General features: G+C 70.2%; 104 protein-coding genes, 3 pseudogenes and 1 riboswitch (2 of these 108 cut by a window edge). Of the genes and pseudogenes, 54 read left to right on the forward strand and 53 right to left on the reverse strand.

Going from position 1 to position 114,067, the window contains the following annotated elements; translation table 11 throughout:
• Positions 1–579, forward strand: the 3' portion of a protein-coding gene (locus ACN20J_RS05905; RefSeq protein ID WP_190228482.1) for an Acg family FMN-binding oxidoreductase. Its footprint begins 417 nt before the window's first position; 579 of the gene's 996 nt are visible here — the last part of the coding sequence; its start codon lies off the left edge, out of view; its stop codon occupies positions 577–579.
• On the opposite strand, the gene ACN20J_RS05910 is transcribed toward ACN20J_RS05905, so the two are convergent.
• A complete protein-coding gene (locus ACN20J_RS05910) occupies positions 565–2,298 on the reverse strand; it encodes a GAF domain-containing protein (RefSeq protein WP_190228483.1) in 1,734 nt (577 codons plus the stop codon). The two genes, ACN20J_RS05905 and ACN20J_RS05910, sit on opposite strands and share 15 nt — an antisense overlap.
• A gap of 717 nt (positions 2,299–3,015) precedes the next feature.
• Between ACN20J_RS05910 and ACN20J_RS05915 the strand changes: the two genes are divergently transcribed.
• On the forward strand, positions 3,016–4,245 hold the full coding sequence (locus ACN20J_RS05915; protein WP_419665417.1) for a PP2C family protein-serine/threonine phosphatase: 1,230 nt from the start codon (positions 3,016–3,018) through the stop codon (positions 4,243–4,245).
• Positions 4,246–4,517: 272 nt separating this feature from the next.
• On the opposite strand, the pseudogene ACN20J_RS05920 reads toward ACN20J_RS05915, so the two are convergent.
• Positions 4,518–5,627: pseudogene (locus ACN20J_RS05920) on the reverse strand (UvrD-helicase domain-containing protein); the annotation flags it as partial.
• A 64-nt stretch (positions 5,628–5,691) separates the two neighbouring features.
• Here ACN20J_RS05920 and ACN20J_RS05925 point away from each other — a divergent pair.
• Entirely contained in the window at positions 5,692–6,111 is a 420-nt protein-coding gene (locus ACN20J_RS05925) for a hypothetical protein (RefSeq protein ID WP_190228485.1), read from the forward strand.
• A 773-nt stretch (positions 6,112–6,884) separates the two neighbouring features.
• On the opposite strand, the gene ACN20J_RS05930 is transcribed toward ACN20J_RS05925, so the two are convergent.
• The 3 genes from ACN20J_RS05930 to ACN20J_RS05940 form a co-directional block, all read right to left on the reverse strand.
• On the reverse strand, positions 6,885–8,075 hold the full coding sequence (locus ACN20J_RS05930) for an acyl-CoA dehydrogenase family protein (protein ID WP_190228486.1): 1,191 nt from the start codon (positions 8,073–8,075) through the stop codon (positions 6,885–6,887).
• A gap of 171 nt (positions 8,076–8,246) precedes the next feature.
• Positions 8,247–9,017 carry a CbtA family protein gene (locus tag ACN20J_RS05935; protein WP_190228487.1) on the reverse strand — a complete coding sequence of 257 codons (771 nt, stop codon included), beginning with the start codon at positions 9,015–9,017 and terminating at the stop codon, positions 8,247–8,249.
• 32 nt (positions 9,018–9,049) lie between these two features.
• Complete coding sequence (locus ACN20J_RS05940) at positions 9,050–9,274, reverse strand: CbtB domain-containing protein (protein ID WP_189838871.1); 225 nt, start codon at positions 9,272–9,274, stop codon at positions 9,050–9,052.
• 35 nt (positions 9,275–9,309) lie between these two features.
• Positions 9,310–9,452: riboswitch (cobalamin riboswitch) on the reverse strand.
• Between the two features lie 130 nt (positions 9,453–9,582).
• Here ACN20J_RS05940 and ACN20J_RS05945 point away from each other — a divergent pair.
• A complete protein-coding gene (locus ACN20J_RS05945; RefSeq protein WP_190228488.1) occupies positions 9,583–10,215 on the forward strand; it encodes a histidine phosphatase family protein in 633 nt (210 codons plus the stop codon).
• A 76-nt stretch (positions 10,216–10,291) separates the two neighbouring features.
• Here the strand turns inward: ACN20J_RS05945 and ACN20J_RS05950 are convergent, their stop codons facing one another.
• Positions 10,292–10,663, reverse strand: a complete 372-nt coding sequence (locus ACN20J_RS05950; protein WP_189838869.1) for a ferredoxin — start codon at positions 10,661–10,663, stop codon at positions 10,292–10,294.
• A gap of 322 nt (positions 10,664–10,985) precedes the next feature.
• Here ACN20J_RS05950 and ACN20J_RS05955 point away from each other — a divergent pair, with 322 nt between their 5' ends.
• The 3 genes from ACN20J_RS05955 (at position 10,986) to ACN20J_RS05965 (ending at position 15,395) form a co-directional block, all read left to right on the forward strand.
• Complete coding sequence (locus tag ACN20J_RS05955) at positions 10,986–12,131, forward strand: right-handed parallel beta-helix repeat-containing protein (protein ID WP_246575121.1); 1,146 nt, start codon at positions 10,986–10,988, stop codon at positions 12,129–12,131.
• A gap of 96 nt (positions 12,132–12,227) precedes the next feature.
• On the forward strand, positions 12,228–13,655 hold the full coding sequence (locus ACN20J_RS05960) for a glycoside hydrolase family 43 protein (protein WP_190228489.1): 1,428 nt from the start codon (positions 12,228–12,230) through the stop codon (positions 13,653–13,655).
• Between the two features lie 93 nt (positions 13,656–13,748).
• On the forward strand, positions 13,749–15,395 hold the full coding sequence (locus tag ACN20J_RS05965) for a carboxylesterase/lipase family protein (protein ID WP_419665418.1): 1,647 nt from the start codon (positions 13,749–13,751) through the stop codon (positions 15,393–15,395).
• 97 nt (positions 15,396–15,492) lie between these two features.
• Here ACN20J_RS05965 and ACN20J_RS05970 read toward each other — a convergent pair whose 3' ends face one another.
• Positions 15,493–16,395 (reverse strand): hypothetical protein, encoded by a 903-nt coding sequence (locus tag ACN20J_RS05970; RefSeq protein WP_246575067.1) that lies wholly within the window; start codon positions 16,393–16,395, stop codon positions 15,493–15,495.
• A gap of 314 nt (positions 16,396–16,709) precedes the next feature.
• Between ACN20J_RS05970 and ACN20J_RS05975 the strand changes: the two genes are divergently transcribed.
• Complete coding sequence (locus ACN20J_RS05975; RefSeq protein ID WP_189838866.1) at positions 16,710–18,353, forward strand: GMC oxidoreductase; 1,644 nt, start codon at positions 16,710–16,712, stop codon at positions 18,351–18,353.
• An 80-nt stretch (positions 18,354–18,433) separates the two neighbouring features.
• Here the strand turns inward: ACN20J_RS05975 and ACN20J_RS05980 are convergent, their stop codons facing one another.
• The 7 genes from ACN20J_RS05980 to ACN20J_RS06010 form a co-directional block, all read right to left on the reverse strand.
• Positions 18,434–18,913 (reverse strand): carboxymuconolactone decarboxylase family protein, encoded by a 480-nt coding sequence (locus ACN20J_RS05980; RefSeq protein WP_190228492.1) that lies wholly within the window; start codon positions 18,911–18,913, stop codon positions 18,434–18,436.
• A 122-nt stretch (positions 18,914–19,035) separates the two neighbouring features.
• Entirely contained in the window at positions 19,036–20,163 is a 1,128-nt protein-coding gene (locus tag ACN20J_RS05985; protein WP_190228493.1) for a dihydrodipicolinate reductase, read from the reverse strand.
• Positions 20,164–20,273: 110 nt separating this feature from the next.
• Entirely contained in the window at positions 20,274–21,191 is a 918-nt protein-coding gene (locus ACN20J_RS05990) for a TIGR03619 family F420-dependent LLM class oxidoreductase (RefSeq protein WP_419665419.1), read from the reverse strand.
• A 185-nt stretch (positions 21,192–21,376) separates the two neighbouring features.
• Positions 21,377–21,574: a hypothetical protein gene (locus tag ACN20J_RS05995; protein ID WP_361999357.1), complete on the reverse strand. Its 198-nt coding sequence runs from the start codon at positions 21,572–21,574 to the stop codon at positions 21,377–21,379.
• A gap of 397 nt (positions 21,575–21,971) precedes the next feature.
• Positions 21,972–22,607: a TetR/AcrR family transcriptional regulator gene (locus ACN20J_RS06000; RefSeq protein WP_419665420.1), complete on the reverse strand. Its 636-nt coding sequence runs from the start codon at positions 22,605–22,607 to the stop codon at positions 21,972–21,974.
• Between the two features lie 69 nt (positions 22,608–22,676).
• Positions 22,677–23,138, reverse strand: a complete 462-nt coding sequence (locus tag ACN20J_RS06005; protein WP_189838862.1) for a nuclear transport factor 2 family protein — start codon at positions 23,136–23,138, stop codon at positions 22,677–22,679.
• A 188-nt stretch (positions 23,139–23,326) separates the two neighbouring features.
• Complete coding sequence (locus ACN20J_RS06010; protein WP_419665421.1) at positions 23,327–25,549, reverse strand: MMPL family transporter; 2,223 nt, start codon at positions 25,547–25,549, stop codon at positions 23,327–23,329.
• 212 nt (positions 25,550–25,761) lie between these two features.
• Between ACN20J_RS06010 and ACN20J_RS06015 the strand changes: the two genes are divergently transcribed.
• Together ACN20J_RS06015 and ACN20J_RS06020 are read left to right on the forward strand one after the other, a co-directional pair.
• A complete protein-coding gene (locus ACN20J_RS06015) occupies positions 25,762–26,469 on the forward strand; it encodes a response regulator transcription factor (protein ID WP_189838860.1) in 708 nt (235 codons plus the stop codon).
• A complete protein-coding gene (locus ACN20J_RS06020; protein ID WP_419665422.1) occupies positions 26,463–27,854 on the forward strand; it encodes a sensor histidine kinase in 1,392 nt (463 codons plus the stop codon). Before ACN20J_RS06015 ends, ACN20J_RS06020 begins: the two co-directional genes overlap by 7 nt.
• Before the next feature lie 76 nt (positions 27,855–27,930).
• Here ACN20J_RS06020 and ACN20J_RS06025 read toward each other — a convergent pair whose 3' ends face one another.
• The gene (locus ACN20J_RS06025; RefSeq protein ID WP_419665423.1) at positions 27,931–28,701 is read right to left on the reverse strand and encodes an SDR family NAD(P)-dependent oxidoreductase; all 771 of its coding nucleotides are present in this window, start codon (positions 28,699–28,701) and stop codon (positions 27,931–27,933) included.
• 123 nt (positions 28,702–28,824) lie between these two features.
• Positions 28,825–30,345, reverse strand: coding sequence for a carboxylesterase/lipase family protein (locus ACN20J_RS06030; RefSeq protein ID WP_419665424.1), 1,521 nt, complete (start codon positions 30,343–30,345; stop codon positions 28,825–28,827).
• Positions 30,346–30,526: 181 nt separating this feature from the next.
• Here ACN20J_RS06030 and ACN20J_RS06035 point away from each other — a divergent pair, with 181 nt between their 5' ends.
• Entirely contained in the window at positions 30,527–31,885 is a 1,359-nt protein-coding gene (locus ACN20J_RS06035; RefSeq protein ID WP_189838856.1) for an MFS transporter, read from the forward strand.
• Here ACN20J_RS06035 and ACN20J_RS06040 read toward each other — a convergent pair.
• The 3 genes and pseudogenes from ACN20J_RS06040 to ACN20J_RS06050 all read right to left on the reverse strand — a co-directional run.
• Positions 31,886–32,200, reverse strand: a pseudogene (locus ACN20J_RS06040) (hypothetical protein); the annotation flags it as partial.
• 200 nt (positions 32,201–32,400) lie between these two features.
• A complete protein-coding gene (locus tag ACN20J_RS06045) occupies positions 32,401–33,033 on the reverse strand; it encodes a hypothetical protein (protein ID WP_189838855.1) in 633 nt (210 codons plus the stop codon).
• Between the two features lie 126 nt (positions 33,034–33,159).
• Positions 33,160–33,978, reverse strand: coding sequence for a class II aldolase/adducin family protein (locus tag ACN20J_RS06050; protein ID WP_419665425.1), 819 nt, complete (start codon positions 33,976–33,978; stop codon positions 33,160–33,162).
• A gap of 178 nt (positions 33,979–34,156) precedes the next feature.
• Between ACN20J_RS06050 and ACN20J_RS06055 the strand changes: the two are divergent.
• The 4 genes and pseudogenes from ACN20J_RS06055 to ACN20J_RS06070 form a co-directional block, all read left to right on the forward strand.
• Positions 34,157–34,492 (forward strand): annotated as a pseudogene (locus ACN20J_RS06055) (PucR family transcriptional regulator ligand-binding domain-containing protein); the annotation flags it as partial.
• Positions 34,493–34,982: 490 nt separating this feature from the next.
• Positions 34,983–35,582: a GIY-YIG nuclease family protein gene (locus ACN20J_RS06060; protein ID WP_419665426.1), complete on the forward strand. Its 600-nt coding sequence runs from the start codon at positions 34,983–34,985 to the stop codon at positions 35,580–35,582.
• Positions 35,583–35,695: 113 nt separating this feature from the next.
• Positions 35,696–36,556, forward strand: a complete 861-nt coding sequence (locus ACN20J_RS06065) for a LysR family transcriptional regulator (protein ID WP_189838853.1) — start codon at positions 35,696–35,698, stop codon at positions 36,554–36,556.
• Between the two features lie 119 nt (positions 36,557–36,675).
• Entirely contained in the window at positions 36,676–37,542 is an 867-nt protein-coding gene (locus ACN20J_RS06070) for an NAD-dependent epimerase/dehydratase family protein (protein ID WP_190228502.1), read from the forward strand.
• A gap of 191 nt (positions 37,543–37,733) precedes the next feature.
• Here ACN20J_RS06070 and ACN20J_RS06075 read toward each other — a convergent pair whose 3' ends face one another.
• The 6 genes from ACN20J_RS06075 to ACN20J_RS06100 all read right to left on the reverse strand — a co-directional run bounded on the left by ACN20J_RS06075 (position 37,734) and on the right by ACN20J_RS06100 (position 43,831).
• A complete protein-coding gene (locus tag ACN20J_RS06075; RefSeq protein ID WP_419665427.1) occupies positions 37,734–38,090 on the reverse strand; it encodes a PRC-barrel domain-containing protein in 357 nt (118 codons plus the stop codon).
• A 65-nt stretch (positions 38,091–38,155) separates the two neighbouring features.
• A complete protein-coding gene (locus ACN20J_RS06080) occupies positions 38,156–38,434 on the reverse strand; it encodes a hypothetical protein (protein WP_189838850.1) in 279 nt (92 codons plus the stop codon).
• Between the two features lie 679 nt (positions 38,435–39,113).
• Positions 39,114–40,262: an HTTM domain-containing protein gene (locus tag ACN20J_RS06085; protein ID WP_419665428.1), complete on the reverse strand. Its 1,149-nt coding sequence runs from the start codon at positions 40,260–40,262 to the stop codon at positions 39,114–39,116.
• The gene (locus ACN20J_RS06090; protein ID WP_419665429.1) at positions 40,252–40,983 is read right to left on the reverse strand and encodes a DUF5819 family protein; all 732 of its coding nucleotides are present in this window, start codon (positions 40,981–40,983) and stop codon (positions 40,252–40,254) included. Before ACN20J_RS06090 ends, ACN20J_RS06085 begins: the two co-directional genes overlap by 11 nt.
• A gap of 136 nt (positions 40,984–41,119) precedes the next feature.
• Entirely contained in the window at positions 41,120–42,361 is a 1,242-nt protein-coding gene (locus ACN20J_RS06095) for an ice-binding family protein (RefSeq protein ID WP_419665430.1), read from the reverse strand.
• Between the two features lie 624 nt (positions 42,362–42,985).
• A complete protein-coding gene (locus ACN20J_RS06100; protein ID WP_419665431.1) occupies positions 42,986–43,831 on the reverse strand; it encodes a hypothetical protein in 846 nt (281 codons plus the stop codon).
• Between the two features lie 790 nt (positions 43,832–44,621).
• Here ACN20J_RS06100 and ACN20J_RS06105 point away from each other — a divergent pair.
• Positions 44,622–45,092, forward strand: a complete 471-nt coding sequence (locus tag ACN20J_RS06105) for an STAS domain-containing protein (RefSeq protein ID WP_419665432.1) — start codon at positions 44,622–44,624, stop codon at positions 45,090–45,092.
• Between the two features lie 57 nt (positions 45,093–45,149).
• Here the strand turns inward: ACN20J_RS06105 and ACN20J_RS06110 are convergent, their stop codons facing one another.
• Positions 45,150–46,016: a UbiA family prenyltransferase gene (locus ACN20J_RS06110; protein ID WP_419665433.1), complete on the reverse strand. Its 867-nt coding sequence runs from the start codon at positions 46,014–46,016 to the stop codon at positions 45,150–45,152.
• A 169-nt stretch (positions 46,017–46,185) separates the two neighbouring features.
• Here ACN20J_RS06110 and ACN20J_RS06115 point away from each other — a divergent pair, with 169 nt between their 5' ends.
• Genes ACN20J_RS06115 through ACN20J_RS06125 form a run of 3 tightly spaced genes read left to right on the forward strand, consistent with a single transcriptional unit; the run spans position 46,186 to position 48,884 of the window.
• Positions 46,186–47,271 carry a type III polyketide synthase gene (locus tag ACN20J_RS06115; RefSeq protein ID WP_419665434.1) on the forward strand — a complete coding sequence of 362 codons (1,086 nt, stop codon included), beginning with the start codon at positions 46,186–46,188 and terminating at the stop codon, positions 47,269–47,271.
• Between the two features lie 54 nt (positions 47,272–47,325).
• Entirely contained in the window at positions 47,326–47,874 is a 549-nt protein-coding gene (locus ACN20J_RS06120) for an isoprenylcysteine carboxyl methyltransferase family protein (RefSeq protein ID WP_419665435.1), read from the forward strand.
• The gene (locus ACN20J_RS06125; protein ID WP_419665436.1) at positions 47,871–48,884 is read left to right on the forward strand and encodes an NAD(P)/FAD-dependent oxidoreductase; all 1,014 of its coding nucleotides are present in this window, start codon (positions 47,871–47,873) and stop codon (positions 48,882–48,884) included. Before ACN20J_RS06120 ends, ACN20J_RS06125 begins: the two co-directional genes overlap by 4 nt.
• A gap of 87 nt (positions 48,885–48,971) precedes the next feature.
• Here the strand turns inward: ACN20J_RS06125 and ACN20J_RS06130 are convergent, their stop codons facing one another.
• Positions 48,972–49,337 carry a hypothetical protein gene (locus ACN20J_RS06130; RefSeq protein ID WP_419665437.1) on the reverse strand — a complete coding sequence of 122 codons (366 nt, stop codon included), beginning with the start codon at positions 49,335–49,337 and terminating at the stop codon, positions 48,972–48,974.
• Between the two features lie 50 nt (positions 49,338–49,387).
• On the reverse strand, positions 49,388–49,834 hold the full coding sequence (gene cynS / locus ACN20J_RS06135) for a cyanase (RefSeq protein WP_359945662.1): 447 nt from the start codon (positions 49,832–49,834) through the stop codon (positions 49,388–49,390).
• Between the two features lie 300 nt (positions 49,835–50,134).
• On the opposite strand from cynS, the gene ACN20J_RS06140 reads away from it, so the two are divergent.
• Positions 50,135–51,898 (forward strand): hydroxysqualene dehydroxylase, encoded by a 1,764-nt coding sequence (locus ACN20J_RS06140; RefSeq protein WP_419665438.1) that lies wholly within the window; start codon positions 50,135–50,137, stop codon positions 51,896–51,898.
• 24 nt (positions 51,899–51,922) lie between these two features.
• Here the strand turns inward: ACN20J_RS06140 and ACN20J_RS06145 are convergent, their stop codons facing one another.
• Positions 51,923–52,084, reverse strand: coding sequence for a hypothetical protein (locus tag ACN20J_RS06145; RefSeq protein WP_361916126.1), 162 nt, complete (start codon positions 52,082–52,084; stop codon positions 51,923–51,925).
• Between the two features lie 286 nt (positions 52,085–52,370).
• Positions 52,371–53,396 (reverse strand): LacI family DNA-binding transcriptional regulator, encoded by a 1,026-nt coding sequence (locus ACN20J_RS06150; protein WP_419665439.1) that lies wholly within the window; start codon positions 53,394–53,396, stop codon positions 52,371–52,373.
• 215 nt (positions 53,397–53,611) lie between these two features.
• Here ACN20J_RS06150 and ACN20J_RS06155 point away from each other — a divergent pair, with 215 nt between their 5' ends.
• Positions 53,612–54,631 carry a Gfo/Idh/MocA family oxidoreductase gene (locus ACN20J_RS06155; protein ID WP_419665440.1) on the forward strand — a complete coding sequence of 340 codons (1,020 nt, stop codon included), beginning with the start codon at positions 53,612–53,614 and terminating at the stop codon, positions 54,629–54,631.
• On the forward strand, positions 54,628–55,497 hold the full coding sequence (locus tag ACN20J_RS06160; protein WP_189838838.1) for a sugar phosphate isomerase/epimerase family protein: 870 nt from the start codon (positions 54,628–54,630) through the stop codon (positions 55,495–55,497). The genes ACN20J_RS06155 and ACN20J_RS06160 overlap by 4 nt, the downstream gene beginning before the upstream one ends.
• Before the next feature lie 149 nt (positions 55,498–55,646).
• Here ACN20J_RS06160 and ACN20J_RS06165 read toward each other — a convergent pair whose 3' ends face one another.
• The 7 genes from ACN20J_RS06165 to ACN20J_RS06195 form a co-directional block, all read right to left on the reverse strand.
• Entirely contained in the window at positions 55,647–56,429 is a 783-nt protein-coding gene (locus tag ACN20J_RS06165) for a pectate lyase (RefSeq protein ID WP_419665441.1), read from the reverse strand.
• Positions 56,430–56,476: 47 nt separating this feature from the next.
• Entirely contained in the window at positions 56,477–57,469 is a 993-nt protein-coding gene (locus tag ACN20J_RS06170; RefSeq protein ID WP_419665442.1) for a pectate lyase family protein, read from the reverse strand.
• 314 nt (positions 57,470–57,783) lie between these two features.
• Positions 57,784–58,833, reverse strand: a complete 1,050-nt coding sequence (locus tag ACN20J_RS06175; protein ID WP_419665443.1) for an amidohydrolase family protein — start codon at positions 58,831–58,833, stop codon at positions 57,784–57,786.
• Positions 58,830–59,867 (reverse strand): 4-hydroxy-2-oxovalerate aldolase, encoded by a 1,038-nt coding sequence (gene dmpG, locus ACN20J_RS06180; RefSeq protein ID WP_419665444.1) that lies wholly within the window; start codon positions 59,865–59,867, stop codon positions 58,830–58,832. The genes ACN20J_RS06175 and dmpG overlap by 4 nt, the downstream gene beginning before the upstream one ends.
• Entirely contained in the window at positions 59,864–60,856 is a 993-nt protein-coding gene (locus ACN20J_RS06185; protein WP_419665445.1) for an acetaldehyde dehydrogenase (acetylating), read from the reverse strand. Before ACN20J_RS06185 ends, dmpG begins: the two co-directional genes overlap by 4 nt.
• Positions 60,857–60,885: 29 nt before the next feature.
• Entirely contained in the window at positions 60,886–61,674 is a 789-nt protein-coding gene (locus ACN20J_RS06190; protein WP_362298316.1) for a 2-keto-4-pentenoate hydratase, read from the reverse strand.
• A complete protein-coding gene (locus ACN20J_RS06195; protein WP_361916149.1) occupies positions 61,671–62,303 on the reverse strand; it encodes a TetR/AcrR family transcriptional regulator in 633 nt (210 codons plus the stop codon). The genes ACN20J_RS06190 and ACN20J_RS06195 overlap by 4 nt, the downstream gene beginning before the upstream one ends.
• 140 nt (positions 62,304–62,443) lie before the next feature.
• Here ACN20J_RS06195 and ACN20J_RS06200 point away from each other — a divergent pair, with 140 nt between their 5' ends.
• From ACN20J_RS06200 to ACN20J_RS06215, 4 genes are all read left to right on the forward strand, one after another.
• Positions 62,444–64,045 carry a bifunctional 3-(3-hydroxy-phenyl)propionate/3-hydroxycinnamic acid hydroxylase gene (locus tag ACN20J_RS06200; protein ID WP_419665446.1) on the forward strand — a complete coding sequence of 534 codons (1,602 nt, stop codon included), beginning with the start codon at positions 62,444–62,446 and terminating at the stop codon, positions 64,043–64,045.
• A gap of 75 nt (positions 64,046–64,120) precedes the next feature.
• Positions 64,121–64,993 (forward strand): alpha/beta fold hydrolase, encoded by an 873-nt coding sequence (locus ACN20J_RS06205; RefSeq protein WP_361999433.1) that lies wholly within the window; start codon positions 64,121–64,123, stop codon positions 64,991–64,993.
• Positions 64,990–66,003, forward strand: coding sequence for a VOC family protein (locus tag ACN20J_RS06210; RefSeq protein WP_419665447.1), 1,014 nt, complete (start codon positions 64,990–64,992; stop codon positions 66,001–66,003). The genes ACN20J_RS06205 and ACN20J_RS06210 overlap by 4 nt, the downstream gene beginning before the upstream one ends.
• A 114-nt stretch (positions 66,004–66,117) precedes the next feature.
• Positions 66,118–66,633 carry a DUF6174 domain-containing protein gene (locus ACN20J_RS06215; protein ID WP_419665448.1) on the forward strand — a complete coding sequence of 172 codons (516 nt, stop codon included), beginning with the start codon at positions 66,118–66,120 and terminating at the stop codon, positions 66,631–66,633.
• A 327-nt stretch (positions 66,634–66,960) separates the two neighbouring features.
• Here the strand turns inward: ACN20J_RS06215 and ACN20J_RS06220 are convergent, their stop codons facing one another.
• The 4 genes from ACN20J_RS06220 to ACN20J_RS06235 all read right to left on the reverse strand — a co-directional run bounded on the left by ACN20J_RS06220 (position 66,961) and on the right by ACN20J_RS06235 (position 70,379).
• The gene (locus ACN20J_RS06220; RefSeq protein WP_419665449.1) at positions 66,961–67,500 is read right to left on the reverse strand and encodes a hypothetical protein; all 540 of its coding nucleotides are present in this window, start codon (positions 67,498–67,500) and stop codon (positions 66,961–66,963) included.
• Positions 67,501–67,719: 219 nt separating this feature from the next.
• On the reverse strand, positions 67,720–68,361 hold the full coding sequence (locus ACN20J_RS06225) for a DUF305 domain-containing protein (protein WP_419665450.1): 642 nt from the start codon (positions 68,359–68,361) through the stop codon (positions 67,720–67,722).
• Between the two features lie 85 nt (positions 68,362–68,446).
• Positions 68,447–68,875 (reverse strand): DUF6153 family protein, encoded by a 429-nt coding sequence (locus ACN20J_RS06230; protein ID WP_364182414.1) that lies wholly within the window; start codon positions 68,873–68,875, stop codon positions 68,447–68,449.
• A gap of 205 nt (positions 68,876–69,080) precedes the next feature.
• Positions 69,081–70,379: a DUF418 domain-containing protein gene (locus tag ACN20J_RS06235; RefSeq protein ID WP_419665451.1), complete on the reverse strand. Its 1,299-nt coding sequence runs from the start codon at positions 70,377–70,379 to the stop codon at positions 69,081–69,083.
• A 175-nt stretch (positions 70,380–70,554) separates the two neighbouring features.
• Here ACN20J_RS06235 and ACN20J_RS06240 point away from each other — a divergent pair, with 175 nt between their 5' ends.
• Positions 70,555–71,220: a response regulator transcription factor gene (locus ACN20J_RS06240; protein ID WP_361916168.1), complete on the forward strand. Its 666-nt coding sequence runs from the start codon at positions 70,555–70,557 to the stop codon at positions 71,218–71,220.
• A 110-nt stretch (positions 71,221–71,330) separates the two neighbouring features.
• Positions 71,331–72,419: a sensor histidine kinase gene (locus ACN20J_RS06245; RefSeq protein ID WP_419668838.1), complete on the forward strand. Its 1,089-nt coding sequence runs from the start codon at positions 71,331–71,333 to the stop codon at positions 72,417–72,419.
• Positions 72,420–72,475: 56 nt separating this feature from the next.
• Here the strand turns inward: ACN20J_RS06245 and ACN20J_RS06250 are convergent, their stop codons facing one another.
• The gene (locus tag ACN20J_RS06250; RefSeq protein ID WP_419665452.1) at positions 72,476–73,195 is read right to left on the reverse strand and encodes a DUF5134 domain-containing protein; all 720 of its coding nucleotides are present in this window, start codon (positions 73,193–73,195) and stop codon (positions 72,476–72,478) included.
• Positions 73,196–73,307: 112 nt separating this feature from the next.
• Positions 73,308–74,303, reverse strand: a complete 996-nt coding sequence (locus ACN20J_RS06255; RefSeq protein ID WP_419665453.1) for a hypothetical protein — start codon at positions 74,301–74,303, stop codon at positions 73,308–73,310.
• A gap of 191 nt (positions 74,304–74,494) precedes the next feature.
• Between ACN20J_RS06255 and ACN20J_RS06260 the strand changes: the two genes are divergently transcribed.
• From ACN20J_RS06260 to ACN20J_RS06305, 10 genes are all read left to right on the forward strand, one after another.
• Positions 74,495–74,785 (forward strand): heavy-metal-associated domain-containing protein, encoded by a 291-nt coding sequence (locus tag ACN20J_RS06260; RefSeq protein WP_419665454.1) that lies wholly within the window; start codon positions 74,495–74,497, stop codon positions 74,783–74,785.
• Between the two features lie 77 nt (positions 74,786–74,862).
• Positions 74,863–77,130, forward strand: coding sequence for a heavy metal translocating P-type ATPase (locus tag ACN20J_RS06265; RefSeq protein ID WP_419665455.1), 2,268 nt, complete (start codon positions 74,863–74,865; stop codon positions 77,128–77,130).
• 96 nt (positions 77,131–77,226) lie between these two features.
• Positions 77,227–77,583: an NADH-quinone oxidoreductase subunit A gene (locus ACN20J_RS06270; RefSeq protein WP_055612491.1), complete on the forward strand. Its 357-nt coding sequence runs from the start codon at positions 77,227–77,229 to the stop codon at positions 77,581–77,583.
• Positions 77,574–78,905 (forward strand): hypothetical protein, encoded by a 1,332-nt coding sequence (locus tag ACN20J_RS06275; RefSeq protein ID WP_419665456.1) that lies wholly within the window; start codon positions 77,574–77,576, stop codon positions 78,903–78,905. Before ACN20J_RS06270 ends, ACN20J_RS06275 begins: the two co-directional genes overlap by 10 nt.
• Positions 78,898–79,842: an NADH-quinone oxidoreductase subunit H gene (locus tag ACN20J_RS06280; protein WP_419665457.1), complete on the forward strand. Its 945-nt coding sequence runs from the start codon at positions 78,898–78,900 to the stop codon at positions 79,840–79,842. Before ACN20J_RS06275 ends, ACN20J_RS06280 begins: the two co-directional genes overlap by 8 nt.
• Before the next feature lie 32 nt (positions 79,843–79,874).
• Complete coding sequence (locus tag ACN20J_RS06285) at positions 79,875–80,435, forward strand: NADH-quinone oxidoreductase subunit J (protein WP_361916189.1); 561 nt, start codon at positions 79,875–79,877, stop codon at positions 80,433–80,435.
• Positions 80,432–80,737, forward strand: coding sequence for an NADH-quinone oxidoreductase subunit K (locus ACN20J_RS06290; protein ID WP_189838816.1), 306 nt, complete (start codon positions 80,432–80,434; stop codon positions 80,735–80,737). The genes ACN20J_RS06285 and ACN20J_RS06290 overlap by 4 nt, the downstream gene beginning before the upstream one ends.
• Positions 80,734–82,593: an NADH-quinone oxidoreductase subunit L gene (locus tag ACN20J_RS06295; protein WP_419665458.1), complete on the forward strand. Its 1,860-nt coding sequence runs from the start codon at positions 80,734–80,736 to the stop codon at positions 82,591–82,593. The genes ACN20J_RS06290 and ACN20J_RS06295 overlap by 4 nt, the downstream gene beginning before the upstream one ends.
• 5 nt (positions 82,594–82,598) lie before the next feature.
• Entirely contained in the window at positions 82,599–84,104 is a 1,506-nt protein-coding gene (locus ACN20J_RS06300; RefSeq protein WP_419668839.1) for a complex I subunit 4 family protein, read from the forward strand.
• Complete coding sequence (locus ACN20J_RS06305; protein WP_419665459.1) at positions 84,101–85,519, forward strand: NADH-quinone oxidoreductase subunit N; 1,419 nt, start codon at positions 84,101–84,103, stop codon at positions 85,517–85,519. The genes ACN20J_RS06300 and ACN20J_RS06305 overlap by 4 nt, the downstream gene beginning before the upstream one ends.
• Before the next feature lie 185 nt (positions 85,520–85,704).
• On the opposite strand, the gene ACN20J_RS06310 is transcribed toward ACN20J_RS06305, so the two are convergent.
• The 4 genes from ACN20J_RS06310 to ACN20J_RS06325 all read right to left on the reverse strand — a co-directional run bounded on the left by ACN20J_RS06310 (position 85,705) and on the right by ACN20J_RS06325 (position 93,991).
• Positions 85,705–88,938 (reverse strand): glycosyl hydrolase family 95 catalytic domain-containing protein, encoded by a 3,234-nt coding sequence (locus ACN20J_RS06310; RefSeq protein WP_419665460.1) that lies wholly within the window; start codon positions 88,936–88,938, stop codon positions 85,705–85,707.
• 190 nt (positions 88,939–89,128) lie between these two features.
• The gene (locus tag ACN20J_RS06315; RefSeq protein ID WP_419665461.1) at positions 89,129–90,025 is read right to left on the reverse strand and encodes a S1 family peptidase; all 897 of its coding nucleotides are present in this window, start codon (positions 90,023–90,025) and stop codon (positions 89,129–89,131) included.
• 429 nt (positions 90,026–90,454) lie between these two features.
• Entirely contained in the window at positions 90,455–92,686 is a 2,232-nt protein-coding gene (locus ACN20J_RS06320) for a M4 family metallopeptidase (protein WP_361916207.1), read from the reverse strand.
• Positions 92,687–93,091: 405 nt separating this feature from the next.
• Positions 93,092–93,991, reverse strand: a complete 900-nt coding sequence (locus ACN20J_RS06325) for a LysR substrate-binding domain-containing protein (protein ID WP_189838810.1) — start codon at positions 93,989–93,991, stop codon at positions 93,092–93,094.
• 152 nt (positions 93,992–94,143) lie between these two features.
• Here ACN20J_RS06325 and ACN20J_RS06330 point away from each other — a divergent pair, with 152 nt between their 5' ends.
• Complete coding sequence (locus tag ACN20J_RS06330) at positions 94,144–95,157, forward strand: aldo/keto reductase (protein WP_361916210.1); 1,014 nt, start codon at positions 94,144–94,146, stop codon at positions 95,155–95,157.
• An 81-nt stretch (positions 95,158–95,238) separates the two neighbouring features.
• On the forward strand, positions 95,239–95,670 hold the full coding sequence (locus ACN20J_RS06335) for an SRPBCC family protein (RefSeq protein ID WP_361916213.1): 432 nt from the start codon (positions 95,239–95,241) through the stop codon (positions 95,668–95,670).
• A gap of 23 nt (positions 95,671–95,693) precedes the next feature.
• Here the strand turns inward: ACN20J_RS06335 and ACN20J_RS06340 are convergent, their stop codons facing one another.
• On the reverse strand, positions 95,694–96,233 hold the full coding sequence (locus tag ACN20J_RS06340; RefSeq protein ID WP_419665462.1) for an adenylate kinase: 540 nt from the start codon (positions 96,231–96,233) through the stop codon (positions 95,694–95,696).
• A 213-nt stretch (positions 96,234–96,446) separates the two neighbouring features.
• On the opposite strand from ACN20J_RS06340, the gene ACN20J_RS06345 reads away from it, so the two are divergent.
• Positions 96,447–96,884: an ester cyclase gene (locus ACN20J_RS06345; protein ID WP_419665463.1), complete on the forward strand. Its 438-nt coding sequence runs from the start codon at positions 96,447–96,449 to the stop codon at positions 96,882–96,884.
• Positions 96,885–96,898: 14 nt separating this feature from the next.
• On the opposite strand, the gene ACN20J_RS06350 is transcribed toward ACN20J_RS06345, so the two are convergent.
• On the reverse strand, positions 96,899–98,428 hold the full coding sequence (locus ACN20J_RS06350) for an MFS transporter (RefSeq protein ID WP_419668840.1): 1,530 nt from the start codon (positions 98,426–98,428) through the stop codon (positions 96,899–96,901).
• 348 nt (positions 98,429–98,776) lie between these two features.
• On the opposite strand from ACN20J_RS06350, the gene ACN20J_RS06355 reads away from it, so the two are divergent.
• The 6 genes from ACN20J_RS06355 (at position 98,777) to ACN20J_RS06380 (ending at position 104,929) form a co-directional block, all read left to right on the forward strand.
• Positions 98,777–100,741, forward strand: coding sequence for a TerD family protein (locus ACN20J_RS06355; RefSeq protein ID WP_419665464.1), 1,965 nt, complete (start codon positions 98,777–98,779; stop codon positions 100,739–100,741).
• A gap of 58 nt (positions 100,742–100,799) precedes the next feature.
• On the forward strand, positions 100,800–101,039 hold the full coding sequence (locus ACN20J_RS06360) for a hypothetical protein (RefSeq protein ID WP_419665465.1): 240 nt from the start codon (positions 100,800–100,802) through the stop codon (positions 101,037–101,039).
• Positions 101,040–101,059: 20 nt separating this feature from the next.
• Positions 101,060–101,776 (forward strand): GntR family transcriptional regulator, encoded by a 717-nt coding sequence (locus ACN20J_RS06365; RefSeq protein WP_419665466.1) that lies wholly within the window; start codon positions 101,060–101,062, stop codon positions 101,774–101,776.
• Positions 101,777–101,873: 97 nt separating this feature from the next.
• Positions 101,874–103,217 carry an MFS transporter gene (locus tag ACN20J_RS06370; RefSeq protein WP_419665467.1) on the forward strand — a complete coding sequence of 448 codons (1,344 nt, stop codon included), beginning with the start codon at positions 101,874–101,876 and terminating at the stop codon, positions 103,215–103,217.
• A gap of 36 nt (positions 103,218–103,253) precedes the next feature.
• Entirely contained in the window at positions 103,254–104,609 is a 1,356-nt protein-coding gene (locus tag ACN20J_RS06375) for an acyclic terpene utilization AtuA family protein (RefSeq protein WP_419665468.1), read from the forward strand.
• Positions 104,610–104,611: 2 nt separating this feature from the next.
• The gene (locus ACN20J_RS06380; RefSeq protein ID WP_419665469.1) at positions 104,612–104,929 is read left to right on the forward strand and encodes a DUF4387 domain-containing protein; all 318 of its coding nucleotides are present in this window, start codon (positions 104,612–104,614) and stop codon (positions 104,927–104,929) included.
• Positions 104,930–104,993: 64 nt separating this feature from the next.
• Here ACN20J_RS06380 and ACN20J_RS06385 read toward each other — a convergent pair whose 3' ends face one another.
• Positions 104,994–105,572 carry a TetR/AcrR family transcriptional regulator gene (locus ACN20J_RS06385; protein ID WP_189838801.1) on the reverse strand — a complete coding sequence of 193 codons (579 nt, stop codon included), beginning with the start codon at positions 105,570–105,572 and terminating at the stop codon, positions 104,994–104,996.
• A 107-nt stretch (positions 105,573–105,679) separates the two neighbouring features.
• Here ACN20J_RS06385 and ACN20J_RS06390 point away from each other — a divergent pair, with 107 nt between their 5' ends.
• From ACN20J_RS06390 to ACN20J_RS06405, 4 genes are all read left to right on the forward strand, one after another.
• Positions 105,680–106,126: an anthrone oxygenase family protein gene (locus ACN20J_RS06390; protein ID WP_419665470.1), complete on the forward strand. Its 447-nt coding sequence runs from the start codon at positions 105,680–105,682 to the stop codon at positions 106,124–106,126.
• 192 nt (positions 106,127–106,318) lie between these two features.
• A complete protein-coding gene (gene dhaK, locus ACN20J_RS06395; RefSeq protein ID WP_189838799.1) occupies positions 106,319–107,311 on the forward strand; it encodes a dihydroxyacetone kinase subunit DhaK in 993 nt (330 codons plus the stop codon).
• A gap of 74 nt (positions 107,312–107,385) precedes the next feature.
• On the forward strand, positions 107,386–107,985 hold the full coding sequence (gene dhaL, locus ACN20J_RS06400; RefSeq protein ID WP_189838798.1) for a dihydroxyacetone kinase subunit DhaL: 600 nt from the start codon (positions 107,386–107,388) through the stop codon (positions 107,983–107,985).
• 1 nt (position 107,986) lies between these two features.
• Positions 107,987–108,412: a PTS-dependent dihydroxyacetone kinase phosphotransferase subunit DhaM gene (locus tag ACN20J_RS06405; RefSeq protein ID WP_372505314.1), complete on the forward strand. Its 426-nt coding sequence runs from the start codon at positions 107,987–107,989 to the stop codon at positions 108,410–108,412.
• An 11-nt stretch (positions 108,413–108,423) separates the two neighbouring features.
• Here the strand turns inward: ACN20J_RS06405 and ACN20J_RS06410 are convergent, their stop codons facing one another.
• Positions 108,424–109,158: a glycoside hydrolase family 75 protein gene (locus tag ACN20J_RS06410; protein WP_419665471.1), complete on the reverse strand. Its 735-nt coding sequence runs from the start codon at positions 109,156–109,158 to the stop codon at positions 108,424–108,426.
• A 408-nt stretch (positions 109,159–109,566) separates the two neighbouring features.
• On the opposite strand from ACN20J_RS06410, the gene ACN20J_RS06415 reads away from it, so the two are divergent.
• The 3 genes from ACN20J_RS06415 to ACN20J_RS06425 all read left to right on the forward strand — a co-directional run bounded on the left by ACN20J_RS06415 (position 109,567) and on the right by ACN20J_RS06425 (position 112,311).
• The gene (locus ACN20J_RS06415; protein WP_419668841.1) at positions 109,567–110,517 is read left to right on the forward strand and encodes a fibronectin type III domain-containing protein; all 951 of its coding nucleotides are present in this window, start codon (positions 109,567–109,569) and stop codon (positions 110,515–110,517) included.
• A gap of 81 nt (positions 110,518–110,598) precedes the next feature.
• Positions 110,599–111,540 (forward strand): LysR family transcriptional regulator, encoded by a 942-nt coding sequence (locus ACN20J_RS06420; RefSeq protein WP_419665472.1) that lies wholly within the window; start codon positions 110,599–110,601, stop codon positions 111,538–111,540.
• 201 nt (positions 111,541–111,741) lie between these two features.
• Positions 111,742–112,311: a hypothetical protein gene (locus ACN20J_RS06425; protein WP_388464235.1), complete on the forward strand. Its 570-nt coding sequence runs from the start codon at positions 111,742–111,744 to the stop codon at positions 112,309–112,311.
• A 125-nt stretch (positions 112,312–112,436) separates the two neighbouring features.
• Here ACN20J_RS06425 and ACN20J_RS06430 read toward each other — a convergent pair whose 3' ends face one another.
• Positions 112,437–112,991 carry a PadR family transcriptional regulator gene (locus ACN20J_RS06430; RefSeq protein WP_189838793.1) on the reverse strand — a complete coding sequence of 185 codons (555 nt, stop codon included), beginning with the start codon at positions 112,989–112,991 and terminating at the stop codon, positions 112,437–112,439.
• A 31-nt stretch (positions 112,992–113,022) separates the two neighbouring features.
• On the reverse strand, positions 113,023–114,067 hold the 3' portion of the coding sequence (locus tag ACN20J_RS06435) for an FAD-dependent oxidoreductase (RefSeq protein WP_419665473.1). The gene runs 971 nt beyond the window's last position; only the last 1,045 of its 2,016 coding nucleotides appear in the window; its start codon lies beyond the right edge, outside the window; its stop codon occupies positions 113,023–113,025.

Here is a 114,067-nt window from a genome sequence, read left to right on the forward strand (position 1 = left end):
GAACTCACCGAGGCCGCCCACTCCGAAGGTGCGCTCCTTAGCCATCTCTCGCCAGGCGAAACCGACCGTCAGCTGCGGATCACCAGAGAGGCGGAGCATCGCAACACAGCCGATCCCGACAAGGCTGCGGAAAGCCGCCGTTGGGTGCACGAACCCAACCACGAAGCCCTCGGGATGCCACCCGAGACGCTGGGGCCGCAGGACTACCGGGAACAAATCCCGATGCGGGACTTCGGCGCTCACCGGCACCCGGCCGTGCTGGCCGCCCGCCCCTTCGAGAAACGGCCGACAATCGCCGTGCTGTCCACCACTCACGACCGGCGGACCGACTGGCTGCGCGCCGGCCAGGCACTCGAACGAGTCCTGCTCGTGGCCACCGCCAACGGCATACGGTCGTCGCTGCTGCACCAGGCGCTGGAGTGGCCCGACCTGCGTGAGCAGCTCATACCGCAGCCGAGCGACAGGCGCGGTCACGCGCAGATGGTGCTCCGCCTGGGGTACGGCCCGGAGGGACCCGTTTCTCCGCGTCGGGCGGCTCGGCAGGCCCTGGTCGACGGCGCTCCTTCAGGCCCCGGCTGAGCCCGTCGGCACGCGCCACACCAGCTGAGTGCCTCCGCCGTCCGGCCGTTCGCCGAGTGTCAGCGCGCCACCGAGCGCGTGGGCCCGTTCCTCGATGTTCTTCAGTCCACTGCGCGCGACCCCGTCCGGCACTCCGCAGCCGTCGTCCGTCACCGTCAGCGTCAACTCGCCCCCGGCGCACCGCAGGTGGACGTCCACAGAACGCGCGCCCGAATGCCGGACCGCGTTGCTGAGTGCCTCGCCCAGTACGGCGAGCGCGTGGTCCGCGACGTCGCCGGGCACATCGGTGTCGACGAGGCCCTCGATCCGCAGTGCGGGAGCGAACCCGAACGAGGTGGCGGAGGCCTGCACTGCCTCGGACATCCGGCCGCGCAGACCGCTGCCCTCCTTGGCCCGTCCCCCCTGCGCACGCAGCCCGAAGATCGTAGAACGGATGATCTTGATGGTGTCGTCGAGGTCATCGACGGTCCGCGACAACCGTTCCGTGCCCTCGGGATGGTCCATGAACCGCTGGGCGCTCTGCAGCGTCATGCCGGCCGCGAAGAGCCGCTGGATCGCCAGGTCGTGCAGATCGCGCGCGATCCGGTCCCGGTCCTGCAGCAGCGCGATCTGCTCCGCGTCCCGGCGCCGTTCGGCTAGCTCCAGCGCCAGCGCCGCCTGGCCCGCGAAGCCGAGCAACGGCCCGGTGTCGTCGTCCGAGAACGTCGTACGGCCCGCCAGGCGTCCCAGCAGCAACACCCCGCGAGCCTTCCCGCCGGCGCCGAGCGGCACCGCGACCACGGGGCCGAGCCCGGCCCAGTGCGACTCCCGCTCACCGGTACGGTCGTCGTGCTCTATGTCGACGCTGACCACCGGCTCCGCCGTGGTGAGCGCGGCCGCGACAAACCCCTCCTGGGCCGGGAGCACCAGCCCGCTGCGCCGCTCGGCGTCCGCCCCGACAGCGAGCACCGGCCGCAGTTCATCCGCTCCCAACACGTATTCCGCGATCATCCCGACGTCGGCCGAGGCAATCTCCAGGGCCTGCTCGACGATCAGCTCCAGCACCTCGTCGCTGGAGGCACCCGACAGCAGCGTGCTCGTGACCTCCGCGCTGGCCCGCATCCAGCGCTCACGCAGCCGGGTCTCCTCGTACAACCGAGCGTTCTCGATCGCCACGCCGGCCGCCACGGCAAGCGTCGAGAGCACCGCCTCATCTTCGGCGTCGAACTCATCGGCGCCGCGCTTCTCGGTGAGGTAGATGTTCCCGAACACTCTGTCGCGCACACGGATGGGCACACCCAGGAACGAGTGCATCGGCGGGTGGTGAGCCGGGAAACCGTACGAGGAGGGGTGTTCCGAGAGCTCCGGCAGCCGCAGGGGTACCGGATGCCGGATGAGTTCGCCAAGGATGCCGTGGCCGCTGGGCAGGTCACCGATCTCCGCGCGCTGTTCGTCGCGCATGCCCACCGTCAGGAACTCCGACAGCCGACTGTCGTCGCCGATCACGCCCAGTGCCCCATACTCGGCGTCCACCAGCACCACGGCGGCCTCGACGATGCGCCGCAGCACCTGTGGCAGATCCAGCTCCCGCCCGACCGACAGCACCGCCTCCAACAGGCTGTGCACCCGGTCCTGCGTCCCACGCGCAGCGTCGATCCGAGACTGCAACTCGTCCAGCAGTTCATCGAACCGCAACTTGGGCAGATGCTGCTCGGGCCCCCCGCGCACTTCGCCGCTCATCAATTCCTCCGACCGACCCGCGCAGACAAGGTGCAACACAACCGCTAGACCTCGTTCTCACCGTACTGTCTGAGGAACTGCGCCGAGGGTCGTACGTGCAGACAGTTACGTCATGGCCAAGACGTGAGAGGTGCGACCGCCAGAGCCTTCTCCGCGTCAAGCGGGCACCAGTCGCCGCACGGCACGCGTCAAGGCGCCACGCATCAGGTTCTGGCCAGGAGACGGCTGACCATGCCCTCGTGCTCACACCGTTCCAGCGCCGGATCGGGCCCCGAGCAAGTCCGTCGCGCAGCTGCAGGATCCAGTGCCACCGCGGCACAGGAACCGGACAGCAGGTTCCGATGACCTCTGCGTGCACCAAGGCGGCGTCGCAGGGGGCGGTGACAGTGGGAGCGCGCGCGGCTACGACGATGCCCACGGGCATGCCATCGGCGGCACGTGAGGCGAGCCCCGGCCGCACCTCCTGGATGCCGTGCAGCCGGTCGGGGATCTCATGCCGTCGGCGGTGAACCTGGGGCCGCCGCGGACGATGGATATCGAGAGACGGTCTCGCCGTCCGCCCGCGCGCGGGTGGGGAAGGCGCCGACGCAGGTCCCGCGGCTCATGCCGACGATATGAAGCTGCCGGGCTGCGGAGGGAGCAGTCCCCGGGCCCCGTGGCGTGTTCGCTCCTATCGTGGAACGGCACGGTGACCTTCGACATCGAGGCAGGCAGGACATGAGGGAACCGCAGATCGACTACGCGGCGGTCTTCCAGGCCCTGCCCGGCATGGTGGCGCTGCTCACCCCCGACCTGGTGTACGCCGATGCCAACGACGACTTCCTACGGCTCGCCGGACGCACCCGCGAACAACTGCTGGGCCGCTACATCTTCGACGTATTCCCCGAGAACCCGAACGAGCCGGCCGCGGCCGGCATGCGGGAGACCCGCGCGTCGATGCTGCGGGTGGCGGCCACCGGCGAACGCGACACCATGGCCCTGCTCCGCTACGACATCGAGGACCCCCAGCGCCCCGGCCACTGGCAGGAACACTATTGGAGCCCGGTCAACGCACCCGTCTGCGGCCCCGACGGCCAGGTGGTACTGGTCGTACACCGGGTGGAGGAGGTCACCGAACTCATCCGCGCCCGCGGCGGCCCGGGCCGCGACAGCCGGGCCCGGGTGCTGGAGGCCGAGCTCTACACCCGATCCCGCGAGCTGCAGGAGGTCAACGAACGGCTACGCACGGCGCACGCCCACGAACGCGAGGTCGCACTGGCCCTGCAGGATGCGATGCTGCCCGCCCCCAGACCCCTCGGACACCACCGGGCGGCCGTGCGCTACCAGCCCGCCATCGGCTCCCTGAACGTGTGCGGCGACTGGTACGACCTGGTCGACCTGCCCGGCAAGAGCCTCGCGGTCGCTGTCGGCGACGTCGTCGGCCACGGTCTCGCCGCTGCCTGTGCCATGGGTCAGCTGCGCAGCGCCCTGAGCGCGGCCTGCCGCGTCGCCGACGGGCCGGCCCGGGCCCTGGACGCCCTGGGCCTGTACGCCCGCTTCGTCGAGGGCGCCGAGTCGAGCACCGTCGTGACCACCTTCATCGACTGGGAGGACCACACCATCACCTACAGCTGCGCCGGCCACCCTCCGCCGGCCCTGCTCCACCCCGACGGCACCGTGATCTTCCTCGACCAGGCCACCGACCCGCCTCTCGGTGCCCGGCCGGAACACGTGCCCCGCCCCCAGGCTCGCGCGCCGTTCGCCAAGGGCGCCACCCTTGTCCTGTACACCGACGGGCTGATCGAACGCCGTAGCGAGGACATCGACATCGGCCTGGGCCGCCTCGCCGCCTCCCTCACCCACCACCGGCAATCCGACCCCGAGGCCATGGCCGATGCCCTCCTGGCCGACCTCCTTCCCCCCACCGGCAACACCGACGACACCGCCCTGATCGTCATCCACCTGTGACCCGTCCCCAGCCGGTCGACGACGGGGCACAGACGGGAGCGTCGTCGCGCAAGCCTGACGACAAAGCGGGCCCAGCCCGGTCGGCCGCACGACCGGGCAGTAAGCACCACGTCCTCACCGACGGCCAGGGCATCCCGCCCCGGTGTCGCTGACCGGCGGCAACCGGGCCTCTGACCTGCACAGGTAGGGACGGCAGACGAGCCAGGCTGTACGCCGGGTTCTGTGCTCGGACGTATGCCTGCTCGTGACGCACCTATCACCGCCCACCATGAGATCCATGCGAGACCGCCGAGGTCCCGCTGGTGGCGGGCGCGAGTTACCGCGACGTAGGCGAGGCGTGCGCCCATATCGCTCACGGGTTCGGGAATCGGGCGGCCGCTGCCGTCCGGTTGGTCGCTGTCCGGCGGCGGGGGAAAGTCGTCGGCGATTCTGACTTCGGGCAACTCCCGACCCTTGGCCTTGTGGGCGGTGGAGACCGTGACCTCGGCTCTACTCTCGTGGGTCACCGCATCGACGGCGGCGATGATGGCTTCGGGTCCGTGTGTGTCGACAAGCTCCACAAACGGCTGGAGATCTCGGCCGGCCGGATCGTGCTCCGCGTAGTCCTGCAACTCACCCCAGGATGGGAAGAGAACCAGTTCGGGGTGGGATGTGCGACGGCCGTCCTCGATGTCCCGGGCGGCCATCGCCAGTGCGATGAGTATCTGCCCACCCCGGGGCAGAGCGACACGACGTCCAGCTTCCAACTGCCTCATGGCTTCGGTCATGGCGCCGATGTCGGTGCGGCACAACACCGCGTCCGGACAGGTGACCACTCCCGCTTTCGACGGGATCATGTCGGTACCGGTCAGCCGGATCGGCGCGTCGGTGAACGCGAGCCACCGATTGGCCTGTTCGGCGAGGAGAGGGCCGAAGCGGAAGGAGCGGGGCAACGTGAGGTGGGTGGCGTCGAAGCCTGTCATCACGTCCGGGGCACCGCGCCACCCGTAGATGGCCTGGGCAGAGTCGCCGACCATCACCAGCTGGGCGTGGCCGCGTTGAGCGGCGAAGACCCGCTCAAGGACGGGATTGGTGTCCTGGGCTTCGTCAAGGAAGAGGAAGTCGGCCCTGATCTTCGGTTCGGTCAGGGCCCACATCTTCAGGTAGTGGTCGTGATCGAAGCGCACCACACCTTCCTCGGGATTCTGCAGATCTGTCCAGGCCTTTCCGACGAACGGCATGACTGCGTGGGCGAGTTGGGCGCGCTCGTCCGGTGTTCCGAGCCTGCGCAGGGCCGGTACGCGGCGGGGTGCCAGAGCCCCATCGGCGGACTGGCAGAAGCGGGTCACGGTACGCAGCACGGCGTGTGACAGGGTCCTGCGGCTGATCTCGTGGGACGACACCAACGTCGTCTTCGCCCGCACCGTCCGGCTGCTGAAGCACTGGAACGGTACCCACAGCAAGCCCATGTGCTCGTGGAACATCAAGGCCCTCTGCCTCGGCTGCCTCGACGAGCCCATGCCACTGATCAACGCGCTGCAGATCTTCTTCACCTACGCGGCGGACGAGATCGACAAGGGCCCTACGCCCGACCCGGCCGATGCGGCGGGCCCGATCCCGCTCAACAAGCCGCGCGTCGATGTGCACAAGCGGCTCCGCACCGCCCGGAAGTACATCGACCTCGCGATCGAGCACGAGATGGCCGGACGCCCGCTCAGCGCGCAGCATGCGCTGCACCAGGTCCTTCCGGAACTCGTGCCCGACGCGGACGGCACGCAGGAGGAAGCCGACCGCCTCGCGAGGACCGTCCGCTCGGGCGGTACGGCCGCCACCGGACTCGGGCTCGCCACCGGGCCGGTCACCCCTACCCGGGCCTGGGGAGATTGACGCCGTGTCGGTCTGGTGCGGGGCCCAGCCAGTCTGGTGCCCCGCTCGAACGGGAAGCCCGGCGACACTTCGGTGACGCCCTCCGCCATACCTACCACCGGGACTCGTTCGACGACGCTCTCTGCCTCTGGTACCGCTCGACCCGGAAGAGCGGCGGTGGACGAGTTCGAAAGGACTTCTGGACCTCATCGAGATTGTCCGCACACACTTGTTCCTCGAGCACTACTGGCGGCTCACCGGCGGTGAGTCCGGCGGCCAGTGGTTGGTGGAGGATGCCCGCACGGCATCCCAGGGAGTGACGTGTGCAGGCCATCTCGGCGACAAGCGACAGACAGCGGCTGGACCTGGGCCCAGACAGCCGCGCTGATCGTCCCGTGCATCGCCCTCCTCGGCGCCTTCCTGACCTACGCCCGCAGCCAACGGGTCGTACGAAGGGAACACCGAGCCAAGAGCTTCGCCGAAGCGCTGACGGCGGTCGAGGAGTACCTGGAGATGCCATACCGCATACGGTGCCGACCGGATTCCTCGTCCGCCGTACAGCAACAGCTCACAGACGAGGTCAGCAGCCTGCTGGCACGAATGGCCTTTCACCAGGCATGGCTCCAGATCGAGGGACAGCAGTATGAACCTCGGACTCCCGTACCCCCGGGACCGGTCGAACGCAGCCCGCGCCACGTGCATCGAGGTGATGCGTCGACACCTGTGACAACAGCCGTGATCTTGGTGCCAACCATCCCTCTTTTGTGCCAACTAAAAATCCTCGTCACACCCGGCTACCGCCGCACCCTCGGCATGCCCAGACCGATCCACGAGATGATCTCCCGCTGGATCTCGTTGTTGCCGCCGCCGAAGGTGAAGATCACGGCCGAGCGGTAGCCGCGCTCCAGTTCGCCATGGAGCACGGCTCCCGCGGAGCCCTCCTTGAGCACACCGGCCACGGCGACGACCTCCATGAGCCAGGCGTAGGCGTCCCGGCGGACCTCCGAGCCGTACACCTTCACGGCGGAGGCGTCCTGCGGGGTGAGCGTGCCCTCCTGGACGGCGTTCACCATCTGCCAGTTGAGGAGTTTCATCGCGTCGAGCTTCGTGTGGGTTTGGGCGAGGCGGCGGCGCACCCAGGGGAGGTCGACGACGCGGCGGCCGTCGGCGAGCTTGGTCTCCATGGCCCAGCGCTGTACGTCGTGCAGGGCGCGGATGGCCATGGTGCCGTGCGCGGCGAGGGTGACCCGCTCGTGGTTGAGCTGGTTGGTGATCAGCCGCCAGCCCTTGTTCTCCTGGCCGACCCGGCGGGACGCGGGGACTCGGATGTTCTCGTAGTAGCTCGCGGTGGTGTCGTGCGAGGCGAGGGTGTTGATGATCGTGCAGGAGTAGCCGGGGTCGGAGGTCGGCACGAGGAGCATGGTGATGCCCTTGTGCGGCGGGGCGGCGGGGTCGGTGCGCACGGCGAGCCAGACCCAGTCCGCGGTGTCGCCGTTGGTCGTCCAGACCTTCTGGCCGTTGACCGTGTAGTGGCCGGTGTCCTCGTCGCCCTCCCTGACCGCCTTGGTCTTCAGGGCGGCCAGGTCCGTGCCCGCGTCGGGCTCGCTGTAGCCGATCGCGAAGTCGAGCTCGCCGGAGAGGATCTTCGGCAGGAAGTACCCCTTCTGTTCGTCGGTTCCGAACTGCATGATCGTCGGCCCGACCGTGTTGAGCGCCATCAGCGGCAGCGGTACGCCGGCCTGGGCGGCCTCGTCGAAGAAGATGAACTGTTCCATCGGGGTCAGACCGCGCCCGCCGTACTCCTTCGGCCAGCCCACGCCGAGCCAGCCGTCGGAGCCGAGCCGGCGGATGGTCTCGCGGTAGAAGCGCTTCTGCGCCGCCGGGTCGCCGTACCTGGCGTGTACGTCGTCGGGGACCAACTCGGCGAAGTAGGCGCGCAGTTCCGTGCGCAACCGCTGCTGCTCCGGCGTGTATTCGAGATGCACGGCGCCTCCTGGCTCCCACTGGCCCGCTCGTTCGGCCACCCGGACCTGACGGCGCACACCGTAGAACGTGTTCCAGAAATTGGGAATGCCGACGACGTACGCACCTGCCGCACCCGCACATACGAAGGGCCCCGGGATGGTGCTCCAGGGGCCCTTCGAGGTGCGAACGGATCAGTGCGCGACGGGAGTTGCCCGCCCCTCGGGCGCCTTCTCGCCCTCGGCCCGGGCCGGCTTGGGAGCCAGCACGCGCTCCGCGAGCAGCCCGAAGAACAGGCCGTACGCGGTCCACAGGGTCACCTGGATGGCCAGGGTCGCCAGTCGGTACTGCCACAGCAGCGTGGCGGGGAAGCCCGCCGGCGCCTCGTTGAACGACGGCAGGAACGCGTACGCCAGGCCGACGGCCAGCACGAAGGACGCGCCCGCCGCGAGAGTGGCGTTCCAGTTGCCCAGGCGCGGTGCGAGGCGCTTGCCGAGGATCACCGCGGCGACGGCCAGCAGCACGCTGAGCACGATCATCAGGAGGAACAGCGCGGTGCGCTGGTTGAGGGTGTCGGGGTCGCCGACGGCGGGCGGGTTCGCCGGGTACTTGAGGAACGGCACCAGGTAGACCGCGACCAGACCGGCGCCCGCCAGCAGCAGCGCGCTCGCGCGCGGCCCGAAGCGGCCGATCCTGCCGAGGGCGAAGCAGTACGCGAGGGCGGCGATGCCGCCGAACGCGACCCCGTAGACGAGGACGCCGGTGGACAGGCCGCCGGTGGACTGCATGGCACGGCTGACGAGTTCCTCGCCGCCGTGTTCGTGGGCGTGGGCCTCCTCGAACGCGATGGCCTCGTCCACCCGGGGCTCGCCCAGGAAGTAGGCGACGACCAGGGCGAGCACGCCCGCGGCAAGACCCGCGAGCATGCCCCGCACCAGGAGATTTCTGACGGTGACGGAGTTCATTGGGTTGTTGTCCTGTCGGTTCTTTGTCGCCGTCAGTGGCAGGGGAAGCCGAGCAGGTGGCGGGCGTCGTGCACCCACTCGTGCACGCCTTCGCCGGAGACCAGGGAGGTGGCGCCCTGTTCGGCACCGACGAAGTAGAGCAGCACCAGCATCAGGATGCCGAGGAAGACCGCCCAGGGAGCGATCGCGCCGATCGGCAGCTTTGCGGGCATGTCGGGGGTGGTTACGGTCGGCTGAGCGACGGCGGACTGCGCCATGGCAGGACCTCCTGGGGGAACTCGCGTCCCATCTCGGTGGTGCACAGGACGACGGCCACGGGTCTGACTTGCTCGACCTCCGCCTCCCCCAGTGGAAGGCGGTTGTTCGGGGCTTACAGTGGCGCGACCGTGCCGGATTCTCACCGGCTTCCGTCGTACCGTCGTCAATATCGACGAGAAGGTACCGCGAAGCGGAGGCGCGGCCAAGGGCGCACGGAATGCCGGGGGCGCGCCGGGGCCCTGGTCACGCCCCCAATTCCCGGTACGGACAGGGGTGTTGAGCACGTGTGGAACGCGAGGGCGGGCCGATGACCAGCCGAGTGATGTTGATCTCACCAGCGATGAGCGCGGCGTTGCGGGAGGCGCGTTTCGACGACGGATGCCCCCTGGACCCGGCCGGGCTGCGGCTCGCCGAGGCTGCCGCGGGCTCGCTGCCGGCCGCCGACCAGGTCCTGGTCTCGCCCACGGTTCGCTGCCGGGAGACGGCGGCGGCCCTCGGACTCGACGCCCTCGCCGTCACCGAGCCGCCGGAGCTGGCCGGCCTGGACGTGGGCCGCTGGCGCGGGGCGACGCTCGCCGAGGTGAGCACCGGCGAACCGGAGGCCGTGGGGCGCTGGCTGGCGGACCCGTCGTCCGCTCCGCACGGCGGCGAGTCGGTGGCCGGGCTGTGCGAGCGCGTCGCGAAGTGGCTGGAGACGGTGGCGGATCCGGGTTCGGGGGCTGCGGGGTCCGGCACAGGTTCGGCCGGGGGTTCAGGACCGGGCTCGGTCCGGATCATCGCCGTCGTCGAGCCGGAGATCGTACGGGCCGGGGTGGTGCGGGCACTCGGGGCCCCGGAGTCGGCGTTCTGGCGCGTCGACGTGCCGCCGTTGGTCGCCACGGAGTTCAGCGGGCGGGCCGGGCGCTGGAACGTACGGGTCGGGACATCGCTCGGAGAGTGAGGCCACGGCGGGCGCCGCCCGACTGAACGGCTCTTCGGGACGCGGCACCTCAGCTCGGGACTCACCGCGCCGGACCTCACCTCAGCAGGGCGAGGAACTCCGTACAGGCACGCGCGCAGGCGCGGCAGACCTCGGCGCCCTTCTCGGCGCCGGGGTTCCGGTCGAAGACGTGGGCGGTCTCCAGGCAGACGGCACGACACCACTCCACCTGGGCGCGCATCCCGGCCTCGGCCTGCGTGACCTGCTCGGCAAGGGCGCGGCAGGTCGCGTCGCAGACCTCCGCGCAGAGGATGCCCTTGCGCCGCAACTCCTGCTGGTCGTCGGGGCCGTCGAGTTCGGCGAGGCTCGCGCGCAGGGCGCAGACCCGTGCGCACTCGGTACAGGCCTGCGCACAGGCGAACCGGTCCTCAAGGAAACGAACGAGTTCCTGCTGCTCTGTTAGTGACACGCGGCTCGAGTAGCCGGGCAACGCCACACCAAACCCGCCTTCGCACGGCACGGGCCCGGCACAGGCATGGGCACGGCGGGGCCAGAAGTGGCTGAGCATGTCGAAGTTATTGACGTGGTCACGACCGCACTCTACGTTCTGACCGGTTTACCGAACCATGTTCGGTATATCGATCCGCTCGTGGCGGGTGCGCACACCCCGGCAACCAACCCGGTGTGTGCGACCACTGACCCGCGACAACCTTCGGATCGGCAGACAAGGAGGCCTCGTGCGCATCGCGGGCATGCTCACCGGGACAGTGTTGAGTGCCGTGTTGGCGACGATGGTGCTACCGACCCCGGCAGCCGCGGCGTCGACCATCGTCGTGGCCGTCAACGGGAACGACTCGGCCGCCGGCACCCTCGACCAACCGCTGCGGACCATCCAGAAAGCCGTCGACAGGGCGAAGGCGGGCGACACCGTCCTTGTACGGGGCGGCACTTACGCCCTGACCGACAACATCACGATCACCACCTCGGGCACAGCGTCGCAGCCGATCTCCCTCGGCTCCTACCAGGGCGAGCGCGTCGTCATCGACGGCGAACAGCTGCCGGCCAGCCACACCCCGGTCGGCGGCAGCATCCCGCGGGCCGAGCGCGGGGCCGTCCACCAGGAGGCCTCCTACTGGAAGGTCTCCGGTCTGGAGATCGTCAACGGCCCGTACGGCTTCTACTGCGACGGCTGCAACAACAACGTGTTCTCCCGCCTCACCACGCACGACAACTACGAGTCCGGCTTCCAGCTCCAGGGCGCCTCCGCGGGCAACCAGATCCTGAACCTGGACAGTTACGGCAACCGTGACCCGCGCAAGAACGGCGAGAGCGCGGACGGGCTGGCCATCAAGGAGGGCAGCGGGAGCGGCAACGTCGTGCGGGGCGCGCGGCTGTGGAACAACGTCGACGACGGTTACGACGCCTGGAAGTTCACCTCACCGATCGTCGTCGAGAACACGATCGCGTACGGCAACGGCTTCAACCGGTGGAACTTCCCGGACTTCGCGGGCGACGGCAACGGCTTCAAGCTGGGCGGCGGGAGCCCGGCACCGGCGGTGGCCCACACCCTGCGCAACTCGCTCGCGTACCGGAACGCGGCGCACGGAGTCACCGACAACGGCAATCCGGGCGCGCTCGCCCTCAGCCGCACCACCACGTTCCGCAACACGGGCACGGGCTTCGACGCCGACGGCTCGGGCGGAAAGGCGGTCCTCACCGCCAACCTGTCCGTCGCGGACGCACGGGCCGCGGCACTCGGCTCCGGTACCACGTCCACGGGCAACTCCTGGAATCTGGGCGGAACTTGGGACGACTCGTCGGTCGTGAGCACGAACACGGGCGCCATCACGGGACCGCGTTCGTCCGACGGCTCCCTGCCGCCCGCCCGGGACCTGCTCGTCCCGAAGAACGGGACGGCCATCGGAGCCCGCTTCTGAACCACCCCGTGGGCCCCGGGACGGACGACCCCGGGGCCCACGGGACTGGCACATCCAGCAGCACCAGCAACACAGTCCGAACGAGGAGAGCCGCACATGATCACGCCAGACAACTCCCACAGACCCGCCACCGCCCCGGACGCGACCGGCGTCTCCCGCCCCTTCGCGCCCTCGCGTCGGAGCCTGCTGCGGGCGATGGCCGCCCTGCCGGTCTCGGCGCTCGTCGTGGGCGGGCTGCCCGGTCTGCTCGGCACGGCCTCCGCCGCCGCGCCGCCCCGCGGATCGGCCACCCGCTACACCATCGTGCCGTTCCTGAACAGCAACGACGGCACGGTGAACGTCTACCAGTCGGACGACGCGACGGACTTCCGGCTCCTCAAGGCGTCCGCGTACACGCCGCCCTCGGGCCGCATCCGCGACGCCAGCGTCTTCAAGCACACCGACGGCTACTACTACATCACCTACACCACGCACACCTGGCAGGACACCAGCACCACCATCGGCTTCGCCCGCAGCTCGGACCGCAGCAACTGGACCTTCCTGTACGACTACACCGTGCCGATCGCGAACCTGTCGCGCGCCTGGGCGCCGGAGTGGTTCGTCGACAGCGACGGCAGCGTGAACATCATCGTGTCCTGCTCGGTGACCAGCAACGAGTGGATCTTCACCCCGTATCTGCTCAAGGCCACCAACTCCGCACTCACCGGCTGGACTTCACCGGTGGCACTGTCCGGCATCGGCGCCAACCACATCGACACCTTCATCGTGAAGATCGGCTCGACGTACCACGCCTTCACGAAGAACGAGACGTCCAAGTACATCGAGTACGCCACGAGCACCGCGCTCGCCGGCCCGTACACGATCAGCAGGACGGGGAACTGGGCGGGCTGGGGCGGCACGCGCGAGGGCGCCGCGCTGATACAGCTCGACAACGGCGCGTGGCGGATCTTCTTCGACGGGTACGGCGACGGCAGTTACTACTACAGCGACAGCTACGACACCTTCGCCACCTGGAGCGCGCCGAAGGCACTGCCGAGCATCTCGGGGACGGCACGCCACTTCACGGTGCTCAAGGAGACGGTGTCCGGTGGTGTGACCCTGCCGACGGGCGTCACCCGCTACCTCCAGTCGGGCAACTTCACCACCCGCTACTGGCAGGAGCAGTCAGCCCTGCTCAACCTGCCCGTGCTGACCAGTTCCAGCACGACCGCGGAGAAGCAGGCGTCCACGTTCACGATCGTGGCGGGCCTCGCCGACGCGAACGGCTACTCGTTCCGCAACGCGGCCGGCAACTACCTGCGGCACTGGGACTTCCGGGGCCGCTTCGACGCCAACGACGGCTCGTCGACGTTCGCCAGGGACGCCACCTTCATCGCCCGCACCGGCACCTCCGTACGCCTGGAGTCGTACAACTACCCCGGCTACTACCTGCGCCACTACAACTACCAACTCCGCGTCGACCCGTCGAACGGCACCGACCTGTTCCGCCAGGACAGCTCGTTCGTGGCGGTGACGCCTTTCTGACGGGTCTGTTGAGCAGAACAGTCGCGTTGCCCGTCCTCCAGGGGCAACGGAGTATGTGGCCTCCCCGCTCCTTCCCGCCTCTCGGGAGGTTTCGTGCACTCCGTTGTCCTACGAGGGCTTGCGGCCCTGGTGAGCCTGCTCGCCCTGTTGAACGTCGTATCGGCCGTGCCCGCGTCCGCGGCCCCTCACTCCCTGACGGTCTCCACCGACAAAGGCGCTGTCGCGGGAACCGCGGCGGACGGAGTGAACCGGTTCCTCGGCATCCCGTACGCCGCCCCGCCGACCGGTGTCAGACGCTGGCAGCCGCCCGCACCGGCTTCCGCCTGGCCGGGCGTACGGCCGGCGACCTCCTACGGCTCGCGCTGCCCGCAGTCGGCCACCGGCAGCGGCAACAGCCCGGGCATGAGCGAGGACTGCCTCCATCTCAACGTCTTCACCCCCGAACACCGGACGAACCGCCCGTTGCCGGTGCTGTTCTGGATCCACGGCGGGGGCTTCGCCGGCGGTTCGGGTGACCTCTACGACGGCTCGCGGATCGCGAGGACCGAGAACGTCGTGGTCGTCACGATCAACTACCGGCTGGGCGTGTTCGGATTCCTCGACCTGCCCGGGCTGAGCCGGCAGGGCGCGGGCAACTACGGCCTGCTCGACCAACAGGCAGCGCTTCGCTGGACGCAGCGCAACATCCGCGCCTTCGGAGGGGACGCGGGCCGGGTGACGATCGCGGGCGAGTCGGCCGGCGGCCACTCCGTCTGTGCGCTGCTGGCCTCACCGCCGGCGCGCGGCCTGTTCGCCGGCGCGATCATCCAGAGCGGCGGCTGCCCGAGCCTCACGACCGCCCAGGCCCTCGCCAAGGGCAAGGACTACGCCACGGCCGCCGGGTGTTCCGACCCGGCGACGACCGTCGTGTCCTGCCTGCGAGCCAAGCCGACGAGCGAACTGCTGGGCGCGGGCGGCGGGTTCACCGGCGGCATCCTGACCGGTGTCCTGCCCGTGTCCGGAGTTCCCGAGCTGCCGCTCGCCCCGAGTGTCGCCGTACGGACCGGCCGGATCCACAACGTTCCCCTTCTCATCGGCAGCACCCGCGACGAAGTACGCCAATGGGCCCTGCCGTTCGCGAACGCGACCAGGGAGCAGTACGAGCGGGCGGTCAGGCTGGAGTTCGGCCCACGCTCGGCGGACGCCGTACTCGCGCACTACCCCTACAGCGCCTATGACCGCCCGTACGCCGGCACGTACGCCATCAGCGCGCTGTGGGACGACAGCAGCGTCTTCTACGGGCTGGGCGGCTGCCAGTACCAGAACCTCACGGCACAGTTCGCGGCTCGGCAGTCGAGGACGTACTTCTACCAGTTCGACGACCCGCACCCGCCCACCCTCGCAACGACTCCGCCCGGCTTCGACTCCGGAGCCCCGCACGCCGGCGAGCTCGGCTACCTGTGGCCCATGGAGACCTCGAAGTTGCAGACTCCGGAGCAACGGCAGCTGTCCACGGCGATGGTGGGCTACTGGGGCGCGTTCGTGAAGCACGCGAACCCCACGACCGCGGGACTGGCGGCCTGGCCGTCGTACCGCAGCGGCAAGTACATGTCTCTGCTGCCCGGTGACGACAGCCAGGCCCTGAAGTCCGAGGTGTACGCGGACCGTCACCAGTGTTCGTTCTGGAACAGCGTCAGCTACGACTGGCTCACCACCAACCCGGACCGCCTCGCCGCACAGGCAGGCGTTCCCACGTCCTGATGGCCGCCGGGCGTAGTTGTAGTTCAGAGGTCGATATCGCCCCCGGTGTTCCGGTGTTCCTGCGTTCCGGACCACCGGGGGCGATATGCCTACCGGCTCATCGCGATGTCAGGCCGGCGATCCGCCACAGGCCCTCGCCGCCGCCGCTTCCGGTGGTGTACGCGTCCCCGGACGCCGCCAGTGAGAAGCTGAAGCTGTTGATCCCGTTGATGTTGGTGACGTGGGACTGCACCCCGGTGGCGGCGTTCACCCGCTTCACCTCGCCGGCGACCAGGAAGTAGACCAGGCCGTCACCGCCGACCGAGATCGACGTGGGTTCGTAGGCCTGACTGGCCAGCACACGCGTCGCACCGGTGGTCACGTTCGTCTGCAGAATACGGCCGGTCATCATGTCCGCGGTGTAGGCGGCACCCGCCTTGTCGAACGCGATGCCGTAGGAGAAGCCCAGCCCCGTCGCCACCACGCGCGGTGTCCCGCCGTCCGGGACGGCGACGATCTCTCCCTTGCCGTCGGTGACATAGGTGGTGCTGCCGACGCGGGCCACGCCGAAGAGCGAGGGCAGACCGGCCGCCAGCGTACGGCGACTGCCCGTGGCAAGGTCGACCTGCTGAAGCATGCCGTCGAAGTTGGTGATGTACGCGCTGCCGCCGGCGACGGCCACTCCCCGGAGGTTGCCCAGACCGGTGGTGACCGTGGTGAGCGCTCCACTGGCCAGGTCGAGCTTGAGCAGATCGCCTCCCGAGTACGCCAGATACACGGCGCCGGCGTTGTCGGGGGCGATGGCGACCGGGGAGCCGGCCGCCGGCGCGATCCGCACGCAGTCCGTGGACGGGCAGTTGACGTCACCCGCCGCGGCAACTGCCGGAGCGGCGAGGGTCATTGTCGCGCCCGACGCCAGTAACGCGCCGAGGGCCAGCGCCACGCCCAGCGCGCGCCCGCGTCTGGTGAGCGAGCGGGCGGGACGGTCGAGCGGGAGTCGCGTCGCGGTGCCAGATCTCATCAGTTGAGTCCATCCGTTCATGTCCGTCGACGATGGGTGGGCCCACGGGATCGCCGCGGGCACTGCACTGGACACGTACCGGGGGCCCGGGGAGGTTCACCGAGGGGACCCGGACGTGCGGCGCGAACTCCGCCGGGCCAAGCGGGAGTTGGCCCTCCTCCGTGTCAACGCGTGTTCCAGTCATGCTCTGTCGTCGCGTGTTGCGCGTGATGCCCAATTTGTGATTGTTTGAAAGTTACCTCAGGGTATGGCGTGACTTCTTATGGGGGTGGCATTAGAACCCGTTTCACTCTATGGAGAGTGAGGAGCCGCGCATGAACGACGATCCCCCACGTGGGACGCGCCTTAGAGGCGTATCTCGTCGGAGATTCATCACTGGAACTGGTTCTCTTCTTGGGTCGGCGGCACTCGCCGGCCAGGCACTGCCGGCGCACGCCGCCACGACGGCCGCAGCCGCCGTCATCGAGCCGGGGGCGCATGTGCCCGCCCTCGTGATCGGCACCGGGTACGGCGGTTCCGTGGCCGCTCTGCGCCTGGCCCAGGCAGGTGTCGACGTCCACATGGTCGAGATGGGCATGGCCTGGGACACCCCCGGGTCGGACGGCAAGATCTTCGCCAACACGACGAGCCCCGACTACCGCTCCTACTGGCTGCGCACCAGGACGAAGCAGCCGCTCAGCAACTTCCTCGGCTTCCCCATCGACAAGGACGTCCCCCGCTACACCGGGATCCTGGACGCCGAGGAGATGGGCGGCATCATCGTCTACCAGGGCCGCGGCGTGGGCGGCGGCTCACTGGTCAACGGAGGGATGGCGGTCACCCCGAAGCGGGAGAACTTCGGCGCCGTCCTGCCGTCGGTCAACGCGGACGAGATGTACTCCGTCTACTACCCGCGCGCCAACTCCGGCCTCGGGGTCGGCACGGTCGACCCGACCTGGTTCGACACCGCCGACTGCTACCAGTACGCCCGGGTCGGCCGGAAGCACGCCCAGCGTTCGGGCTTCCCCTTCGTCTTCGTGCCCGACGTGTACGACTGGGACTACATGGAACAGGAGGCCGCCGGGACCGTACCGAAGTCCGCGCTCGCGGGTGAGATCCTCTATGGCAACAACTACGGCAAGAAGTCCCTGCAGAAGACCTATCTCGCCAGGGCCACGGCGACCGGCCGGGTCTCCATCTCACCGCTGCACAAGGTCACTTCGGTCGCTCCGGCGACGGGCGGCCGCTACACGGTCGTCATCGACCAGCTCGACACCGGCGGCAACACCACGGCCACCAAGACCGTCACCGCGGACCGGGTGTTCTTCGCGGCCGGCAGCGTCGGCACCAGCAAGCTGCTGGTCCAGCTCAAGGCCACGGGCGCGCTCCCGGGCCTCAACAGCGAGGTGGGCAAGGGCTGGGGCGACAACGGCAACGTCATGTGCGGCCGTGCCAACCACCTGTGGGACCCCACCGGTGCCGTGCAGTCGTCCATCCCGTGTTCCGGCATCGACAACTGGGCCGCGGGCGGCGCGTTCGCCGAGGTGGCGCCGCTGCCCACCGGCATCGAGACCTTCGCCTCGTTCTATCTGTCGATCACCAAGAACCCCAACCGCGCCCAGTTCTCGTGGAACGCGTCGGCGGGCAAGGCCGAACTCAACTGGCAGACCGCCTGGAAGCAGCCGTCCATCGACATGGCCAAGACGATCTTCGACAAGATCAACGCCAAGGAGGGGACGATCTACCGCACCGACCTCTTCGGCGCCTACAAGATCTGGGGCGACCACCTGACGTACCACCCGCTGGGTGGCGCGGTGCTCAACAAGGCGACGGACAACTACGGCCGCCTGCACGGACATCCAGGCCTGTACGTCATCGACGGCGCACTGATCCCGGGCAACACCAGCGTCAATCCGTTCGTCACCATCACGGCGCTCGCCGAACGCAACATCGAAAAGATCATCGCGACGGACCTGTAGCGGCGACCCGAGCGACCAGCGGGGGACGAGAGGGGACTGGATCGGGGCCGTCCGGACCTGCCGGGCGGCCCCGGTCCGGTTCAGTGCCCCGGCAGTACGCACATGGCGTCGAGTCCCAGGACGCGGTTGAGTCGTCCGAAGGCGAGCCAGGAGCCCAGGCTCATGGTCAGTTCGACGATCTCGGTCTGGCTGTAGTGCGCGGTCATCCGGTCCCAGAACTCCTCGTCCAGGCCATGGTGGTCCAGGGCGTAGCGGTCGGCGTATTCGGCGGCCAGGCGGGTGCGGTCGTCGAAGGCGTCGGTCGTCCGCCAGTGCTCGACGGCGTCGGGGAAGTCGTCCTCGACCTTGTGGCCGTCCCGCTCGGTCCGCCAGTCGAGGCAGAAGAGGCAGCCGTTGATCTGTGCGATCCGAAGCCGCGCGGCCTCGAACTCCCGCAGTCCCAGGGTCGTATGGGCGTAGACGGCCAGCGAGAAGTTCGCGGCGGCGGGCCCGATGCCGGGGACCATGTCGCCCCACACGTACTCGATCGGGTTCTTGCCCTCGGGGATGTCGACGTTCATCCGGGACTCCTTCGTCCACGTTCCCGGCCTCGGCCGGGGCCGCAGGCGCGTCCTTGGGGTGCCGACAGGGAGTGTCGGCGTCGATGTCACTTGGGTCACTTGGTTCCGAGTGCTCCGAACGGTCAGGGTGCCCCGAGCGGGGAGGGCGCTACGAGCGGCGAAGGTGCTCCGAGTGATGCAGGCGCGCCGAGTCTGCCGACCGCCGGGCGCAGCGGGACGTCGAGGGCGTCGTAGAGTCCGGGTTCCGCGTCGACGAGCCAGTCGATGGCTCCGACGAGACGGCCGACGGCGGTGGCGTTCCCGCCGGCGGAGCGGTTGTCGCCCTCGTCGGTGGCCTCGACGGTGATCTCGATGCGCGGGCGGCCCTCGATGATCACGCGGTGTGCTCCGTCGCCGTTGGGCGGTGACGGCCAGTCCGGGGCGCAGCTCGGGTGGATGCGGGTGATGTGCTCGATGACCAGGCGGGGTTCGCCCTTCACGATGCCCTGCACCTCGAAGCGCACGGCGCCCTGTGTGCCGGCCTCGAAGTCACCCATGGTCCGGGTGGTCACCGTGGTGTCGAGCGCGCGTCGCTCCAAGGTCTCGCGGATCTCGTCGAGTTCGACGTCGAGGGCCCTGGCCATCAGCCGTATCTGGCCTCCCCACACCATGGTCGGGATCGAGGGCGCGAGCATCAGCGGCTGGTAGTCCATGGGGTGACCCATGCCGATCAGATGCCTGACCGACTCCTCCTGCTCGTACGTGGAGTAGTCGAAGATCTCCTGGCAGCGGACGGCGTCCACGACGGTGCCGAGTCCGCTCATGAGCAGGGGCAGTACGTCGTTGCCCCAGCCGGGGTCGACGCCGGACACGAACAGCGACCCGCCACCGTCCGCGATCGCCGCGAGCACGGGGTCGCGGAACTCGGGCGGGGCGTTGCGCTGGTCATAGAGGGGATACAACGAAGGAGTGACGACCACCGCACCCGCCCGGATCGCCGCGCCGATGTCGGTCAGTGCGTCGTCGGGCCGGATGTCGCCCGACGCCGCATACACCACCGCCCCCGGCCCCGCTGCCAGCACCGCGGCGACATCGTCCGTCGCCGCGACACCCAGAACCCGGTCCAGGCCCGCGAGTTCACCCGCGTCACGGCCGACCTTCCCGGGACTGTGAACCAGTACCGCCGTGAGATCGAGCGCCGGATGCGCGTCGACCGCACGGATCGCCGCACGGCCGACATTTCCGGTTCCCCAGACCACCGTGGAAATCATGCGCGGAGCGTAACCTGACGAGTCGTCAGTTTCCATACCCTTGCGCCACCTTGCACCGGCCTACCGCGGCGAGACCGCGGAGGGCCGTCCGACAGTGACAACAGGCCTCCCTAGCCCTTGCTCAACTGCTCGTGGAATCGGTGTGCCAGGTCCGTCAGCTCCTCGGCGCTGTGCGCGGTCTGCTGCAGGTCGATGAGGACCTCGTCGACCCCTGCCGCATGGGCGGCGAGCAGGTAGTCCGACACCTGCTGGACCGTCCCCCGGTGCGGAACGGCCTCGCTCGGCGCGGCCTCGGCCGTCACCACGGGGTTCACCCGCACGACGGTGCGCAGGGCGTCGGGGTCACGTCCGTTGGCCTCGGCGATCTGCCGGATCTCGCTGATGACGTACGCCAGTTGGGGCACCGGCAGCCCGACTCCCGCCCAGCCGTCCGCGCGACGACCGATACGTTCCAGAGTGGCCGGAGTGAAGCCGCCCAGGAGCACCGGCGGACGGGGACGCTGTACGGGGAGCGTCTCGATGTGCGCACTCGGGATCGTCCACAGAGCCCCCTTGTACTCGTCCGACGAACCCGACCAGACGTGATCCAGGACGTCCAGGATCTCCTCCATCCGTGCCCCGCGTCCCCGCCACGGCACACCGATGGCCTCGTACTCGTCGGACGACCAGCCGAGCCCGAACCCGATGTCTAGCCGCCCCTCGCTGAGGACGTCGACGGACGTCAGCGAACGGGCCAGCAGGAGCGGGGAGTAGAAGGGCGCGTTGAGCGTGCTGGTCCCGAGGCGCAGCCGTCGGGTGGCGTGCGCCAGGAAGGACAGGGTGACGACGGGGTCCAGGAAGTTGCGGTACTCCTCCGGTACGGGGCCGCCGCCGGGGTACTGGTCACGGGGCTCCGTCGGCACTAGGGCCCGGTCGCCCACCCACAGGCTGTCGAAGCCGATCTCTTCGACGGCGGAGGCGAACCCGGAGATCGTGCCGGGGTCGGTGAACGAGCCGTACTGGGGAGAGCCCAGGCCGATTTTGAGCATGTCTGTCACCTGTTCGAGGAGGTTGTGAGGTTCGTTCCCGGATCACCGTGCGGGACACGGATCGACGCTCGATCCCACGGCGCGTGAACGCGGGGCCGGCCCAACGAACGGACACCCTCAGCGCTACGCCGCTTCCCACCGCAGGCGATCACTCACCTCGTACACGTGCCACGCCGCGAAGGGGTTCACTTCGGCCCGGTCCGAACTCGGCGCGGTGACGGATCCATACCCAGCTCGGCCACCACGGCCTGGCGGACCGCGGCGCAGACCGCCAGGGCCTCCGCCGCCCGACTGTATGTCTGCAGCGGGCTGCCGAGATCCACCTCACGCCCGTCGTGGCGCCCACTCAGCGGCCCCAGCAGCCCGAACTCGTACCCATCCACCGCCGTTACCCCTCGCCGGAGTCCGGCGGCCCGAACGGGCACGTCAGACGGCTGCCGGGCCGCACGACGGACCGCGGAAGCCGGTCCGGCGGCGACAGTCGTCCGGAGTGGCTGTGGTCATGGCCGTTCGTGCGGCGCGAGGGGCGCGCGTCAGCGGCGGCGCAGAATCATGACGACAGCGATGATGACAATGATCACGACGATGGTACCCAGACCTATGTACACGATCTTCTCTTTCCTTCGAGGACGGGCACCCATCGGTGCCGCAGAGAGCCGAGTGCCCCTGTCGGGGCCTTTCAGCCCGCTCGTCGCCTTTCTCTTCTCCCAGCGCGCACTGGACTCCGGCATGCTCGCGGGCGCGACGAAGGAGTGACCGTCTCCGAGCTCTCCGTCCGCTCTACGAACTTCGTGCCGACCCGTCCTGATCCGGGTGGCGGGCCAGGGACGCGAGGACGATCTCGCGCGCCGCACGGACCGTGGCCGCGAACGCGGACGGGTCCCGGCCGATGCGCTCGGCTCCCGCGCGCATGGCGCCGGACAGCAGCTCCACCGTGAGGTGTACGTCGCCGATGTCGCGGAACTCCCCGCGCGCGATGCCGTCGCGGACGACGCTCTCCACCTCGACCACGATCGCGTGGAACGGGTTGTCCTGGCCCTTCGGCAGTTCGGCGACCAGCGGGCCGGAGCCCGGCCGGAACATCGGCCCCATGGCCTGGTCCATGGGCGCCTCCATGATCGCCTCGATGATCTCCCGCATCCGCTCCGCGGCCGGGTCCGCGGACCGCGCGGCGATCGCGGCCACCCGCTCGACCAGGGGTCGGCTCGCCCGCTCGGTCAGCGCCAGAACCAGGGCTCTCTTGTCGCGGGCGTAGTTGTACAGCGTGTTGCGCGCGAGGCCGGCCCGGGCCGCGATGTGGCCCATGTTGATCGAGTCGTAGTCGCGTTCGAGCAGCAACTGCCGTGTCGCCTCGGCGAGATCGGCCCACACCATCTCATGGTGTTCCTCGATGCTGGCTCCCCGGATACGCGGCATCCGGTCATTCTCCTTCCCCTGCGGCTTCCCTGTCGCCCGGGGGCGACCTCGGCCCCACCGCCGGTGTGCCTACTCGGAGGGCAGGGTGGCGCTCGCCAGGTGCGCGTTCTCCTGGTACGTCGCGGTGAGCTTCACGCGGTCGAGACGCCAGCCGTCCGCCGTGCGCACCGCCTCGTTGTCGTAGAAGCCGACCACCAGCCAGCGGTTGGACCCGCCGTCGACCAGCTCGTCCGGGAGCCAGTGCTCGGCACGGACGTGCGCGTGGATCGTCGCGCGGTCGCCGTCGATGTCGACGACGTGGCCCGTGATCGCATGGTGGGTCGCCGCGAAGGGTGCGAAGGCGCCCCGGAGGATCTCGGTGTACGCGTCAAGCGGCGTTTCCATCGGGGCCATGCCGGTGACCGACTCGAAGTCGAGCGTGAGCGGGTCGGTGAAGACCAGACGGGGCAGCTCTGTGAACTCCTTCTTGTCCGCGATGTCGGCATAGAGACCGAGCAGTTGGATGATGTCGGCGCGATCGTTGGCGTTCATGAGAAGAGCCCTTTCCACCAGCACTACGGCGACGCTCCTTACGCGACAACCTGTCGTAAACATTACGACAGGTTGTCGCAAAAATCGAGCCGGGAGATCCCGCACGGGCACCTCCAAGGCCGGGCCGTTAGTTCGCCTGAGGTAGGGGCCGTACCCGCGGATCGGCAGGTACGGCCCCTACCCATGCCCTACGACCGCGAGGCGAGAAGGTCTCGGTCGGCTTCCGCCGGACACGCCTGCTGACGGGTCAGCTTCTCGCCCTCGACATCGACGTGCGGCAGCACTCGGTGCAGGAAACCCGGCAGCCACCAGGCCGCGTGTTGCAGCACGGACATCGCGGCCGGCACCAGACACATCCGGACGACGAACGCGTCGAGCAGGACGCCGACCGCCAGGGCCAGACCCATGCCCTTCGTGATCTGCATGTCCGCGAAGACGAAGGACCCGAAGACACTCACCATGATGACCGCCGCCGCGGTGACCACCTTCGAGCCGTGGCCGAAGCCGTCCACCATGGCCGCCACCGGGCTCTTGCCGCGCGCGTACTCCTCGCGCATCCGGGAGACGAGGAAGACCTCGTAGTCCATGGCCAGTCCGAACAGGATGCCGATCAGGAGGATGGGCAGGAAGCTGATCACCGTCGGGCTCGCCTGGGTGCCAAGTACCGAGGAGAACCAACCCCATTGGAGGACGGCGACCAGGACGCCCAGCGAGCCGCCGAGCGACAGCAGGAAGCCCACCGCGGCCTTCAGCGGCACGGCGATCGAGCGGAACACCAGGGTCAGCAGGAGGACCGCGAGACCCATGACAACCAGGCAGTAGACGGGCAGCGCGTCGGTGAGCTTCGCGGCGACGTCGAGGTTCACGGCGGTGGACCCGGTGACGTTGATCTCCGTGGCCGTGGACTTCTCCAGTTCGTCGCGTGCGCCGCGGATGTCGTGCAGCAGTTGCTCGGTGCGCTCGGATTCGGGACCGCTCTGCGGTACGACGCCGACCATGGCCGCGTTGCCCGTGCCGCTGAGCCTGGCGGGAGCCACCGAGGCGACGTCGGGCAGCTCCGCCGCCGTCCGAGCGATCTCCTTGGCCGCCGACTCGGTCGCCTTACGTCCGTCACCCTCGACCAGGATGACCAACGTGCCGCCGTAGCCGGGGCCGAAGGCCTCGTCGGTCATCTTCTGGGCACGTACGGCCTCCGCGTTCGTGCTGGGCAAGGACAGTCCGAGCCGCAGATCGGCGGCCGGCACCGCCAGCACTCCAAGGCCGACCACACCCAGCAGCAGGACGGCCCAGCGGCGCCGGTCCATCAGCCGCGCCCAGCGGATGCCCACGCCGACCGCGCCGGACCGCTGCTTGTCCAGAGCGCGATGCGCGGACCTGCGCAGCGCCGGGATCCGGCTGAAGGCGATACGCGGGCCGAGGAGCCCCAGCACGGCGGGCAGCAGGGTGAGCGCCAGCACCACCGCGACGACAACGGTGAGGGCGGCGCCGAGTCCCATGATGGCGAGGAACGGGATCCGTACGACGGTCAGGGCGGCGAGCGCGATGACCACCGTCGCTCCGGCGAACAGCACGGCCGAGCCCGCGGTACCCACGGCGAGGCCCGCGGACTCCTCCGGGTCCATGCCGTCCCTGACCTGCGTCTGGTGCCTGGAGACGATGAACAGCGCGTAGTCCACACCGACGGCCAGGCCCAGCATCAGGGCGAGCATCAGCGCGGTGCTGTCCATGTCGACGACGCTGGTGAGCGTCAGCAGGGCCAGGACGCCCAGCGCCACACCCACCATGGCCATGGCGAGCGGGACGACGGCGGCGCGCAGCGAGCGGAACACCAGGATCAGGACGATCAGCGTGATGAGGACGCCGACCGCTTCTCCGGCGCCACCAGCGGCCGACTCCACGGGATCGAACGCCCGGCCACCCAGGGCCACTGTCAGCCCATCGGTCCGCGCCTGATCCGCCGCCGCCTCGATCACCTTGACCGAGACCGCGCTGATCTCGTCGGACTTCTCGGTGGTGAAGGTGACTTCGGCTATGCCGGTACGGCCGTCACGGGAGACGTTCCCCGCCTTGGCCGAGGGAGTGGTCACGGACTCCACGCCGGGCGTCTTCGCGATCCGGGCGGTGGCCGTGCGGATCGCCTCGCCCTCCGGACCCGCCGTCACCGTAGTGCCCTGCGCCGCGCGGAAGACGATCTGCCCGGTGATGCCGTCACTGCCCGACGGGAACTCCTTGCCGAGGACGTCGGACGCCCGCTGGGCCTCGGTGCCCGGAATGCTCGTGGAGGAGGTGAACGGCTTCATCAGGGTGACGGCCGCCGCACCCAGGGCGCACAGCACGACGAGCCAGCCGATGATCACCGTCCATTTGCGCCGGTAGGAGAACCTCCCCAGGCGGTACAGGAACGTGGACAAGAGAACTCCCAGGAAGTGAAAGCGCAGACAGGAGGGCCCGTCGCACGGTGAGAAGCCGCGGGGCCCGATCAACCGCGACGCTATGAGCCGTCCCGGCCCGTGAAAGCGGTTCCGCCCCGTACGCGCCTCTTCTCACACGGAACTCCCATGGAACGCACCCGAATCGTCGGGCACCCTTGATCACGTACGGCACGCAGGGAAAGGCCTCACCGATGAACGACCAGGAACCGCGGGTGCGGGGACGCCTGCTGGTGGTCGACGACGAACCGGCGATCGTGGACACCGTCGCCCGGTTCCTGCGGTTCGTCGGGTACGAGGTGCGCACCGCCGCCACCGGCCGCGAAGCACTGGCCCTGGCACGGGAGTTCCTGCCCGACCTGGTCCTGCTCGACATCATGCTGCCGGACAGCGACGGCTTCGAGGTCCTGAGCCGCCTGCGCGCGGACGGTCTGCCGGTCGCCGTGGTCTTCCTCACCGCCCGCGACACGCGCAAGGACCTCGTACGAGGGCTCACCGCAGGCGGTGACGACTACATCACCAAGCCCTTCGGCCTCGACGAGGTCGCAGCCCGCGTCGGCGCCGTCCTGCGCCGCACCCGGGCGCACCGCCCCGACGACCCCTCGGTCCAGGTCGCGGACCTGAGCCTCAACACCCTGACCCACGAGGTGCGCCGGGCCGGTGCCGTCATCGACCTCTCCCCCACGGAGTTCCGGCTCCTGCGGTATCTGATGCTGCACCAGGGCAAGGTGATCACCCGTGCCCGGCTCCTGGAGCACGTGTGGTCGTACGACTTCAACGGCGACGACACCGTGGTGGCCACCTACATCAGTTATCTCCGCCGCAAGGTCGACAGCCACGGGGAGCGGCTGATCCACACGCACCGCGGTGTCGGCTACAGCCTCAGGGCCGCGGAGTGCTGAGGGCCCGTTGGTGGCGGAACCGGCCGCTGCGCACTCGGATCAGCATCCTTCTCATCGTCCTCTTCAACGGCGTGCTGACGGTCACGAGCATCGTGACGTTCTCCGCGCTGCGGTCCTCGCTGTACGAGGAACTCGACCACCGGCTGACCACGACGACCGCGGGCATGGCCACCGCCGATTCCGCGGGTGTCGAGATCGCGGGCAAGGACTCCACCGGTTACGGGTGGCTCAGGTTCGGCGGTGATCTGTACATCGCCCTCCTCAGCGACGACGAACGCCCCCGCGGCCCGGGCCCGCGCTTCCCGGACCCGCCGCCTCCCGCCGACACGCCCGTGACCGTACCGGCGGCCGGGTCGACCAGCACCACGGAGTACCGGCTCGCCGTCGCGCGGCTCGCGGACGGGCGGACTGTCGTGGCCGCAGTCGACACCGCCGCGACCGAGGCCGCGGTCCGCCGGGCCGTCCTGGTGGTCGTCGCCGTCCAGTTGCTCGCCGATGTCGTCCTGGCCGTGCTGGGTGTCCTGGTCGTACGGCGCTCGCTGCGCCCGCTGGAGGATGCCGCACGCACCGCGGACCGTGTCGCCGCGGGCGATTTCGCCCCGCGTCTGGTCGACGCCCGCATCGGACCGAAGACCGAGGTGGGCCGGCTCGCCGGCGCCCTCAACCGGATGCTGGACCAGATCCACACCGCCCTCGCCGCCCGAGACGCCTCGGAGGAGCGGCTGCGCCTGTTCGTCGCGGACGCCTCGCACGAACTGCGCACCCCTCTGCAGTCCATACGCGGCTACGGCGAGCTCTACCAACAAGGCGCCCTGCCCGACAACCGGGCGGTCGACGAGGCGGTGGAGCGCATGCTGGCCGAGGTGCACCGGATGACACGCCTCGTCGAATCGCTGCTCATGCTGGCCCGCTTCGACGAGGACGACCCGAACGAACTGGAACCCGTGGACCTCGGCCGGGTGGTCACCGAGTCCTGCCGCGACGCGGCGGCCGTCGAGCCGGCCCGCCCCTGGACGGTCACGGTGGCGTCCGAGGTGACGGTACGCGGAGACGAAGCCCAACTGCGCGGAGTCGTGGCCAACCTGCTGGCCAACGTACGTATGCACACACCGGCGGACGTGACCTGCTCGGTGGAGCTGTCGGTGGCGGAGGGCCGCGCCGTGCTGAAGGTGGCCGACGATGGTCCCGGCATCCCGGCCGAGGCGCTCCCCCACGTCTTCGACCGCTTCTACCGCGCCGACAGGAGCAGGAGCCGGGCCCGCGGCGGCAGCGGCCTCGGGCTGTCCATCGTCGCGGCCGTAGCCGACCTGCACGGCGGAACCGTCCGCGTCGACAGCCCGCCCGGCGGAGGAACCCTGGTCGAACTGACCCTTCCGGTCCTGTGACCGGCGCCCCGGCCGCGCGACGGACGACGAACAAGGGACTCCAACGGACGGCTACGGAAACCAGGAGGCGGCTCGCTCAGGCGCGCATCGTGGTGCCGCCGTCGACGGACAGGATCTGACCGGTGATCCACTCCGACAGGTCGGACAGCAGGAACGCCACGGTGGCACCGATGTCCTGAGGCCTGCCGTGCCGCGGTGCAGGTGTCGTCGTGAGGATCATGTCGCGGAACTCCTCGGGGAGGTTCAGCTTCGTCGCCTCCGTCATCACCAGGCCCGGCGCGACCCCGTTGGCGCGTATGCCGTCCTTGCCGTACTTGCGCGCGACATGCCGGGTCAGTGCGCCGATCCCGGCCTTCGTAACCGAGTACGCGACCTTGTCCGCCATGCCGCCGTAGGCGGCGCCGGACAGGGTGTTCACCACGGATCCGCCGCCGCCCTCGATCATGTGGGGCAGGGCGTGCTTGAGGGTCAGCAGATAGCCCGTCAGGTTGACGTCGATCGTGCGCTGCCAGGCCGCCAGGTCGATGTCGACGACGTTCGTGTCCTTGGCGACCTCCTCCGGGTGGATGTTGGCGGCCACGTTGAAGAGTCCGTCGATCCGCCCGTACTCCTTCATCGCCCGGTCGATCTGGCTCTTGACCTGCTCCTCGTCCGAGATGTCGACGACCATGGCGACGCCTTCTCCCCCGGCGTCCCGAACGGCCCGCAGCGTGGCTTCGGCCGAGGCCTCGACGACGTCGACGTCGAGGACCTGATGCTGGCCTTCCCCATGGCGGCCGGAGCGATGGCGGACAACGACGTCGTCCACCGCGAGCAGTTGAACGACCGCGTCCGCGCGATGCTTCACCGGGCGCTGTTCATCGACAGGGGCCCGGTCGCCTGACAGCTGCACGCCCGCACTTCAGGCCCGCGACCGCGACGGCCCGCCCGTCGAACGACGCGGAGTACCGCGCGACTACGCGCTACCCCGTTACGGCGTCACCAGCGGCAGCGCGGAGAACGTGTGCTGCTCCCACAGTCGGCGGGAGGCCTCCTCGGGGTAGGTGGCCGTGGTCGGTTCGGTGTCGAGCAGGTGGACGAGGCGCCGCTCGGTGTCGTACGGGGACCAGCCCGGGTCGCCCGTCCTGGCGAACGCGGTCCAGGCGGCGCGGACATGGGCGGACAGCGCCTCGGTCTCGGGGGAGAGTTCGGGGCCGATCAGCAGGCCGCCGAGTCCGCCGGGGACGCCGAAGGCCAGGGGCACGTCCAAGCCGTGACAGGCGCCGAGGGCACCGCCGTCGGCCGGGGCGGGCCAGGTGAGTTCGTAAAGATGGGCCTGGCCTCCGCCGGCGGTCTGAGCCTCGGCCAAGTGCAGCGAGGGCATGCGGAACAGCCAGTCGGACTGGACGAGTTCGAAGAGGTACTCCGCGGAGGCGTCGGGGAACGCGGCGCGGTAGGACCGCTCGGCGTCCGGTGTCGGTCCGAAGAAACCGAGGGCCATCGACGCGAGGCCCTCGTCGACCCGGCCGAGCAGTCCGCCGAGCAGGAGGAAGAGCCGGTACTCGTCACGGTTGTGCCCGGCGATCAGTTCGACGTTCCGCGCGGTGCCGTTCGCCAGCGCCTCCCACGGCGTGGTGGGCAGGACGTCACCGTCGACGACGGGTGAGAACGGGGTCGGGGTGAGCGCGACCGGGCCCCAACGGTCTACGTACTCGCGCATCCTGGCGGTCAGCGCAGCGCCTGCCTCGGGCAGCTTGCGCGGGCCCACGGCGGACAGGTCGGCGACCGTCGGGCGCAGTCCCAGCTCACCCGCGACGACCTCGGCGATGTCGGCGGCCAGCTCGTTCGAGAAGAACGTGCCCGGCACGCTCTGTGCGATGGCCCGCCGGAACAGGCCCCGCGCCCGGGGCATGGACATCAGCGCGGCGATCGACCCGGCGCCCGCCGACTCACCGAAGACAGTGACCTGGTCGGGTTCGCCACCGAAGGCGGTGATGTTGTCGCGCACCCATTCAAGGGCGGCGACCTGGTCGAGCAGACCACGATTGGCGGGCGCCCCCTCGATCTGGAGGAACCCCTCGATGCCGACGCGGTAGTTGAGGGTGACCACGACCAGTCCGCCGTCGCGGGCCAGGCGGTTGCCGTCGTAGGCGGGATCGTCGGCGGAGCCGAACTTGTAGGCACCGCCGTAGATCCACACCATCACCGGGCGGCGGGCCGCCGGATCGGCGTCCGGCGTCCAGACGTTGACGGTCAGCCAGTCGTCACCGGGCGGAGGGCCGTCGGCCGGAGCGGGCTCGGGGCCGAACGGCTCCTGCGGGGGCGGCGGGCCGAACGCGAACGCGTCCCGGACCCCGTCCCGGCGGTCCACCGGCCGCGGCGCCGCGAAGCGTGCCTCGCCCACCGGGGGTTGGGCGTACGGGATGCCACGGAAGACCGCCAAGCCGCCCTCGCGGCGGCCACGGACCGTACCGACCGCGGTCGTGGCTTGGGGAAACTCGTCATTGCTCATGATCACTCCTCAACCGGGCCACCGCTCGACGGCCGCCCCGCACACGGGAACACCTCGCGCCGCACCATTGACACTCGCCCACCCCGACCCGAGACTCACAGCCAACATCAGTGAATCATATTTCACCTGACGAACACCCCGTTCGTGTTCCAAAGGTTCCATCACATCTCCAAGGACGAAGATGAACTCCTCCCACTCGTCTGCCGCATCCCGTTCCCCACACACGTTCCGCACGGTCTTCCCCGTCCTGGCCCTGTGCTGGCTGGCCGTGTTCTTCGACGGCATGGACGTCAACATCTACGGCGCCGTCATGCCCCACATGCTCGACGACAGCGGACTCGGGCTGACTCCGGCCACGGCCGGCACCATCGGCAGCTGGACCACGTTCGGCATGCTCATCGGCGCCCTCACCGCCGGGAACCTCACCGACTGGCTCGGCCGACGGCTCATGCTCGTCACCAGTGTGACGCTGTTCTCCCTCGGCTCCGCGATCTGCGCCGTGGCTCCGGGCGTCGGCCTCTTCGGGGCCGGCCGTTTCGTCGCCGGCCTCGGCCTCGGCGGGCTCATGCCGCTGTGCCTGGCCATGGTCATGGAGTTCGCGCCGCCGCGCCGGGCCGCGCTGACCACCGGGCTGCTGATGACCTCGTACCACTTCGGGGGCATGGCGGCGACCGGGCTCGGGCTGACTCTGGCCCCGGCCGCGGGCTGGCGCTGGGTGTTCTGGGCGGGCGTGCTCCCGGCCCTGGTCGCCGTACCGCTGCTGCTGAAGCTGCTGCCGGAGTCGCCGGGCGTGCTGCTGGCGCACGGCGAGCGCGCCAAGGCCGACGCCGTCGCCGACCGGTACGGGCTCCCCCGGCCCACCGAGGTCGCCGCTCCGGCCGCCGGTGCGGCGGGTCGCCTCGCCGCCATCCGGGCGCTGTTCCGCCCGGAGTCCCGCTGGGCGACCCCGCTGCTGTGGCTGGCCTCCTTCAGCGGACTGCTTCTCGTGTACGGCGTGAGCACCTGGCTGCCGCAGATGATGCGGGCCTCCGGCTACGGGCTGAACTCGTCCATCAGCTTCCTGATGGTGATCAACGCGGGCGGCATCGTCGGCCTGCTGATCGCCGGACGCGCCGCCGACAGGTTCGGCGCGGTACGGGTGTCGGCGATCTGGTTCGTGCTGACGGCCGCCGGAGCCCTGCTGCTCAAGTCCCAACTGCCGCTCGGCGTCACGTACGCCGTGGTCGCCGTGACCGGTGTGTTCCTGTTCAGCGCACAGGTCATGGTCTACGCCGCCACCAACACCGTCTACCGCGACAGCGAACGCGCGGCAGGCCTCGGCTGGGTCACCGGTATCGGCCGCACCGGCGCCGTCGTCGGTCCCTGGCTGATCGGCGTACTCGCCACCAACGGCAACCAGAGCTGGGGCTTCACCACCTTCGCGCTGGCCGGACTGGTCGGCGCCGTCGCGATCGCCCTCGTACCCCTTGCCCGGCGCATCGGCCGAAGCGACGCCCCGGCCGCCCCCGCGCCCGTCGCGGCCACGGTCGGCCTCAGCTGATCAACCGCCGCACACCCTTCGATACGACGCATCGGGTACGTACGTCTGCCACTGGGCCCTCGTCAGGTCGGCGTCGCCGGTGCGGGCGCAGATCCGGGTGATGGCCCGGGCGGGGTCGACGGTGTAGCTCTGGAGCGGGACCTGGGCACCGGCCGCGTGGAGGGTGGCGCTGTCGGTGCTGAAGGCGAGGGAGTCGATGGCGTCGCCCGGGGTGGTCAGGGGGCCGCCGAGAGGTTGCCGCGTGGCGGTGCCCCAGAGTTGGAGCGTGCCGGCGTCACCACCGACGGCGAGGGTGCGGCCGTCGGGGCCGACAGGGCTGGCCGTCGCCGCTCTGCGCTCCGACAGGGACCTCGCCCCGCTCGTGAAGAAGGGTGAGTTCGCCGTGGTCAGCGCCAATTACTCGCTCGACACCGGTCGGGCGGAAGTCCTGTCCGGCACGCCTTCGGCCTGACGGCCCGACCGGCCTCCCTGGCCGTGCGGCGGCACGGCCAGGGAGGCCGGTCGGGCCGTCAGCACTAGCCGATGTTGAAATCGAGATTGGTCACGTACCAGGCGTCGTCGATCTTGGTGGACTCCATGTTGACGTCCAGCTGCCCTTCCTCCACCCCGGTGGAGTGAGACAGGATGATCTTGTCGAGGGTCTTCCCTTCGACCGTGACCTTCTCCGCGGGGACCACCGCCTTGTCACCGGTGGGCTGGACGGAGGCGACTTCCACCTTCGGGTTGTCCGTGGGCGGCTTGGGCATGAACGACGTACGCATCTCTCCGAGGTTGTCCTGCATCTGCCGGACCTCGGGATCGTCGCCGTTGCACCTCTCGGCGGTGCCGGCCCGGGCGGGCGACGAATCGGTGGCCGGCTCCCCCATCAGCAGGCACGCCTGCTTCGGCTCGCCCTTGATGACCGCGGTGACCCACGCGGCAACCGCCTCTTCGGCTGTGGACCGGCCGCCGGCCGAGGGCTGCGTCGACGAACCGTCCTTCTGCTTCCCCTTGTTCGCGTTCTCCGCGTCGGCCGCGGACGAGCTGCTCGCGGTCGGCTCCTTGTCCGCGGCGGGGTCCGAATCGCTGGAGCACCCCGTGACACCCGCGACCATCACCGCAAGCGTGCCTCCGGCGATCCAGCCGACGGTCCTTTTCCTGTGGCTCACTAACACCGTTCCGGCAGTCCTTTCACTGGACGCACATGCGCCTCGTCGGCACCTCGAGACATCTCACGTCTCGGTGCCTTATCGAACATGGAGACGAGTTGGGCAGCGGAACGGTTCGCCTTCGGGTCAGTCCTTGTACTCGGGGGCGACGCGCTCGACCAGCCGGAGCAGTGCCGTCCAGGCGAGTTCGTATCCCATGTCGTCCTGGAGATCCGAACTGTCGTCCTCGCCCGTGAGTTGACGTGCCGTCAGTTCACAGATGTCGGAGCTGGGGATGACGAGCCCGGTGCCCGCGGCGGTGGCCGCGGTCTGGATCTCGCACGCCTTGTCCAGGTAGTACATGCGCAGGAACGCCTGGGCGGGGGTCTCGCCGACGGTGAGCAGCCCGTGGTTGCGCAGGATCATCGCGGGGTGACCGCCGAGGTCGGCGACGAGACGCTGCTGTTCGGCGAGGTTGAGGGCGACGCCCTCGTAGTCGTGATAGCCGAGCCTGTCGTAGAACTCCATGGAGATCTGGTTGAGCGGGAGCAGCCCGTGTTCCTGGGCCGCGACGGCACACCCGGCCTTGGTGTGGGTGTGCAGCACGCAGTGGGCGTCGGACCGGGCGGCGTGGATGGCGCTGTGGATGACGAAGCCGGCGGGGTTGACCGGGTGCTGGGATTCCTCGACGGGGTGGCCGGTCAGGTCGATCTTGACGAGGTTCGACGCGGTGATCTCCTCGAAGAGGAGGCCGTACGGGTTGATCAGAAAGTGCTGCTCCGGGCCCGGGAGCCGGACGGAGATGTGCGTGAAGATCAGGTCGGTCATCCTGAAGTGCGCCACGAGCCGGTAGACCGCGGCGAGTTCGCGGCGCAGACGCAGTTCCTCGGCGGACGCGATCGGGCCGGTGGTGGCACCGGCGGTGCGGTCGGCGGTGCCGTCGGGACGCAGGGACAGCTCGGTCATGTGGGTCTCTCCTTCCGGCGTGGGCCGGTGACCTGGGAGTGGGGGTGCTCTGGGAGTGACACGACGCTATCGGCGTACGCCCCGGCGCCGAAGTGGCGGTTCTATCCAAAATGGAGGCGCTCATTGGATGATTCCGGCACTCCTGCGGGAGGCCGTCGGACCGGCAGGATGTCTCCTCATGACCGAGTCCGAGCAGCCGTCCGTGCCCCTGAGCACTTTGCTCGCCGACCCCGCCCTGGGTCTGCGCCGGATCGCGGGCCCCGCCGGGGAGCACCGGGTCCGGGTCAGTACGGTCGGCACGACGGAGATCGAGGACCCGACGCCGTATCTGGTGGGCGGCGAACTCCTCCTCACCGCGGACGTGTGGCTCCCTCTCGACGCGGAGGGCATCGACACGTACGTACGACAGGTCGTCGCCGCCGGAGTGAGCGCGCTCGGATTCGGTGTCGCCCCCGTGCACGAGGAGGTTCCGCCCGAGCTGATCGCCGCCTGCGACCGCCATGGGCTGCCGCTCCTCAGACTGCCGCCGGCCACCCCGTTCGTGGCCGTCGGGCAGGCCGCGTACGCGGCGATCGCCGAGGCCGCCGAAGTACCCTCCGTCGTCCACACCGAGGACCCGCTCGCCGTGCACGGGCTCGTCCCCGCCGCCGACGCCCGGGATCTGGCCCGCACCTGCTTCGCCCACTCAACCGGGCCGGCGCGCCGGGCACCTCGGTCCTCCTCGACACCCTGCGAACTTGACCTACCCAGCAAGGCAGTTGGGACCGCACGGCCGCGACCCTCCAGGTCCACCGCAACACCGTGCGCCACCGCCTGGCACGGGTCGGCGAACTCCTCGACGTCGACCTGCAGGACGCGGGCGTACGCATGGAACTCTGGTTCGCCCTGCGCTGGTTGCCCGACGGGGCGGCCGAGGCAGACGATTGGCGTCGATGTGGCTGTTCAGGCTGCTCAACGCCGGGGAACAACAACGCACTTGCCGTACTTCGCCTAGGGTGCGGCCCATGCTTGATGACGCGCTTGACGACGTGCTTAGTGCTACGCCCGGTGACGCGCTTCGTGACGCAGCCCTTCGTCAGGTCACGGCCGCCCTGCTTGCCACGCCGCGAGCACTCGACGACGCGACCGCCGCGCTGCCCAGGACCGCGGGCCTGTACGCCTGGTGGGCGCCTCCGAGCGTCCTTGCCGCGTTCTCGGGACCGGCCAACTCGGGTGACCGCGGGCGGCGGTTGCTGTATCTCGGCAAAGCCACCCGGCTTCGCACCCGGATCGCCGGAAACCATCTGAGGCTCTCCGGTGGATCCACCCTGCGCCGCACGCTGGCCGGACTGCTCATGCCGACCGAGGGCTACCGGACGACCTGGACCGACCGCGTCATCCTGGTCCCCGACGACGAGCGGCGCCTCACCGAGTGGATGTACCGCCATCTCACGCTCACCTGGGCCGAGCACCCCGATCCCGTCCCGTTGGAGACCGCGCTCATCTCCAGCCTGTGTCCGCCCCTGAATCTTGACGGCGCGGTGCACGGCCCCGCACGGGACCGAGTCCAGGAGGCACGGAACACGTACTACGCGAGCGCCGGCCCGCGCCCGGCCCAGGTGTAGCCCTCTGGACACCAGCGCCTGACCTCCCTGGCTCCCCGGCGACACCGTCCCGAGGAACTAGGCTGGGAGACGGCGTCTACACGGTGGGAGATGTCTACACAGCGGGAGATGTCGTGGATGTCGATCTGCGCAAGTTGCGCTACTTCGTGGTCGTGGCCGAGGAGCTGCACTTCGGCCGGGCGGCCGAGCGGCTGCACATCACGCAGCCGGTGCTGTCCCGGCAGATCCGCGCGCTGGAGCAGGAGCTGCGCGCGCAGCTGTTCGACAGGAACAAGCAGACCACCGAGTTGACGGCCGCCGGCCGTCAACTGCTGGAGGACGCGCGCCCCCTGCTGGCCGCCTCGCAGGCTCTGCACCGCCGGGTGCAGCAGGCGGCGCACGGATCTTCGGCGTTCACGGTCGGCTTCATGCCCGGGATCACCGTGACCGGCGCGGTGCGTGCCTTCTCCGCCAGGCACCCCGAGCTGAGTGTGCAGGTGGTGCGCACTTCCTGGGCCGACCAGGTCCAAGGGGTGCACGAGGGCCTGCTCGACGTGAGCTTCGTACGCCTGCCCGTCGACCATCGCGGACTGAAGCTGCACCCGCTCTTCCGGGAGCCCCGCGTCGCCGTACTGCCGGCGGGCCACCGGCTGGCGGGCAAGGAGTCCATCGTCATCGCGGATCTGGCGGCCGAACGGCTGCTGCAGGACCCCGACGCCGTCCCCGAGTGGCGTGACCTCCCCGAGCGGACGGGCGGCGAGGAGGCGGGGCCACGGCCCTCCTTCGCCACCGTCGAGGAGAAGCTGGAACACGTCGCGACCTCCGGGGGCGTCCTCGTGCTTCCGCTGTCCACCGCGGCCTACTACACCCATACCGATGTCGCACATGTGCCCATCGACGACATCGGACCCAACGAGGTCTGCCTTGCCTGGAGCGCCGACCGGCGCTCCCCGCTGCTCCCGGAGTTCGCCGACATCGCCGCTGCCCAGCACTGATGTCCTGGGGGCATCAGCGCTGACAGAAGAGGTCTTGGACGCCGGCCGCGGCACGCGGCGAGGGTGGAGGAGCGGCGGAATTCCCCGTCGCTCCTCCACCCACAGGGACCGTGAGAGCGATGCAGATCTTCATCACAGGGGGCTCCGGCTACATCGGCCGCTCCACCATCCGGGCACTGACCGAGCACGGGATCGCCGTGACGGCGCTGGCGCGCAGCGAGCACGCGGCGCGCACCGTGTCGGCCCTCGGTGCCACCCCGGTCGCGGGGGCGCTCACCGACACCGATGTCCTGCGCGAGGCGGCCCGCCGGGCCGACGGGGTCATCCACCTCGGGGTGGACTACGCCGAGGGCACCGCGGACGTCGACCGCGCGGCTGCCGAGGCACTGCAGGACGGCGCGGGAAGCGGCCCGTACGTTCACACGGGCGGGGTGTGGGTGTACGGCGACACCGACGGGGTCGTCGACGAGGACGCCCCGCTGAGCCCGCCGCGCATCACCGCCTGGCGGCTGGAGAACGAGAAGCGGGTGCTCGCCCGGGCCACCACCGGAGAGCGTCCGGTGGTGGTGATGCCGGGGCTGGTCTACGGCCACTCCGGCGGACTGGCGCAGTCGTTCTTCGTCGAGCCGGGGCGCACCGCGGGTGCCGTGCCCTGCATCGGGGACGGCTCCAACCACTGGGCGCTGGTCCACGTCGACGACATCGCCGAGCTGTACGTCCTGGCCCTGAACGCCCCGGCCGGTTCCGTGTACGCCGGTGTCGGCGGCCAGAACCTTCCGCTGGCGGATGTCACCCGGGCCCTCAGCCACGCCGCCGGATGCCCGGACCGGATCGAGTCACTGCCCATCGAGGAGGCCGTGCGGCGGATGGGCCCGATCGCCGAGGCGTTCGCCCTCGACCAGCAGTTCAGTGGCGCCCGGGCGCGCGACGAGCTCGGCTGGACGCCCACCCGGCTCGACGCCCTGGCCGACCTCGCCCAGGGCTGAACGACCAGGACTGAAGCATCAGGGCCATCAGGGAAGGGAATCCGAGCGCCGCAGGGCCCGGCGGCCTCGGTCCCGGTTCGGTCCCGGTTCGGTCCCTGCGCCTGAACCATGGCTGCCGCTCCGCCCCGTGAAGGCGCCGCAACGCGCGGCGCCACTCTCGCCGCGGCACCTCCGGGAGTTCCTGAAGGTGGTCAGCGGCGCGCCAGTTGCCGCTCGCCGGCCGCGCCGGGCTTGTAGGCCAGCCCGTAGTGCTTGAAGATCGCTTCCTCCTGCTCGGCGGGCAGCACGTCGTCGGTGCCGATCGAAGGAGCCTGCTTCACCAGCGTCTTGACGTAGCGGACCTTGAGGTAGTCCGGCCCGACGATCGCGTCGTCAAGGGGGACGAACACCAGACGGTGCCGGGTGGGCAGACCGGTCCGCACCGTGGCCATGGCCGGCTCGTCGGTGGTGGTGTCCACATAGACCGCTTCCAGGACACCGATCTTGTGCGAATCGGTGTCGACGACGTCGAGGTTGCGCCATTCCCTGACATCGGCTGCGTGAATCATGACCTCTCCCTACGAAGGACTTGCCTGGTCGGCGTGGACCTCATCGCGGGTCTGCCGTGCACGGTTCACCGGCGGCGTTCGCGGTCCCGCCGCTCCTCGCGCCTCCAGCGTGCCCGGTGCCGGCGGGTGTAGCGGCGGTCCCAGCGGTCCTGACGGTCCCGGCGCTGCTCGTAGACCCGGTAGTCCCCGAGGTCGGACCCGTTGCTGCGGCCCGGGCCCCCGCCATGATCGCGGCCGTAGCGGGCTGCGCCGAAGACCAGCACCGCCGCGGCCACCCACCAGATGGGATCGAGGAAGCCGAGGCCGAACAGGACCACGATGAGGACGAGCAGCAGGACGAACACGGAGGGCCTCCCCAGGGGCGGGACACAGCGTCGATACCGGGGACTGGGGCCTCATTGCACAGCGTAGTCCTGCCCGAAGATTGCGGATACCGCGCGGCTCGACCGCGTACTGCCCGGCATGGATGGCTCCTTGACACCTATCCGGGAATTGCGGGGAGGGCTAGCGTGCGTTGTGCCGCCCCGGCCCCCGGCAGCGTCGCACCGCCATCGCGCTCCCCAGGGGGCGCACCCTGCGCATCGGTTCCGGAACCCGGCCGCGTCACGAGCGAGGCCGTTCCCGTACGCGCCCGCCGTCCTGTGATCCCCGGCGCGGCCCCGATGCGCTCCGAGCGGGCAACGGTCCGCTGCCCGACGCGTCGCACGCATCCACACCAGGCGGTACACATGTACGCGCTGATCGTTCCGGTCTTGGCTCCCTTCGTCCTGCTCGCCACCGTGATGGGCCTGTCCTGGTGGGAGGACCATGTCCTGCCGCCTCCGCCCCCGCTCACCGAGCCGGCTGCAGCCCCCGTCGAGGCTCCGTTCACCCCAGCGGCACCTGCCCAGCTCCCAGAACTCCCCGCTGTCGAGGCTGCGTTGACAAGAGGGGTGGCCGGCCATTGACCGTTCGAGGAGCAGTCGGAGTTCTGCCGCCGGCGACAGCAGGACGCGCGCTGTCGCCGTGCGGGCCTCAGGGTCCTCAGTGGCTCGCCGGTGCGGATTGCGGCGGCACGAGTGCCGACTCTCCTCGGGGTACCGACTCTCCGTGGGGCGAGAGGCCCGCCTCCCTCACATGGGCCGACCTGCCAACACGCCGAAACAACTGCCCCAGGCTCCGATAGAAGCCGTCGGGCAGGAAGACGGCGTCCGCCACGATCATCGCGCCGGAGAAGAGCGGGAGTCCCATGAGCACCGCGATACCCAGGTGCATACCCAACAGCATGGTGAGGACCGGGTACTTGAGCCGTCCGAACAGGACGAACGGGAACGCGACCTGCAACAGCACCGTCAGATAGCAGGCGATGGTGATCAGTACGTCGTGCTCGTCGGCCAGGAGCGACAGCTCGGGCCAGGGCCGGAACAGGTCGAGGTTCAGGACGTAGTGAAGGGCGGTCCCGTTGCCCCAGGAGCCGCCCTGCACCTTGTAGAGACCCGCGGACCCGTAGAGAAAGCAGACCTGGGCCGCGATGACGAACATGCCGCAGTTGTGGAGCACCGCCGTCAACGTCCGGCGGGATGTGCCCAGTTGCCGCCGGATTTCGCCTGCGTCCAGGCCCGCCGCGCTGTCCTTCGCCGTCCCCGCGGAGGCTCGTAGCCTGGCCCTGCGCGCGTCCAGCGACCAGCGTCGGCCGCACGCGGTGAGGACGAGGTACATGGCCATGAGGAGGATGAGGTTGTCTCCCCCGTCGGTCATGAAGATCGCCCTGGCGTGGAAGGACGCGACCACGACGGCGAAGAGTACGGACATGACCCTGGTCCGCCAGCCCAGCATGAACAGGGCGGACGTGATGAGCGCTGCCACGTAACAGGCCTCGAAGTACGGCCGGCTGTCGGACAGGGTGAGGATGCTGGCCCACCCCGTCTGGTCGAAGAGTTGCCCGGCCAGCTCGGGGGTCCACGGTGATCCGGGGCCCCAGATCTCGTCGCGGTGCGGAAACTCGCGCAGCAGGAAGGCGAGATAGAGAAGTCCGTAGCCGATGCGCAGCACCGCCGCGGCGTAGAGGGAGACCGGCCGCTCGGTCAGGACGGTGAGCAGCGCTCCGATCCGATCCGGTGCGCGGCGCGGCACGCCTGCGTCCGCCGTGCCGGGGAGACGCCCGTGCGGCGAGCGCGTCTGCTCAGTTTCCATGGGAGTCCACCTTCCACCAGGGCAGATAGCGCGTATCGGCAGGCGTCGGAGCGACGGTGGCCGAGCCGGGCCCGCCGGCTGCGGCAGGAGCGGCGGGCGCGGCGATGGGCACGGTCGTCACCCGAAGCTGGACGGACTCGAAGGCGCCGCCGCGATGGCCGGAGATGCGATCCGCCGCAATGTTGGTCAGGTACTGCTGGATCATCAGCGCCCGCTGCGAACGAGGCTGATCGTCGCCACCGTGGGTTTCGAGGTACGAACTCCAGGCCCGCCGCAGCATGTTCTGCGCCGTATGACTGGGGAAGACCTGGTGTCTCACGGCCGAGTTGTCCACGCCGGTCAGATCGAACCAGTCACTCAACTCCACGCTGCCGTCCGGGGCGGTGTGCATGGTCCTCGCCGAGATCTGCCGGTTGACCGATTCCGGATCCGGCGCGAAGAGCCGCCAGTTCTGTTCGAACAGCGGGAGGACCCACGCGTTGACCTGGCGGCTGTACTGCTGAGAGAGGGGGTTCGGGGGTGCCACGTGCAGAAACACCAGGAGCACATGGACCAGGGCTGTCGCCAGGCACAGGACCACGGCGGCTCCCGTTCCCGCCTTCAGGACCTTCACGGGGCGGGGCGAACGGCCCGAACCCCCTTGGGACACGACGGGTCTTCCGCCCCTGTCCGGGGCCGGGCCGGCGCCGGGCCGGTCCGCCGCTTCGTCGACATCCACCATTTCAACGCCGCCTTGCACGGCCCCACCCGGCCTTTCCATTCCGGCTTCTCCGCTTCTGCTGAGATTCGACCGGCGGCGCGCGACGGAATCGATGACGATCCGCCGCGCGCCGCCCGTCCTGCTCGCTCACATGGGGCTAGGCAGACTTCTTGTCGTGGTCCTCTTGATCGCCGCCATGGCCCTCGTGGTTCTCGGGCTTGCCGTGATCGTCGGACTCGCCGCCGTGACCCTCGTGGTCATCAGGCTTGCCGTGACCGTCGTGGTCGTCAGGCTTGCCGTAATCGCCGGGCTTGCCACCGTGACCGTCGTGGTCGTCGGGCTTGCCGTGATCATCCGGCTTCCCGCCCTGGTCGTGGTGACCGGGCTTGCCGGGCTTCTCACCGTGGTGGTCGTGGCCGTTCCCGCCGGTCGCGCCGCCGTGGCCGCCACCCGTGGAGCCTCCCGTGGCACCTCCTGGGGCGCCACCCGACGTGGCACCGCCGGAAGTGGCACCCGCGACGAGGCCGCCCAGCGCGCCACCTGTGGTACCGCCGGACGTCAGGACGCCGCCGAGGAGACCGCCCAGGGCGCCGCCGGTTCCGCCGCCCGTCGGCACGCCGCCGATGACGCCGACCGTCGTGCTGCCCGTGGTGCCTGTTGTCGTGCCGGTTGTGGCGCCACCCGACGTGGCACCGGCGATCACACCGCCCGAGATCAGACCGCCGGTGGTGCCACCAGTGCCGCAGGGCCCCAGGAAGATCCTGTTGGAGTCCAGCGTCACGGCGCCGTCACCGCGGGCGCCCGCATCGGCCAGCAGCCGGCCGTTGATGGACGCACCCGTGGTGGCGGTGATCGACGTGTCGGCCATGATGGTGCCCACGAACGACGTGTTGGTACCGAGCGTGGCCGAACTGCCGACCTGCCAGTACACGTTGCACGGCGAGGCACCGTTGACGAAGCTCACGCTGCTGTTCTCGGCTGCCGTCGTCAGGGACGAGCCGATCTGGAACACCCAGACGGCGTTGGGGTTGCCCCCGGCGTCCAGGGTGAGCGTGCCGGTGATCGCCGCGGAGCTGTTCGCCCTGTAGAGGCCCGGCGTCAGCGTCTGCCCACCGAACTCGTGGGGAGCGTCGTTGTACACCGCATCCGTCAGGGTCTGTCCGGCGGCCTGGTTGTACGCCGTGGTCAGGTCGGCCTTGGCCTGGGCCGCGTGAGCATCGGTGGTGTGCAGAACCCCGGGCGGGGTCACGCTGCCGGGCCCTCCGTCGGACGTGAAGAACCCGGTGATGGCGGGCCCGGGGCTCACGCCGACGTTGAGGCCGTTGACGACGGTGGGGCCGGTGTTGGTGACCGTCGCGCCCCCCAGCACTCCGTAAGTGGCTGCCGTGCCCAGAGGCACAGGGGTGGCAATGGCATTTGCGCGTGTCGGCGTCACCGCGATCACGGCCGCGGCGATTACCACGGACGCTACCGCGGCAACCCACACCGACATGGTTCGCCGTAGTCGAAATTCAGGGATATTCAGCGTCATCGAGGGGCCAACTCCTGTGAGGGGATGGTGCCTGCATGGCGGTTCTCGGTCGCACAGAATCGCCTGTTTCTGTCGCTGGCATATTACTCAGGAGAGAAATTCGATTCCGCTTTGCCCGACTGCCACCACAGGAATCGACGAGCGAATGGCAAAACGCATAGAAATACTTAATGGGCCGAATGGTGCCGCTTCCAACGGACTCGTACCGCGCGAGGATCACGTCACCGCACCAGGCTGTTCGACATGTGAAGGCCCAAGAAGATGACGGGTTGGCACGACACACAATCAGACCCAAGCCACACTGACCGTACTAATATCGAATGTGCGTTGATTCACCCGCGCGTGCAACTGCCCGGAATCAGCGAATCCGGCGTGTCACGCCGGATTCGCTGATTCGGCCGCCGGCACAACGCAAAAGACGCTTCAACACTCATAAAGCGACGTCCCCTCCGCCGACGAAGGCCCGCACTCAAGAGAGTCCGCACCGGCTCGTCACCGCTCATCAGCGGTGGCGTCGGCACTGCTCACGGCATCGCCGCTGGACGGCAGGGACGACACCGAAGGCCTGGAACTGGCGCTGGAGCTGGTGCTTGCGCTGGGGTCGGGGCTGGCCCCAGAGCCGGTCTCCGGCGCCGAATTCTCGTCCGGCGAGGCGGAGATGCTCGTCTGCGACGCCGTGCCACCGGACGCATCCGGGGTGGGTGTGCCGCTCTCGACCGGACCGGGGGTACCCGCCGTGCCACCACCCACCGAGGTTCCCCTGCCCGGCTCGTTCTTGACCACGGCCGCCACCGGCTTGCCCATGATCAGCTCTACCGCGGTCACGGTGACCATCGCAAGGGCGAACACCAGGCCCGTCGCCAGGGCGTACTTCTTCCAACCGATGGACTTCCGGAGCGAGCCACCCCGATAGGTCGTGCCGGACTCATCTTCGGAGGGCGTTTCGGTGGCCGCGTCGGGCGGTGTCGCGTCGGCGGCCGAAGCGTCCGTCACTGAAGGGGCCGTCGCCGAAGGCAGCGTCGCCGGACCGAACGCCGCCCGGGCGTCCGCGCGGTGTTCCGCCCGCTCCTCGCCCGGTGTCCTCGGTACTCCTACGGGCGGCACCCGGCCACGAATCCCCTCGCCCGTTCGTCGGAAGGCATGCGAGAAGACCGCCGCGCCGGTGGTCGCGCTGGTACTGACCACGGCGGCGCCGATGATCGTCCCGGTCACCCCCAGCAAGGACGCCAGCACGGCGCCCACCACAGTCGCGAGTGCGCTCGCCACTACTTGCACAACAGTCAGGTCGAGCACCTTGCGCTTGGGCGCCGGTTCCTCTTCGTCTCTTTGGTTCTCCATCAATGTCCCTTGATAGTTCCGGAGCCCGGCGGTCACAGCGTGATGGCCGGACTTGTCCCGCTCGCGGCGAGGTCGACGCGAGGTTTGATGGACGTCGATGGAAGTCATGGGAGCGATTCGTGGTCGCGTGGAGGCGCTCTCCCGCGTGGTGGAACCGTGCGCACCGGAATACCGAGGCCCATACAGACCGGCCCAAAAGCGAGTCCCACAGGGCCAAATGAGTGTGCGTCAACAGTTCTTGCGGAGGAACCGACGCTGCTCACCCGTGTTGATGCAGCGATGTTCGTGCTTCCCACTGCCGGCGATGGACAGCCGACCCTTTCAGCTGTTCAGCCGCACCTCGGGAAAAGCCGAGCGGCCGCGGGGAAGCACACAGACATGAAGGGCTCCTTCAGTGGTGCCGACAGTACAACGGGACGACTGCCCCGCTGACGGTGTTTCAACTGCGAGCAGGGACCGCAGCCGGTGGGTAACACGGCGAGCCTGTCACACAGTTCGGTAGGCCACTGCCCACCCATGTCCAGAACGGGCCGTATTGGGGCCGCCCGTTCAACGCCGTGTAAACATCCTGGTACCCCTCTCCCGGGCCAACCGCTGGACCGGCCCCGGGACTATGCTGCGTACGGACGTCCCAGACCCTGGCGGACCACCACTGCTTGGTGTACTCGCCTGCGGAGAGCGGATCATTCGTCAGGTCGACCTGCGCATCCCCGAGGGACCGGCTGGATCCCACACCCCGGAACACCCGCCACTGGACCGGCCCTTCACCTGCCCGCACCACAGTACGACCGTGCCCGAAGCCCGGCGCGGTCCCGTGAACCGAGGCACCCTGCCCATGCGCATCCCGCCCGCCCTGAACGTCCACCGGCACGACACCGACAACCGGACACTGGTCACCCTGGCCGGCGAGATCGACCTGAACTCGGCACCCCTGGTGCGCGCCTCACTGGAACGGTGCCTGTACGACGGCATCCGCGCCATCGACGTCGATGTGACCGCCGTGACCTTCTGCGACTGCAGCGGCCTCAACGCCTTCCTGTACGCCTTGCTGCACACCTCCGCGGCCGGAGGGTCCCTGCGCCTGGTCCACCCGAGCCCAGCACTGGAACGCCTAGTCACCCTCACCGGCTCCGGCTCCCTCTTCCTCACCCTCCCGGACGCCCTCGCCGGAAGCCGACCTCCCGCACAACTCCCTCCCCTGTACGAGACCACACACCACCTCACCCCGGCCTTGCCCGCCCGCCTGGGCGGCGTGCTGTGAGGGCCCCGGCCAGCCCGCCCCGGCCACCCACAAGGTCGGGCCGACGAGGCGGCGCGGTCAGGCGATTCCGGTGCCGCGCATCAGTAGTAGTGCCACGTCCACCACCGCCACGGTGACCGCTGCCGCGAACGCCGCTCGTTCCCAGCGGCGTCCCAGTACCGTCCCGGCCACCGCGACCGCGGCGGCCACCGCGAACGCAGCCACACCCCACCGGCCGGGTGGTCCGGCGGGCCCCAGTGCCAGTACCGCGGACGCGGCCACCAGGGGCACCGGCAGCAGCAGCCGTGCGCCGTCCGGGCCAAGCCGGTGCGGCCAGCCCCGTACGCCCGTCGCCAGGTCCCCGCGGATGTCCGGCAGTACGTCTCCCAGGTGGGCGCCGATCCCCAGTAGGGCCCCGGCGGTGACGACCCACCAGGCGGGCCACGGCTGTCCCGGCAGGCCCAATGCCACGAACGCCGGGAGGGCGGCGAAACCCACCGCGTACGGCGCCCAGGACCATGCTGTCGCCTTGAGCCGCAGGTCGTACGCCCATGCCGCCGCCACCCCGGTCAGGTGAACGACGCCCGCCCACAGGCCGCAGGCGAGCGAGAGCGGCACGCACAGCGCCAGCGCGGCAAAAGCGGCTCCCCACACCTCCGTCACACCGACCGTGCCGTCGACGACGGGTTTGCCGCGGCGGCCGGCGGCGATGTCCCGGCTCGCGTCGAACGCGTCGTTGCACCAGCCGACGGACAGCTGCCCGGTCAGCACGGCGGCGGCGGTCAGGACGCAACGCGCGGCGCTCTGACCGGCGGTGACGGCGAGAGCGGCCATCAACGTGGTGACCGCCACGACAGGACCGGGGTGACAGGATCCGGCCAGGCCGCTCATCCGGCCGGCCCAACTCGCGGCCGGGCCGCCCGTAACCTGTTCGGGACTGCTCACCCGGCCGATCGTAGGCGCCCGAGCCCCGTCCGGCCGGAGCACACGCCCCGGGGAGGAACGGCCGGACGGGCGATTCCTGGTGCCGACGTGCCGGGTCGGGGAACCAGTGGGGAGCGACTCACCGGAGTGGGTGGCAACTCACCAGAGCCGCGAATCGGACGGGAACCATATGACGCGGATCGCCGCCGTTCACGGTGTCCTCGCACCGCACCGTCGCACGCAGTCCGAGATCACCGACATAGTGGCCCGCACCTGCCTGCCCGAGGGCACCGACCGCCGGGTCCTGGACCGGCTGCACCGCAGCGCGAAGGTCCGCTCGCGCCATATGACGCTGCCGCTCGAACGCTATGCGGAACTGGACGGATTCGGCGCCGCCAACGATGTCTTCATCGCGGCTGCCACCGACCTGGGCGCCAAGGCCGTCCGGGGCGCACTGGACATGGCCGGTCTGTCCGCAGCCGACGTGGATCTGCTGATCTTCACCTCCGTCACCGGCATCGCGACCCCCTCGATCGACGCACGGCTGGCCGGCCGCCTCGGACTGCGGCCGGACGTCACACGGTTGCCCCTGTTCGGCCTGGGCTGTGCCGGTGGCGCCGCCGGCCTGGCCCGTATGCACGACTACCTGCTCGGCCGGCCCGGCCACGTGGCGGTGCTGTTGTCGGTCGAACTGTGCTCGCTCACCTTCCAGCGCAACGACGCCTCCATGGCCAACCTGGTCGCCACCGGGCTGTTCGGCGACGGCGCCGCCGCGGTCGTCGCCTGCGGTGCGAACCGCCGGGTCCCCCCGGGCCGCCAGGGCCGCCGGGACGAGAGCGCCGGCCCGACGATCGTGGACACCCGCAGCCACCTGTATCCGGACACCGGACGCGTCATGGGCTGGGACATCAAGGACTCCGGCTTCCGGGTCGTCCTCGACCCCCAGGTCCCCGATGTGGTGCGCCGGTACCTCGCCGACGACGTCGAGGGGTTCCTCGGCGACCACGGAATCAAGCCGAAGGACGTCACCGCCTGGGTGTGCCACCCGGGAGGCCCCAAGGTCCTTGAGGCCGTCACCGAGGCCCTCGACCTGCCCGAGGGGGCACTCGATGTGACCTGGCGTCACCTGGCCGACGTGGGCAACCTGTCCTCGTCGTCGGTGCTCCACGTACTGCGCGACACCCTGGCCGAACGCCGCCCACCCCCGGGCACGCCGGGTGTGCTGCTGGCGATGGGCCCCGGCTTCGCCTCCGAACTCGTCCTGCTGCGCTGGTAGTTCGCCCCCCTGAAAGACACGAGGAACACGAAAGACACGAAGGACAGTGGACACATGATCTGGTACGGACTGCTGGTGGCGGCCGTCGCCGGTGAACGCGTCGCCGAACTCGTCGTCGCCCGCCGCAACGAGCGCTGGAGCACCGCCCGCGGCGCGACGGTGGCCGGGCAGGGCCACTACCCGGCGATGGTCGCCCTCCACACCGGCCTGCTGATCGCCTGTCCGGCCGAGGTGTGGCTGGCCGACCGCCCCTTCGTACCCGCCCTGGCCTGGCCGATGCTGGCTGTGCTCCTGGCCTCCCAGGCTCTGCGGTGGTGGTGCATCCACACCCTTGGGCCTCGTTGGAACACCCGGGTGATCGTCGTACCCGGCCTGCCGCTGGTGACCGGTGGCCCCTACCGCTGGCGGTGGCTGCGGCACCCGAACTACGTGGCCGTCGTCGCCGAGGGGGTGGCGCTGCCCCTGGTCCACACAGCGTGGGTCACCGCGACCGCGTTCACCGTGCTCAACGCCGCCCTGCTCACCGTGCGCATCCGCTGCGAGAACCGGGCGCTGACCGCCGCGACTCTCTCGACCACCTCGACCACGCCCGCTCCGGCGTGATCGACGTCCTGGTGGCCGGCGGCGGGCCGGCCGGTCTGGCCGCCGCCATCCACGCCGCGCTCGCCGGCTTGGAGGCCGTCGTCGTCGAACCCCGGACCTCGCCCGTGGACAAGGCCTGCGGCGAAGGCGTCATGCCCGGCGGAGTCGCCGCGCTGCGAGCACTGGGCGTCGACGTCGGTGGCCGCGAACTGCGCGGCATCCGCTACGTGGACGGCACCGCCTTCGCCGAAGCGTCCTTCCGCGGTCGCAGCGGGCTGGGGGTCCGCCGTACGACGCTGCACTCCGCACTGCACCAGCGCGCCCTCGACCTGGGCGTGCGCATGCTGCCGGGCAAGATCGGCGCGGTACACCAGAGCGCGGACGCGGTCACCGCCGCCGGGACCACGGCCCGTTGGCTGATCGCCGCCGACGGCCTGCACTCCCCGGTGCGGCGCGCCTTGGGGCTGGAGTTGCCGAACCGCCCCCACGGCCGGTACGGACTGCGCCGGCACTACCGCGTCGAGCCGTGGACGGACTTCGTTGAGGTCCACTGGTCCCGGCACGGCGAGGCCTATGTGACACCGGTCGGCGACGACCTGGTGGGCGTCGCGATCCTCAGCCGCAGCCGTCGCGGGTACGACGAGCACCTGGCTGCCTTCCCCGCTCTCACAGCCTCGCTGCGCGGAACGGCCGCGACGGCGGTACGCGGCGCCGGACCACTGCGGCAGCGGGTGCGGCGCAGAACCGCCGGCCGGGTCCTGCTCGTCGGCGACGCCGCGGGCTACCTGGACGCCCTCACCGGCGAGGGCATCGCGCTCGCGCTGGCGACCGCCGGGGCCGCCGTCCGCTGCCTGGCCGCCGGGCGACCGGACGCGTACGAGCGCGCCTGGACCCGGCTGACCCGCCGCCACCGACTGCTGACCGGCGCCCTGCTGGCCGCCGGCCGCCGACCTGGCACCGCCCGCCTCATCGTCCCCGCAGCATCCCGGATGCCCCCGGTGTTCTCAGCCGCGGTCCACGCACTGCAGTAGCAGTAGCAGTAGAACGATGTGGCCGACCCTGCCGGCCTACGTGGCCTGTGGCCACCCGCCGGCCTCCAGCCTCCATCCTCCAGCGCCTCATCGAGGGGGCGGAGGCCCGGGGTCACGAACGGGCTGGCCGACCTCGAACGGCCAGTTGGGACGGAAGCGTTCCACAAAGCCGGTGAAGTCGTTCCGCAGATAGTGGGAGTCGGACGGCTTCAGCCGGATCTGCCGGCGGCTGTCGGCCCACCAGATCTCGAAATCGGCAACCGTGCCTTCCGTCGGCCAGTCCTCGGTCTGTTCCGGAAGCAACAGGACGTCGACGAAGCCTCCGACGCTCAGGCCGATGTCCACGAAGATCCCGATCGCACCGGGCCGAGGAACCTTCACGACGGTGCCCTCGAAAACCTGCCCGAACCGCAGCCCCCTGCGAATCCGGGTCCACTCGGCATCTGTCACCACGAGCGCATCCTCGCACCTTCGGCCGGATCACGAGTGGCTGGGCTTGGGCCTCACTCCCACTGGTACGGCAAGTACTTCCCATCGAGGGTGATGACGACCCGGTCGCCCGCAGGGTCGGGAACGCGCTGGATGTCGAGCCGGAAGTTGATCGCACTCATGATGCCGTCGCCGAACTGCTCATGGATCAGCTCCTTGATGGTCGGCCCATAGACCTGGACGACCTCGTACAGCCGGTAGATCGTGGGGTCCACGGGCACGGCGGCGTCCAACGCTCCACGGGTCGGCTGGAGTTGGAAAGCAAGGGCGGCATCGTCGCCGAGTTCGAGCAGTGCCGCCGCCGTGGCCGCCTCATCCTTGCCCATGGGGTGCTGGCCGAGGAGGGCGGCCGTGGTCCAGGCCGGCGGCCTGCCGACCGCTTCGGCCAGTTGGGCCCACGTGACCCCGGTCTTCACCTTGGCCTGACGTACGGCTTCGGCGGCTTCCTGCTTGCTGAGCATGTGCATCTCCCTTGACGGCAGTGGCCTTTGCGGCGCGTCACACCAGAGACCAATGCCCATCGCCACGACCGGTCAGCCATCACAGGACCGTCGCTCGTACGGACCCGGACCTGCCGCCCGCGCCTTTCGGTAGGCGGCCGGCCGCAGCTGGACCGGGAATGGCTTCGCCGCACACCATCGGTGCCGCCGAGGTGATGCGGCATCAAGCCAAAGTGACTCGGGCTTCGTCGGTCACCTTCCGAGATCCGTGCGGCACTCGTATCCTCGTGCGCCAATGGTTACCGACGGTAAGGGGGAGCAGTGGGCGGTACCACGCGCAGAGGGTTCCTGGGTTCAGCCGCGGCTGCCGGCGGCGGAGTCGCTCTGGCGACCTCCCAGCAGGCGGCGGCCCAGAGCAGCGCCGCCCCGCAGACCGTGGCCGTACTGGGCGGGGGCGTCGCGGGCCTCACGGCCGCGCACGAACTCGCCGAACGCGGCTTCCGGGTGACGGTCTACGAGCGCAAGGCGCTGGGCGGCAAGGCCCGCAGCATGGACGTACCGGACAGCGCCACGGGCGGTCGTGGGCCCCTGCCCGGGGAGCACGGCTTCCGCTTCATCCCGGGCATTTACCACAACCTGCCCGACACCATGCGGCGCATCCCCTTCCCCGGCAACGCCAACGGCGTCCACGACAACCTCGTCGCCCCCAAGGAGATGCTGTTCGCCCGGTCGGGAGGCCGCGAGGACATCCGGATCCCGCTCCCCTGGCCCGGCAACACCCCGGCCGAACTCACCCCCGACGAGATACGCCGCGCCCTCACCTCGATCCTGGACACCGCCTTCAACCTCCCCCTCCACGAGGCCCTCTACTTCGCCAACCGCTTCCTCGTCTTCCTCACCAGCTGCGACGAACGCCGCGACGAGGTCTGGGAGCAGATGCCGTGGTGGGAGTTCGTACGGGCCGGCCGGATGTCGTACGACTACCAGCGGATCCTCGCCATCGGTATCACCCGCAACATCGTGGCGACCAAGGCGGAGGAGGCCAGTACCCGTACGGTCGCCACCCTGCTGGAGGCCTTCGCATTCAACATCCTCGGGCGGGGCGCGGACGGACCACTGGACCGGATCCTCAACGCGCCCACCAACGAGGCGTGGATCGACCCCTGGGTGACGTACCTGAAGTCACTCGGGGTGGAGTTCCAGCTCGGCTGGACCGTACGGGACCTGACCCTGGGCTCGGGGCGGATCGCCGGGGCCGTCATGGAGGACCCTGGCGGCGCCCGCCGGACCGTCACCGCCGACCACTACATCTCGGCCATGCCGGTCGAGCACGCGCGCCTCACCTGGAACTCCGCCGTACGCGCCGCCGACCCCCAACTCGCCGAGTGCGACCGACTGGAGACGGACTGGATGACCGGCATCCAGTTCTATCTGACGGAACGTACGCCGATCCTGCACGGCCACCTCGACCTCATCGACTCCCCCTGGTCGCTGACCGCGATCGCCCAGGCCCAGCACTGGCCGGGCCACGACTTCCCCAAGGACTTCGGGGACGGCACGGTCGCGGACTGTCTGTCCGTGGACGTCTCCGAGTGGGACCGGCCGGGCGTCCTGTACGGCAAGACGGCCAAGCAGTGCACCCGTGCCGAGGTCGCGCGCGAGGTGTGGGCTCAGTTGAAGGCGGCGCTCAACGACACCGGCCGTACGGTCCTCAAGGACTCCGTGCTGCACTCCTGGTTCCTCGACCCGGCCGTGGACGGACTCGGCACCCCGAACCCGGTCAACGAGGAGCAGTTGCTCATCCACCCGACGGGGACCTTCCACCACCGTCCGCGATCGGCCACGAAGATCCCCAACCTCTTCCTGTCCGGCGACTACGTGGCCGTGCCCATCGACCTGGCCACCATGGAAGGCGCCAACACCTCGGCCCGGCAGGCCGTCAACGCCCTTCTGGACAGGGTCGGTTCGGCCGCCGAACGATGCACCGTCACCCCGCTGTACCGGGCCCCGGAACTCGAGGCACTCAAACGCCACGACCGCACCCGGTACCTCCTGCGACTGCCGAACCTCTTCGACGTCGGCTGACGTGCTTCTCGGGCTGCCGAGGACTCAGGCCTTCGCTCTCGTGGCGGTGCCGCCGTCAGGCCACGATTCGCAGCTCGGCGTGGCCCGCCACTCCCCCAGCACCGGATCGGCGCGCGTGTCCATCGCCACGATCGCGGCCCGTGCCGGCGGACCGCGGTCGTCGTCGAAGAGCACGGCCTTGGTCACGGTGTGTCCCGCGTCGACACAAAGCACCGGTTCACGCGCCAACGCTCACACCCACTCCGGTTCACGGGAGTCGACTGCCGCGGCGTCGCGGTCGTCGTGTCATCGACGCAGCACCCGGCAGGGTGGAATCGATCACCGACGGCCGGAACGCGCAACGCGCTCTCCTCGCGTGTCGAAGCCACACCGCCCACGAGATCGATCGTCCCGCTCAACGGGCCGTCGCGCCCCGGATCGCCACCTGTGAGAACGGGGGCGACTCGCCGGCCCATGGGTTCGAGTACGCAGGTCACGCGTCCGGCGACGGCCCACCGGTCGCCGCGATGTGCGGCGGAGGTCCACTGGTCCCCCGCACCACGAGCTTCGGATCCAACACCGCTTCCCGCGGCTCCAGCTCCGGGTTCTCCAGTCGTTCCACGGCGAACCGCACCGCGTGTTCCGCCATGAGCAGCGCATCCTGGCGCACGGTGGTCAGGCCGATCGGCATCAGATGGGAGAGGTGACTGTCGTCGTATCCGACGACGGACAGGTCGCGAGGAACGTCGACGCCGGCCCGCGTCAGGGACATCAACAGGCCCATCGCACTGCGGTCGTTGCCCGCGAGAACGGCCGTCGGCAGGGGCAGGCCCCGGTCTCCCTCCGTCAGAAGCAGACGGCCGGTGTCGATGCCCGACTGCTCCGTGTGGTCTCCGGGGATCACCCGCACCTCGGACTCCAGCCCATGGCGGCGCATCGCGGCCCGGTAGGCCCGTCGGCGTTCGGCCGAACCGGGGCCGCGGCCTCCGTCGAGGTGCACGATCCGGCGGTGGCCCAGCTCGACGAGGTGGTCCATGGCCTGTCGGGCGCCCTTGGCCTCGGCCGAGTGCACGAAGTCCACGCGGGCGCGGGGTTCGCGTCGGCCGACCGAGACGGTCACCGCGCGCTGTCCGAGTTCGTCGAGGTAGGCGGCCTCCGCGTCGGGCCCCAGCAGGATCAGCGCCTCGCAGCGGTGGCTGAGCAGGGCCTCGACCGCCTTCGCCTCGCTGCGGCCCTGCGCGGCCGCGGAGAGCAGGACGTCGTAGCCGAGGCGTTCGGCCTCGGGGTAGATCCCCTCGATGAGGTCCGTGTGGAAGGCCTGGTGCACGGTGAACATCACGCCGAGCGTGCGGCTGCGACCGCGGGCCAGCAGCCGGGCCGCGCTGTCGGGGCGGTAGCCGATCTCGTCGGCGACGCGCAGGACCCGTTCGCGGGTCTCCTGGCTCGCCCCCGCACGGCCGCGGAAGACGATCGAGACGAGCGCCCTGGACACGCCCGCCCTCGCGGCGACGTCCGCCATCGTGGGCCGCTGTCTGCCCGACGCATCCACCTTCGAACCACCCTCCGGAGCCGCTCGCCTCGGCGGCGCTCTCGAAATCTCCCAGCAACAAGCCATTGACATGACATTTGGACAGGAGCCATCGTACTCGTACTAGAGCGCGCTAGTAGAGCGCGACAGAGAGCCTTCCCACGAGACATCGCACCGCCCTCGAAGCCCCCTCGAAGGAAACGACCATGACCGTACGCGTAGGTGTGATCGGCGCCGGAATGATCGGCCAGGACCACATACGACGACTCACCGAGGTCGTCACCGGGGCCACCGTCACCGCCGTGACCGACATCGACGCGGGGCGCGCCGCCGAGGTGGCCGCCCGTGTCGGCGCCACCGCGCTCCCCACGGGTACCGACCTGATCGACTCCCCCGAGGTGGACGCCGTCCTTGTCACCTCGTGGGGCCCCACCCACGCCGAGCACGTCCTGAACGCCGTCGCCGCCGGCAAGCCCGTCTTCTGCGAGAAGCCCCTCGCCACCAGCGCCGAGGACTGCCTGCGCGTCGTCGAGGCCGAACGCGCCCACGGCCGACGCCTGGTCCAGGTCGGCTTCATGCGCCGCTTCGACGCGGGCTACCGCCAGATGAAGGAGGTGATCGCCGCCGGTGACATCGGCACCCCGCTGATCGTGCACTGCGCCCACCGCAACCCCACCGTCCCGGAGGCGTACACCTCCCGCATGGCCGCGCAGGACACCGCTGTGCACGAGATCGACGTACTGCGCTGGCTCCTCGACGACGAGATCGTCTCCGCCCAAGTGATCACCCCGCGCGCCACGAGCAAGCGGTTCGCGCACCTCAAGGACCCGCAGATCATGTACTTCGAGACCGCCGGCGGCGTCCGCGTCGACCTGGAGGTCTTCGTCAACTGCCAGTACGGCTACGACATCCAGTGCGAGACCGTCGGTGAGGAAGGCCTCGTACGGCTGCCCGACCCGGCCGCCGTCGGGGTCCGTACGGCCGGGCGCCACGGCACCGCCGTCCCGCAGGACTGGAAGGGCCGCTTCGTGGACGCCTTCGACACCGAGTTCCGCGAGTGGATCGCCTCCGTCGAGGCGGCCGCCGAGCCCACCGGACCGTCGGCCTGGGACGGGTATGCCGCCACCGTCATCACCGGCGCCGCCGTGAAGTCCCTGGAGTCCGGTGGCGCGGTCGTCGCCGTCGACATGAAGCCCCGCCCGGCCCTTTACGGAGGCACCGTATGAAAATCGCCCTCGATCCGTACATGCTCCGCTCCCTGCCGATGGACGAGATGGTGCGTACGGTCGCCGAACTCGGCTACGAGTACATCGAGTTGTCACCCCGCGACGACTTCATGCCCTTCTTCCTCCACCCGCGGGCCGACGACGAACGAATCGCCGCGCTGAAGAACTCCCTGCGCGCACACGGCGTCGGGCTGTCCTCCGTGCTCCCGCTGTACAAGTGGTCCTCGCCGGACGAGACCGAGCGGCAGGCCGCCGTCCGCTACTGGAAGCGCATGATCGAGATCACCGCCGATCTCGGATGCTCCCTGATGAACTCGGAGTTCAACGGTCGCCCCGAGCAGGCCGCCGCGAGCGAGGCCGCTTTCTGGCGCTCGATGGACGAGCTGCTGCCCATCTTCGAGCGCGAGGGCATCGCCCTCAACCTGGAGGCCCATCCGGACGACTTCTGCGAGGAGAACACCCCCGCGGTCGACCTCGTCCGCGCCATCAACAAGCCCTGGGTGAACTACCTCTACTGCGCCCCTCACTCCTTCCACCTCTCCGGGCCCTCGGAGGCCGGGGCGGACATCGCGAAGATGATGCGCCACGCCGGGGACAAGCTGCGGCACGTGCACATCGCCGACTCCTTCAACCACAAGGGCTCTTCCGGTCTTCGCTACATTCTCAACCCGCCCGGCACCACCGCGCGCATCCACCAGCACCTCGACATCGGCCAGGGTGAGGTCGACTGGGACGCCTTCTTCGGCACCCTGCGCGAGCTGGACTTCGACGGAGTCGCCACGGCGTGCGTCTTCGCCTGGGAGGAACGGGCCCACGAGTCCTCGGCCTTCATGCTGGACCGCATCACCAAGGAGCTCGCGGCGTAGCCGCGGTCCGCCGGTCGGTGACACGCAGGCGCCCGACGGCCGAGCGAACCTCCGTGGGGGGAAGGGAAGTTCGTCCGACCGCCGGGCCCTGACTCACCCGTACCGGTTCACCCGGATCGGCTCACCCGGGTCAAGTCACCCGTCACGGCCTACCTGTAGGCGATGTCCGAGGCGGCGTACAGGCAGTTGGTGCTGTCGGGGCCCGTACCCACCGCGGTGTTGTTGTTGTACTTCTGGCAGGGGATGACCTTTCGGCTGGAGTCGTTCAGGATCGTGATGCCCCGCAGTGTCGCCACGTCGTTGCGGTTGACGTTGATGCCGACGAGCCGGGCGGTGGATCCCGTGCCGGTCACCTCGATGTTGCTGAGGTTCACCTTGCGCGTGTACTGGGTGGAGCAGTCGCCGCAGGACCGGTACAGCGTCTTGAACTCGCTGACGGCGAAGTTGGAGATGTTCAGGGTGCCGGGCCCGTTGTGCTGGAAAACCTTGTCGGCCGCCTTCTTGGCGCCGCCGCCGGTCACGGTGTACGTCGAGCCGCCGCGGAAGGTGGCGGCGTCCTCGCCGACGTCCTCCCACCACACGTTCTGCAGGGTGCAGTTGCCCTCGCAGTGGATGCCGTCGGCGCCGGGCGCGCCGATGATGACGTTCTTGAGGGTCGCGCCGGCGGCGAGCTTGAAGATCGGGTCCTGGCCCTCCTCCTGGCCGTCACCGGCCAGGTCGCCGCTGCCGTAGTACCGCACCATGCCGCCGTCCCTGACACCCGAGACGGAGATGGTCGAACTCACGCCCTGGCTGCTGGACGGCGTCGGCCAGGTGGCGGCACTCGCCGGCGGCGCTCCTACTGTCGTGATCATGACAGACGATAGGCCGAGTGCGGTCAGGGTGCCGGTCAGTGCGCGCCGACGGGCGCGCGGGATCGCTGGAGAAGTCATGTCCCTGTGCCTTCTTCCGGTTGTGGGGGTCGGTCTGTGGGGGTCGGTCAGAGCTTTCCGGCGCCCGCGCCGCTCGTCACCGAGGCGACGACGGAGGAGGCGGGCTCGGCGCTGTAGCCGTACGGAGCGGAGGTGAAGGAGCCGACCCGCGAGACCTCGGTGGCGGCTCCGCCCAGGTCGTTGCCGCGCAGGTTGGCGTACCCGTCCACGTCGCTGCTGCGGTTCGTCGTGACCGCGATCTTCGTCGTACGGAAGACGTTGTTCTCGACGAGCATCTGGGCGCCCATGCGCGAGTGCACGGCGGTGTCGGCACCCTCGACGTAGTTGTCGTAGAAGTGCCCGGTGCCGAAGCGCAGGCTGGGGATGCGCGAGTAGACGTTGCTGAAGTGGTTGTGGTGGTACGTGATCTTCAGGTGCCCGGTGTCCTCGCTCGCGTTGTTGTCGCTGTGACCGGCGAGCGAGCCCTTGAAGTGGTCCTTGAAGGTGTTCCAGGACACGGTGACGTTGTCGGAGCCGTGATTGATGTCGAGCAGACCGTCGTAGTAGTCCTTGTCGTGGTCGCGGTCCGCCGAGAAGGAGTTGTGGTCGATCCAGACCTTCGTGGACTTCTGCACGGTGACGCCGTCGGAGGGCGCGAGCGGCTTGCTGATGTTGAGGTTGCGGATGACGACGTTCGTCACTTCCTTCAGCCGCAGCCCGCCGCCGGTGAACCCGGACGACGAACCGACGCCCAGGACCGTGGTGTTGGACCCGATGTCGACCTGACCTGTGAGCGAGATCAGCCCGCTGACCCGGACGACCTTGGCGGTGTTGCCGGTGACGGCCGTCTTGAACGCGGCGAGCGTGGAGACGGTGACGGCACTCGCACCGCCGCCGCCCGTGGTGCCGGCGCCGAAGCCGATGGGGGAGGTTTCGGCGGCACCCGCGGACTGCGGCAGAGCGACGGCGGTGGTGATGGCGAGAGCGGCTGCCGCGACCGCGGAGACGACGAGTCTCCTCGGACGGGAGCGTGGGGGGAGCGGTGGGGGGAGAGTACGCATGCGGGTGCGTCCCTTCGAGAGCGTCCATTTTTCAGATACGTGAACGACGTTCACCATTTGGATCGCCTTGCGGACGCAGCGCCCCCGCGCGGGGCTCGCGGCGACATCCTGGAGAGTGCACGTCCCCAGGCCATGACGCCTCCGGCATCTGGCATCTCATATACGAGATGCCAGCGGCGGGTCACGCTGCTGAACGGGAAACGTAAGGGGCAAGCGCTTTCTAGTCAACGCTTCGCGCAGAACGCATCCGGCCAACTCCCGTATCGGGCAACGTCGTGCTGCTCAAGTCGTGCTGCTCGATGGGGACGCGTGTCTCAACCGGTGCCGGGCTGGACGAGTTTGAAGAGAAGGCGGGCGACGGCCCGTTGGGCGGATTGCCTCAGGCGCGTCGGGGCCGGGCGGGCCGCGATCGGTGCGGCGGCGGTGCCGGCCAGGCGCGGGAAGAGGGCTTCGGCGTTGGTTCGGTTGACGGCCCGGAGAACGGCGGGGTCCACACCGCTGTCGAGGCCGTTGGCGAAGTACTGGCCCGCGACGGCGGGGGCGAACGGCCAGTCGCTGCCGAACAGGACATGTCCCGGACGGGCGAAGGCGAGCAGCGTGGGCAGGGCGGCGGGGCTGGAGGACAGTGCGGTGTCGTAGTAGAAGCCGCGGAAGTCGTCCAGCACGTCCAGGGGGCTGCGCCCGGTGTCGGCCGCGATGGCGGTGGCCATGCGATGGGAGGCGTAGGGCACGAAGCCGCCCGCGTGGCTGAGGACGAACCGGATGCGCGGGTGGCGCCGGACGACTCCGTTGCGTACGAGGAGGTAGGCGGCCCGGGCCGTGTCCAGCAGGAAGTCGGCGGCGAACGGGGGAATGCCCTCGACGGCGGGGGCCGGGAGGTCGGCCGGGTGGACGAAGACGACGGCACCCCGGTCGTTCAGCGTCTGCCACAGTGCGTCCTGGCCGTCCGCGCCGAGGTAGACGCCCTGGTTGTTGGCCAGGAGGGTGACTCCGTCGGCACCCAGGTCGTCCAGGGCCCGGCGGGCCTCGGTCGCGGAGGCGGCGGTGTCGGGCATGGGCAAGGTGGCGAAGTGACCGAAGCGGGAGGGGTGTTCTGCGGCGAGGGACGCGGAGAAGTCGTTGAGCCGTCGCGCCAGGTCGGCGGCCTCCTGCGGATCGGTGAGGAAGGCGGTGCCCGGGGTGGACACGGACACGATCGCCGTGTCGGTGCCCAGCAGGTCCATCACCTCCAGGGCCGCTTCAGGGCTCCAGTCCGGCAGGGCACGGCCGCCGGCCTCGGCGATGCCCGAACCGACGAGACGGTCCCGGTAGAAGGAGGGGACGACGTGCTGGTGGACGTCGATGCGGCCCGCGGCGGCGGTCATGAGCTGGACTCCAAGGCCTCTCGTGCCTCTCGGGCGGTGAGCAGGTCGAGTGCCACGTCGGTGATCATGTCTTCCTGGCCGCCGACCATCCCCCGCCGTCCGACCTCGACGAGCAGACTTCGGGCGTCGATGCCGTAGCGCGCCGAAGCCGCCTCGGCATGGCGCAGGAAGCTGGAGTACACACCGGCGTAGCCGAGCGTGAGCGTCTCGCGGTCGACCTGGACGGGGCGGTCCTGCAGCGGTCGTACGAGGTCGTCGGCGGCGTCCTGGAGGGCGAACAGGTCGCAGCCGTGCTCGAATCCGAGTCTGTCGGCGGCAGCGACGAACACCTCCAGCGGGGCGTTGCCGGCGCCCGCGCCCATCCCGGCGAGGGAGGCGTCCACGCGGTGGGCCCCGTGCTCGACGGCTGCGATCGAGTTCGCCACCCCGAGGGAGAGGTTGTGGTGGGCGTGGATGCCGATCTCAGTGGTTGGGTCCAGGACTTGGCGCAGGGCGTCGACGCGTTCGGTGACGTCCCTCATGACCATGGCGCCGCCCGAGTCGACGACGTACACGCAGGTTGCGCCGTAGCTCTCCATCAACTTGGCCTGGGTGGCCAGCTTCTGAGGATCCGCCATATGACTCATCATCAGGAAGCCGACGGTGTCCATGCCCAACTCCCGCGCGGCCGCGATGTGCTGGGCCGAGATGTCGGCCTCGGTGCAGTGCGTGGCCACGCGGACGACGGACGCCCCCGCGCTGTGGGCGTCGCGCAGGTCGTGCACGGAACCGATGCCCGGCAGCAGCAGGGTGGCGACCCGCGCGCGGGTGACGGCGGAGGCGACGGCCTCGATCCACTCCAGGTCGGTGTGCGCACCGAAGCCGTAGACGCAGGATGAGCCCGCCAGGCCGTCGCCGTGCGCGACCTCGATGGAGTCGACGCCGGCCGCGTCCAGGGCGGTGGCGATGGCGACGGCCTGGTCGACCGTGTACTGGTGGCGGACGGCGTGCATGCCGTCCCGCAGGGTGACGTCACTGATGTAGAGGCGGTTCATCGGAGGGCTCCCGCGGTGGTCTGCGCGTCCTGAGCCCGGAGGGCGTGCTGGGCGTGCTGGGCGATCCGCTCCGCGGCGGCGACGGCCGCGGAGGTCATGATGTCGAGGTTTCCGGCGTACGCGGGCAAGTAGTCGGCGGCGCCGGTGACTTCGAGCATCACCGTCACCTTGGTGCCGGTGAATTCGCCCGTCTGCGGAATGTGCAGGGGGTTGTCCGGGCCGTACGTGTCGAACTGGACCCGCTGCTTGAGCCGGTAGCCGGGCACATATGCGTGCACCTTCTCCGCCATGGCCAGGACACTGTTCTCGATGGCGGTGTGGTCGCAGTCGCCCTCGACGAGGCAGTACACGGTGTTGCGCATCAGCAGCGGCGGTTCGGCCGGGTTGAGGACGATCACCGCTTTGCTGCGCCGGGCGCCTGCCACTTCGCGGAGCGCTCGTGACGTGGTCTCGGTGAACTCGTCGATGTTGGCGCGGGTGCCGGGCCCGGCCGATCTGGCGGCTATGGAGGAGACGATCTCCGCGTACGCGACGGGGGCGACCTGCGCGACGGCGGCGGCGATCGGAACGGTGGCCTGTCCGCCGCAGGTGACCATGTTCAGGTTCGGGGCGTCGAGGTGGGCGTCCAGGTTCACCACGGGCACGCAGTACGGGCCGACGGCGGCCGGCGTCAGATCGAGGACCCGTACGCCGGTGGGCTCCAGCTTGGCCCAGTTCGCCCGGTGGGCGGTGGCGGAGGTGGCGTCGAAGACGAGCTTGATGTCCGCGAACTCGGGCAGGGCCAGGAGTCCGTCGACGCCGTCGGCGGTGGTGGCCATGCCCAGGCGCGCGGCGCGGGCCAGGCCGTCGGAGGCGGGGTCGATGCCGACCATCGCTCCCATCGTGAGCGCGCCGGAACCGCGCAGGATCTTGATCATCAGGTCGGTGCCGATGTTGCCGGAGCCGATGACGGCGACCGGCCAGGGTGCAGCTGCAGGCGCAGTGGGCATGAAGGGGGTGCTCCTTGGGGCGGAAGTCCTCAGACGAAGGTCACCGACACCGGGCCGAGAGCGCTGAAGCGGGCCTCGATCCGTTGGCCGGCGCTGACGAAGGGGGCGGTGGTCATGGTGCCGGGGAGCACCACGTGTCCTGGCTCCAGTGCGGTACCGAAGGCGGCGAGCGTGTTGGCCAGCCACGCGACGGCGGCGGCCGGATGCCCCAGCACCTCCTTGCCGCTGCCCGTCGCGACGACCTCGCCGTCCACGAGCAGCTCGGCGGTGATGGTGGCGAGGTCGGGTGCGTCGGCCAGGGGTGTCCAGGGGCCGCAGACCAGGCCGGCCGCGCTGGCGTTGTCGGCGACCGTGTCGGCGAGGGTGATCTTCCAGTCGCGGATCCGGCTGTCGACGATCTCCAGGGCCGGGGCGACCGCCTCGGTGGCCTCCAGGACGTCCTCGACGGTGACGTCGGGGCCGCGCAGGGGCCGGGCGAGGCGGAAGCAGATCTCCGGTTCGATGCGCGGCTGGCAGTAACGGGCCGCGGGCACCGTGCCGCCGTCGCGGTGGACCATGTCGTCCAGGAGGTGGCCGAAGTCGGGCTCGTCCACTCCGAGCAGCTGCTGCATCGCGGCCGCGGTCAGGCCGACCTTGTGGCCGACGACGGTGGCTCCGGCGGACAGGCGCCGGGCGATGTTGCCCTGCTGGACCGCGTAGGCGTCGGCCACTTCCAGGCCTGGCAGCAGGTCCGAGAGCGGGTCGATCGGCGCGACGCGCCGTTCTGCCTCGCGCAGGAGCCGACAGGCTTCCTCATGCTGCGGTCCGGTCAGGGTCATGCCTTGCTCCTCGATGCCATGCGCGTCGCCGCGTCGTGGACCAGCTGTGCGTGCAGTTCGAACAGCGCCACCAGGTCGACGGCCTCGCCGTTGATCTCCCGGTGCACGAACAGGCCGTCTGCCCCGGCGACGGCGTAGGTGGTGAGGGTGCGTACGGACTCGTCGTCCAGGTCCGGGAACAGGGTCCCGGCCACTTCGGCGACCTTCTGGGCGGCGATGTCACGGACCTGGAGGAACACCGTGCGACCCCGGGGTTCCACGGGCCGCCGCTCCAGGGCGAGCATCAGGCCGAGGCGCAGGAAGTCCGGCGCGTCGACCAGCGACCTCGCCACGTTCGCCGCCATGACCGTGACCCGCTCCAGCGATGTGCCGGTCCCCTCCAGCGGCAGTTCGACGGCCGCCAGCCAGGTCTCGAAGCTGCGCTCGATGACCGCGGCGATCAGGTCGTCCTTGTCCTTGAAGTGCCAGTAGATCGAGCTGGCGGGCAGCCCGCACTTGGCGCTGACGGCCGCGATGGACGTGCCCTCGTAGCCGCGCTCGCCCGCGATCTCCACCGTGGCGTCGAGGATGCGCTGCCTCGACTCCACCCCGTTCGCACGCTTCCTGCGCGCCGTCTGCGGCTTGGTCATGAAGTGCGCCCTTCCTTGTCGTCCCGACACTTGACCGTCTCCTGCACCCACCTTACCGTAGCGGTCATTCCAATTGGAGTAAACGCTACAGCAACGAGTTCGCAACACATCGCGAACAGGGACGACAGCGAGGTGGCCCGGTGAACGGAGTCAGTGGCGAGAGCAACGACTACGACGTGGCGGTGATCGGCTACGGGCCCACGGGCGTGACCGCGGCGAACCTGCTGGGCGCGATGGGCCTGCGGGTCGTCGTGCTGGAACGCGACGCCGAGATCTACACCCGGGCCAGGGCCATCTCCACCGACGAGGAGGTCATGCGGATCTGGCAGCGCGTCGGCCTGGCCGAGCGGCTGGCGCAGGACATGCTGACCGAGCGGCCCCTCGACTTCGTCGACGCCCGAGGCCGCCCCTTCCTCTCCGCGCACCCGACCCCGCGCGGCCACGGGCACCCGCCACAACTGTTCATCTACCAGCCCGCGTTGGAGCGGGTCCTGCGCGACGGGGTCACCCGCCACCCGAACGTCGAGGTGCTGCTGCGGCACGAGTGCCTGCGGCTGCGCCAGTCCGCAGACGGGGCCGGGGCAGGCGTCGAACTGACGGTGGTCGGCACGGCCGACGACTCCGTGCACCGGCTGCGCGCCTCGTATGTGATCGCGGCCGACGGCGGCTCCAGCCTGATCCGTTCGCAGCTGAACGTCGGCTACGAGGGGCGCACGTACGAGGACCGCTGGGTGGTGATCGACACCGAGATGATCAAGCCGTGGCCGGACCACGACCGGCTGCGCTTCCACTGCGACCCGGCGCGGCCCGCCGTGGACTGCCCCACCCCGCTCGGCCACCACCGCTGGGAGTTCCCGATCCTGCCGGGCGACGACGAGACGTACCTGACGACCGACGAGGCGGTGTACGCGCTCGTGGCCAGGTACGGAATCAGCCGGGACAGCATCAGGATCCTGCGGGCCACCGTCTACAGCCACCATGTGCGATTCGCCGCGCGATTCCGGGTGGGCCGGGTCTTCCTGGCCGGTGACGCCGCCCATGCGATGCCGCCGTGGATCGGCCAGGGCATGGCAGCCGGGGTGCGCGACGCGGCCAACCTGTGCTGGAAACTCGACGCCGTCCTGCGCGGCGAACTCCCCGAGTCCGTGCTCGACAGCTACGAGGCCGAACGGAAACCGCACGTCAGGGAAGTCACAAGACGCGCGGTGTTCGTCGGGCGGATCATCACCGAGCGGCGCCGGCCCGTGGCCGCGGTGCGCGACTCCGGACTGCGGGTCCTCAACCGCGTGCCGGGCTTCGGCAACTGGTTGCAGGACTCGAAGTGGATACCCGTCGCCCGCTACGCCACCGGCCTCCAGGCCCGCCCCCGCACCAAGGCCTCCGGCCTCCAGATCCCCCAGCCCTGGGTGACCGGGCCCGACGGAGTGCGCGTACGGCTGGACGACGTGCTCGGCAACCGCTGGCTGCTCCTGCACTCCGGATCGGTCACGCCCCAGCCCGCGTGGGACCGACCGGGGGTCCCCTCGGTCACCGTCACGCCCGCCGGATCCCGGCCGGCCGAGGGCACCCTCGTCGACAGCGACGGCGTCCTGCTGCCCTGGCTGGCCCGACACCGCGCGGCCACGCTCGCCCTGCGGCCGGACGCCTACGTCTACGCGGCCGCTCCCGCGGGTTCCCAACTCCCGCCGCCCCCAGACGGATTCACCCCCGCGGCGCGCCCGACCGTGACCACCACCCAGTGATCCACCCCCAGCAACCCTGCCCCCCCCAGCGATCCCTCCAATGATCCGCCCAGTGATCCAGTCAGTGAGGACACCATGACCACACAGACCGAGTTGCCGTCGATGCGCGAGTCCCTGCTCGACATCGCGGGCAAGAAGATCTTCGTCGCCGAGACCGGTGACGGCCCGCCCCTGCTGCTCCTGCACGGCGGCGGCCCCGGCGCCTCCGGAGTCTCCAACTACAGGCGCAACATCGGGGCCCTGGCCGAGAAGTACCGGGTCATCGTCCCCGACCTGCCCGGTTACGGACGCAGCACCAAAGGCATGGACGCAGCCGATCCGTTCGGGTACCTCGCTGACCACATCCGCGGAGTCATGGACGAACTCGGCCTGGAGCGCGCCCACTTGGTCGGCAACTCCTACGGCGGTGCCTGTGCGCTGCGCCTCGCGCTGGACACGCCCGGCCGGGTCGACCGCATGGTGCTCATGGGGCCCGGCGGTATCGGCACCACCCGCTCGCTCCCGACAGCGGGCCTGAACAACCTGCTCAACTACTACGGCGGCGACGGCCCTTCCCGGCTGAAGCTGGAGACGTTCATCCGCCAGTATCTGGTTTTCAACGCCGCCGACGTCCCGGACTCGGCGATCGACGAGCGCTACCGGGCCAGCATCGACCCCGAGGTCGTCGCCGCCCCGCCGTTGCGCCGTCCGTCGGGCCGGAACGCGCTGCGCACGCTGTGGAAGATGGACTTCACCCGCGACCGGCGCCTGGACCGCCTCCCCGTGCCCACCCTGGTGCTGTGGGGCGCCAAGGACCTGGTCAACCGGCCCGGCGGTGGGCGCATGCTGGCCGACCGCATGCCCGACTGCGACCTGTACGTGGTCGCCAACACGGGTCACTGGGTGCAGTTCGAGCGGGCCGAGCTCTTCAACCGGATGTGCGCCGAGTTCCTGGCGGGCCGACGATGAACACGCCTGGGAACGCGTCCGTGTTCGGTGCCGTCCACCTCGGCTACATCGTCATCGAGACCAACCGCTTCACCGACTGGCGCCGCTTCGGCACCGACGCCATCGGCATGCACCACGACGCCCTCGACACGGACTTGATGCGTTTCCGCCTCGACGACCAGGAGTGCCGCTTCCTGCTCCGGCGCGGCCCGGCCGAGGATGTCGTCGCCACCGGCTGGCACGTCGACGACGAGGTCACCTTCGAACGGATCGAGGCACGCATATACGCCCACGGCGTTCCCATGGCCCACGGCACCCCCGACGAAGCCGCCCTGCGCGGCGTCGAGCGACTGCTGCGCTTTCCCGGCCCCAAGGGCATCACCCAGGAGATCTATACGAACCCGCTGAAGTCGGCGGACCCGCTGCGCATGCGGGCCTCCGGGTTCGTCACAGGTGACTCGGGGATGGGGCATGTCGCGATCACGTCCGCCAAACCGGCCCAGCTCCGGGGCTACTTCAACACGGTCTTCGACGCCCGCCTGACCGACTGCATCGACGAGACCATCAACGGCGTCAAGCTCAAGATCCGCTTCCTGCGTGTCAACGAGCGCCACCACTCCATCGCCGTCGCCGCCGTCCGGGGCCTGCCCGTCGACCCGGTCCGCACCCGCGTCCAGCACCTCAACATCCAGGCGGCCACCCTCGACGACGTCGCCCAGAGCTACCGGCGCGTGGGCGAACTCGGCTTCGACATGGCCCTGTCCGTCGGCCAGCACACCAACGACAGAGAGCTGTCCTACTACGCCCGTACGCCCTCGGGCTTCGAGTGGGAGGTGGGCTGGAACCCCCTCGTCGTCGACGAGACCACCTGGGAGCCCAGCACCCACCAGGGCATCAGCATCTGGGGCCACACCCCCGTCGGCGGGACCATCGTCGACAAACTCGACCAGTTCCGGCTCGCCGCCCGCTCGCTGGCCCACCGGGAGGACACCGTCCCGGCCCTTAGCGGTACGGGCATCCCTGACAGCTGATTCCGGGCCGTCGCCCTTTGGAGGTCCCGGTCGGTCGTCTGCGACATGGGCGTTGCCCCCGAACGTTCCGGGGCTGGTCGGCGTCATAGCGGTAGCCGTCCCGAGGGAGCCACCATGACCGACGTGCGCATGACCACCGTTCACTCCAGTCGTCGTCTTGTGTCCGTCGCCGGGCTGGTCGGAAGGCTGTTGTGGGCGACCGTCGCCTGCGGCACGGAGTCGCCCTCGGGATCCGGATCCGCGCAGGCGGGCAGCCCCGAGCCCGCCACGCCCCCGAGCGGGACAACCTGGAAGGAGCCCGGCTCGTACGTCTACACACTCAAGTCGAGTGAAGGGGAACGGAGTCTGATCGGCACCTTCCGGGTGACCGTCCGCGACGGCAAGGTGGCGGAGGCCGTCGGTCTCGACGCGGACAGCCGGCGGGTGGTGCGGCAGTTGCCCGGTGAAGTGCCCACCATCGGCGAGCTGTTGGAAGAGTTGGAGCAGGCGCGGCGTGACAACGCCGACACGGCCGAGGCGGAGTACGCGTCCGACGGTCACCCGGAGAGGATCTCGCTGGACTGGGACAAGGACGCGGTCGACGACGAAGCCCTGTATGTCATCAGCGCCTACGCACCGACCGGCGGTTAGCGCGCCGATCTCTTCAACTCCGAGGAACCCAAGGGCTCCGGCAGCTCCCGTGCCTCCGAGGGCTTCGAGTCGGCAGGAGACCTGCCGCATCTCGCACGGCTCAGCGAGCTGGAACCCGACTCCCCCGACACGCTGTTCACGTTCTCCCTGGACATCCTCGTCGAGGGCATCGCGGCCCGCGCGGCACACCCCGGGGAGTGAAGGGCCGACCGACCGGACGCGGCCGCGAGCCCAGGTCAACGTGAAACGACCCCTCACGGCCGCGGCCGTGAGGGGTCGTTCGGTGACGAGAACAGGTGCGGGGCTGCCGCCAGGACGGGAGCGCCGCTATGACGAGCTCGGCTCCGGCTCGGGCCCGTACTTCGGCGAACTCTTCGACGGACTCGGGGAGGGCTGCGTCGCGTGCATGGCCTCCAGGTCCTGGATCGTGCCGCCGACCTTCTTGCGCAGCGGGCCGAGCATGTTCGGCTTCGCGCTGATGGCCCAGCGCGGGCCGACGAGGTACTTGCCCCCGTAGATGGCGGCGCTGTCCAGCCAGGTCAGCTTGTACTTCTCCTCGGGAAAGGTCGTGATGAGGTAGTCGCCCTCGGGGGTGTGGCAGACGCCTTCGCGGAGTTCGTCCGCGTCGGTTCGTATCTTGACCTTGCAGCCGGTGAGGTTGGCGATCACCTCGACCTTCGCCGGCGCCACGACGGCGGCCATGGCGGCGGTCGATGGCTTGCTGTCCCCCTCGGCCTTGTCGTCGCCCCCGCCGCTGCAGGCAGTGACCAGGGGAAGAAGGGCGAGGCCGCCGATCAGGGCGGCGCGGCGCACCCCGCAGGCGGTGAAAGTGCGGCCGGTCCGTCCTCGCTGTGGCTGCTGTGACACGTACCTCTCCGAATCCGGGCTGTTCCCGTCCGCGCGAGCGGCCAGGTGTACGACAAGGGGTACGGGTGAACGCAGGCGGCCGTTCACCCGTACCCGACTGAAGGTTGCGTTCCGAACGACGAGATCACCAGATGGCCGGGGACGGGTGCGGGAACGCCTGCCGCCCGAGTGGGCCGACGGGGTTCTCGCCCCGTCGATCCACCTCATCCTGATGAGACGTCAGCTCTTGCCGAGCATCTTGTTCATCTGCTTGATCTCGGCGGTCTGGGCCGTCACGACGGCGTCCGCGAGCTTCGTGGCGGGGCCGTACTTGCCGTCGGCCTTCTCGGTCTCGGCCATCTCGACGGCGCCCTCGTGATGCTCGACCATCATCGTGAGGAACATGGTGTCGAACTCGGCGCCGGACGCCTTCTCCAGCTTGTCCATGTCCTTGCCGCTCATCATGCCGGGCATAGCGGACGACATGTCGTGGCCCATGGCGCCGGACATCTCCTGGGGCACGTCCTCGCCCCACGAGGTGAGCCAGCCGGACATGGTTTTGATCTCCGGGTCCTGCGCTCCCTTGACCTTGGTGGCCAGGTCCTTGACCTCCTGCGAGGAGGCACGGTCGGCTGCCAGTTCGGCCATGTCGACGGCCTGGCGGTGGTGCTGGATCATCTCCTTGGAGAAGTCGACGTCCGCGTCGTTGTGGTCGCCGGCCTTGGCCGAGGCGGTCGCGGTGGGGCTGGAGTCGGACTCCATGGACCCCATGTCGTGTCCTCCGCTGCCGCTGTCACTGCCGCAGGCGGCGAGGACGAGTGCGGCGGCTCCCGCGGTGACAGAGAGGGCGGTACGGCGGACGAGTGCGCGTTGCGCGGTCATGGTGGAACTCCTGGGATGGGAGAGAAGAAGGGCATGCCTGAGCGCGACGCCGCGCCGGGTGGCGTGCGACGCCTCGCGGGCCGCTCTAGATCCGCAGGAGTTGGAGTTCGGAGAGTGAGGGCGGCGCCCGGCCGCCGTCGGGACCACTGCCGGTCGAGTCCGTGCCGGCCCGTGGCACTGCGGCGCAGGCCGCCACGTCGGGCAGCAGCACCGGCACCATCGCGGGCGAACCGGCGACCGACGCGGACGCGCACGTCGGATCCGCGTGCTGGACATGGCCCGTGCAGCCGCCTTCGCCGTGATCGCACGCGTCCGGCATCGACGCCACTACGCTCATGGGCGCGGCCACCGGCATCGGGTCATGACCGGAGCCCATGGGAAGCGGCCCCAGGCCGTGCATACCGACCAGGCCAAGGAGCAGCGCGCTCACGAGCAGCCCGGCGAAACGCGACGTCGATCGCGGTCGAACGAGCTGTCCGAGGCGGTTCACCGCCTCGTCGCGGGCACTGGCCATGGGTCCCTTGCGTCTCGGGTGCCACCGGAGTGGATACGAGGGGATGATACCTACCCGGGGTATTGCGCCGCGCCGAGGGGGGTCCATGTCCGGCCGACTCACCTGGCGGACACCCTCCTCCACCCCGCGGGCCTGCCCCGCGCCATGCCCCATGCCCTGCCGCCCGGTCGGGCCGGGCGGCAGGGCATTCGCTGGGCTCCGGCCGTCACTTGATATGGCGGGTGACGCGTGTGGTGGCGTGGAGCAGGTACTCCAGTGGGCCGCGGCGGAACCGTCGTGTCCAGACGGCCGCCAGCAGCATGGCAGTCGCGATGAAGGCGAACAGTGCGACCAGGGCCGGGCCGGTCTCGTCCTCCATGCCGACCACGTAAATGGCGAGGATGTGCAGGACGTAGGCCGTCAGCGAGATCATGCCGACCGCGGCGACGGGCGTGGCCAGACGCGTGACGCGGGGCATCCGGGCCGTGACGGCGACGCACGCGGCCACCACGAGGAGCGCGGCGCCCGTGTTGCCGAGGATGGAGAAGGTCGTCTGGCTGTGCGGCGCGGCCACCAACAGCCAGGCGGCCGGGGTGCCGTCCGTGATGTAGCCGACGGTGTCGGACCACCAGGCCGAGGCCCCCGAGTCCCCGTCCGTGGCGGCGGCGACGGTGGCGTGCGCGTGCGGGACGAGGCGCAGGGCGAGCCAGGAGCCGCCGTAGCCGAGGACGGCCAACCCGCTGCCGGCCAGGGCGAGTCGGGCACGGACCCTGGCCCGGCCGAGGTCGAGCCGGGCCACCACCATGCCGACGATCATGAACGGCATCCAGGTGAGTACCGGGTACTCGCCGCTGAACAGCAGCTCGACGAGACCGTCCGTGTCGCTGATCCGCGCCAGCGGGTCCCGGCCGATGACGGTGTCGGACCAGTCCCCGTTGTCGATCGACTGGCGGATCACGTACAGGACTTGGGGCATGACAAGCGCGCTCGCGGCGCCGATGGCCGCGAGCGTGCGGACCCGCAGCCGGTACAGCGGGAGCACGGCGAGGAAGGTCAGTCCGTAGAACGCGAGGATCACGTCGACGTCGGTGTCCAGTGCGGTCAGGGCGAAGCCCAGCGCGACCAGGACCACAGAGCGGATGAGGATCCTGCCCACGGCCTGCCGTCCGGTCCGACCGGTGCGGGGGTGCGGGCAGCCGGTGATGAGGACGAGCGAGAAGCCCGCGAGCAGGGCGAAGAGCGCGGAGGAACGCCCGCGCGCCAGCTCCAGGACGAAGCCCAGCGGCCCGCCCACCGACGGGTCCGGGCCGACATGGGCCGCGTACATGCCGAAGACCGCGAGTCCGCGGGCCAGGTCGATGCCTATCAGCCGTCCCGTCGACGGCGCGGAAGCGGTGCTGGGAGTGGCGGTGGGACTGGCGGTGGGATTGGCCGTACTGGTGCGAGTGCTGGTGGGAGTGCTGCCTCGTTCCGAGGCAGGCGCCGGGGTGATAGCCGTTGAGACCGATGGCGCGTCGTGTGTCATGCGTTTCAGGATCGGGCGTGTGCGGGCTCCGACCCATCCGGCAGGTGGCCGGAGTTGCCCCGCCGACCGGCCGGAGCCGCCCCCGTCGCCCGGCGCGCGCCGACGCGAAGGAACCGGCTGAGGCTCCTGGGCGTCGTAGGAGTCCGTTGGCGGCTCCGGGGCGAGGGGAGCGCAGGTGATCCGGGTACTGGTGGTCGACGACGAGGCTCTGATCCGTACGGGATTCCGGCACATCCTCGACTCCGCGGACGGGATCGAGGTCGTGGCGGCGGTCCCCGGCGGCCAAGCCGTCCACTCGGCGCGGGAGTTGCGTCCCGACGTCGTCCTGCTCGACATCCGGATGCCGGACGTGGACGGGCTCACCGTCCTGGCCGACCTGCGCCGGTTGCCGCAGCCGCCCACGGTGGCCATGCTCACGACGTTCGACATGGACGAGTACGTGGCGACGGCACTGCGCTCGGGAGCGGCCGGGTTCCTGCTCAAGGACACCGATCCCGTTCAGCTGCCGCTGCTGGTACGCAGTTTGGCCGACGGCGGTGTCGTCCTGTCGTCCCGGGTCACCCGGACCGTGGTCGACGGGTATCTGGACAACGGCCCCCACGAGGCTGCCGCCCGCTGCGTGGCCCAGCTGACCGAACGCGAGCGTGCCGTCCTCGTCCTCATCGCCGAGGGACTGTCCAACACCGGTATCGGGGCGCGGATGCATCTGAGCATCGGCACGGTGAAGGACCATGTGAGCGCGGTCCTCGCCAAGTTGGAGGTGGGCAGCCGCGTCCAGGCGGCCCTGCTCGCCGAACGCGCGGGCCTGCTCAGGCCATCGCGGGACCCGGAGGACGGATGAAGCCCCTCGCGGGACTCGCAGGACTCAGAGGATTCGCGGGACTCAAGGGCCTCAAGGAACTCACGGGACCGGAAGCGAGGTTGAGGCACCGCCGTGTGCCCGCCCCGCTCATGGACGCCCTGCTCGTCGCGGTGTCCCTGCTGGACGTCTGGATCCACTACGACGGCGAGGAGCGGCTGCGCATGGCCTGTGCGCTGCTCGCCGCGTTCTCTCTCGTACTCCGTCGCCGTCTGCCGTTGCTGACCTTCTTGCTCGCGCTGCCGGCCACCCTGGTAAGTGACGCGGTGCTCGCCACTCTGATCGCGCTGTACACCCTCGCCTCCCTCAGCCGTCGTCGCGTCCTGCTGGCCCTGTGCGCGCTGGCGTTCGCGGCGTGTGACATCACGTGGTGGTCGTGGCCGTCACCGGAGTTCGCCGATCTTTCGGACTCCTCCGACCTGCTCACGGTCACCTACAGCCTGGCCACCGCGGTCGCGCCGGTCTTCCTCGGCCAGCTCGTCCAGACCGGACGCGAACTGTCCCTGCGGCTCTCCGAGATATCCGAGGCGCGGGAGCACGAACGCCGGCTGCTGGCCCAGAGCGTGCTGGCGAAGGAACGCGCGCAGCTCGCACGGGAGATGCACGACGTGGTCTCCCATCAGGTCAGTCTGATCGCCGTACGGGCCGGAGTGCTCCAGGTGGGCACACGGGACCCGGAGGCGAGAGAAGCGGCGGCCACGATCCGGCGGCTCAGCGTGCAGACACTCGACGAACTGCGGCACATGGTCGGCGTCCTGCGCGCCTCGGGAAGCCGACCCACGGAGCTGACTCCGCAGCCGTCCCTGGCGGACCTCCAGCGGCTGGTCGACACCAGCGGCATCGAGGCCGCGCTGCGCACGGACCTGCCCGACGACCTGCCGCCGACCGTCCAGCGCGCCGTCTACCGCACGGTCCAGGAGGCGCTGACCAACGTACGCAAGCACGCCCCCGGGGCCACCGCCACGATCCATGTCCATCACGCGGACGACACCGTCCACGCCACCGTCACCAACGCCTCCCCCACCCGTCCCGCGCTCCCCCTGCCCGGCGCCCACCACGGCCTCGTCGGCCTGCGCCAGCGGGCCGAACTCCTCGGCGGCACCGTCACGTCCGGCCCCACGGCCGACGGCGGATACGAACTCCGGTTACGCCTCCCGGTCCAGGACCAGGACACGCCATGAGGTCAGGGCCGTCGCCAGGCAGCGCTGGTCAGGAAGCCGTCGCCGGGCAGCCGTCTTCAAGCGGCCATCATCAGAAGCATCGTCGCCATCGATCCGCCCATGCCGACGTGACCGGCCAGGCGTGCGTTCGGCACGGTGAGCACCGAGGGATGCCGTCGCGCGTGACGGTGGCGGGTCCGCGTGCCGTCGGCCACGGCCGGCAGCGCCCCGTCCCTGCCGCGCAGGCGGGCGCGTACGGCCAGAGCCATGAAGATCACGAAGTACGCGGCCAGCGCCCAGAAGGCCACACGCCAGGCGAGCGCGCCTCCGCCGGAGCCGGCCGCCTCGGCCACACCGCCGTGACCGTGGGCGCCCGGACTCTCCATGCCGGCCATGCCCAACATCCCTCCGTGCCCGGAGGAGCCGGCCAGCGCGAGAGCGGGTGAGGACGTCGTCCCGGACATGGCCAGCGTCATGAGCACCATCGCGGCACTGCCGATCACGACGTGGCCGCCATGACGCAGGTACTTCAGACCGCCCCGGGCGGCATGCCGTACGGACAGTGCCACGCCTCCGAGACAGAAGGCGCCGAACACCGCGGCCCACCAGGTGCTGTACGTGCCGTAGTGGGCCGCCGTCGGCGGCGCGGCCATCACGGCCATGCCCCCGCCCATCACGGCCTCGGCCGCCGCTTCGAACCGGGCCCAGCCTCTGACGAGAGCCATACGAAGCAGGTTGCCGCCGGCCACACCGACGCCCAACACCACCAACGTCCAGCCCAGGAGCGGTCCCGTCATGACGCCACCCTTCAGGGGAGCCGGGCCCGTTCTCCGGCTCACCGTTCGCCGACCCTACGTACCCACTTAGTACGTCGCGTTCGACGATCCGGCTCAGAACGGAGGGTCCCCTTCAGTGCCCGTGCCCGCCCGAAGTCTCCTCGGTGGCGTCTTCCGCGGCCTCGCTGTGATCGCCGCCGCCCGACATCTCGCCCGCGTGAACGGTGAAGGCGGCGGTCCTGACCACGCCTTGGTGCTTGAAGTCGAGGAAGAGGCGGTACGCGCCCGGGCTCGGCGCGGTGGCCGTGAACGAGATGCCGGGGCCGGACTTGGTCTTCCCGTCGCCGGGTTCGCCGTTGGGGTGGACGTGGAGGTACGCGAGGTCGCCGGAGCGCAGGGCTACCAGGTGGCCGTAGGCGCCGAGATAGGGCTGGAGGTCGGTGACGGGCTTGCCGTCGCGGGAGACGTTCAGCTCCACCTCGCCGGCCGCGCCCGGGCGCAGGCCGCCCGCCAGCTTGACCTCGTAGCCGTCGACCTTGGCCGTCGTGCTCGCCGCCGGCAGCCCCTTCGCCTCGTACGGGCCCGAGGCCGCGAGGTCGGCGCCGAGCGTGAGGTTCTCGGCCCCCTTCTTCGCCGGGGTGAAGTCGGCGAACACCCGGTAGCCGCCCGCCCGGGGCAGCTCGACGGGGATGCTCCAGGTGCCGTCGGCGGCGCGGGTGGGGTGCAGGTGGCGGTAGGTGACCAGGTCGCGCGAGGCCACGATGAGATGCAGTTCCTTCTCGTGTTCGCGCTTGTACGAGGTCACCGCGCGACCCTTCTCGTCCTGGATGGTGAAGCGCAGGTCGGCGCGCCGCCGGGCTTCGATCCGGGGCGTCTTCAGGTCGAGGGTGTAGCCGTTCTCGGAGATCTGCAGTCCGCCGGCCGGGAGCGACTGGCCCTCCTGGGTTGATTCGTGTTCGGCGTGGCCGCCGCCTCCTTCCGGCTCCGGTGACGGTTCCGCGTGGGTGTCGTGGCTCGCGGGCTCGCGGTCCGCGACGACGGGGTCGATGCCCTGGCCCACGCCGTAGGCGGTGCCGAAGGTCGCGGCGAGTGCGGCGGCGAACGCTGTGATCTTCACTCCGGTATGCATGGCCATCTCCTGAGGGACGGGGTCCGATGACTGGGAGGCGAGGCCCCTCCATGCACTTCAACATACCCCTAGGGGGTATAAAGTCAAGGCGGCTTCGAGGCTTGCGCCAGATACCCTACAGGGGTATACAGGAGTCTGGAAGTCATACCCCCACCCCGTATCCAGACCAACTGTCACACCGGGAGGAACCCATGTCCTCGTCCTGCTGCTCCACCGACGGCTCCTGCTCGACCGCCACCACCGACCGCGCGACGGCCACCGAGAGCGTCACCGTCACCACGACCTACGCCGTCTCCGGCATGACGTGCGGCCACTGCAAGGCCACGCTCACCAAGGTCATCGGCGAGCTGGACGGCGTGACCGGTGTCGACGTCGACCTCGACACCGGTCGGGTCACCGTCATCGGCACCGCCGAGCCGGACGACACGCTCATCGCCGAGGTCGTCGACGACGCCGGCTACGAGCTGACCGGCCGGGCCTGACCCCGGGCACTCCCCCGCACCGGTCGGGACCGGCACATCGCCGGGTCCCGACCACCCACCCCGTACGAGGAGCAGCCATGACCACCACGACGACCGGCGCCGAGGTAGAGCTCGCCATCGGCGGCATGACCTGCGCCTCGTGCGCGGCGCGTATCGAGAAAAAGCTCAACCGCATGGACGGGGTCACGGCCACCGTCAACTACGCCACCGAGAAGGCCAAGGTCGCCTACGACGGTGACGTCTCCGTCCAGGACCTGATAGCCACCGTCGAGAAGACCGGGTACAGCGCGCACGAGCCGGAGCCTGTACGCACTCAGCCCGAGGGTGACAACGGAGCGGCGGGCGCGGACGACGAACTGCGGCCGCTGCGCGAGCGGTTGATCACCGCGGTGGTGCTGGCAGTGCCCGTCGTCGCGATGGCCATGATCCCGGCCCTGCAGTTCGAGTACTGGCAGTGGCTGTCCCTGACGCTGGCGGCGCCGGTCGTGACGTACGCCGCCTGGCCGTTCCACAAGGCCGCGTTCACCAACGCGCGGCACGGCGCGGCCACCATGGACACGCTGATCTCGGTGGGCACCTCGGCCGCGTTCCTGTGGTCGCTGTGGGCCCTGTTCCTCGGCACCGCGGGCACGCCCGGCATGACGCACCCCTTCGAGCTGACGATCGCCCGGGGCGACGGCGCCGGGAACATCTATCTGGAGGCCGCCGCGGGCGTGACCGCCTTCATCCTGGCCGGCCGGTACTTCGAGGCCCGCTCCAAGCGGAAGGCGGGCGCGGCACTCAAGGCACTGCTGGAGCTGGGCGCGAAGGACGTCACCCTGCTGCGTCCCGACGGCCGCGAACAGACGGTCCCCACCGCCGAGTTGAAGGTCGGCGACCGCTTCCTCGTACGCCCGGGCGAGAAGATCGCCACGGACGGGACGGTCGTCGAGGGCTCCTCGGCAGTTGACGCCTCGATGCTCACCGGTGAGTCCGTGCCGGTGGAGGTCTCCACGGGCGACCCGGTCACCGGCGCCACGATCAACGCGGGCGGACGGCTGGTCGTCGAGGCCACCCGGGTCGGCGCCGACACCCAACTCGCCCGGATGGCAAGGCTGGTGGAGGACGCCCAGAACGGGAAGGCCGCCGCGCAGCGCCTTGCGGACCGCATCTCCGCCGTGTTCGTGCCGGTCGTCATCGCGCTCGCGCTGGGCACCCTCGGTTTCTGGCTGGGCAACGGGTCCGGGCTGACGGCGGCTTTCACCGCGGCAGTCGCCGTACTGATCATCGCCTGCCCGTGCGCCCTCGGTCTGGCCACCCCGACCGCGCTGATGGTCGGCACCGGCCGCGGCGCCCAGCTCGGCATCCTCATCAAGGGCCCGGAGGTCCTGGAGTCCACCCGCAAGGTCGACACCATCGTGCTCGACAAGACCGGCACCGTCACGACCGGTCGTATGACCCTGCTGGCCGTGCACACCGCCGACAGCACGGACAGCACCGACGAGGCCGAAGTCCTGCGCCTGGCAGGCGCGTTGGAGCACTCCTCCGAGCACCCGATCGCCCGCGCGGTCGCCGACGGGGCGCTGGAGAAGCTGGGTTCGCTGCCCACCCCCGAGGACTTCGCGAACGTACCCGGTCTCGGTGTGCAGGGCGTCGTCGACGGTCACGCGGTTCTCGTGGGCCGTGAGCGGCTGCTCGCCGAGTGGGCCATGGAACTGCCCGAGGAACTGGCCCGGGCGAAGGCCGAGGCCGAGGCGGCGGGACGCACCGCAATCGCGGTCGCCTGGGACGGCGAGGCACGGGCGGTCCTCGAAGTCGCCGACGCAGTGAAGGAGACCAGCGCGGAGGCCATCACGCGGCTGCGCGCGCTCGGCCTGACACCGATCCTCGTGACCGGCGACAACCGGGCCGTGGCCGAGTCGGTTGCCCGCGAGGTCGGCATCTCACCCGAGGACGTCTTCGCCGAGGTCCTGCCGCAGGACAAGGTCGACGTCGTCAAGCGGCTTCAGGACGAGGGTCGTTCGGTCGCGATGGTCGGCGACGGCGTCAACGACGCCGCCGCCCTCGCCCAGGCCGACCTGGGCCTGGCCATGGGCACCGGCACGGACGCCGCGATCGAGGCCGGCGACCTGACGCTCGTACGGGGAGACCTGCGCGCCGCGGCCGACGCGATCCGCCTCGCCCGTCGCACCCTCGGCACCATCCGGTCCAACCTCTTCTGGGCCTTCGCCTACAACGTGGCAGCCCTGCCGCTCGCCGCGGCCGGTCTGCTCAATCCGATGATCGCCGGAGCGGCCATGGCCTTCTCCTCGGTGTTTGTCGTAGGCAACTCCCTGAGGCTGCGCTCGTTCCGCGCGGCGAACTGACCGGAGGCAGGTGTCGTGCGTTCCTTACACCCCTGGCTGCTGACATGCTGCCTGCCGTGGTGACCGTCCGAGAGCGATCGTCGGGAAGGGGCCCTTGTGGCGACATCGGACTGGCAACCGGTACTCGTACTCCTCGTACTGATCGTCGCGGCCGTCGTACTCCTCCATGCCCTGTCCGTCGCACTACGGGCGGTCCGCGAGCCCGTGCACACCGGCCCGTTCAGCGGTGGTCTCGAACCTCAGGAACACCCGCTCTCCCGGTTCCACGTGCGCTGGTACCCCGTCACGATGGTCTTCCTCGCCTTCGACATGGAGATGCTCTTCATGTATCCGTGGACGAAGGTCGTCTCGGCCGTCGGCACGAGTGCGGTCGTCGAGATGTTCCTCTTCCTGGGGATCCTGCTCGCGGGCGTCGCGTACGCCTGGCGCGAGGGGGCGTTCCGGTGGAGCTGAAGCGCACACTCGTGCGGGCGGCCGTGTCGCGGCCGGGCGTCCTCCTCGCCACCTCCCCCGGCGCCACGCGGCAACGGCTCGCGGTGGAAGCGGAGTTGGCGCGTCGCGGCTGGGCGTGTGTGGGCGGGCCGGCGGAGGCCGATCTGTTCGTCATCCTCGGTGATCGCGAGGGCGAGGATGAGGATGAGGGTGAGGGCGGGGAGGGCGACTGGGTCGCGGCGCTGTGGCAGGGTATTCCGGCGCCCAAGGCCCGGGTGTGGGTCACTGATCCCGGGCGGGTCGCCGACGCTCTGGACAGCGGACTGGCGGACCTTGTGCGCGGAGAACATGGGAACGATCACGCCCCCGACGCCCCTGACGCCCACCACGCCCTCCACGCCCTCCACGCCCTCCACGAGCACCACGAGCACCACGAGCACCACGAGCACCAACAGAACGGTGACCACCCCACTCCGCCTTCGGACCACGGCGGTCACGACATGCACGGTGGGCATCACGGCCACGCAGGCCACGACATGGGCCTCGTCGAGGGGCTGCCCATGGCGGACCGGGCCGACGACCGGGACGGTCTGCGGCTCGACGTGCTGCACGTCCCGTTGGGCCCCGTACTCGCAGACTGGCCCGCGGGGCTGATCCTCCGACTGACTCTCCAGGGCGACCTCGTTCAGGAGGCCACCGCCGAACCGGTGACCGCTCCCCCGTCGCCGCATCCGCCCTTCTGGGACGAACCGTGGCTGCGGGCGGCCAGCGGCGAGCACATCTCGCGGGGCGACGCGGCGCGACGGCTGTGCGCGGCCCACCTGGACAGCCTGGGCAGGTTCTTCGCCGTGGCCGGCTGGGACGACATGGCCGCGCGCACCCGCCACGTACGGGATCGCGCGCTCGCCGGAGCCGCTGCCGCCGAACTCACCTCCCTCGTACGCCCGTTGATCCGTCGGGCCCAACGCTCGCGGACGCTGCGATGGCTGACGACAGGGCTCGGAACGTTGCCAGCCGAGCAGGCACGTCAGCGTGGGGTGACAGGACCGGCACTGGTCGCGGACGGGGACACGTACAACCGCATGCTCGTGTGGCTCGACGCGGTGGGTCGGAGCGCGGCGGACTGCGATGTCACCGAGGCGCTGGACCCCGCCGAGGTCGTTGGACCTCGCGGGAGACTCGACACACCCGTACCTCCCTCGAAGGCCATGCTGGACAGCCTCCCCAAGCTGCTCAAGGGAACGGAGTTCGCCTGCGCGCGGATCATCGTCGCGAGCCTGGATCCCGACCTCGACGAGCTGACTCACGTACCGGCGCCCGGGACGGTCCACAGCCATGGTTGAGCGCACTCCGCTGTGGGCGGTCTTCGTTCTGCCCGCTCTGCTGCTTGCGGCGGCCCTGGTGACGGCCGGGTTCGACGCCGTGCTCGCGGCCGGGGCCCGGCGCGGGCGGCCCGGATCGCTGCGTGAGACGGTGGTCCGCGCGGCGGAACCCGGCCGCCAGGCCCTCCGGCACCTCGTCCAGCAACCTCGTCGGACCCGGGCGTCGGACCTGCCCCTGGCCCGTATCGGAGCCGGTCTCCTTCCCGTCGCCGCCGTCCTGGCGGCGGTCGTACTGCCGCTCGGCTTCCGGTCGGTGAGCGATCTGCCGGAAGGGATCGTCTGGTTCAACGCGATGGAGGCGTTGGCCTGGGCGGCGGTCTGGCTGGCGGGCTGGGGTCCGAACTCGACGCTCTCGCTCATCGGCGGCTACCGCTTCCTCGCGCAGGGGCTGGCGTACGAGCTGCCGCACATGCTGGCCATCACCACGGCCGCACTGGGCGCCGAGTCGCTCCGGGTCGGTCAAGTCGTGGACGCCCAGGCCGGGTTGTGGTTCGTGGTGTGGATGCCGGTGGCCTTCGGGATCTATCTGCTCAGCGCGATGGCGATGGCGTTCTGGGGGCCGTTCGACCAGCCCGCCGGACGTGACGTGGCAGGCGGCGCGGGCAGCGAACTGTCGGGCGCGGACCGGGTGCTGTTCCTCGGCGGCCGGTGGCTGTTGCTGGTCGTGGCCGCGGCGTTCAGCGTGCCGCTCTTCCTGGGCGGCGGGCACGGACCGCTGCTGCCCGGCTGGGCCTGGACCGTACTCAAGACGGCCGCCGTCCTGGCCTTCCTGGTGGGAGTCCGGCGCGCGATTCCGACCGTGCGCATGGAGCGCTATCTGGAGCTGACCTGGGTCGTGCTGACCCCGCTGGCGATCGTGCAGGCGCTGGTCGTGGCCCTGGTGGTGCTGAACCGGTGAGTTCCCTGACGGAAGCGAGGTGACATACGGCGATGGAAACCGCGGTCTTCTGGGTGCTGGCCGTGCTTGCGGTGGTCGGCGGTGTGATGGTGTTCCGCTTCGACTCCATGGCGCGGGCGACGTTCTCCCTGCTGGCCTCGCTGCTGTGCGTGGGCGGGCTGGTCGTCCTGCTGGGACTGGACTACCTGGGCATCGTCATCGTGCTGATGATGACGATCGAGATGGCCGTCATGGCGGTCTTCATGGTGATGTACATGATGAACCCGGCCGGGCTCATGCCGATGACGATGATCCACAACAAGAAGGGCGCGGCCGTCGTCTGCGGCCTGGTGTTCGCGCTGCTGGCCACCGGGATCCTGCTCGCGCCCTGGCCCGCCCGCCGGGGGAAGGCGCCCGCCGATCCGACCATGGAACTCGGCATGTCGCTCATGGGCCCGCAGATGCTCACCATGATGACCCTGGGCATGGCCCTGTTCGCGACGATCGTCGCGACCGTGGTGCTGGCCACGCGCCGGGGACGGTACGACCGGTTCGGCGACGACCTGCGGGCGCGGCGCGCGGACGATCCCGTACGGGGTGGTGTCGGCCGGTGAGTCTGGAACTGTTTCTGCTGCTGGCCGCCGCGCTGTTCAGCGTCGGTCTGTTCGGTGCCCTCACCCAGCAGTCCATCGTGATGCTGATGATGGGCCTTGAGCTGATGCTCGGCGGGGTCATCCTGGCCGCCGCGGCAGCGTGGCACTACATCGCTCCGGCGGCGGCCGAGGGGCAGGTCCTGATCGTTGTCGCGGTCACGGCGATGGCCCTGGAGATGGCGATCGGGTTCGCCGTCGTCACCGCTCTGTTCCGGTCGCGCGAGATCGACATGACCGACATGGCGGCGGAGTTGAAGGAGTGAGCGCTCTGCTGTGGGCGCTGGTCGCCCTGCCCCTCGGCGCCGGTGTGCTGCTCCTGGTGGTGGGGCGGCGAGCCGATCGTGCGGCGCCGGGCGTGGCACTCGCGGTCGCGGCCTCCGCGCTGGGGCTCGCCGTCACCGCGGCGTTCCGGCACCCGAGCGCGCGGGCACCCTTCCTCGACGGTCTGCCGATGCGACTCACGGTGGACGGTCTCTCGGGGCTGCTGGCGGTCACGGTCACCGCGGTCACCCTCGTCGTACTCCTCTTCAGCGCCGCGGAGTTCGGCTCTGGAGAGGCGCGGGCGCGGTTCTTCGGGCTGATGCTGCTGTTCGCCGGGAGCATGCTCGTCACGGTCACCGCCGCCACCCTCCCGGTGCTGCTGATGGGCTGGGAGGTCATGGGTGCCACCTCGTGGGCGCTGATCGGCTACTGGTGGCGAGATCCGGAGCGTACGAGTGCGGCCGACACAGCGTTCCTCACGACCCGTACCGCTGACCTCGGCCTCTATCTGGCGGCGGGCGCTGCACTCGCGAGCGGTGCCGGTCCGAACTCGTACTCGTCACTCTCGCTCGACGGCCTCGCCCGGGCCGATGAGCCGTGGCTGTCGTTCATCACCGCGGGCGTAGTCGTCGCCGCCCTCGGCAAGTCGGCCCAACTGCCCTTCAGTTTCTGGCTGTCGAAGGCGATGCGGGGTCCGAGCCCGGTCTCGGCCCTGCTGCACTCGGCGACCATGGTCGTCGCGGGCGCGTACCTGCTGCTCCGGACCGGACCACTGCTGGACGCCTCCGGCTGGGGCGACGACGTGGTCGCCTGGACGGGTGCGGCCACAGCCGTCCTGCTCGGCCTCGTCGCGATCGCGCAGACCGACCTCAAACAGCTGCTGGCCGCGTCGAGTTGTGCGCAGATCGGCTTCATGGTCCTGGCGGCCGGAGCGGGCGCCACGACCGGCGGCACACTTCAACTCGTCGCTCACGCGGCGGCGAAGAGCCTGCTGTTTCTCGCGGCGGGTGCCTGGCTGACCGCGCTGGGCACCCAGCAACTGCCCGCACTCCTCGGTGCGGCCCGCCATCACCGTACGGTCGGCACGGCCTTCACCGTGGCCGCGCTCTCCCTGGCCGGGCTTCCGCCGCTCTCGCTCTGGGCCGCCAAGGACGTACTGCTGGCCGGCGCCCTGGAGCGCAGTCCCTGGCTGTACGCGGCCGGGCTCGCCGGGGCCTTCCTGTCCGCGGTCTACAGCGCCAAGGCGTTGTGGTTCGTATGGCGTCCGGCGGTGGCGCGCCCCGATGCCCGGCGCATCCCGGCCGGAGCCGTGTGGCCTCTCGTCCTGTTGGCCTTCGCGTGTGTGGCGCTGGTGGTTCCGGCCTTCCCCCCAGTACGCGACAGCGTGAGCCGTGTCCTTGCCGCCTCCGGTCAACCTGCCCCAGCTGCCTGGGAGTTCGCACTCTCGGCCGGTCTGGCTCTCCTCGCCGCCGCGGGCGCCTGGGGCTGGGGTGCGCGCCCGCTGCCCTTGGCCGCGCGGGCGAAGTCGGGGTTCGCCGACTGGCTGGGCCTGGAACGCGCGGCGCATGTCCTGCTGGTCGCGCCCACCATGCGACTGGCGCGCGCTGCCGCGGCGTTCGACGACCGGGTGCTGGACCGGGCCGTCGAAGGCTCGGCCTCCGCCACCGTCCGGCTCGCCCGCTGGACGGACGACGTCGTGGAACGAGCCGTCGACGGCACGGTCGGCGCGGTCGCCGCCGGAACCCGTGCCCTCGGCCGCTGGGCCCGCCGCCCGCAGACCGGACAGCTGCACCAGTACCTCGCCCAGGCCGTTGCCGCCTTCACCGTCCTCGCCGTCGTCCTCGTCCTCGTGAGGTGAGCCGCTTGCTGTCCGCCCTCGTCTTCGCGCCCACGGCCGTCGCGCTGCTGTTGTTCGCGCTGCCCCGCCGTACGGCACCGGCCGTGTTCCGCGCGGTCTGGGTGACGGCGTCGGCCGTCGAACTGGCCCTGGTCGTCACGGTGTGGGCAGGCTACGAGCCGGGCGGGGGGATGCAGTTCGAGGAACGCGCCCGCTGGATTCCGGGCGCGGGGGTCAGCTACCACGTCGGCGTCGACGGCCTGTCACTTCCGCTGCTCGCCCTGACCTGTCTGCTGTTCCTCGCCTGCGCGCTCTACTCACTGCGCGAGAACCGCCGGATCCGCGAGTTCGCGGCGCTGTTCCTCTTCCTCCAGACGACCTGCCTCGGGCTCTTCGTCGCCCTCGACCTGATCCTCTTCTTCGTCTTCTTCGACCTGTCCATCGTGGCGATGTACTTCGTCATCGCCGGATGGGGCCATCGGCAGGCCGCCCGCGCCGCCCTGAAGTTCTTCCTCTACACGTTCATCGGGTCGCTCGCCCTGCTGCTCGGCTTCATCGGCCTGTACCTCGCCGCGTCGCCGCACACCTTCGACATCGTCGAGCTGACCGAGCAGAACCCGCTCGCCGGGCGATCCGTCTACGGGGCCCTGGTGCTCCTGGCCGTCGTGGTCGGACTGGCGGTGAAGACCCCGACCGTGCCCTTCCACACCTGGCTGCCGCTCGCCCATGTCGAGGCGCCCGCGGCCGGTTCGGCGATCCTGGCCGGGGTGCTGCTGAAGATGGGCACGTACGGATTCGTACGCATCGCCATGCCGATCCTCCCCGAGGCCTGGCGCCGGTACGCCCTCGTGCTGGTCGTCATCGGTGTGGTCTCGGTCCTCCACGGGGCGCTGGTCGCGCTCGCGCAGACCGACTTCAAGCGGATGGTCGCGTACACCTCCGTGAACCACATGGGATACATCGTGCTGGCCCTCGGCGCGGCAGCCGCGACGGCGGACAGCTCCGAGCAGGCGCGCTCGCTCACCGTCACCGGAGCCGTGACCCAGATGGTGAGTCACGGGCTGCTGACCGGTGCGCTGTTCCTCCTCGCGGGGGTGCTCCACGACCGCGGACGCACCTACGACATGGGCGCGTACTCCGGACTCGCCGCCGTGGCGCCCGCGTTCGCCGCGATGACGGGCGTCGCGGCCTTCGCCTCGCTCGGGCTTCCGGGCTTCTCCGGCTTCGTCGCCGAGTTCCAGATCTTCACCGGAAGCCTCGGGCCACAGCCGCTGGCCACGGCGCTCTCGGTGCTCGGCATCGTTCTCACGGCCGGGCTGTTCCTGCGGGCGCTGCGCCAGGTGTTCACGGGGCCGTTGCGGCTGCCCGACGCGCCGGGTACACCGCGGGCGTTCCCCGACATGCGGGGGCACGAGAGCCTCTCCGTGGTTCCGCTGCTCGTCCTGGCCGTCGTCCTCGGGCTGGCTCCGCGCTTCCTGCTGGATGTCGTCGAGCCGGCCTCGCGCTCGGTCCTGGAGTTGCTCGCCCGATGACCGAGATGAACGAGAACCCGCTCGACCTGCTGCCCGAAGTACTGCTGGCGGCCTCGGCCGTACTCGGGCTGCTGCTCGGCTCCTGGCTGCCGCGCGCCCGCCAGTGGGCCGTCGGACTGCTGGCGGTCGTCGCGTGCGTGACGGGAATCGTCGCGGCGTCGGTCGCGGCCACCGAGCCCGCGACGACGGCCTTCGGTGAGGCGTTCGCCGTCGATACCGTGACCGGCGCGTCCCGGATCGTCGTCCTCGGCGGCACGCTCCTCGTCCTCGGTGTCTCCTTCCGCCCCCTGCGAGGCGATCCCCGGGAGAGCGAGTTCTACGTACTCGTGCAACTGGCCGCCCTGGGCGCGCTCATGATGGCCGGGACCCAGGACCTGCTGCTGTTCGCCGCCGCGTATCTTCTGGCGAGCATCCCCTCGTACACGCTCGCCGGGTTCCGCAAGGACGGTCCGGGCACCGAGGCCGCCCTCAAGTTCTACGTGGTCGGCGCCCTGCTCGGCGTGCTCCTGCTGGCCGGTGTCACGGTCCTGTACGCGGCCGGGCGCGCGACCCTCTACCCGATGCTGGGTGACGCGCTGCGCGACGCCCCGGAGCCACTGGTCGCCGTCGGTGCGATCGGGCTGCTGGCGGGGGTGCTGTTCAAGGCGGGTGGCGTACCGGCGCACTTCTGGGTGCCGGACGCCGTGCAGGGCAGCAGTGCGCCGGTCGCCGCGCTGCTCACCACGCTGCCCAAGATCGGTGCGCTCGCCGCGCTCTTCCGTGTCGGTGACGCGGTCTTCGCTGGCAGCCCGTTGCCGTGGCCTGCGCTGATCGCCGTGCTCGCCGCCGCGTCGATGACTCTGGGCAACCTCGGCGCGTTCTTCCAGCAGGACGTGAAGCGTCTGCTCGCCTACTCGACGATCAGTCAGGTCGGCTACCTGCTCCTGCCGGTAGCCGTGGTGGACCGCTCGGATCTCGCTCAGCAGGCGTTCCTGTACTACCTCGCGGCCTACACGGTCACCAACCTCGGGGCGTTCGCGGTCGTCTGCGCCCTCCCCCAGGCCCACACGCTGGACGACTACCAGGGGCTGGGCAAGGACCGCCCGCTGCTCGCGGCGAGCCTGGTCATCTGTCTGCTGGGCCTCGTCGGCACCCCGCCCACCGCGGTCTTCCTCGGCAAACTCCAGGCGTTCAGCGCCGTGTTCGACGGTGGCTACGCATGGCTGGCCGTCCTCGCCGCCGTCAACACCGTGGCATCCCTCTTCTATTACCTGCGCTGGATCGTGCCCGCGGTCTCACGCGGCGCTTCCCCGGGCCTCGCCGAGGGGGACCGTACGGCACGTGTCGTCGCGTACGCGGCCACGGTCGTCTCCGTCGGACTCGGCCTGGCGGGAGGGCCGGTCCTCGACGCGCTGGCCGGGCCGATGAGTCCCTGACCCGGCGGAACGGCTGTGTCTGTGTCTGTGTCTGTGTCTGTGTCTGTGTCTGTGTCTGCGGTGGTCGGGCGGCCACGGCATCGGGCCTTCGGAGAGACGCCATGCCGACGGCCGTGCCGCTCCGCGTCAGGTGGCGGGGCGGTGGCCGTCGGCATGGCTGCTTCGGCAGTGATCCGGTGCCCACGTCAGGGCTTGACCGGCTTCACCTTCCTGTCGACGCCGTTCACCCGCACGGTGACGCTCCCCCGGTTCCGCGCCCGGTCGGCCACGATTCGGTAGGACGTGACCTTCCCGTTCCGCCACTCGCAGTCGATCTCGTAGCCGCCGCGGGCGCGGAGCCCGGTGAAGGACCCCTTGGCCTTCCAGCCGTCCGGCAGGGCGGGCAGCAGGTGGATGACGTCGTCGTGGCTCTGCAGGAGCATCTCCGCCACGGCGCCCGTGATGCCGAAGTTGCCGTCCATCTGGAAGGGCGGGTGGTTGCCGAACATGTTGGGCAGCGTGTTGTAGGTCAGCAGTCCGCGCAGCATGATCTGGGCGCGGTGCCCGTCACCGAGACGCGCGAAGAGGGCCGCCCGCCAGGGCCAGGTCCACGAACGGCGGCTGTCGCCCGACACCGTCCCGGCCGTGAACGGAACGCCTTCCTTCTCGCCGCACCGCGCCTTGAGCGAGACGAGGGCGGCTGCCGCGAAGTCGCGCGCCTTCGGGGTGATCTGGCGGCCCGGATAGACCGCGAAGAGGTGCGAGGTGTGGCGGTGGATGTCGGCGGGGTCGTCCAAGTCCTCCTGCCACTCCTGGAGTTGACCCCACTTGCCGATCTTGTTCGGCGCGAGGCGCGCCTGCATGTCCGTGACCTTGGCCCGGTAGGCGGGGTCCACCTTGAGAGCGGCCTCGCAGTCCAGGTAGTTCTGGAACAGGTCCCAGATGATCTGCTGGTCGTACATCACGCCGTCCTCGCGCGGCCCGTGCTCGGGCGACCAGCCGTTCGGTGCGACGAGGAGTCCGTCCTCCCGCTCCTTGAGATGGTCCTCCCAGAACTCGCAGATCTCCTTGATCATCGGGTACGCGGTGGTCCGGAGATAGCCCAGGTCCTGGGTGAACGCCCAGTGTTCGTAGAGGTGTTGGGCATACCAGGCGCTCGCGACGGTGTTCCACTCCCAGGAGTTGCCGCCGAAGATGCTCTGGCTGGTGCGGGCGGTCCAGCCGCGCGTGTCCTTGCCGAAGGCGTTGCGGGTCGCCACGCGGCTGGGCACCGCCACCTGCTCGATGAACCGGACGAGCGCCTCATGGCTCTCCGGCAGGTTGGTCGTCTCGGCTCCCCAGTAGTTCATCTGGATGTTGATGTTGGTGTGGTAGTCCGAGGCCCACGCCGGTTGGTTGCTGTCGTTCCAGAGGCCCTGGAGGTTGGCGGGCAGGCCGTTCGGGCGGGAGGAGCTGATCAGCAGGTACCGGCCGTAGTCGAACATGGCCTGTTCGAGTGTCGGGTCCTCGCCGCCCGCCGCGTAACGCGCGAGCCGGGCGTCGGTCGGCAGTGCGACGACGGCGTTGTCGGAGGTGCCCCAGGCGACCGAGACGCGGTTCATGAGGGCGCGTATCTCGGCGGTGTGCTCGTCGCGCAGTTTGCTGTACGACCGGGAGGTCGCCTTGTCGAGTGTCCTGGCGACGATCGGTGCCGGATCGGGTCCGCGCCACCCGGCGGCGGCGTCGAGCTTGTAGTCCGTGCGGGCGTCGAGGAACAGGGTCAGGGTCGTGCAGCCGCTGAACCGGAGCACCGATCCGTCGGCGCTGAGGTCGCCGTCGGTGTGGATGGCGCGGACGGTGCATGTGTGCTTGAGTCCGTTGCCCATGACACCGCTGAAGGCGATCCGACCGGCGCCGGCGTCGACGGTCGTCGGGGCCTCGTCCTGTCCGGACGTCAGCGAGATCGCTCCGGAGAGTTCCCGGGCGCCGTCCGATGTGTACCGGAAGACCATGACGTCGGCGGACCGGCTGGCGAAGGCCTCGCGCAGGACGCGCTGTCCGGGCGTGCCGAAGCGGGTGACGTGGACGCCCTTCTCGAAGTCGAGGCTGCGCTGGTAGTCGACGACCGACCGCTGCCTGCGCGTGTCGAAGCCCGCACCCTCCAGCGCGATCTCCGCGATCTGGAAGCCGCGCGAGGACGCGCCGGGGGTCAGGGTGAGCCGATACGCGCGGTAGGCCGTGGTGTTGGTGATCCGGAACGTCCGGGTCTTGCCCCGGTCGGCGAACGGCGCTCCGGGGCTCTGCGTGTCGAGGGTCGTCCAGGCACGCCCGTCCTGCGAGGCCTCCAGCACCCACCGCCGGGGGTCGTCCCGCGGACGGTCCGGGGCCGCCGTCAGCGCGTACGAGGTGATGGCGACCGGGCGGGGCAGTTCGGCCTGCCATACGACCTTCGGCTCGGCGTCGTCGACCCGCCAGACCGTGGCCGGATCGCCGTCCACCGATCTGGAGATGTCCGTGGCACGGGACTTGGCCCCGGAACCGGAAACGGAACCGGCGCCCTTGGAGTGCCCGCTCGGTGACGACAGGTAGATCGAACCGCCCCCGTCGAGGTCGACGCCGGACAGGCCGATCTCGCTCAACTGGAAGTGGCTGACGCCCGACTTGGGGACGAAGTCGAACCGGTAGAAGCGGTAGGCCGCGGCGTCGGAGCCTGTGTCGGCACAGGTGAACTCCTTCGTCTGGAAACGGCTCTCGAAGGGCGCATCCAGCGTGCGGCTGTCCAGCGTGGTCCAGGCGGTCCCGTCGGCGGAACCGGAGAACTTCCACTCCTGCGGGTCGCGCTCCGGCACATCGTTGGCGCTCGTCAGACGGTAGGACGCGACCGCGGCGGGTTCGGGGAGCTCGACCTGCCACTGCACCTTCGAACCGGGCCCGTCGATACACCACTTGGTGCTCGATTCACCGTCGTACGTCCTGTCGACGCCCTCCGACGCGGAGCTGTTGTACGGTCCGCCCGGGGCCGTGATCTTCGGTCTCGCACGGGGAGCGAAGGTGACGACGAGGTCGCCGAAATTCCGGTAGGAGCCGAAGCCGGTCATGCCGGTGTCGAAGTCGCTGTCCGGTTTGCCGGCGAGAGCGTTGTCGTAGTTGTTGAGGCCGCCCCACAGGCTCTGTTCGTTGAACTGGATGCGCTCCTCGTAGGGATCGGCGAAGAGCATGGCGCCGAGTCGGCCGTTGCCGATCGGCAGGGCCTGCGACTGCCAGTCCAGGGCGGGTACGGAGTACTTCAGCGCCTTGCGCGACAGGGTCGGCCACTGGACCGCCGCCGGAGCGCCGGTCCCCGCGGCGACGGCCTGTCCCGCGGGGATTCCGCCGGTCAGCTGAGTGATCAGGGGTGCGACGGCGAAGGCTCCGCCGAACTTGAGGATGCTTCGTCGCTGCGGTTGGGATTCATTGATCACGGTGAGGTCTCCCGGCCCATTCATCGGCTCTATCGCAGAGGAGGTCGCAGCCACATCGACACCTGTCGAGGGCGCGATCATCGTCGCCGGGGAATAGATCGGATGTCTAGAGGTGTGCAGCAGTTGACGAAGCGGGTCGTGAAGTAGCGGCCTCGGGCTGGTCCTCCGCCCGCCCGAGGCCGGCAACTCGTCAGTACACGGACAGGCCGTAGGCGCTCAGCACTTCCTGGATCGGCTGGTAGTAGGTGGTCCCTCCCGAGGTGCAGTTCCCGGAGCCGCCGGAGAGGATGCCGATGACCTTGTCGCCTGCGTAGAGCGGACCGCCGCTGTCACCGGGCTCGGCGCAGATGTTGGTCTGGATCAGCCCGTAGACGATGTCTCCGCTCCCGTAGTTGACGGTCGCGTTGAGCGCGGTGACCCTGCCGCAGCGGACACCGGTGGTCGATCCCCGACGGCAGACGCTCTGGCCGACGTAGGCGGTCGCCGTTCCGGTGACGTCGACGGTTCCGATGGTGCCGGGGTGCGGCACGGCCGGGTTGGAGTACCGGACGACGCCGAAGTCGTTGCCGGGGAAGCTCGTGCCGGTGGTGGGGCCGACCATCGTGGTCAGGCCGGAACTGGTGTACCAGGTGGGCAGGCCATCGGTGCAGTGGCCCGCGGTGACGAAGTAGAAGCTGGAGCCGCTCTGCACGTTGACCCCGACCGAACAGCGCCAGCTCGACGTGTAGATGGCGTCGCCGCCCGACAGGAGGGTGCGCAGTCGGCCGTCGAGCCGCTCCACGGTGGTGGCACCGGCGAAACGGCCGGTGGCCCGACGGACTGCGGCCAGGTCCGCTTCCCCGACCGTGGAGTCGGCGAGCACCCGCAGCTTCCCGGTCCGCTCGTCCACGGACCAGCTCGTCCCGGCGACCCCCAGGGATTCGACAGCCGAGGCCGCGCCGGACACCGAGGCGGCGGATGGTGCGGCGCCGGCCGTGGGCGCCGCAGTGGCGTTGGTGCCGGACACCGCCAGGGCGGCCACGACGAACAGGCTCAGCACCGAGGCGGCGAGCCGGGAACGTCTGATGGTGGTACCGCGTGCTCTCATCACCCGAATCTCCCCGAAGACGGTCGGTCAGGTTCAAGCCCGCCCGACCGGTCGCCGGGCGTGCCGTGCTTCCGTGCCGTGATGCCGGTGCCGTGATGCTGATGCCGTGCTTCCGTGCCGTGGCGCTGGTCCCGTGATCCTGGTGCGTGCGCCCTTGTGAAGGGCGCGGCTGTGTCCCCGACATCCCGTCGGGGACACGTGATGGCTCGCGGCTGCGGTGGGACACGGCCACGTCGTGACCGACGAGGCCCGGTGGCAGCCGGCCAACGCCTCATTGTCCCCGTCGGTGCCCGGCGGGGGTAGGCCGTCTCCGGCCGTAAAGCCCGCAACTGACCGACCTGGTGGGCGTTTTCGTCCCAGGGGCCCCGCCCTCCGACGCCTGTCCCGGGTCTGTGGTGCCGGCGGGCACCACAGACCCGGGAGCGTGGATCAGAAGGTCAGCTTCCAGCTGTCGATGTAGCCCGTGTCGACCTGGTAGCGGTCCTGGACACGGAGCTTCCAGGTGCCGTCGGCCGGTTCGGCGGAGGCGTCGACGGTGTACGTCGCGTGCACGTCGTCGCTGTCGTCGTCGGAGACGTCCTTCAGCCGGTACGCGGTGCCTCCGGGGCCGATCAGGTCGATCACCAGGTCGCCGCGGTAGGTGTGGACGATGTCCACCGAGACCTGGAGGGCGCTCGGTGCGTTGCCGGTGCGGCCGGTCACGATGAGCGGGGACTCGACCGGATCGCCCGCGTCGGGGATCCGCACATTGCCCGGGTTGACGAAGAAGTCGCCGCCGGAGGCGATGACGTTCCAGGTGAAGCCCGCCTCGGCTCCGGATCCGTCCGCGGCGCTCGCCGTCACGGTCGGGGTGAACTCCCCTGCTTCTTCCGGGATTCCGGAGATCAGACCGGTCTCGTGGTCGATGGCCAGGCCGTCGGGCAGGCCGGCGGCCTCGTAGGTGAGGCCGCCCGGACGGCTGGTGTCCGCCGTGATCTTCAGTGTGGCGGGCTGGCCGGTCGCCGATTCCTGGTCGGCGGGCGCTGTCAGCGCGACGTGGTTGACGAAGCGCGGACCGACGTTCACCGCTGCCCAGGTGTTGCCGACGGCCTCGTACGCCTCGCTGGACCGGCCGAACAGGTCGGCGGCGGCCTGGAGGGTCGCGACGCGGGCGCCCGCGTAGTCGGTGGTGGACGTCATGTACGTGGTCAGCGCCCGGTACCAGACGTTGGTGGCGTTGTGCAGGCCGAGGCCGGGGACCGGCTCGCCGTCGCGGGTCGGGCTGTCGTAGGCGACGCCGTTGACGGTCTTCTCTCCGCTGCCCTCGGCGAGGAGGTAGAAGAAGTGGTTCGCCACGCCGGAGGAGAAGTGCGGGTCGAGCCCTTCGGTCTCGGTCGACCAGTAGTCCTGGGACAGGCCGTCCTTGGAGGGCTGGTCCATGTAGCGCAGCGGGGTGCCGTCGCCGTTGATGTCGATCCGCTCGCCGACCTCGTAGTCGGGCACGTCGTTCGGGTTGTTCGTGAAGAACTCCACGGCGGCGGCCATGATGTCGCTGCTGCCCTCGTTCAGACCGCCGGACTCGCCGTTGTAGTAGTACAGGTCCGCCGTGGCGCTGGTGACGCCGTGGGTCATCTCATGGGCGGCGACGTCGAGCGCGGTCAGCGGGTTCGCGTTGTCCTTGCCGTCTCCGTAGAGCATGCAGAAGCAGTCGTCGTCCCAGTAGGCGTTGACAACGTTGTTCCCGTAGTGGACGCGGGAGGACGCGCCGACACCGTCGTTGGCTATGCCGTTGCGGCCGAACTGGTCGTGGTAGAAGTCCCAGGTCTTCTGGGCGCCGTACGCGGCGTCCGCTGCGGCGGTCTCGCGGTTGGCGGGGTCGCCGTCGCCCCAGATGTCGTCGGCGCCGGTGAAGAGCGTGCCGGTGCCACTCGTGGCACCGCCCAGGTCGTACGTCTTGTGGCCGCCGCGCTGGGTGTCGGTCAGTTCGAAGACGTCTCCATTACGTGTGCTGCCGAGGTCGACTTCGCCGCTGAACTGGCCTTTGCCCACGCCGGGGTGGATGGTCTCGAACTCCCGGACCTTCTTGCCGCTCTTCGCGTCGGTGACGACATGCACCTCGCGCGGAGAGCCGTCGTCCTCGACGCCGGTGACCACGGACTCCCAGGCGAGGGCGGGTGCGCCGTCGGCCGCCCAGACGACCAGTCGCGGTGCTCCGTCCGCCTTCAACTGCCCTGTGCCGTCGGCCTTCGCGGCGGCGAGCGCCGACTTCTTCGCCGTCGAGGCGGCGACCGTGGCGTCGGTCGTCGGTACGGACACCGGAGCGTCGGTCGCCCTGGTGACGGTCCGGCCGGCGGTGCGCTGATGGACCACCAAGTCACCGCCGAGCACGGGGAGTCCGGCGAAGGTGCGCTCGTAGCGGGTGTGGACTGTGCCGTCGGCGTCCTTGATGACGTCCTTCGGCAGCAGCTTCTCCTTGGCGCCCAGTTTCAGGGAACCGGCGGTGGCCTTGGCGGATTTCGCCGCCGCCTTCAGAAGGCCGGCGCGCTGGGCGGGGGTGAGCGGGACGGGAGCCGCGCCCGCTCTGGGCTCCGCGGCGATCCGGGCCTGGGTCGCCGGGGCCTGGTTCGGCTGGGCGGACGCGCCGGTCGCCGGCGCGGTCGCGGCGGCGATGAGGGCGGTCACGACGACCAGCGCGCCTCCCGCGACGCGCTGGGGACTACGAGACGGTCCGGGCCTGCGGGGACGTAAGGATCTCGGCACTCCTGCTCCTTCCGGCCGCTCGATGGCGGCCGTGTGGGAAGTCCGGACGGTGGTGTCGGCCGTCCGGGGAGAACGTGCGAATGAGTGCCGCGCGGCGTGGAGATCTTCACACTGAAAGGCCGTCAGTGTCATGGCCTGAACAGACAGTTGTCCGGAATGAGGTCTTGCCGATCACGTCCGAACGGGCAGGGGACAAGGGCGACATGCGCCTTTACACGACGTAAACAATTGCCCCACAGGTGCCTCGTCAGCCACATCAGTTGCCGGGTTGCGCAGAGCGGAGGTAAATCGGCCACGCTCCGAGTCACCCCGTACGTACGCCCTCGATCAGGCGTCCCCCCGGCCCGCGAGGACCGTTTCGCGGAACGAGGCCACCACGGGGCGGAGATCGACCCGGTGCCAGGCCGCCCAGAGCTGAACAGAGCCTCCGTGCCAGGGCAGTTCGCGTACCGCGACGCCGTCGGTCGTGCCGCGCATCATGCTCTTCTGGATGAGCGCGAGGCCGAGTCCGGAGGCGACCAGGCCCAGTGCGGTGAGTGGGTCGGCCGCATCGAGACGGATGTCCGGGGTGAAGCCGGACGCCACGCACGAGGCGACGAACGTGTCGCGCCAGGCCGGGTCGTGGGAGTCGCCCACCGCGATCCACGGCTGGCCGTCGAGGGCTTCGGGGGTCAACTCCCCCTGCCCCGCGAGGGGATGCTCCGCGGGCAGCGCGAGCAGCAGGGGATCCCGCAGCAATGGGGCCGTGTTCAGGTCCGGGTCGTCCTCGGACGGCGGCGTGCGCACCAGCGCGATGTCCAGGCTGCGCTGGCGCAGGCCCTCGAACTGCTCGGCCGACTCCTGGTCGTACAGCGCCACGTGGATGCCCGGGCTCTGATCGCGCAGGGTGCGCAGGGCGGTGGGCAGGATGCCGGTGTGCATGGCGTCGGCCACGTAGCCGATGCACAGGCCGCCCTCCTCGCCCCGGCCGAGCCGTCGGCCGAGGTTCTCCAGCCGGTCCGCGTGGCGCAGCAGGGCACGCGCCTCGGTCAGGAAGACCCGGCCGTCGGAGGTCAGCCGGATGCGCTGCTGGCTGCGTTCGAAGAGGGTCAGGCCCAGGTTCTTCTCCAGCTGGGCGATCTGCCTGCTGAGCGGCGACTGGGAGATGTGCAGCTGCTCGGCGGCACGGCCGACGTGTTCGACCTCGGCGACGGCGACGAAGTAGCGGAGTTGACGCAGGTCAAGCATGTAGGACCTCGGAGGACTCAAGTATGTCGAAGCAAGTCTTGGACAGTCTCATCCATGGATCCTAACCTCGAACACGCAAGGCCGACGGATCGCACATTCAGTGATGATTCCGCCGCAATCGGTATCACCCTCGCTATCGCAAGGATCCCCCCATGAGCATCAAGCCCCTCCTGCCCGGCATCCTCGGCTTCGGCACCGCCCCCCTCGGCAACATGTTCCGCGCCATCCCCGACGAGGAGGCCGCGGCCACCGTCGAAGCCGCCTGGGACCAGGGCATCCGCTACTTCGACACCGCGCCCTTCTACGGCGCCGGCCTCTCCGAGATCCGGCTCGGCGACGTACTCGCGCAGCACCCCCGCGACGAGTTCGTCCTCAGCACGAAGGTCGGCCGCGTCATCTTCGACGAGATCGAGGACCCGGCCGTACGCGACCTCGGCGAGAAGGGCGGTCTCTTCGAACACGGCCGCCCGAACAAGATGGTCAACGACTACACCGCCGACGCCACCCTCCGCTCCATCGAGGACAGCCTCAAGCGCCTGCGGACGGACCGCCTCGACATCGTGTGGGTGCACGACGTCGCCCAGGACTTCTACGGGGACGAGTGGCTGGCCGCCTACGAGAGCGCCCGCACCGGCGCCTTCCGCGTCCTGCAGAAGCTGCGCGAGGAGGGCGTCATCAAGGGCTGGGGCCTGGGCGTGAACCGCGTGGAGCCCCTGGAGCTCACCCTCGACCTGGACGAGCCGAAGCCCGACGCCTTCCTCCTCGCGGGCCGCTACACCCTCCTCGACCACGACCGCGCGCTGCAGCGGCTGCTGCCTGCCGCTGCCGCCCAGGACGTCGACATCGTGGTCGGCGGCCCCTACAGCTCGGGCATCCTCGCCGGAGGCACGCACTTCGAGTACCAGCAGGCGCCCGCGCACATCATCGACAAGGTCGAGCGGATCAAGGCGCTCGCCGAGCGGCACGGGGTCGGCATCAAGTCCGCCGCGCTGCAGTTCTCCCTCGCCCACCCGGCGACCGCAGCGGTGATCCCCGGCGCCACCAAGCCCAGCCGCATCGCCGAGGACATCGCCGCTCTCGGCGAGACGATCCCGGCCGCGTTCTGGACGGACCTGCGCGAGGAGCGGCTGATAGCGGAGGACGCTCCGGTGCCCGCCACGGCCTGACCCGCACGCCTCACACACCCGCACACCCGCACACCCGCACACCCGCACACCCGCACACCCGCACACCCGCAGGAGGATCCCGTGGCCACGACCGCCGCATCCCTCGACATCCCCGCCTCGCCCGACCGCGTCTGGCAGCTCATCGGCGGCTTCGACTCACTGCCCGACTGGCTCCCGTACATCCCCGCCAGCGAACTCAGCGACGGCGGACGTGTCCGCAGTCTCCGCAACGAGGACGGCGGTGTGATCGTCGAGCGCCTCGAAGCCTTCGACGACAAGGCCCGCACGTACAGCTACTCCATCCTCCAGGCGCCCTTCCCCGTCACCGGCTACCTCTCCACTCTCACGGTGCACGAGGTCCCCGGGCAGGACACGTCCCGCGTGGAGTGGTCCGGCACCTTCACACCGGACGGCGTCGGCGACGACGAGGCCATCGCCCTGTTCCACGGCATCTACGCGGATGGCCTCGCCGCACTCGAGCAGACGCTCGCCGCGCACAGCGATCGCGCATAGCCGCGACCACCGCCGTGGAGGAGTCAGCCAGAGGCGGAGCGTGGCTGCCGGCCGGCCAGCCACGCGGTCGCCTCTCGCGGGGAACGCAGGTGGACGACGTTCAGCGGCGCGAAGCGTGGGTCGGTCGTGCGGCGGTCGATCTCGGCGCGGCGGCCCGCGTGCTGGGTCCAGGACGACCACGCGGGGTGGTCGCCGGTGAACCAGGAGGACAGGGTCTCCACATTGCCGCCGAAGACCTTCTCGCGCAGCAGGGTCCGTCGCAGGGATCTGCGCAGTACGCGCGGCATGACGACGGCTCTGGGGTAGTCGAGCCAGATCACGGTGTCGGCGCTGGTCCACAACAGGTCGCGGACGTCGGGGTGGCCGAAGGAGTCGAAGATCCAGGCGGGGGTGGCGGCGATCTTCGCGACCTGCTCGTGAAGGCCGGGATCGACCGTCCAGTCGGGGCCGGTGTACACGAGCGAGTCCATCTCGTGGAACGGCACTTGGAGCCGGGCGGAGAGGGCCTGCGCCATGGTGGTTTTTCCGGCTCCGGTGATGCCGGCGACGAGGATGCGTTGCACGCACGGATGCTACGGGCGTCGGTGGGCCTTCGGCGAAGCCGTTTTCGCCGAGCCTCATGGCGACACGGGTGCTCGATTGCCTGTTCAGGGGGACCCTCCGGGAGCCTCAGGCCTTTCTTGACCTTGACGCAGCGGCAGGGTTTCTACTGAGAGCCGTACGGATCGAAGCGATCACTGCGCTCGCCGGAGTGATCCCCTGGAGAGGACACCGAGATGGCCGAGACGACGACCACCACCGAGAAGAACCTGGCTCTGCTGCGTACGGCCTACGAGACGCTGGAGCGCGGCGAGCTGGACGCGTGTGTCGAGATGCTGACGGAGAACTTCATCGCCAACGTTCCCGGGCTCCCCGACCCGCTGCACGGTCCGGAGATCTGGCGCCTTGGAGCCCAGGCCATGTGGGACGGCTTCCCCGACCTGCGGATCAGCGTCGAGGACATGTTCGGCGCCGACGACAAGGTGGCCGTACGGGTCCTTTTCAGCGGCACGCACCGGGGCACCTTCCAAGGGATCCCGGCGACGGACCGGCGGGTCAGCTTCCGGAGCATCGAGCTCTACCGCGTCGAAGGCGACAAGATCGCCGAGGAGTGGGTCGCCCCGGACATGATCAGCCTCATGCAGCAGATCTCACCCGCGCCGGCCGACCGCTGAGGCCGGGCCGACCACTAATGGCGTACGGGGGTCTGCGCGGGCGTCTCATCGGCCGCCGCCGCCTGGCCGCCCGGGTGGCGCAGGGCGCAGAGGAAGCCGATGCCGAGTGCGACGGCCATGCCGTAGAACACCCACTGGTTGGCCTCGGCGAAGTCCATGCGGATCGAGGACATCGCATCGCGCATGGTCGTCGCGACCGGGCCGTCGCCGGTGGGGGTGCGGGCGTCCGCCTGGCCCGTGATGGACTGCGTCACGTCCCCGGCCACGGAGTCGGCCTGGTCCGCCGGTACCCCGCGGGCCCGGAGGGTGCTCTCCACGTTGTCCGTCATGTTGTGCGTCAGTAGGGTGCCGAAGACAGCAAGTCCGATGCTGGCCGCGTAGTTGCGGACGGTCTGGGTGATGCCCGTGACCTCGCCGTAGGAGGCGTCGATCGCCCGGTTGACGGCGTCCGTCGAGGCCGGGGCGAGGATGAAACCGATGCCCGCGCCGGCGAGCGCGACGTACGGCCACTGGTTGTGCATGGACAGGTCGGTCAGTTTGCCTGCCCAGAGCGCGAACCCGACGGCGCCCACCACGCAGCCGATCTTCAGCGCGGGGCGGGCTCCCCGCTTGTCGAGGATGCGGCCGCCCCACTGGGAGGCGATGGCGAACCCCACGAAGAAGTACAGCAGGTACAGGGCGGCCTGGTTGGCCGAGGCGCTGAGGGACACCTGGGCGTAGACCGAGGCGAAGAAGAACACGGGGACGAACGCCAGCATGGCGAAGAAGAGGACCAGCGAGTCCACGGTGAAGGCACGGTCGCGGAAGACCGACAGGTTGATCAGGGGGTGGCGGGTGCGCAGCTCGTAGCGGCAGAAGACGTACAGAACCGCGAGGCCGCCGACGACGCAGGCCCACGTCGCCACGCTGTCCCAGCCCCAGGCCGACGCCTGCTGGAAGCCGAGCACGCTCGTGCCCATGCCGACGGCGACCAGCACAGCGCCCTTGACGTCCAGCGGTTCGTCGCGTCGCCGGTCGGAGATGCGGGCGAGCGCGGTGAGGATCAGCGCCACGACGGCGACGGGGACGTTCACCCAGAAGATCGCCCGCCAGGTCCAGGTGGTCAGCCAGCCGCCGAGCAGCGGTCCCACGGCGGTGAGGGCACCGGTGAGGCCGAAGAACAGGGCCAGGGCCCGCCCCCGCCGCTCGACCGGGAACACCGCCACGACGACCGCGAGCGCGGCGGGGAAGAGCAGTGCGGCGCCGAGGCCCTGAGTCGCGCGGAAGGCGACGAGCCACGTCAGTGCGTAGTCCCCGTCGGGTACGCAGCCGCACAGTGCGGAGGAGATGACGAAGATCAGGGTGCCTGCCACGACGACACGACGTGGTCCCCACAGGTCGGCGAGGCGTCCGCCGACGGCGAAGAACGCGGCCAGGGACAGCAGATAGGCGTTGACGACCCACTGCATGCCCGAGGCGGAAAGACCGAGTTCGGAGACGATGTCGGGCGCCGCGATCGACACGATCGTCTGGTCGATGAACGTCATCGACACCGCGAACATCATCGCCGCGAGCGCCAGCGGCTGGGAGGCCGCGCGTCCGGCACCGGATGTGCTCTCGTTGTGTTGCGCGTGCGTACGGCTCACCTGGTCAGTCTGCGTCGGAACCGGGGACGCCGCACCCGGAGCGCATCCCCAACAGCACCCGTACGGGGTTCCGGAGGGATGGGAGCCGATCGCCCCGCCAGAGGCCCGAGCCGCGCCGCTGGTGGGTCCTCTCGGCCGCGGGTCCAGCACAGCAGCGCGTTCTCTCGGTGGCGGGCCCAACACACCAGCCCCGTAAGGGCGTTCCAGACGATGGAAAATCGGCATACAGCTTGAAGAGGCGTTGTATATCGGATCATCCTTGGCGCCATGAGTCTCGCCTCCGCCTCGTTCGACGTGCCTGCCACGGACCACTACGCCCACGACTGGGCGTTGGTCGACGTGGAAACCTCAGGGCTCGTGGCCCGTCGGGACCGGGTGCTGTCCGTCGCCGTGGTGACGATCGGTCCGGACGGCGAGCAGACCGGGGAGTTCTCGACGCTGCTCGATCCGGGGTGCGATCCGGGGCCGGTGCATGTGCACGGGCTGACCGCCGAGCGGCTGCGGGGCTCGCCCACCTTCGACCAGGTCGCCGGCCGGATCGGGGCAATGCTCCAGGACCGCGTTCTGGTCGCGCACAACGCCCAGTTCGACTACGACTTCCTGGCCCACGAGTTCGCCCGCGCGCGAATGTGGCTGCCGGTGTCCCAACGCCTGTGCACGCTGGCCCTGAACCGCCAGGTGGATCCGCCCACGGACGACATGAAACTCGGCACCCTCGCCGCTCACTACGGCGTTCCCCAGCAGCACGCGCACGACGCGCTGGACGACACCCGGGTACTGGCCGGGATCCTGCGGGCATCGCTGCGCCAGGCGGCACGGCTCGACCTGCCCCTGCCACTCGTGGCCTGCCCGCCCCGTGCGGAATCCCGGTTCACGCCTCAGCCGCCCAAGACCCCCTGCGCCTACCGCAATCCGGGGCGGCTTGCTCCCGGCGGGCCGCTCCGGCAGGGCATGAAGATCGCGATCACCGGGGAGACCGCGCACGCCCGGGCGGAGCTGGTCGGGCGCGCGGTCGCCGCCGGGCTGAACATGATGGCCTCCGTGAGCCGCCACACCAGCGTGCTGGTCACCAACGAGCCGGCCTGCGATTCGACGAAGGCCCGACGCGCGCTCGCCGAAGGCGTCCCCGTCATCGACGAGCACACCTTCCTGCGGCTGCTGGCCGACGTACGGACCGGGACGGCGCACGAGGCGACGGCTGCGGCGGCCGTGACGATCGCGCCACCGGATGCGGCGACGGCACCGGCTGCGGCACCGGCACCAACCCCGGCTCCGGCTTCGGCTTCCGCTTCCGCTTCGGCTCAAGTCCCGGTCACCGAGCCCGAATCCAACACGGCACCGGTCCCGGCGGAGCCCGTCCTGCCGTCGCCCTCCCCCGGCACGGCCGTCCCCGTCCCGCGTCAACCCGCCGACTCGGTCGGCTCCTTGGACAATCCGCTGGCGGGCCACCGGGTACTGGTGCTCGGTGGTGTCCACGCCGACGCCGCGGCGGCCCGTACCCGTGTCGTCGAACTGGGCGGATCCGCGGCCATCAACCTGTCGGCCAGCGTCACCGACGTCGTCCTTCTCGCCCGCGGGGAGGAGGACCGCCGCATGAGCCGCATCACCGCCCTTGAACTCCCCGTGCACGACGGGCACTGGCTCACCGCGCCGGCCTCCATCGACCGGGGCACGGCGGCCGTACGAGCACAAAAGCCACAGGTGTTGCCGAGGGGCGGCGTCACCGATCTGCCCGTACCGCACGGCAGACCGGCGCCCGATTGGTACATCACGGCCAGCTGGGCTCCGCAGACCGATTGCGAGATCGACGTCGTCGCGTTCCTGCTCGACGAGGACGAACAGGTCACCTTCGACGAGGAGTTCATCTTCTACGGTGCCCCGGAGAGCCCTGCCGGGACCGTGCGGCTCCTCACCGGTGGTCCCGCCGAACAGACCATCGCCGTCGACGTGGCGTCCCTGCCGCCCGCGACCCGCAAGGTCGTCGTCGCCGCGGCCATCGACGGTGTCACCACCTTCGGGACGGTCGGCGCGATCCAGATCGGTGCGGCCGCCGGCAACAGCGGCGCGCCCATCGCCCGGGCAACCCTGGACGCCGCCACGACCGAACGCACCATGCTCCTCGCGGAGATCTACCGCAGAGGTCCACTCTGGCGCCTGCGCACCATCGGCCAGGGCTACGACCACGGCCTCGACGCTCTCGCCCGCGGATACGGGGTCGACATCGCCGACTGAACGCGGTGCCAACGGCGGTGCCGCAGGGCTTTGCCCCAGCCCCCGGGTCGGCGCCCACTTGGCCGGAGTCACGGAAGATCTGGACGGGCACCGACCCGGCGTCGTCGAGGCGGCCCTGCGCGCCGACGCGGTCCTCTACTCGAGGCAGGCAGGCCCGGAGCAGGAAACCGGAACCGTCCAGGACCTCACCCGCGCGCTGGCGGGGACGGTCAAGGCGCTCGTCTTCCTGTCCGGCAGCGGACGGAAGATCGTACCGCTGAAAGGAATCAGCCACGAACCCATTGACTGTTTGCTATAGCAGGAGTCAGTCTGGGCGGCATGACCAAGGACACCCTCGGCCCCATGGAGACGACCTCGCTGGCCGACCAGGCCTACCGGCGGCTGCGCGACGCGATCCGCGGGGGCGCTCTGCGGCCGGGCGAGAAGATCACCGAGCGGGATCTCGCGGCTCGTCTGGGAGTGAGCCCCACCCCGATCCGGGAGGCGCTGCGCCAGCTGGTGCACGAGAAGGTCGTCGAGCGGGTCGGCCCGCGCTCGCTGCGGATCGCCGACCACTCCGCCGCCGCCCGTGGCGAGATCGTCGAGGCCGAGATCCGCCTCTCCGCCCTGATGGCCAGGCTCGCGGCCCGCAACGCCACGGCCGCCCAGCTCACCGAGCTCGTCGGCCTGCTGGACCACGCCGACCACCTGGTCGCCGGGATCGAGCAGACGCTGGCCGACCAGGGGATCGACGCTCCGGTGGCCGACCAGGTCACCGCCGTGTTCCGGCTGATGCGCGAATTCCACCACCAGGTCGAGGCATGCGTGGCCAATCCGGTGCTGGAGGGCCTGCTGACCCAGGCCCGCGCCTTCAGCGACGAGGAACGCCTCGACCTGACCATGAAGCTGGCCCCCGGCCGGGCCGACAGCTTCCGCAGCCGCTACCGCGAGCACCGCGAGCTGCTGGACGCCCTTCTGGAGCGCGACGAGGACCGCGCCGAAGAGCTTGCCACAGCGCACCACCGCGCGGCACTCGTCCAACTGTCCGCCACCTGATCCCCTTCCTTCAGCTGTCTGCCCGCCGGCCCCTCGGGAGGTCGTCGGCGCGCGGACCTACCACCATTTTGCTATAGCATATGGCATAGGAGCCGCCATGCTGTCCGAGGAACCACGCCAGCCCCCCGCCTCGGTCGCCGCACCGGCCGCGCTCGTCGAGGCCGCCCCCGCGGCCGAACGGCCGGAGCGCATGAACAGGAGCGCCGTACTGTGGGTCGCCCTCGCGATCTTCGCCCAGGAGTCGGTGTGGAACTTCTACGACGCCCAAGTCCCCGCCCAGCTGCGCCAGTTCGTGTCCTCCGCCACCGTCATCGGCCTGATCATGGGCCTGGACACCGGGCTCGGCGTCATCATCCAGCCCTGGACGGGCCTGATCTCCGACCGGCTGGCCCGCAGCCGCACCGGACGCTGGCCCATCGTGGTAGCCGGGGCGTGCGTGGCGGCCGTGCCCTTCGCGCTGATCCCGTGGGCCACCGGCCTGCCGATGCTGATGCTCTGCATCTTCGCGTTCGGCCTGACCGCCAACTCCTTCAAGGGCGTCACCGAGACCCTGGTCTCCGACTACGTCGCACCCCAACAGCGGGGCAGGGCCCAGGGGTTCATCAAGGCTGGCGTCAGCCTCACCATCATCGTCTCGGCCCTCATCAGTCTGCTGGTGGTGGACCACAGCCTCAAGGCCGCCTTCGCCATCCCACCGGTCCTGATGGTCGTCATGGTGGCCCTGTCCTACTGCTTCCTGGGCCGCCGCCACCCCACGGCGCTGCGCCGCGAAGACACAGGCACAGGCACAGGCACTGACACCGACACCGACCAGGCTGACCCGTTCTCCTCGCCGTGGGCGGTCCTCAAGGACCTCGTACGGGAACCGAGCCGGGCCCGGCTGCTGCTCATGGCCGGCATCTTCTGCTTCGCCGGCATGTGGGCGGCGCTGCGCTCGCTGACCACCCCGTACGGAACCGAGGTCCTCGGCATGACCCGGGGCGCGGCGGGCGGGATCGCCCTGCCCGGCGCGATCGCCTTCCTCGTCTGTGTCGTCCCGCTGGCCTACCTCTCGCACCGGCTCGGTGAGCTCCGCATGATCCGCTACGGCATCGCTCTGTTCGTCGCGGGTCTGCTCGCCGGCTTCGCCGAACCCACCCCGGCCTTCACCGCCGCGTCCGTGGCCATCGCCTCGATCGGCTACGCCGTCTTCTCCGTCAACGGCCTGGTCGCCCTGTGGGGTCTGGCGCCCAACAACCGTGTCCTGGGCGCCTACACCGGCCTGTACACGGTGGCCTCGGCGTCCGGCATGGCGCTCGGACCCGCCCTGCTCGGAGCCACCGTCGACCTCACCGGCTGGCGCTACATGTTCCTCAACGCAGCCGTGCTCGGCGCGGTCACCTTCGCCGTCTTCACCCTCGTGGCCCGCCGAGCGGGGCGGCCGCTCGCAGCTGCTTCCTGACCTTCACCCGCACAACAGAAAGCCACTCCTATGGACATGCGTATCCTCGCCCCGACCGGAGCCCTCGGTGCCGGCTTCGACACAGCCGCCCTCGACCGCGGTGTGGCCGCCGGCCCGCACGTGATCGCCTGCGACGCCGGCTCCACCGACTCCGGCCCCGCGGCGCTCGGTTCCGGGACCCCCAAGCTCTCCGCCCAGGCCGTGACACGCGACCTGCGCCTGCTCCTCCGGGCCCGCGGCACCCTCCAAGTGCCGCTGATCATCGGCTCATGCGGCACCAGCGGACGCGACGACGGCGTCGACTGGGTCGCAGGCCTGGCCCGAACGATCGCCGCCGAGGACAACCTGCACTTCACACTCGGCCTCATCTACAGCGACCAACCGGCGGCGCGCCTCCAGCAGTTGTACGACGAGCACCGCATCCGGCCTCTCGCCAACGCCCCCGCCATCGAACGGAAGTTGTTCGAGCGTAGCCACACCGTCGCCATGATGGGTGTCGAGCCCATTCAGGAACTCCTGCGCGACGGCTGCGACGTCATCCTGGCCGGACGGGCCAGCGACACCGCCCTGTTCGCCGCTCTCCCCCATCTGAACGGTGCCGATCCCGGCCTCACCTGGCACATGGCCAAGACCATCGAATGCGGCGCCGCCTGCGCGATCCCGCCCGATGCCAACGGACTCCTGGTGACCCTGCGCGACGACCACTTCGACGTCACCACGCTCGCCGACGGCAGCCGCCTCACCCCTCGCTCGGTCGCCGCCCACACGCTGTACGAGAACGCCGACCCGTTCCGCATCACCGAGCCCTCCGGCACCCTCGACACCACCCACGCCACCTACGAGTCCGTCGACGAACGGACCGTACGCGTCCGCGGCTCCCGCTACATCGAGGCCGACGGCTACACCAACAAACTCGAAGGCGCCGAACTCGTCGGCTACCAGACCGTCATCATCGGCGGCGTCCGCGACAAGGTCGTCATCGAGCGCCTCCCCGAGCTCCTGCCCATGGCCAAGAAGTACTTCGACGCCAAGATCCTCGACGTCTTCGACGGCCGGGTCGACCTGGACACCATCGACATCAACTACCGCCTCTACGGCACCGGGACGGTCCTGGCCGGCACCGAACCCACCCCTCTGCAGCCCCAGGAACTCGGCGTACTGATCACCGTCACCGCGCCCGACCAGGGCACCGCCCACGCGATCTCCACGTTCGTCGCCCACGCCTCCTCGCACCTGCCCATCCCGGAGTACGACGGCCTGGTCTCGACCCTCGCCTACCCCTATTCGCCGCCCGAGATCGATCGCGGCCCGCTCTACCGCTTCACCCTCAACCACGTCGCCACCGGCGTCACCCCCACCGAGCTGTTCCGCACCGCCACCGAAGAGGTCTGACCATGGCCACGCTGCTCGACTACTGCTCCCTCGTCCGCTCCAAGAACGCCGGACCCTTCACCCTCACCCTCGACTTCATGTGTCACGACCAGCGCACCTACGAGGCACTCACCAGCACCGGAATCCTCAACCGGGCGCTGTTCGCCGGGCTGTTCAACACGGACGAGAACGAGATCCTGGTGGTCAACCACCGCCACGCCCTCGCGGTCAAGGTCTCCCTGCCCCGCCCCTCCGTACAGGGCGACCAGCACGACAGCGACTGCTACGCCGGCCAGCAGTACGCCCCACTGATGGAACTCCAACTGCCAGAACTCCCGTGAGCGATGCCGTAGGCAGGCAGCCGGGGCCGGAACACCCCGACCACCCACCCGTCCTGACGGTGTGTCAGAGCATGGCAAGCCGGTCCACCAGCAGTTCCACCCTCCGCTCGGCGTCCCCGGGCGGTAGCCGTCCCGCCCGGGTCAGGGTCGCCAGCCCATGCAGGGCCGCCCAGAACACCTCGGTGAACAGCGCCGGGTGGACGCCGTCCCCGGCGACCTCGCCGAGGTTCTCCAGCAGGGCGGCGAAGGCGTCCTTCAGAGGCGCCGGGGTCTCCTCCTGCGCGAACGCCAGGCCGCCGTCGAGCTGGAACATGGCCTCGTAGACCGCCGGGTTGCGTTCGGCGAAGTCGAGGTAGACGCGGGCGAGGGCGGCGACCCGGGCGCGCGGACCGTCCGCGGCGGAGGCCGCGGCCCGCAGCGCCACGGCCATCTCGGCGGCACCCTCAAGGGCGACGGCGCCGATGATCTCGCGCTTGCCTCGAAAGTGGCTGTAGAGGACGGGCTGGCTGTACTCGATGCGCTCGGCGAGCCGGCGGGTCGTGACCGCGTCCCAGCCCTGCTGCTCGGCGAGTTCGCGGGCCGTCGCCAGGATGAGGCGTTCGCGGCCCGCCCGTTCCCGCTCCTTGCGTTCCTGTACCGACATGAAGGAATCCTAGCACCGCTAGACAATCGAGCGGCAGAAGGTCTAGCGTTGCCTCATCTTCTAGCAACGCTAGATTCAAGGGCGCTGGATTCAAGGAGGGGTCAGCAATGCTCAACGCACTCGAGGTCTTCACCACCGTGGCCGTCGGCGTGATGGTGGGGGTGGAGTTCTCCGTCGCCTTCTTCGTCAACCCGATCCTCGACGGCCTCCCCGGCGACAACGGCCTGCGCGGCCGCACCCACGGGGCCCGGCTGCTCGGCGCCGTGATGCCGTTCTGGTACGTCGGCTCGCTCGTCCTCGCCGCGGTCTGGGCCATCGCCGGCCGGCACGACGAGGGCGCCGGCCTCGTCGTCACCGCCGCCGCGCTGCTGATCCTCAGCGTGGTCATGTCGGTCCTGCTGCTCGTCCCGATCAACAACCGGGTCAAGACGTGGACCGCCGAGGGCCTCCCCACCGACTGGAAGCAGCAGATGAACCGCTGGGACCGCTTCCACTACGTCCGCGTCGCCGTCATCGTCGCCGCCTTCACCCTGCTGGCCGCCGCCCTCGCCTGAGCCCGCGAACCGAGGTCACGCAGCACAGTCGGCGGATCAGCCCCCAAGTTCTGGCAGGCCCAGGAGCGTCCATGCACGTGACCTTCACTGCCACAAGGTCGATACTTCCGACAGAAGCGCTTACTCCGACTCACTCCGACCAGCGGGAACACAGGCAGTCTGCTCGCCTGTTCGGCTCACCAGGAGGTACCCATGAAGATGCTCATCAACGTCGCGGAAACCGTTGTCGCGGACGCGCTGCGGGGCATGGCGGCCGCCCATCCCGAGCTGATCGTGGATGTCGAGAACCGGGTGATCGTACGGCGGGACGCTCCGGTGCCCGGGAAGGTGGGGCTTGTTTCGGGTGGTGGTTCGGGGCACGAGCCGCTGCACGGCGGGTTCGTGGGTCCCGGGATGCTGTCGGCGGCCTGTCCCGGCGAGGTGTTCACGAGTCCGGTGCCGGACCAGATGGTGCGGGCGGCGGCAGCCGTGGACAGCGGCGCCGGTGTGCTGTTCATCGTGAAGAACTACACCGGTGACGTGCTCAACTTCGACATGGCGGCGGAACTGGCCGAGGACGAGGGCATCCAGATCGCCAAGGTCCTCGTCAACGACGATGTGGCCGTGACCGACAGCCTCTACACCGCCGGCCGCCGTGGCACCGGCGCGACGCTGTTCCTGGAGAAGATCGCGGGCGCGGCGGCCGAGGAGGGTCAGCCGCTGGAGCGGGTGGAGGCACTCGCCCGGCAGGTCAACGAGAACTCGCGCAGTTTCGGCGTCGCGCTCAGCGCCTGCACGACTCCGGCGAAGGGCAGCCCCACCTTCGATCTGCCGCCCGGGGAGCTGGAGTTGGGCGTCGGCATCCACGGCGAGCCGGGCCGGGAGCGGCGGGCCATGATGACCTCGCGGGAGATCGCCGACTTCTCGGTGAACGCGATCCTGGAGGACATGAGCCCCCGCAACCCCGTCCTGGTCCTGGTGAACGGCATGGGCGCCACTCCGCTTCTGGAGTTGTACGGCTTCAACGCGGAGGTGCAGCGGGTGCTGACCGAGCGCGGCGTTCCGGTGGCGCGCACGCTCGTCGGCAACTACGTCACGTCGCTCGACATGGCCGGCGCCTCGGTGACCCTGTGCCAGGTCGACGAGGAACTGCTGCGGCTGTGGGACGCGCCGGTGCGTACGGCGGGCCTGCGCTGGGGCGTGTGACGCCGGGGTCTGTGACGATCCCCGCCCCAGCGCCGGTACGGCCGGTCAACTCCCTTACCCAGCAAGGAGATCCAGTGCTCGACGCCGACTTCTTCCGCCGTTGGATGACGGCGACCGCCGCGTCCGTGGACCGAGAGGCGGAACGGCTGACCGCCCTCGACTCGCCGATCGGCGACGCCGACCACGGCAGCAATCTGCAGCGCGGCTTCAGGGCCGTGGCGGCCACGCTCGAGAAGGAGGCACCGCAGACGCCCGGCGCCGTCCTGATGCTCGCCGGACGGCAGCTGATCTCGACGGTGGGCGGCGCGTCCGGGCCGCTGTACGGGACGCTGCTGCGCCGCACGGGCAAGGCGCTCGGTGACGCGGCCGAGGTCGACAAGCAGGAGCTCGCTCAGGCGCTGCGCACCGGGGTGGACGCCGTGATGCAGCTCGGCGGGGCCGCGCCCGGCGACAAGACCATGATCGACACGCTGGTGCCCGCGGTCGACGCGCTCGGCGAGTCCTTCGCGGCGGCACGGACGGCCGCCGAGGAGGGCGCCCTCTCGACCACGCCGTTGCAGGCCCGCAAGGGCCGGGCGAGCTACCTGGGCGAGCGCAGCATCGGACACCAGGACCCCGGTGCCACCTCCTCGGCCCTCCTGATCGCGGCGCTCGCGGAGACGGCAGGTGAGTGACGTGCCGGGCACGACAGGAGGCGGGGAGAAGCTGGTGGGCATCGTGCTCGTGTCGCACAGCGCGGCGGTGGCCGCCTCGGTCGCCGAACTGGCGACGGGGCTCGCCGGCGGCGGTACGACCGCTCCGGTGGCACCCGCGGGCGGCATCGAGGGCGGCGGCTTCGGCACCAGCTCCGAGCTGATCTCGGCCGCCGCCGCGGCCGTGGACCGGGGCGCCGGTGTCGCCGTCCTCACCGACCTCGGCAGCGCGGTCCTCACCGTGAAGGCACTGCTGGCCGAGGGCGACGAACTCCCGGCGGGCACCCGTCTGGTGGACGCGCCCTTCGTCGAGGGCGCGGTGGCGGCGGTCGTCACGGCGTCCACGGGGGCCGACCTGGCGGCGGTGGAGGCCGCAGCGGCAGACGCGTACAGCTATCGGAAGGTGTGAGACGGGCGCCCTCAGCGGGCCTCGTTCCGGCGGATGAACTCCCGGGCCAGTCGCTCGCCCTCGGCGACGGCCGCCCGGGGGTTTTCGATGGGGGACACGCCGGAGCCCTCGAAGAAGATGTACGTGACCCCGGAGGCGGCCCCGCCGCCCTGCGGGTCGGGGCGGATGCCGAGGCCCCGGGCCGTGGCGTACGACGCCTCGCCGATGAGGCCCTCGGGGCCGAGGTCGCCGACGACCGCGTACTGCACACGGTCGCCGTGGATCACGGCGGCGACCGTGCCGCTGCGGACGCCGTGTTCCTCGTGGTCCCAGATGTGGCTGGCGGCGGGCACGACGACGTACGGAAGGGTCTCTGCGCTGAGATAGTTGCCGTCGGACTGCCGGAAGGCGGTGGTGTCGGCGAAGAGCGGGTCGGTGCTCTCGTTGCAGTACGGGCCGCGGCGGCCGTCGCAGTCGATGTCCAGGTCGGCCTTCCAGAAGACCGCGCCGCGCTTTCCGCAGACGGGGATGTCCGCGGGCGCCCCGTCGTCGGTCCGGTAGAGGCCGTGGGAGACGGGCACGCAGTCGCGCACCGCGGCCAGCAGGTCGTCGGCCCGGACACCCCCCGCGGATCCGGCGTTCCCCGGGGGGCCCGCGTTCCCCGCGCGCTCGTGCACGGCATCCGGCAAGGGAGCGACGTCGGAGATCGTCGTGGGGGCGAGCAGGGCAGCGCCGGCCGCGGCCAGCGTCAGCGACTGGGCACGCACGATAAGAGACCCTCTCCTGGGCGGGCACTGACGAACACTCAGCCCAATCTGGTGGGGGTTCGATCACGCGGCCACCGTTGGGGGGCCGTACGGAGCACGCCCGATGACGTCTCGTCGGGGGCCGGGCGGCCGGAGCCGATGTCGGCTCCGGCCGCCCGGCCGCCCTCGCCGGCGCGGGATCAGCGACGACAGCGTTCCGCACCGTGGGCATGAACTTCCCTACGACAAGGGCGAGTTCAGCCGCGAAGAACATCAGCATACGTAACGTCCGATCGATATCGCGAACACGGCCCTCTTGATGTGGTCACGCCGACCAGGTCATATTGGTCCGGACCATTCCCGTCGAGGGAGGGCAGGGCTGTGCGACGCGTACTCCTGCGAGCCGCGGTGGTCTGCGGCGCGTTGCTCATGGTGGTGTCCTGCGGCTGGGGCGGCGAGGGCCCGGGCGCCGACCGGCCGCCCGCGGCCCCGGCGGGCGTCACCGCGGCGGCGGGCAGCTCCACCAGCGTGCACGTCATGTGGAACCGGGCCTCCGGGAAACCCGAGGTCGCCCACTACGAGGTGTATCGGGGCACCACGATGGTGAAGGAAGTGCCGGGTTCGGACCACATGGTCGACATCACCAGGCTCAAGCCGTCGACCAGGTACGCCTTCTCCGTAAGGGCCCGGGACGCCGACGGACGGCTCGGACCGCCCAGCGAGCGGGTGTCGGCCACCACTCCGGCCGCGACCGCCGCCGACGGACGGGCCCCGACCACCCCGGAGCGCCCTCGCGGCAAGGCGGCCGGCAGCCGGGCCGCCCAGCTGTCCTGGGACAGATCCACGGACAACCGTGGCGTGGCCTCGTATGACATCTATCAGGGCGATTCGAAGATCCACAGTGTGGGCGGCGCACAGTCGGCGACCGTGGTCACGGGGCTGCGGCCCGGCACGCGGTACTCCTTCACGGTCCGGGCTCGGGACGCGGCGGACAACGTCTCGCCCGCGAGCGCGGCCGTACGGATCACGACTCCCGCCGGTTCGGGGGACGGGAAAGGCACCGGTCTGGCGCCCACCGGCTTCCGGGCCTCGACGCATCGCACCGATGGGGCGTACTACCTCGACCTCTCCTGGATTCCGCCGGACGCCGAGACGATCGACGGGGTGATCACGGAGTACCAGATCCAGCTCGACCGGCAGCCCGCCACCTCGCTCGTCTGGGGCGGGACGGCCCCGCGCGACAAGGCGACGTACAGCTTCTACGTGGGGCGGGAGGCCGGGGTCACCCAGCGGGTGCGGATCAGGGCGAAGCTGCCCGACGGGACCTGGAGCGGCTTCTCGGCGGAGCGGACGGTGACGACGGGAGCGGCGCGGCCGTAGGGCGGGGCGGCGGCGCCGCGGGGCAGGAGCGGCGGATGCCCGAAGGTGGTCCGGCCATAGACGGAGCCTAGGATTCTCCGTATGCCCCATAGGGAATCCAATGGCACCGCCGCGTCCGCCGCCCCGCTCGATCTCTCGCTGCTGCGGACCTTTCTCGCCGTGCACCGGGCGGGTTCGTTCACGTCCGCGGCGCGGCTGCTGGGGCTTTCGCAGCCGACGGTGACCACGCAGATCCGGTCCCTGGAGGACCAGTTGGGGCGTGAGCTGTTCGAGCGGCGGCCACGCGGCGTGGTGTCGACCTCGGTCGCCGACGAGCTGGCCGCGCGGGTCGCGGCGCCGCTGGACGCGCTCGCGACGGTCACGGACCGCGGCGGGTTCGGTGCGGACGTGGTGCCGGAGCCGGTCCATGTGGCGGGTCCGGCGGAGCTGCTGTGCACGCGGGTGCTGCCCGCCCTGGCCCCGCTGACCGGGCAGGGGGTGCGGCTGCGAGTCACCACCGGACTGACCGACGGTCTGCTGGAGGGGCTGCGCGGCGGCCGATTCGACCTGGCGATCGCCACGTCACGGCCGCGCGGGCGCACACTGAGCGCGGCGCCACTGGCGGACGAGGAGTTCGTCCTCGTGGCCGCCTCCGCGTGGGCCGGGCGGATCGGCCGGGACCGGGTCGCCGCCGAGGGGCCCGCCGTGCTGCACGGGGTGCCGCTGATCTCGTACGCCGAGGATCTGCCCATCGCGCGGCGCTACTGGCGGCACGTCTTCGGCGTACGGCTGACCGGCCAGGCGGCGGTCACGGTGCCGGATCTGCGCGGCGTCCTCGCGTCGGTGGTGGCGGGCGCCGGGATCTCGGTGCTCCCCCGCTATCTGTGCCTCGACGAGCTGGCCTCCGGCGCGCTGGTCACCCTGCTGGACCCGGAGGACCCGCCGATCAACACCGCGTATCTGGTGCGGCGCCCGGGGGTGTCGGACAACCCGCATGTCGCGCTCGTCGCGGAACGGATCCTGGCGGCCGGCCGGACCTGGTGACGGCCGGCGGAAAGTAGCGGGCCGCTCCGGTGGTGCGCCACCGGCGGTCGGCCGGACGAAGGAATTCGTCACCTGCCCGGTCCCGGCCCGCGTGCGGAACCGGTGATCCTCGCATTGGCTCGGTCCGAAGGCGCACGGGCGTTCCCAACCCTCGGCGGCGCATGGGATGTACCGCCAACCGTGCTGTCGGAGGGCAGTTCTATGCGTATGACCCAGATGCTCGTCCGCTCCGGCCTGACCGTGGCCGCCGCCGCGCTGCCGCTGACCCTCACCGCAACGGAAGCGGTCGCGGTGAACACGGCCATCAACGTGACCACCAGCGGCACGACGGTGCAGGTGACCACCAGCGACTGTGCCACCAGGTCCAACGGCTCCATGGGGAATGCCTCGCTGCTCTCCAGCGGTCAGGCCAACTTCGCGCAGGGGCGCCAGGCGACCTTGTCCGGGACCAGCACCAGCCAGGCCGCGGCCTGGTCCAACGTCACCACCGGCACCTACACCGTCATCGTGGTCTGCGCCGACGGCACCACGGCGGGCACCCAGTCCGTCACCGTCTCCCCCGTCTCCAGCCCCACGATCTCCGCGACTGCGACGGCCACGGCCACTGCGACCTCGTCGGCATCACCGTCGCGCGGCGTCATGGGCGGTATGGGCGGCGGTACGAAGGACTACGGCGCCGCCACCTACGCGGCGGGCGGCGTCCTCGTGGCGGCGGGTGTCGGAGCCACCGTCTGGGTCCTGCGCCGACGCGCCAAGCCGCACCGGCTGTGAGCACGGCGGCGGTCCGGAACCCCGACCTCGAAGCCCGGAACCCCGGTCCCGACGGGGAGGCCGGGCCGCCGCCGAGCACCTGAAACAGCGACCACCCGAATCCGGATCACCCGACATCCCGACCGTCAGGACGCCGGATCCTCCGCGGGCAGCCGCTGGAACTCGTCCAGCGCGTGCGTCAGCCAGCGCGTCCAGAAGGTCTCCAGGTCGATCCCGGCCCGCAGGACGAGGTGCTGAAGACGGTCCTGCGGTGCGTCCTTGCCGGGCGGGAAGTCGCGCTCCTGGATCTCCTCGTACTCCGCCAACTGCCGCTGGTGCAGGTCGAGATGGCGTCGCAGGTCCGCCTCGATGCCCTCCGTGCCGACCACCGCCGCGGCGCGCAGCCGCAGCAGCATCGTGTCGCGCAGCGGCTTGGGGTCCTGGGACGCGGCGGTCCATCTGGCCAGTTCGGCGCGGCCCGCGGGCAGGACCTCGTACCGCTTCTTCTGTCCCCGGGCGGGCTGCTGCGTCGGGAGGGCCCTGATGTGTCCGTCTGCCTCCAGTTTTCCCAGCTCGCGATAGATCTGCTGATGCGTCGCCGACCAGAAGTAGCCGATCGACCTGTCGAAGCGACGGGTCAGCTCCAGCCCCGACGACGGCTTTTCGAGCAGGGCGGTGAGGATCGCGTGCGGGAGTGACATGGAGTCATCCTAGGGACGGACCGCAGGGCCCCTACAGCGCCGCCGCCAGCTCCGTGCCCTGCTTGATGGCCCGCTTGGCGTCCAGTTCGGCCGCCACGTCGGCGCCGCCGATGAGGTGCACGCTGCGGCCGTCGGCGCGCAGCGCCTCGTACAGGTCGCGGCGCGGTTCCTGGCCCGTGCAGAGCACGATCGTGTCGACCGGGAGGACGGAAGCCTGACCGTCGACGGTGACATGCAGTCCGGCGTCGTCGATGCGGTCGTACTGGACGCCCGGGACCATGGTGACGCCGCGGTGCTTGAGCTCGGTGCGGTGGATCCAGCCGGTGGTCTTGCCGAGGCCTCCGCCGACCTTGGACGGCTTGCGCTGCAGGAGGTGGACGGTCCGCGGCGGGGCGGGCCGCTCGGGGGTGCCGAGGCCGCCCGGCGCGCGGTAGTCCATGTCCACGCCCCAGTGCCGGAAGTACGTGGCCGGGTCCTCGCTCGCCTTGTCGCCGCCGTCGGTCAGGTACTCGGCGACGTCGAAGCCGATGCCGCCCGCGCCGAGGATCGCGACACGGTCACCGACGGGCACGCCGTCGCGCAGCACGTCGAGATAGCCGACGACGCTGGGGTGGTCGACGCCCGGGATCTCGGGGGTGCGCGGGCTGACTCCCGTGGCGACGACGACCTCGTCGTACGCGGAGACGTCCTCGGCGGTGACCGGGGTGTTCAACCGCACGTCCACGCCGTGCAGTTGGAGCTGCGTGCGGAAGTAGCGGATCGTCTCGTCGAACTCCTGCTTGCCGGGGACCTTGCGGGCCACGTTGAGCTGGCCGCCGATCTCGGGCGCGGCGTCGTAGAGGGTGACGTCGTGGCCTCGCTCGGCGGCGCTGACCGCGCAGGCAAGTCCGGCCGGGCCCGCACCGACCACGGCAACCTGCTTGCGCCGCCTGGTCGGTGAGAGGACGAGCTCGGTCTCGTGGCAGGCCCGCGGGTTCACCAGGCACGACGTGATCTTGCCGCTGAACGTGTGGTCAAGGCAGGCCTGGTTGCAGCCGATGCAGGTGTTGATGGTCTCGGGGCGCCCGGCCTCCGCC

Origin of the sequence: Streptomyces sp. 2-1, assembly GCF_048564895.1 — a bacterium.
In the GTDB taxonomy this organism is placed as follows: Bacteria; Actinomycetota; Actinomycetes; order Streptomycetales; family Streptomycetaceae; genus Streptomyces; species Streptomyces phaeochromogenes.

Bases quoted from the DNA above. Each gene is read 5' to 3' on its own strand.
- ACN20J_RS05910 (WP_190228483.1), bottom strand. From the start codon at position 2,298: ATGAGCGGCGAAGTGCGCGGGGGGCCCGAGCAGCATCTGCCCAAGTTG.
- ACN20J_RS05915 (WP_419665417.1), top strand. From the start codon at position 3,016: ATGAGGGAACCGCAGATCGACTACGCGGCGGTCTTCCAGGCCCTGCCC.
- ACN20J_RS05925 (WP_190228485.1), top strand. From the start codon at position 5,692: ATGTGCTCGTGGAACATCAAGGCCCTCTGCCTCGGCTGCCTCGACGAG.
- ACN20J_RS05935 (WP_190228487.1), bottom strand. From the start codon at position 9,017: ATGAACTCCGTCACCGTCAGAAATCTCCTGGTGCGGGGCATGCTCGCG.
- ACN20J_RS05940 (WP_189838871.1), bottom strand. From the start codon at position 9,274: ATGGCGCAGTCCGCCGTCGCTCAGCCGACCGTAACCACCCCCGACATG.
- ACN20J_RS05945 (WP_190228488.1), top strand. From the start codon at position 9,583: ATGACCAGCCGAGTGATGTTGATCTCACCAGCGATGAGCGCGGCGTTG.
- ACN20J_RS05955 (WP_246575121.1), top strand. From the start codon at position 10,986: ATGGTGCTACCGACCCCGGCAGCCGCGGCGTCGACCATCGTCGTGGCC.
- ACN20J_RS05960 (WP_190228489.1), top strand. From the start codon at position 12,228: ATGATCACGCCAGACAACTCCCACAGACCCGCCACCGCCCCGGACGCG.
- ACN20J_RS05970 (WP_246575067.1), bottom strand. From the start codon at position 16,395: ATGAGATCTGGCACCGCGACGCGACTCCCGCTCGACCGTCCCGCCCGC.
- ACN20J_RS05975 (WP_189838866.1), top strand. From the start codon at position 16,710: ATGAACGACGATCCCCCACGTGGGACGCGCCTTAGAGGCGTATCTCGT.
- ACN20J_RS05980 (WP_190228492.1), bottom strand. From the start codon at position 18,913: ATGAACGTCGACATCCCCGAGGGCAAGAACCCGATCGAGTACGTGTGG.
- ACN20J_RS05985 (WP_190228493.1), bottom strand. From the start codon at position 20,163: ATGATTTCCACGGTGGTCTGGGGAACCGGAAATGTCGGCCGTGCGGCG.
- ACN20J_RS05990 (WP_419665419.1), bottom strand. From the start codon at position 21,191: ATGCTCAAAATCGGCCTGGGCTCTCCCCAGTACGGCTCGTTCACCGAC.
- ACN20J_RS06000 (WP_419665420.1), bottom strand. From the start codon at position 22,607: ATGCCGCGTATCCGGGGAGCCAGCATCGAGGAACACCATGAGATGGTG.
- ACN20J_RS06005 (WP_189838862.1), bottom strand. From the start codon at position 23,138: ATGAACGCCAACGATCGCGCCGACATCATCCAACTGCTCGGTCTCTAT.
- ACN20J_RS06015 (WP_189838860.1), top strand. From the start codon at position 25,762: ATGAACGACCAGGAACCGCGGGTGCGGGGACGCCTGCTGGTGGTCGAC.
- ACN20J_RS06030 (WP_419665424.1), bottom strand. From the start codon at position 30,345: ATGAGCAATGACGAGTTTCCCCAAGCCACGACCGCGGTCGGTACGGTC.
- ACN20J_RS06035 (WP_189838856.1), top strand. From the start codon at position 30,527: ATGAACTCCTCCCACTCGTCTGCCGCATCCCGTTCCCCACACACGTTC.
- ACN20J_RS06050 (WP_419665425.1), bottom strand. From the start codon at position 33,978: ATGACCGAGCTGTCCCTGCGTCCCGACGGCACCGCCGACCGCACCGCC.
- ACN20J_RS06060 (WP_419665426.1), top strand. From the start codon at position 34,983: ATGCTTGATGACGCGCTTGACGACGTGCTTAGTGCTACGCCCGGTGAC.
- ACN20J_RS06070 (WP_190228502.1), top strand. From the start codon at position 36,676: ATGCAGATCTTCATCACAGGGGGCTCCGGCTACATCGGCCGCTCCACC.
- ACN20J_RS06075 (WP_419665427.1), bottom strand. From the start codon at position 38,090: ATGATTCACGCAGCCGATGTCAGGGAATGGCGCAACCTCGACGTCGTC.
- ACN20J_RS06085 (WP_419665428.1), bottom strand. From the start codon at position 40,262: ATGGAAACTGAGCAGACGCGCTCGCCGCACGGGCGTCTCCCCGGCACG.
- ACN20J_RS06090 (WP_419665429.1), bottom strand. From the start codon at position 40,983: ATGGTGGATGTCGACGAAGCGGCGGACCGGCCCGGCGCCGGCCCGGCC.
- ACN20J_RS06100 (WP_419665431.1), bottom strand. From the start codon at position 43,831: ATGGAGAACCAAAGAGACGAAGAGGAACCGGCGCCCAAGCGCAAGGTG.
- ACN20J_RS06115 (WP_419665434.1), top strand. From the start codon at position 46,186: ATGACGCGGATCGCCGCCGTTCACGGTGTCCTCGCACCGCACCGTCGC.
- ACN20J_RS06120 (WP_419665435.1), top strand. From the start codon at position 47,326: ATGATCTGGTACGGACTGCTGGTGGCGGCCGTCGCCGGTGAACGCGTC.
- cynS (WP_359945662.1), bottom strand. From the start codon at position 49,834: ATGCTCAGCAAGCAGGAAGCCGCCGAAGCCGTACGTCAGGCCAAGGTG.
- ACN20J_RS06150 (WP_419665439.1), bottom strand. From the start codon at position 53,396: ATGGCGGACGTCGCCGCGAGGGCGGGCGTGTCCAGGGCGCTCGTCTCG.
- ACN20J_RS06155 (WP_419665440.1), top strand. From the start codon at position 53,612: ATGACCGTACGCGTAGGTGTGATCGGCGCCGGAATGATCGGCCAGGAC.
- ACN20J_RS06160 (WP_189838838.1), top strand. From the start codon at position 54,628: ATGAAAATCGCCCTCGATCCGTACATGCTCCGCTCCCTGCCGATGGAC.
- ACN20J_RS06165 (WP_419665441.1), bottom strand. From the start codon at position 56,429: ATGACTTCTCCAGCGATCCCGCGCGCCCGTCGGCGCGCACTGACCGGC.
- ACN20J_RS06170 (WP_419665442.1), bottom strand. From the start codon at position 57,469: ATGCGTACTCTCCCCCCACCGCTCCCCCCACGCTCCCGTCCGAGGAGA.
- ACN20J_RS06175 (WP_419665443.1), bottom strand. From the start codon at position 58,833: ATGACCGCCGCCGCGGGCCGCATCGACGTCCACCAGCACGTCGTCCCC.
- dmpG (WP_419665444.1), bottom strand. From the start codon at position 59,867: ATGAACCGCCTCTACATCAGTGACGTCACCCTGCGGGACGGCATGCAC.
- ACN20J_RS06185 (WP_419665445.1), bottom strand. From the start codon at position 60,856: ATGCCCACTGCGCCTGCAGCTGCACCCTGGCCGGTCGCCGTCATCGGC.
- ACN20J_RS06190 (WP_362298316.1), bottom strand. From the start codon at position 61,674: ATGACCCTGACCGGACCGCAGCATGAGGAAGCCTGTCGGCTCCTGCGC.
- ACN20J_RS06195 (WP_361916149.1), bottom strand. From the start codon at position 62,303: ATGACCAAGCCGCAGACGGCGCGCAGGAAGCGTGCGAACGGGGTGGAG.
- ACN20J_RS06205 (WP_361999433.1), top strand. From the start codon at position 64,121: ATGACCACACAGACCGAGTTGCCGTCGATGCGCGAGTCCCTGCTCGAC.
- ACN20J_RS06210 (WP_419665447.1), top strand. From the start codon at position 64,990: ATGAACACGCCTGGGAACGCGTCCGTGTTCGGTGCCGTCCACCTCGGC.
- ACN20J_RS06215 (WP_419665448.1), top strand. From the start codon at position 66,118: ATGACCGACGTGCGCATGACCACCGTTCACTCCAGTCGTCGTCTTGTG.
- ACN20J_RS06225 (WP_419665450.1), bottom strand. From the start codon at position 68,361: ATGACCGCGCAACGCGCACTCGTCCGCCGTACCGCCCTCTCTGTCACC.
- ACN20J_RS06230 (WP_364182414.1), bottom strand. From the start codon at position 68,875: ATGGCCAGTGCCCGCGACGAGGCGGTGAACCGCCTCGGACAGCTCGTT.
- ACN20J_RS06235 (WP_419665451.1), bottom strand. From the start codon at position 70,379: ATGACACACGACGCGCCATCGGTCTCAACGGCTATCACCCCGGCGCCT.
- ACN20J_RS06245 (WP_419668838.1), top strand. From the start codon at position 71,331: ATGGACGCCCTGCTCGTCGCGGTGTCCCTGCTGGACGTCTGGATCCAC.
- ACN20J_RS06250 (WP_419665452.1), bottom strand. From the start codon at position 73,195: ATGACGGGACCGCTCCTGGGCTGGACGTTGGTGGTGTTGGGCGTCGGT.
- ACN20J_RS06255 (WP_419665453.1), bottom strand. From the start codon at position 74,303: ATGCATACCGGAGTGAAGATCACAGCGTTCGCCGCCGCACTCGCCGCG.
- ACN20J_RS06260 (WP_419665454.1), top strand. From the start codon at position 74,495: ATGTCCTCGTCCTGCTGCTCCACCGACGGCTCCTGCTCGACCGCCACC.
- ACN20J_RS06265 (WP_419665455.1), top strand. From the start codon at position 74,863: ATGACCACCACGACGACCGGCGCCGAGGTAGAGCTCGCCATCGGCGGC.
- ACN20J_RS06280 (WP_419665457.1), top strand. From the start codon at position 78,898: ATGGTTGAGCGCACTCCGCTGTGGGCGGTCTTCGTTCTGCCCGCTCTG.
- ACN20J_RS06285 (WP_361916189.1), top strand. From the start codon at position 79,875: ATGGAAACCGCGGTCTTCTGGGTGCTGGCCGTGCTTGCGGTGGTCGGC.
- ACN20J_RS06305 (WP_419665459.1), top strand. From the start codon at position 84,101: ATGACCGAGATGAACGAGAACCCGCTCGACCTGCTGCCCGAAGTACTG.
- ACN20J_RS06315 (WP_419665461.1), bottom strand. From the start codon at position 90,025: ATGAGAGCACGCGGTACCACCATCAGACGTTCCCGGCTCGCCGCCTCG.
- ACN20J_RS06325 (WP_189838810.1), bottom strand. From the start codon at position 93,991: ATGCTTGACCTGCGTCAACTCCGCTACTTCGTCGCCGTCGCCGAGGTC.
- ACN20J_RS06330 (WP_361916210.1), top strand. From the start codon at position 94,144: ATGAGCATCAAGCCCCTCCTGCCCGGCATCCTCGGCTTCGGCACCGCC.
- ACN20J_RS06345 (WP_419665463.1), top strand. From the start codon at position 96,447: ATGGCCGAGACGACGACCACCACCGAGAAGAACCTGGCTCTGCTGCGT.
- ACN20J_RS06350 (WP_419668840.1), bottom strand. From the start codon at position 98,428: ATGATGTTCGCGGTGTCGATGACGTTCATCGACCAGACGATCGTGTCG.
- ACN20J_RS06355 (WP_419665464.1), top strand. From the start codon at position 98,777: ATGAGTCTCGCCTCCGCCTCGTTCGACGTGCCTGCCACGGACCACTAC.
- ACN20J_RS06365 (WP_419665466.1), top strand. From the start codon at position 101,060: ATGACCAAGGACACCCTCGGCCCCATGGAGACGACCTCGCTGGCCGAC.
- ACN20J_RS06370 (WP_419665467.1), top strand. From the start codon at position 101,874: ATGCTGTCCGAGGAACCACGCCAGCCCCCCGCCTCGGTCGCCGCACCG.
- ACN20J_RS06375 (WP_419665468.1), top strand. From the start codon at position 103,254: ATGCGTATCCTCGCCCCGACCGGAGCCCTCGGTGCCGGCTTCGACACA.
- ACN20J_RS06380 (WP_419665469.1), top strand. From the start codon at position 104,612: ATGGCCACGCTGCTCGACTACTGCTCCCTCGTCCGCTCCAAGAACGCC.
- ACN20J_RS06385 (WP_189838801.1), bottom strand. From the start codon at position 105,572: ATGTCGGTACAGGAACGCAAGGAGCGGGAACGGGCGGGCCGCGAACGC.
- ACN20J_RS06390 (WP_419665470.1), top strand. From the start codon at position 105,680: ATGCTCAACGCACTCGAGGTCTTCACCACCGTGGCCGTCGGCGTGATG.
- dhaK (WP_189838799.1), top strand. From the start codon at position 106,319: ATGAAGATGCTCATCAACGTCGCGGAAACCGTTGTCGCGGACGCGCTG.
- ACN20J_RS06415 (WP_419668841.1), top strand. From the start codon at position 109,567: ATGGTGGTGTCCTGCGGCTGGGGCGGCGAGGGCCCGGGCGCCGACCGG.
- ACN20J_RS06420 (WP_419665472.1), top strand. From the start codon at position 110,599: ATGCCCCATAGGGAATCCAATGGCACCGCCGCGTCCGCCGCCCCGCTC.
- ACN20J_RS06425 (WP_388464235.1), top strand. From the start codon at position 111,742: ATGCGTATGACCCAGATGCTCGTCCGCTCCGGCCTGACCGTGGCCGCC.
- ACN20J_RS06430 (WP_189838793.1), bottom strand. From the start codon at position 112,991: ATGTCACTCCCGCACGCGATCCTCACCGCCCTGCTCGAAAAGCCGTCG.